Here is a 94666-nt window from a genome sequence, read left to right on the forward strand (position 1 = left end):
AAGCATGCCAGAGAGGTTTTTTTGATAATGAGATTATTTGACGCTGATCTTGTTCAACAGGCCGATGAGCTGCTGTTTGGTTTCCGCTTTCTTATCCTTCATAGACCAATTGATAATAAGTATCGTCCGATTTGCCGTTCGAATGACGGCGTAATACTCGTTATGGGTTCCAGTTATCCCTGAAGCGGCGGTTCCGTTATCGGCGTCTAACGTATAGAGGCTGCACTCGCCTAGCGGGATGTCAAACGATTCCTCATCGATAATGGAGCTATGGTTTGGTTTGAACTGCGCGAAATCGAAGTCCTTCGCAACGTCGATCGCCGATATATAGCCTATGTACACATCATTGTCGTTGTAAATGTCAGCATGCTTATCGCTTATAACTTGAATGCGCCACTTCTCGGGCCAAGAGAAAGTTAAAGAGGATACAACCGGTGCATCGACACGGCTATTACTCTCGGGTTGGCGATCAGACGAAGCGAAGGAACTAGCGCAGCCAGCAAGAGAGACAAGTAGCATAGCGATGATCATCAATCTTAGTAAGAGATTAATCGGATATCACCTCCGTCTTCAACATAGACGTTCAAATTTAAGAAAAGTTGTTCTAAGCTATCGGTTTGAAAAAAATAGTATTCAAAAACAAACAAAGATATTATAATAAAAACAAACAAAAACAAAAATAAAACCAATCATCCGGAGGTCAAGGTCATGGTGCAAAGCTTGTGGGATTCATCGAAGGCATCTCAGCTGCAGGGCGACTTGGATCTGCTCGTGTACCGCTCGAACATCATTGGGGCGGATCGGCGCGTCTGCAACTGGGGCGGCGGCAATACGTCCAGCAAGACGATCGTCAAGGATTTTCGCGGCCGTGACGTGGAAGTAATGTACGTGAAGGGCAGCGGTTCGGACTTAGCGACGATGAAGGCGGCGGGCTTCACCGGCCTGCGCATGGACGATATCCGTCCGCTATTCGAGCGCAGCGAGATGTCGGACGAAGAGATGGTCGCGTATCTCGCGAACTGCATGATCGATGCCAAGCATCCGCGCGCGTCGATCGAGACGCTGCTGCATGCTTTTCTTCCATTTAAGCATGTGGACCATACCCATCCGGATGCGATCATCAGCCTTTGCTGCGCCGACAACGGCAAGGCGATGGCGAAGGAGATTTTCGGAGACCGGTTCGTGTGGGTTCCTTATATTCGTCCGGGATTTGCCTTGTCGAAAATGATCGCGGAAGGCGTGCTCGCCAATCCGAAGGCGGAGCTCGTGCTCATGGAGAAGCACGGCCTGGTGACGTGGGGCGAGACGGCGGAGGAAGCGTATGCGCAGACGATCAAGATCATTAGCGAGGCGGAGGCATTCATCGAGGCTCGCGTGAATGAAGCGAAGCTGTTCGGCGGCGCGAAGCATGCGGCGCTGCCAGGCGACACTCGCCGCGCGATCGCGGCCGAAGTAATGCCGGTCGTCCGCGGCGCCGTCAGCGACGCGAAGCGGATGATCCTCACGTTCGACGATTCCGAAGACGTGCTCGCGTTCGTGAACGGCGCGAACTCGCCGCAGCTGTCGCAGGTCGGCGCCGCTTGTCCGGACCACCTCGTGCACACGAAGGTGGTGCCGCTGTTCGTCGATTGGACGCCGAACGCGGACGACGCCGAAGGGCTGAAGGCTGCGCTCACGTCCGGCATCGCCGCGTACAAAGAGCAGTATGCCGCCTACTTCGAGCGCAACAAGAACGAAGGCGACGTTATGTTCGAGGCTGCGCCGCGCGTCATTCTTATCCCCGGCGTCGGCATGATCAACACAGGCAAGAGCTGGGCGAACGCGCAGGTGAGCGGCGCGCTGTACCATCGCGCGATCGCCGTCATGCGCGGCGCGACCGCTCTTGGCGAATTCGTCTCGCTCAGCGAGAACGAATCGTACAACGTCGAGTATTGGCCGCTTGAGCTCTACAAGCTGTCGCTCGCGCCGCCGGAAGCGGAATTCTCCCGCCAGGTCGCGTTCATCACGGGCGGAGCCGGCGGCATCGGCAGCGAGACGGCGCGTCGTCTCGTCTCCGAAGGCGCGCACGTCGTGCTCGCCGACTTGAACCTCGAAGGCGCAGAGAAGGTGGCCGCCGAGATTAACGCCAAGTATGGCGACAATCGCGCGCTTGCCGTTAGAATGGATGTAACAAGCGAGGAAGCGATTCAGGCCGCCTACGCGCTAACCGCGCTCACGTACGGCGGTGTCGACATCATCGTTAACAACGCCGGCCTCGCGACCTCCAGCCCGTTCGACGAGACATCGCTGAAGGAATGGAACCTGAACATGAACGTGCTCGGCACGGGCTACTTCCTCGTCGCCCGCGAAGCGTTCAAACTGATGAAGGCGCAGGAGATCGGCGGCAGCATGGTATTCATCGGTTCGAAGAACTCCGTGTACGCGGGCAAGAATGTCACCGCCTACAGCTCCGCCAAGGCGCTGGAAGCGCATCTGGCGCGCTGCATCGCGGCGGAAGGCGGCGAATACGGCATCCGCGTCAACACGATTCTGCCGGACGCGATTCTGCAAGGCTCCGCGATCTGGAACAGCAATTGGCGGAACGAACGCGCGGCCGCTTACGGCATCGAGCCGGACCAACTGGAGGAGTATTACCGCAAGCGCACGACGCTGCTCGTGAACATCTATCCGCGCGATATTGCGGAAGGCGTGGCGTTCTTCGCCTCCTCGAAGGCGGCGAAGACGACCGGCTGTATGCTGACGATCGACGGCGGCGTGCCGGCGGCGTTCACCCGTTAAGAGAGGAGAGGAACCAAGATGCGGCCAGCCATTGGCGAGAGGCATTGGATCATTCCCGACGGCTATATTCCGCCGACGAGCGCGGGAACGCTGACGAGCCACGAGTCGGTCTGCGTGCTTAACGTATCTTCCGAGGAAGCGAAGCTTCGCTTCTCGATCTACTTCGAGGATCGGGAGCCGCTGGAGGATATTCCCTTCGTTGTGCCGCCAAGGCGAACGAAGCATATTCGCACTTCATCGCTGAACAAGGAGGGGACGCCGATTCCACCCGGCATTCCCTATGCGATCGAAGTGCGCAGCGACATTCCGGTCATCGTGCAGTATAGCCGATTGGATGCGACGCAAGCCGAGAACGCGCTCATGTCCGTCGTTGCTTATCCGATCAAATAAGGCGAAGAGGAGGCACCATCCATGTCATCCCCAATCGAACGCAGCTATAACGAAGCCAAGGAGCTATATGCGAAGCACGGTATCGACGTCGATCAAGCGCTTCGGAAGCTGGAGAAGGTCAAAATATCGATTCATTGCTGGCAAGGTGACGATGTACGCGGGTTTCTGAACCGCGAGCAGGAGCTGACCGGCGGCATCTCGGTGACGGGCAACTATCCGGGGGCCGCGCGGACGCCGGACGAATTGCGCGCTGATCTTGAGAAAGCGCTGTCACTAATCCCGGGCAAGCACAAGGTCAATCTTCACGCGATCTATGCGGACACGGACGAGAGAGTGGAGCTGGACGCGCTGGAGCCGAGACATTACGCGAAGTGGGTGGAGTGGGCCAAGGAGCAGGGGCTCGGCCTCGACTTCAACCCAACCTGCTTCTCGCACGAGAAGTCGGCGGACGGCTTCACGCTCAGCCACCCGGACCCGGCCATTCGGCAGTTCTGGATCGGCCATTGCAAGGCGTCGCGCAAGATCGGCGCCTACTTCGGCGAGCAGCTCGGCCAGACCTGCGTCACCAACGTCTGGATTCCGGACGGCTTCAAGGACACGCCGTTCGATCGGTTAGCGCCGCGCAAGCGGCTGAAGGAGGCGCTCGACGAAGTGTTCGCGGAGGAGCTGAACCCTGCGCACAATCTCGACGCAGTCGAGAGCAAGCTGTTCGGGCTCGGCGCCGAGGCTTACACGGTCGGCTCACACGAATTCTACATGGGCTATGGTCTGCAGCATAATAAGCTGATCTGCCTCGACGCCGGACATTTCCACCCGACGGAAGTGATCTCGAACAAGCTGAGCGCGCTCTCGCTCTTCGCGGAGGGCATCCTGCTGCACGTCAGCCGGCCCGTTCGCTGGGACAGCGATCATGTCGTCACACTCGACGACGAGCTGCTCGACATCGGACGCGAGCTCGTTCGCGGCGATCTGCTGGCCAAGACGCATATCGGCCTTGACTTCTTCGACGCGAGCATCAACCGCGTCGCGGCATGGGTGATCGGCACGCGCAACACGATCAAGGCGCTGCTCCGCGCGATGCTGGAGCCGTCCGCTGCGCTTCGCCAAGCCGAACTCGAAGGCGACTACACGACGCGACTCGCGCTGTCGGAGGAGATGAAGACCTATCCGTTCGGCGCAGTATGGGATTATTACTGCGAGCGCCAAGGCGTACCGGTTCGCGAGGGCTGGCTTGGCGAAGTGAAGGTGTACGAGCAAGAAGTATTGCTGAAGCGCGGAGGTTAATCGCCTATGTCCAGCATTCTCGCGTATGACCTTGGCGCCGGCAGCGGAAGGGCCGTCGTTGGGCGGCTGAACGGCAATCGCATCGAGACGGAGGAGCTGCACCGCTTCGCCAACGATCCGGTGCAGGTGGGCGATCGACTGCATTGGGACATTCTGCGGCTCTATCACGAACTGAAGCAGGGATTGCTCAAAGCGAAGCATCAAGGCATTGAAGTCGCCAGCATGGGAATTGACTCGTGGGCGGTCGACTTCGGGATGATCGGAGCGAACGGCGAGCTCCTCGGCAATCCGTACCATTATCGCGACCGCCATACAGACGGCGCCATGGAACGGCTGCTGGCCGAGGTGTCGCCGGCGAGCATTTTCGACCGAACGGGCATTCAGTTCCTGCCGTTTAATTCGATCTTCCAGCTCTATGCCCTTAAGAAGGCCAGATCTCCTCTCCTGCGGGAGGCGCAGCGCTTCCTGATGATTCCGGACCTGCTCCGCTACTTCATGACCGGAGAGATGGCGAGCGAATTCACGAACGCGACGACGACGCAGCTGTACAATCCGATCGACAAGCAATGGGATTCCCAGCTGCTGAAGTGGATCGGCGTCTCGGAATCGCTGTTCGGGCCGATTGTCCAGCCAGGCGTGCTGGCCGGTGAACTGAGGCCGTCACTGATGGAAGAGCTTGGCGTTCCCGCGATTCCCGTCTATGCGGTCGCTGAGCACGATACCGGTTCGGCCGTGGCGGCAGTCCCGGCGCTTCATCGCAGCTTCGCGTATTTGAGCTGCGGCACGTGGTCGCTCATGGGCACCGAGGTGGATCGTCCGGTCATCACCGAGCAAGCCCGCGAGCTGAACTTCACGAACGAAGGCGGCGTGAACGGCACGTTCCGGCTGCTGAAGAACATTATGGGCCTGTGGGTTCTGAGCGAGACGAGGCGCGAGTGGGAGCGGGAAGGCCGGATATATTCGTTCCCGGAGCTGATCGCGCTGGCTTCTCAAGCGCCCGCGTTCGCGACCTACATCGATCCGGACGATGATCTGTTCTTGCCGCCCGGCAATATGCCGGAGCGAATCCGGAGCTTCTGCGAACGCACCGGGCAGAAGGCGCCGTCGGAGCCTGGCGAACTCGTCCGCTGCATCCTAGAGAGCCTTGCTCTAAAATATCGTTACGTGCTAGAGTTGACGGAGCAATTGTCCGGACAGAGATTTGACGGCCTGCATATGGTTGGCGGCGGCGTGCAGAATACGCTTCTGTGCCAATGGACGGCCAACGCGCTAGGGCGCCCCGTGTGGGCAGGACCAGCGGAAGCGAGCGCGATCGGCAACTTGGCGGTGCAATGGATTGCCCGGGGCGAGCTCGCCGACATCTGGGAAGCGCGGCGCGTCATTCAGGGCTCGTTCCCGATATCCGTCTATGAGCCGCAGGACGTCGAGCAATGGGAGAACGCCTATGGGGAATACCTGCGCAAGACGGGGTTGTCCAAGGCGTGACGCGTATGCAGGTAACGATTGGGAGTGATATAGCGAAGAGATGCGCTATATCGAACGGCCATTGCGAGTTGGCTGCAAGCGCGCTTAAGCGCGATGGACGATATTGACAGTATAGGTGCCAGGAGAGAGGTTAGGAAGGTATGCTGGTAGCGGAGCGGTATGAGAGAATCGTGCAATGGGTGAATGAGCGGGGGAGCATGCGCGTCTCCGAGTTGAGCGAATTGTGCCAGGTGACGGAGGAGACGATCCGCCGCGACCTGGACCGTCTGGAGATGGCTGGACGTCTGCGCCGGTCGCACGGCGGCGCCGTGAGTATTAAGGATCAGCCGCAGCAGCCGGAGATTCCGTATGCGGAGCGTGAGATTACGCATGCGGAGGAGAAGCGGCGAATCGCTGAGGAAGCAGTCAACCGGATCGTACCGAAGGATCGCATTCTCCTTGACGCCAGCTCTACTGCTTGGTATATGGCGGCATGCATGCCGGATATCCCGCTGACCGTGCTGACGAATTCGATTAAGGTTGCGGCGGAGCTCGCGTCCAAAGAGAAGATCGAGGTGATCTCGACCGGCGGCATTCTCGCGCAGCGCTCGCTATCGTTCGTCGGGCCGCTGGCCGAACGTTCCCTCGATGCTTACCACGTCGACAAGGCGTTTCTGTCCTGCAAAGGCATACATCTCGAGCGGGGAGTCAGCGAGTCCAACGAACTGCAAGCCCGGATCAAGAATCGAATGGTCGGCATGGCCGATCAAGTCATTCTGCTGGCCGATTCGAGCAAGTTCGGCGTGCAGGCGTTCACGCACGTGGCGGAGCTGGGCGACATCGATGCGATTATTACCGACAAGCGGCTCGGAGCGGATATGCTTCGGCAACTGGCGGAACGTTCCATTGACGTGACAACCGTCTAAGCGGAAGGCCGGCGAATGACCTGCTTGAATGAATGAGGCTTTATTGAATTGATGAATCCTAGAGATTTGTGACTGGATTCACATACATTTTCGAAGATGTGCGCTACGATGATTCTGTCCATTGATATGACTTGAATGGAGGAATCATGGTGAGAACACATGTGATGGAAGCGATCGTGCCCCATAGCTCTGACGAGGCCATGCAGTTATTAGACCGATTGATGCAGGCGATCGATCGGCTCAAGGCGGAGCACTCCCGTCTAAGCATAGCTTTGAAGAGACTATATTCCGACACGTGCGCTGTACGCGGAGAAGAGAATAGTTATGCGATTAATCAATTGATGATTCGGCTTCGTTCAACCGTTCGGCAATTTAAGTCACAGCTGGCATCGCATTCGCGTTGGGAAGAGTCGGAGCTGATCCCGCTCGCGGTCTGGTACTTCGGCAACGATATGGACGTGTTCACGTTAATGGAGCAAGAGCATGTGCTGGCGGAGCACTATATTGACGCCTTCCTCATGCAGGTGGACCAGCCGCCGGAACGCCCGATCGATCATGTGGAAGCGCAGCGGCTCGCCTCCTATCTGCTGCAAGCGTACGCGATTCTCACAAATCACTTCAAAGAGGAAGAAGATATGCTAGACGCGTTCGCAGACCAATCGAACGGGTATGGGTTCTGACGGAAAGTATGCCACTATCCCTATCGTTCAGAATAAGCCTGCCGAATGGCCTGGAGATGGCATTCTGACGGAAGGGGATAGTGGCACAACCTCGCAAGAAACACTATTAACCTGGTAGGGGGCTGCTCGGCGAATGAAAGTCTCCTTGTTCATTACTTGCTTAAGCGATGCGATCTACCCGAGGGTCGGAGAGGCGATGGTCCGCCTGCTCGCCCGGCACGGCATTCGGCTGGAATTCCCGGAGATTCAGACTTGCTGCGGGCAGCCGGCATTTAACAGCGGCTATTGGGATGCAGCCCGGGAGTCGGCGGCGACGATCCTGCGAGCATTCGACGACAGCGACTTCGTCATCTCGCCGTCCGGCTCGTGCACCGGCATGATCCATCATTATCCGAAGCTGTTCGAGCACGACTCCGTTCTGCTGGAGAAGGCTCGCAAGCTGCAGGCGAAGTCGTACGAATTCACGCAATTTCTCGTGAACGTGCTCGGGGTCGCCGATATCGGCGCCACCTTCCCGCACAAGGTAACTTACCATCCGTCCTGCCACGGCAGCCGTCTTCTCGGCGTGAAGGACGAACCGATGACGCTGCTGGACAACGTGAAGGAACTGGAGCTCGTGCCGCTGCCGTTCGCGGAGGATTGCTGCGGGTTCGGCGGTACGTTCGCGGTCAAGATGGCGGACATCTCCGCCGCGATGGTCTCGGAGAAGGCCGACCATGTGAAGGAGACGGAGGCGGAGGTGCTCGTTGGGCTGGATATGGCCTGCCTGATGAACATCGGAGGCAACCTGCGGTACCGCAATGAACCGGTGCGTGTCATGCATCTGGCCGAATTGCTGGCGGAAGGGGCTGGGCTGCTATGAGTGCGAAGGCTGAGGCAAGAACAGTTAAAGCAAGGGCGGAGCTGGCACTCAACGACGACTTCCTGCGCAAGGCGGTGAAGTTCACGACCGAGCGGCTTCGCAGCGGCAAGAAGAACGCGTCGAGCGAGCAGGGCAACTGGGAAGATTGGCGCGAGAGAGGGCGGCAGATTCGGCTTCATACGATCGCGAACCTCGACTACTATTTGAATCTGTTCGCGAACAACGCGAGGGCGAATGGCGTACAGGTGCATTTCGCGGATACAGGCGCGGAGGCGGTCCAGATCGCAATGGAGATCGCGGAGCGCAAACGGGCGAAGACGGTCGTGAAGTCGAAGTCGATGGTATCCGAGGAGCTTCATATGAACAGCGCCTTGGAACGCATGGGCATCGAGACGATCGAGACCGACCTTGGCGAATATATTATTCAGCTTGCGGGCGAGACGCCGTCTCACATCATTATCCCGGCGATCCATAAGAACCGTTACCAGATCGCCGACGTGCTGTCCAAGGTCGCGGGCGAACAGCTCGAAGCCGATACGACGGTGCTGGCTGGCTTCGTGCGCAAGAAGCTGCGCGAGAACTTCCTCGAGGCGGACATCGGCATGACCGGCTGCAACTTCGCGATCGCCGAGACGGGATCGATGGTGCTTTTCGAAAATGAGGGCAATGCCCGCATGGTGACGACGCTCCCCAAGACGCAGATTACGCTCATGGGCATGGAGCGGATCATCCCATCGTTCGAGGATCTGGAAGTGATGGCGACGCTGCTGCCGCGCTCGGCGACCGGCCAGCGGATCACGATGTACATGTCGGCGATTACCGGGCCGCGCCGGGAGGCGGACGCGGACGGTCCCGAAGAGATGCACATCATCATCATCGACAACGGCCGTTCGCTTCAGCTTGGCGATCCCGAGTTCCAGGAGCTGCTCAACTGCATCCGCTGCGGCGCGTGTCTGAATGCCTGCCCGGTGTACCGCCATATCGGCGGGCACGCCTACGGAGGCACGTACAGCGGGCCGATCGGCGCCGTGCTGACGCCGGCCCTGAACAAGAACGTCGCGGAGTGGGACGATATCGCGAACGCGTCCAGCCTGTGCGGAGCATGCTACGAGGCATGCCCGGTGAAGATCCCGCTGCACGAGATGCTGGTCTACCTGCGCCGCCGCAAGGTGGAGCAGGGACATGGCAACAAGGCGGAGAATGCGGGTATGAAGGGCTTCGGAACGGTGATGAGAAGCGCGAAGCGATACTCGGCTGCGGTACGCATGGGCCAGCTCGGCCAGAAGCTTGTCGTGCGGGGCGGAGAGATTCGCTCGAAGCTGGGGCCGCTGAAGGGGTGGAATAGCGTGCGCGTCTTGCCGAGCTTGCCGAAGCAGTCGTTCCGGCAGCGGTTCAAGACGCTGGACGAGGAGATCCGAGCCGGCCTCCAGGAGATGAGCCCGGATGTTCGATCGCGCATGGAAGAAGCGCTGAAGCGGCAGCGAGACGAGAAGCCGGAGCAAGGAGGTCATGGGCATGGCTGATGCGGAGCGGGAACGGCTTAGGCAAACGGATGACATTCAGCATACGGAAGCGGCTCAAATCGAATCGGCGCAAACCGAATCGGCGGGAAAGGAAGCAGCGCACCGGCAATGGCTGAAGCGCCTAGAGGAGCAGTCTCGCGCGAAGCAGGAAGCGTTCATGGCCGGCATCGCGGGCCGGCTGAAGCGGCCGCGCGTGATGGAAGCGCCAGTCCATCCATTCCGCGGAGCGCCGGACTTCTGGCGCGGCTTCGAGCTGTTCCCGGAGGAGCGGGTCGCGCGCTTCTCCGAGCATTGGCGCAGCGTTGGCGGGCATGTCGCCCGGCTGCCGGATCTTGGCGCCGTCCGCAGCTTCATCGCGGAGAAGGCCGCTGAGATGGGCGCGAAGATCGTCCTTCGGCAGAACGAGCCGGAGCTGGCAGCGCTAGGACTCGAAGAGGCGCTGCCGGATGCCGAGGTGTCCGTCTGGAATGAAGACGGCGGCACCGACTGGAAGGCGCGCGCGGCGGAGGCCGACTTCGGTGTCGTCATGGCGGACCATGCGGCTGCCCACACAGGGACCGTGGCTGTGCTCTCCTCGAAGGACAAAGGCCGCTCGGTGTCGCTGCTGCCGACGGCGCTCTTCATCATTCTGCCGGCGGAGCGCATCCGGACGCGGCTTGGCGAGGTGCTGACGGAGCTCGATCAGGCAGGACGCGAGCGCTTGCCGGCAGGCGTTCACTTCATCTCGGGACCGAGCCGATCGTCCGACATCGAGAACGATCTGACGATCGGCGTGCACGGGCCAGGAATCGTCTATGCCCTAATCGTCGGCTAAGCTTGCGGCCAACGATGTCAGCCATCTTGACGTCTGAGGCGCTTTGCGCGATGGGACGAACACCAACCGTCAACTTTGTTGACGGTTTTTTTACGTACATTTTCAACCGAATACTGGCGTCCCTGCCGGAAAACAAATAAAATGGCGTAAACAGCAGGATTGAGGTGAGCCGCAATGAACGTTCGCAAGCTTCGGTTATTCGATACCGAGAATATCCACTCCGGCGAAGACCGCGACGAATACGAGAAGGATTACGCCCGCTTGATCCAGTCCCCGGCCTTCCGCCGGCTGCAGGGCAAATCGCAGGTGTTCGGCGCGGGCTCCGGCGATTATTACCGCACGCGTCTCACGCACTCGCTCGAGGTGTCGCAGATCGCGCGGGAAGTGGCCCGCCGATTGAACAAGAGCTATCCGATGCTGGCAAGGAAGGAGCATCCGGGTCTCGTGATCGACCCCGAGGTGGTTGAAGTGGCGTCGCTCGCGCACGACCTGGGCCATCCCCCGTTCGGCCACAAAGGGGAAGAGGTGCTCAACGATGTGCTGACGCACGGGTATGGGATGAAGTACGAGGGCAACGCCCAGAATTTCCGCATTCTCATGTTCCTCGAGAAGAGAGCGGGCAGCGACAGCGGCCTCGACCTGACGGCGGCCGTGCTGCTCGCTATCAATAAATATCCTTACTGCATCGACGAACCGGGCCGGCTCAAAGGCGTGTTCTCCCGCGAGTGGGAGGGAATCAGCTACCTGCGCGGCCGTTGGGGCATGCCGGAGGGGCTCGCGACGCTCGAAGCGCAGCTGATGGACCTATGCGACGACATCGCTTATTCCACGCATGATCTCGAGGACGGCATCCGCGCGGGCAAGATTCAGATGAACCGCGGTTTTCTCGAAGATGATCGGGTGGTCGCTCATCTCATTCAGGAGATCTTGGACGATCCGGGCCATAACAGCATGAACTGGAGCCAGGTAGACATGACGGAGATGGTGCGCCAGGTGCTGAGCCAGGTGGCCCGCCAGTGGGAGGAGATTCTCGCTGAATTCGGCCGCGATCCGTCCCGGACGAGGCGGGAGATGAAAGCGCGATGGGTACGCTACTTCGCTAACCAAGTGGGGATTATTGACGATCCGGCGACCGGGTGGCACAAGGTGACGTTCGTCCGCGAAGGCGCGGAGGATCTGGAGCTGCTGCGGACGATGGAAATTCTGAAGAAGCTGGCATGGGTGACGCTGATCAAGGACTTCCGGGTTCAACGGCTGCACAAGCGAAGCGAAGTCATGCTTCGCAGGCTGTGGGACAGCTTCAAGGATTACGAGACAGGCCGGCTCATTCTGCCGCCGGACTGGCTGGAGAGCTATGAGCAGCAGAAGGGCAGCTGGCCTTGGCAGCGGCTGGCGGCGGACTATATCTCCGGCATGACGGACGCTTACGCGGAGAAGGTATACGCGGAGTTCTTCGCGAGCAGGTCAGGTTCAATCTACGAGAGAGATTGAGGCCCGATGCGCCTGCGGCGAGGAGCCGGATGGGACTGAAGCCGGATGGGGCCGGCTGGATCGGATGGACCAGATAGAAGTCGAGGAAATCGCCGCTTGACATACCCCATGGGGGTATATTACGATAAGGCTGTGAGGTGACTAAGCATGGAGCATAAAGGCGCGGCCGAAGCGGGCCTCCACGACAGCTGTTCTGCAGGCGGCATGGAGCGGAAGAGCCATCATTCGGACCAAGTCAAGGCGAACCTGCTCTCGCGGCTTAACCGGATCGAAGGGCAAATCCGCGGGATTAAAGGCTTGATCGAGAAGGATACTTATTGCGACGACATCCTGAATCAGATCGCGGCTGCTCAATCGGCTCTGAACAGCGTCGGCAGGCTGCTGCTGGAAGGGCATATGAAGAGCTGCATCGTGGAGCGGATTCAAGCGGGCGAGCATGAAGTGATAGACGAGCTGCTGGTCACCGTCCACAAATTGATGAGATAAACCATAGGAGGGTATAACTATGCAGAATATAACGTTAAAAGTGGAAGGCATGTCGTGCAATCATTGCGTGAACGCAGTCGAAGGCGCGGTCGGCAAGCTGGGCGCATCGGCGAAGGTGAACCTGGCGGGCAAGTCCGTCGCGGTCGAATATGACGAGACGAAGGTTAGCGCCGCTGCCATCAAGGAAGCGATCGAGGATCAAGGCTACGATGTCGTAGGGGAATGAGTAAGGCTTTGCGCTTGACGCGGCAAGGCAAATGGCCGGTGCGTTGCGCTGAACGCAGCAAGGCATAGGCTAACGGAAGGAGCCGTCTTGGGCGGCTCCCTCTTTTCACCCGAATCGATACCCTATGGGGGTATTTAACCGACGAAGAAGGGGATATAGATGAACGCTGCAGCACAATCGGACAACGCAAGCGTAGAATTGGAGATCGGCGGCATGACCTGCGCGGCCTGCGCGGCCCGGATCGAGAAAGGGCTGAATCGAATGCCGGGCGTCGCGATGGCGACGGTTAACCTGGCGCTCGAGACGGCGCACGTCGAGTTCGCACCGGATGGCGGGGCGTCGCTGCCGGATGTCATCCGCAAGGTCGAGCAGCTCGGCTACCAGGCAGCGCGCAAGGCGGAGCAGCAAGACGGCGCGGCTCGGCGCCGGAAGGAGATCGTCCGTCAGCGGGGATGGCTGACCGCTTCGGCGATCTTGACGCTGCCGCTGCTCTGGGCGATGGCCGGGCACTTCGCTTTTCTATCATGGCTGCGGGTTCCCGAGCTGTTCATGAACGCCTGGTTCCAGCTAGGAATCGCGACGCCGGTGCAGTTCGTGATTGGCTGGCGGTTCTACGCCGGCGCCTTCAAAGCGCTGAGGAGCGGCAGCGCCAATATGGACGTGCTTGTCGCGCTCGGCACGTCGGCCGCCTACTTCTACAGCCTCTATCTGACAATAGATTCGGCCGGCGGCATGCAGATGGGGCGGGTTGAACTGTACTTCGAGACAAGCGCGGTGCTCATCACGCTTATTCTGCTGGGCAAGCTGTTCGAAGCGATGGCGAAGGGGCGTTCGTCCGAAGCGATTCGCTCGCTCATGAAGCTGCGGGCGAAGACGGCGCTCGTCGTGCGCGGCGGAGAAGAGATAGCAGTTCCGGTCGAAAAGGTAGCCGTAGGCGACATCTGCATCGTCAAGCCGGGCGAGAAAATTCCGGTGGACGGCGTCGTCGTGGAAGGCTCGTCCGCCGTGGACGAATCGATGCTGACCGGAGAGAGCATGCCGGTCGGCAAGCAGCCGGGCGCTGAAGCGATCGGCGCGACGCTGAACAAGAACGGCATGCTCAAGATCCGCGCGACGAGGGTCGGCAGCGAGACCGCCCTGTCACAGATTATCCGCGTCGTGGAGCAGGCGCAAAGCTCCAAAGCGCCGATCCAGCGGGTCGCGGACAAGATCTCGGGCATCTTCGTGCCGATTGTCGTCGGCATCGCGGTGTTGACGTTCCTGATCTGGATTCTCTTCATTGAAGCAGGCCGTGTGGCGCCTGCGCTGGAAGCGGCTATCGCGGTGCTTGTTATCGCCTGCCCATGCGCGCTTGGCCTGGCAACGCCGACTTCCATTATGGCCGGTTCCGGCCGGGCGGCTGAGCTCGGCGTGCTGTTCAAAGGCGGCGAGCATCTGGAGACGGCGCATACGATCGATACGGTCGTGCTCGACAAGACGGGCACCGTCACGAAGGGCGCGCCGGAGCTGACGGATGCGGTCGTTGCCGACGGGTTTGGCGAGGCGGAGGTGCTGGCGGGGATCGGCGCGGCGGAACGCGCCTCCGAGCATCCGCTGGCGGAGGCGATCGTCCGCGGCATACGGGAGCGGGGTATCGAGCTCCCGCAGGCGGAAGCGTTCGAGGCGGTGCCGGGCCATGGCGTGCGCGCCGAAGCCGGCGGGCATACGCTGCTCATTGGCAACCGGCGGCTGATGGAGGCGAACGGCGTGCAGGCGCCGCCGGATGCGCTGGAGGCGCTGCGACGGCTGGAGGAGCAGGGCAAGACGGTGGTGCTCGCGGCGGAGGACGGCGTCTATGCGGCAATGATTGCTGTCGCGGACACGATGAAGCCGACGTCTCGTCAGGCGGTGGAGCGGCTGAAGCGGCTCGGTCTGACGGTCATCATGATGACCGGGGACAACGAGCGGACGGCGAAGGCGATCGCTGGCGACGCAGGCATCGAGCAGGTGCTGGCCGAGGTGCTGCCGGAAGGCAAAGCGGCGGAGGTTCGCCGGTTGAAGGAGCGCGGCCGCAAGGTCGCCATGGTCGGCGACGGCATCAACGATGCGCCGGCGCTGGCAACGGCCGATGTCGGCATGGCGATCGGCACCGGGACGGACGTCGCGATGGAGACGGCGGATGTGACGCTTATGCGCGGCGATCTGAATGGCATCGCCGACGCGATCGAGATGAGCCGCCGCACGATGCGCAACATTCGTCAGAACCTGTTCTGGGCGCTCGCTTACAACGTCGTCGGCATCCCGATCGCGGCGAGCGGCCTGCTCGCCCCTTGGCTGGCGGGCGCGGCGATGGCGCTCAGCTCGGTGTCGGTCGTGCTGAACGCGCTGCGGCTGCAGCGGGCGAAGGTTGGCCGTGGGGGTGAGTGAGGGCGCGATACGCCAGTGCGCCGGATGAAGCGCATACGAGCGAGTGAATGTGCGGAGTGCCGGACGAGCGCATGTGAAAGCGGGATTATGTGAAGTGAGTAATGGTGCGTATGTGAAGGTATGATCGTTCATTAGCTGATAGATATGGGCTCCATTCCAAATTGGCTACAGCGGCTGCCTTCGGGCAGCCGTTGTTGCATCTGCCGGAGTTACGCTTATGTTTGGGATGCAGCATTCGAGCATTAGCCCTTGACCAGCAGACTTGCGCCGGATATAGTGATATCAATAGTTACTTTAAAAAATAAAGTTAAGAGGGTGTAGCCATTGACAGCGCCCATATTCGTAGGACACGGCTCGCCGATGATGGCGGTGCAGGACAATGCCTGCGCGAGATTTCTGGAGGAATACGGGAAGACGCTTCGTCCGAAAGCCATTATCATTTTCACAGCCCATTGGGAGAACCGGGTAACGACGATCTCCTCGGTAAGCGGCGAGTACGATACAATCTATGACTTCGGAGGGTTCCCTCAGGAACTCTACGAGATCCGCTATCCGGCGAAGGGTTCGCCCGAGTTGGCGGAGCGTGTGGCTTCGATGCTGAGCGTGAAGGGGATTGCTTCGCAATTTGATGCGGCGAGAGGGCTCGATCACGGCTCGTGGGTCCCGTTGTCCCGCATGTTCCCGGATGCGGCTATCCCCGTCGTTCAGATGTCGGTGAACCCTTTCCTGCCGGCTGAGGAGCAGTATCGCATCGGAGAAGCGCTGCGCGGGTTGGACCGCGAGGATATTCTCATTATTGGCAGCGGGGCGACCGTACACAACTTTCGGACGTTGAACCCGCATGCTAAGGAACCGGACGCTTGGGCCGTCGCGTTCGACGATTGGCTGGTTGAGCGCATGCGCGGGCGTGACCTTGATGCGTTGTTCCGCTGCGAGGAGATGGCGCCGAACGCTCGGCTCGCAGTGCCGCGGCCGGAGCATTTCGTGCCGCTGTACATCGCTTTCGGCAGCGGCGATCCGGCAGGCGGGGTGAAGGAGATTCACCGCAGCTACGAGATGGGCGCGTTGAGCTACCTGTCGCTGTCGTTCTGAGGTGTGACTCGAGCGCTGGACGTTGCGCTTGGTTGCGAGGTGAACTAAGTAACAGCGGGACGGTGCGGGGATGATCGTAACCAATCGTTCGGTCGCCATTCGGTCGCACCAACTTACTTACACTCATGCTGTCCCCGGCGCAAACCGACCTCAAAGTGAACCTCCCGGACATCACAAACCCGTTAGATGGATGGCCGAAACGTTCGGAAGCAGGCTCATGAGTAACTTTTTGTGCCTTGTAGCGGTAGCGGCGCGGCGATTGGAGTGGACAAGGCACTTTTTGTGCCTTGTTGCGGGGTTGGCGCAGCGATTGGGGCGGACAAGGCACTTTTTGTGCCTTGTTGCGGTAGCGGCGCTGGGATTGGAGCGGACAAGGCACTTTTTGTGCCTTGTAGCGGTAGCGGCGCGGCGATTGGAGTGGACAAGGCACTTTTTGTGCCTTGTTGCGGGGTTGGCGCAGCGATTGGGGCGGACAAGGCACTTTTTGTGCCTTGTTGCGGGGTTGGCGCAGCGAGAGAAGCGGACAAAGCACTTTTTGTGCCTTGTTGCGGGCTTGGCGCAGCGAGAGGAGCGGACAAGGCACATTTTGTGCCTTGTTGCGGGCTTGGCGCAGCGAGAGGAGCGGACAAGGCACATTTTGTGCCTTGTAGCGGTAGCGGCGCGGCGAGAGGAGCGGACAAGGCACTTTTTGTGCCTTGTTGCGGGGTTGGCGCGGCGATTGGAGCGGACAAGGCACTTTTTGTGCCTTGTTGCGGGGTTGGCGCTTAGCCCGCTCCACGCGCTCCGCCGATCCCCGTCACCCGCCCATGTAACGCTCCCGCACTACGTCCAGATGGTGACACGTATGCGCTGCGATGAAGTAGCCAATGGCGGCGGCGGTTGTGCGGGTGTCGTTGATGATGCCGGCGCGCCGCCATTCCTCTGCGGTCAAGCCCTTCGCCAGCGCCAGCGTCGAGGCGCGGACGGCGCGGAACTCTTCCACCAGATCGATGAGCGGTCTACGGTCGAAGCGGGTTCCATTCACGAAGTGCTCCGGGTGCCTCGGCAAGGGCACCTTGTCGCCGCGCGCGATGCACATGAGCCGGTAGCTGCTCGTACGCTCGGTATCGATCAGATGGCCGAGCACCTCCTTCAAGCTCCATTTGCCATCCGCATATCGATACAGGCTCTTCTCCTCGCCGAACGATACGTATAGCGAGACAACCTCCTTCAGCTGCTCTTGAAGCAGCAGGGTCGCATCTCCTTCCGGAAGCAGACGGAAATAATCGTCCCAATATGGCTGATAATCGCCTTGTAACGGCTTAGGTACGCTCATGATTGCGCGACCTCCAATATTTTTGAAATGGGTATGAATGGAAACTGTATACCATGCACAACCGCTTCATATGTTTCACGTGAAGCGGCGGGATACGCTATTTTTCGTTGCGTGCGGCGGGGGAATGGCGCTTGCGGGTTGGCTGAATACGCGAGTTCGCGTCGGGCTTTGCGGAAATGACGCGTGAGGCGCGCAATCCGACAAGAGCGCGGTCTGCCTGAACTAACGGCAGAAGAGGCGTGCGGCTGGGGCCAAACCTCTTTTTCGACCCGTGATTGCCTATTCGTGAATGAAGTCCGCCACTCGCGTATCGTTCTTGCCGAGCGGCATGATTGAATAGAACGTCTCGTTGCTCCGTATGTGCTCGATCGTCTGAATAATGATGATGCGTTCGTATTCCCGCAGCTTGCCGTCAACCAGCTCCCATAACAGATTGTCCAGCGAATCGTAATGGTCGCAGAAGGTGACGCGGTTCACCCCGGCCAACTCCGCCAACTCCGCCAGCTCCGCCAGCTCCTTCACCTTCAATTCGTGAATGCTCTTCTCTGTGAGCAGCTTCAACAAGGCGTCCTTCAGCCGCTTCCGCGTGCGAGCGACCCGGACGTCGGGATATTCCCCGCTCCCGTGCAAGGCGCATACTCCGTTCTTCCGGCTTCGCGAGCCGATCCTGTCCAAGATTCTGGCTCGCTTGGTAGGGATCGGCTCGTTGCTTCTCAACTGGCGTTCGATCTGATATATTAGGTACAACTTAATTAAATTAGGCAATAACTAAAATATAAAGGCTGGATTCCGTATCGGAAAGGCGGATGGAGATGCTCACATGGAGGCTTAGACAGATGATGACGGAGAGGGGCGTATGGACCGGCGCCGCGCTCGCTCGATTGCTGAAGGACAGAGCGGGATACGAGTTGTCGGCTCCGTCGATCAGCGCGCTCCTTCGGGGACAGCCGAAGCAGATGAAGTCGGAGACGTTGGATGCGTTGTGCACCGCGCTGGACTGCACGCCGGGCGATCTGTGGCTGCATGAGCGCGGTGAGACGCAAGGAGCTTAAACGAATAGACAGGGGAGACACTCGGATGTCGGAGAAACTCATTATGCCGTTCGGCGACCCGATTCTGCGCAAACAAGCGAAGCCGGTCACCGACTTTGGTCCGAGGACCGGCAAGCTGATGGACGACCTGCGCGATACGCTGTACGCGGCCGAGGGCCGGGCGGGGCTGGCGGCGCCGCAGATCGGCATCTTGCGCCGGGCGCTCTCGATGGATTGCGGGGAAGGCTTGATGGAGCTGATCAATCCGGAGATATTGGAGATGGGCGGCGAACATATCGGACCGGAGGCATGCTTGTCCTATCCCGGCTTCGCCGGCAATGTCAAGCGAGCCCAGTATGTCCGGGTCCGCGCCAGGAATCGGCAAGGAGGCTCGTTTGAGCTGGAAGGCGAAGGCTACCTGGCCCGTTGCATCCAGCATGAGATCGATCATCTGGACGGCGTGCTGTTCGTGGATCGGGTGGAGGAGCCATACTTGTATCACGAGCAGACGCAGCAGCGGGTACGCGTACTAGACGTGCTGCGGCTGACGAATCAGTCTGGGTAGAGGAGGAAGCACGCGTTAGCAACAGAATCGTTTACACTCTAACGCTGCCTGTCGTTTACTGTCGGCATGGCCGCCATGAGCGACGGCCTCAAGCTGATGCGCAGCGATGCGGCGGACCCCATGCAGATCGCGACCGTCGCGCTGTTCCTCGACTCTGACGACTCGAGCTTCCTGAACGGCACGATTCATCACGGCGGACGGCGGCTGGACGGCATACGAAGAAGCTTATTGAAGTTTATAAACAGCAGGTGCCGATCACGCCAAATCATGAAATTATCGCAAGCAGTCTGTTCCGAATCCGGAGCAGGCTGCTTTCTTGTGTGTTATGCGCGCCAGGCGGAACGAGCGGGGTCGATACTGGAACCCTTTTCCATTATAATGAAGAGGACACGCATGAGAGCCTGAAGGAGGAACTGCGATATGGCGTACAGAGTAGAGAAGGACTTCCTCGGCGAGAAGCAGGTGCCGGAAGACGCTTATTATGGGATTCAGACGCTGCGGGCGGTCGAAAATTTTCCAATCACGGGAGTCCCTGTCCATCCCGAGTTAATCTGGGCGCTCGCCCATGTGAAGAAGGCGGCGGCTCTCGCCAACAAGCAGACGAAGATGCTCCGCGCGAACATCGCGGACGCGATCGTGCAGGCCGCGGACGAAGTCGCCGGCGGCAAGCTGGCCGACCAGTTCCTGGTCGATTCGATTCAGGGCGGGGCCGGCACCTCGATCAATATGAATATGAACGAAGTGCTCGCCAACCGAGCGCTTGAGATAATGGGGCACAAGAAAGGCGAGTACTTCCACTGCAGCCCGAACAATCACGTCAATATGTCGCAGTCGACCAATGACGTCATTCCAACGGCGATTCGGATCGCGGCATACCGGATGGCGCAGACGCTACTGGAGACGCTTGACGGACTGCAATCCGCGTTGTACCGCAAGTCGGAGCAATTCGACGACGTGATCAAGATGGGCCGCACCCATCTGCAGGACGCGGTGCCGATCCGGCTCGGCCAGGAGTTCAGCGCTTATGCGGCGGTGATTGGCCGCGACATCGGCCGCATCTCGAGAGCGGCGGACGGGCTGCTCGTGGTGAACATGGGCGCGACGGCGGTCGGGACCGGTCTGAACGCGAAGCCGGAATATATCCGCGAGGTGGTGCGGATTATGGCCGAGGATGTGGGGATCCCGCTTCAGGATGCAGAGAACCTCGTCGACGCGACGCAGAACACGGACGCTTATACGGAGCTGTCGGCGTCGCTTAAGGTGTGCGCGGTGAACCTGTCGAAAATATGCAATGACATCCGCTTGATGGCATCGGGGCCGCGTACGGGACTAAGCGAGATTGCGCTGCCGCCGCGTCAGCCGGGCTCCTCGATCATGCCGGGCAAGGTGAATCCGGTGATGGCCGAGGTCGTGAACCAGACGGCATTCCAAGTGATTGGCAACGACCATACGATCTGTCTTGCGTCGGAAGCCGGCCAATTCGAGCTGAACGTGATGGGGCCGGTGCTGGCTTTTAACCTGCTGCAATCGCTCAAAATATTGCGCAACGCCGTCGACGTCTTCATCCGCCATGCGCTGGACGGGATGGAGGCGAACCGCGAGCGGTGCGAGGAGTACGTGCGGGGCAGCTTCGGCATCGTGACGGCGCTGAACCCGCATCTCGGCTATGAAGTGGCCGCCCAGCTCGTTAAGGACGCCTTGAAGAGCGGCACGACGGTGCAGGCGCTCATACTGGAGCGCCATCTGCTGACGCCGGAGGAGATCGCGGTCATTCTGGACCCCGTCCAGATGACGACGCCGGGTATCGCCGGCGAATGGCTGCTGACGGGCGAGTCGGAGGTGTGACCGATCGGCGGGCGGTTGGCGGTCGGCGGCTATGGAGCGGCAGCACGTTGGCGCGCGAGATACTCGGCGAAGCCGTGTAACTCCGGTTCGTGGAAATTTTCAATTAATGAAGGAGTCGTTGCGAGTGTCGTCACATCCATCGGAGACGTTCCACCCGCTGCTGGCGGAATGGTTCGCCGACAAGTTCGGCGAGCCGACCGACGTGCAGAAGCAGGCATGGCGAGAGATCTCGGCCGGCCGTCATACGCTGATCGCGGCACCGACCGGCTCGGGCAAGACGCTGGCCGCTCTGCTGCCTTGCCTGGACGCGATAGCGGGCAGCGCCGATACGTCGCCGGGCGTGCGCGTGCTGTACGTGACGCCGCTCAAAGCGCTGAACAACGATATACACCACCATGCACTGGGCTATATCGAGGAGCTGGACGCCCGGGCGGCGGCGGAAGGCCGCCGCGAGTGGCGGGGCATACGCTCGGCCGTCCGGACGGGCGACACGCCGCAGAGCCAGCGGGCCGCGATGCAGCGCCGGCCTCCCGACGTGCTCGTCACGACGCCGGAGTCGCTGTTCCTGCTGCTCGCGTCCGACAAAGGGAGCGCCATGCTCCGTACCGTCCGGCAGGTGATCGTGGACGAGATCCACGATCTGGCGGCCGGCAAGCGCGGCGCGCATCTGTCGCTGTCGCTGGAGCGGCTGGCCGAGCTGTGCGCCCATCCGGTGCAGCGCATCGGCGTGTCGGCGACGCAGAAGCCGCTGGAGCGAGTGGCGCGTTATCTCGGCGGCTGGGAGCCGGCGGAATCCGCTCCCGCGGCGAACGCCTCCGCGGGGGCCGTGCATCCGCTCGGCTATCGTCCGCGGCCGGTCGCGATCGTCGAGAGCGACATGCGCAAGCAGCTCGCCGTCACCGTGACGATGCCCGACCAGAGCCGCCCGGTCCAGACGCGGGAAGGCGTCTGGCTGCCGCTGCTTGACCGCATCGTGCAGCTCATGGAAGGCGCGCGCTCCGTGCTCATCTTCGTGAACAGCCGCCGCCTGTGCGAGCGGCTGTGCCTGCGGCTGAACGATCACGTCGGCTGCGAGCTGGCCCGTTCGCATCACGGCAGCGTCTCGCGCGAACGCCGCCTCGAGGTCGAGCGCCTGCTCAAGGAAGGAAGCTTGCGCTGCATCGTGGCGACGTCGTCGCTGGAGCTCGGCATCGACGTGGGTCATGTCGATCTGGTCATCCAGATCGACTCGCCGCTCAGCGCGGCAGGCGGCATTCAGCGCATCGGCCGCGCGGGACACGCCGTCGGCAGCGCCAGCCGCGGCGTCATTCTGTCGCGGTCGAAGGGGCCGCTCCCCGAGATCGCGACGCTCAGCCGGCGCATCGCGGCCCGCGACATCGAAGAGATCCGCGTGCCGCGCGAGCCGATGGACGTGCTGTCGCAGCAGATCGTCGGCATGGTCGCAGCATCCGATTGGCGGGTGGACCAGCTGCACCGGCTCATCGCGCGCAGCGACAACTATTATTCTTGCACCCGCGAACAGATAGAAGAGCTATTACAGGTGCTCGCCGGCCTCTACCCGTTCGTGCGGCCTCTGCTCGAATGGGACCGCAGCGCACACCTGCTGACGAAGCGCGCCAATACGGCGATGGCAGCGGTCACCGGGGCGGGCACGATACCGCAGAGCGGGAATTACCCGGTTCATCACATCGACAGCCGCGTCCACTTGGGCGAGCTGGACGAGGAGTTCATTCAGGAGAGCCGAGTCGGCGACGTCTTCCAGCTTGGCACGAGCTCTTGGATGATCCGCGAGATTAAGCAGGATCGCGTCTATGTATCGGAAGTCGGCAACCGGTTCAGCGAAGTGCCGTTCTGGCGCAACGAGGCCGGCGGCAGATCGTACGCGCTCGGCGTCCAAGTCGGCGAGTTCATGCGGGAGCTCGGCCGCAGGCTCCGGCTGGAGGCGACCGAAGGCGAGCTGGACCAAGCGACACTGGAGGAGACGCTGGCCTGGCTGGCGGCCGATCACGGCATGGACCGGGAGGCGGGCACTCAATTAGCGGGGCTCGCCCATTCACAGCAGCGATTCTGCGGCCTGCCGACGGACAAGCGCATGCTGATCGAATCCTACCGGGACGTCATGAACCAGACGCACGTCGTCATTCACAACTATTGCGGGAGAAGCGTGAATCGCGCTTGGCTGCTCGCCATTGAACGCCAGTTCGAAAAGCTGCTTCCCTACCGCCTCTATGGCAACGCCAAGGATAACGGCATTGAGTTCGTGCTGCCGGAGTGGGACGCCTCCTGGCTGCAGGCGATCCAGCACGTGACGCCGGCCAATCTGGAGGAGCTGCTGACGGAGGCGGTCACCGGCTCGCCGCTGCTCGCGCTATCGTTCCGGCGCATCGCGGAGACGTCGCTGCTGCTATCGCGCAGCTTCACCCGTACGCCGCTCTGGCAGAAGCGGCTGCGCGGCGAAGAGCTTCTCCGTTCGGCTCTGCCGTACGCCGATCGATTCCCGTATTTGCGCGAGGCAATGAAGGAATGTCTGCACGATTATTTGGATTACGAGGGCCTGAAGCAAGCGCTGGAGGGCATCCAGTGCGGAGAGATTGAGCTAGCGACGCGGGAGACGCCTCATCCATCGCCGTTCGCCGCCCAGTTCATTGCCGACTACGTCAACATGCGCGTCTACGAAGGCGAAGGCGTGGACGAATCGATTCAGCTCCAGCTGCTCAATGTGAGCAAAGAGCTGGCTGCCCAGCTGTTCGGCGAAGCGAATCTTCCCGGCATTGTCCACCCGGACATTGTCCAAGAAGAGGCTCGCAAGCTCGAAGAGCCCGAACGCGCGGCGGACAGCCCAGAGGACGTCTACCGGCTCCTCAAGCAGCGCGGAGATCTGTCGGCTGAGGAACTCGCCAAGCTTGCGGGCGGCCGAACGGAGACATTCGGCTGGCTGGAGGAGCTTCGCGAGAGTGGGCGAATCGTGCCGATCGATCCGGCTGGCGATGGAGCGTATCGGTGGATCTGCGCGGATGAGCGCGAGATCTATGAAGCTTTTCCCGAGGAAGGAGATTCGGTCTCGTTCATTATTGGCCGTCATGTGCGGCATGTGATCAGCTTCACCGAGGCGGAGCTGTGCGAGCGGTACCCGGCGCTGACGTACGCGCAGGCGCAGGGCGTCGTCGAGGACATGCTGGCCCAAGGACAGATCGAACGCGCGCCGCATGCGGCTCACGAGACGGAGCGGATCTGGACAAGCATCGAAGTGGCATCTCGGCTCGTGCGGCTGTCCATCCGTGAGACGCGCAAGCAGTCCCAGCCGGTAGAGCCGTCCCGCTGGTGCGGGCAGATCGCGCTGATGCAGCATGCCCTTCAAGGTACGCAGCAGCAGGGAACGGACGGCCTTCGGCGCGTTATCGGAATTATGCAAGGCCTGTTCGCGCCGTTGTCGCATTGGGAGACGATTCTGTTCCCTTCCCGGCTGAGCCGCTACCGCAAGGAAGATCTCGATCTGTTGTGCGCTTCCGGGGACGTCATCTGGCTGGGGAAGAAAGAGGAAGGAGACAAGGAAGGCAAAGCGGCTTTCTTCCTCGCGGAATCGAAGGAATTGTACGCCCCCTATGTGACGGGGCAGGCGAACAAGCCGACGCGGCATCCTCGCTTGCTGGAGAAGCTGCGGGCAGACGGCGCGAGCTTCCTGACGAAGCTGAGCCGGGAAGAGGGCAAGCTTCCTTCCGAGCTGCTGCCCGATCTGCTGGATCTGGTGTGGGAAGGGCACGTCTCGAACGACCAGTTCGCGCCGCTGCGGCTGTCTCAAGCCGGCAAATCTCGCAAGGCGGCGGATAAGACCGGCTCCGGCTTCGGCCGCTGGTATTGGACAGGAACGCTGGCGGAGGAGGAAGCGGAGAACGTCGATGGCCTGAGCGCGAGATTGGGGACGGGCAGGGACGAGAGCTCGAGCGCAAGGAGCAGCAGAGGAAGAGGCGCGGGATCAAGTGGTGGCGCAGAGGAGTCGGCGGTCCATTGGGCGCATCAACTTCTCCAGAGCTTCGGGCTCGTCAACAAGGACTTGGTAGCGGCCGTGACGCCTTTCTCATGGGATACGTTCTACCCGGTGATGAAGCGTCTCGAGGATTGGGGAGCGGTCATTCGCGGCCATTACGTGCAAGGCGACGAATCGCTGCAGTTCACGACACGCGAGGTGGCCGACGCGGTGCGCCGCCCGATTGCCGTTCTAGATGCGGCTCCGGTCACGGTCCTGTCTGCTGCCGATCCGGCGAATCCCTACGGACTTCTGATCGATTGGCCGGAGTCCGCTCGCGGCGCTTCCTTCTCTCGCAAAGCGGGAAATTACTTGGTGATGAAGGGTGAGAACGGTGTGTTCTGGATTGAGAATTATGGGCGGAGGGTCTATTCGCTAGACAATTCGACCACTATCCCTTTGGATCAGAAGGCAGCTCTGCTGAAGGATGCGCTGCTTACGCTGCTCCGCCGGCAAGGGTTGGTCAAGGTCGTGATCGATTCGTGGAACGGCGAGCCGATCTCCTCAAGCGAAGCCGGGAAGCTGCTGCAAGAGCTTGGCGCGGAGACGGATCGCAAGTCGCTGGTGTTCTGGGCGAATTGAAGTGAGAATAGATGCCGCATTTGCGCTCTGTCTGAACGAAAGGGATAGTGGTATAACTCCCGCGCAGACGGGAGTTTCCGTTCGGTCTGATCGAAGGGGATAGCGGCATCGATGTGCGGGGGAGAGGGAGTTATGAGCAAAGTTGAATATCGGCGGCTAACAATTGAAGAGGCGGGCCGTCTTCGGGAGATCGACCGGTCGGAGACGATCGATCTGATCTATGTGATGCAGGACGGCGTCGTGAAGGAGAAGCCGGTCTCGAATGAATGCCCGACTTGGAACGATGCTCAGCTGCTAGAAATTCAAGACCGCTTCCGCTATGAGCTGGAGAACGGCGGGATGGCGATCGGCGCGTTCGATGGCGATCCGCTGGTTGGATTCGGCGTGTTGGCCCATCAGTTCAGAGGTGAGGATGCCGACCGGCTGCAGGTTGATCTGATGTATGTATCCCGTTCGCACCGAAGACAAGGGATCGGCAGCCGCATTATCGAACAACTGAGCGAGGAAGCGCGCAGACGCGGGGCCAGCTATCTCTACATCTCATCCACGGAGACGAGATCTGCGGTCTCGTTCTATCGCAGTGTCGGCAGCCGATTGGCAGACGAAGTGGACGAGGAGCTGTTCCGCAAGGAGCCGCTCGACATCCACATGCTCAAGAAGCTATAAGGCGGGAGGAGCGCGGCAACTTCGCTACTCCTATCTCAGCAATCGATGTTTGACCATACCGTAGCTGCCGGACTCGTTGTTTAACGTGAGCAGCACTCTCTGGCCGTTACTCATGGTCACCTCAACGTCGATCTCGTATACTCGCGCGCCGCCAATCGCATCTACAGGACGGTGCGGCTTCAATCCGGTCACGTAGGAATCGATGCGGGCGATTCTCTCGTGATTGAACTGCGGAATCGTGACGCGGAAGATGGTTTGAAGGGATTTGTAAATATCCTCATGGAGCAGTTGGAGCAACGCTTCCTCCATCAGCGCTTCCTTATGGGTATCCGCTTGGGAGGCCGATGCCGTTGCTTGCTGCGAGAATAGCGGTATAGCCAGACACGTTATCGCGGCGAACCATAACCATTTTTGCCACATTGGCGTCACCTCGGGTCTAACTTCTGCCGCTGAATGGCGTTCTATACATATAGCGGCAGCGAGTGCTAGCATCAGGTGAATCGTGACGAGGAGGATGGAGTCCCATGGAATGTCCATACTGCCAGAGTGAGATCGAGATCTTGAAGGGCAAATGCCCGGTGTGCAAGCAAAGGCTCTATGAGGTGACGGATGAGGACTTCGGAGTGATCAGGGAAGGAGCAGAGGGGGCGGACGAAGCGGCCGGCGATATCGAGGACATGAGCATCGAAGAGGCGATTCAAAGCCGCTACCGTTGTGCGAAGTGCCTTGGCGAGGATTGCTCTATTAAGGAAGTCGCGATGACCGGCACCGGGCTGAGCAAGATGTTTGACATCCAGCACAATCATTATCTGTTCGTCTCCTGCGAGCAGTGCGGTTACGTCGAAGTTTATGATCCCGATGTATTGCGGGGCCACAAGGCAGGGTCGCTGGGGACGATTCTCGACGCCCTGTTCGGCAGGTGACCGCCCTGTACCTCATTTGTTTTTGACCGGCTGCAATGTTAGAGTTAAAAAAGACCAACTGAATTAGTGGGATAAACAATCAACCAATGGAGGAAGTACCGCAGCATGACGAGAATCGCGACGAATTTGACAGAACTGATTGGCAACACACCACTGCTCGAGCTAGCCAACTTCAATCGCAGACACGGCTTGGAGGCGAGAATCGTCGCCAAGCTTGAATATTTCAACCCCGCAGGCAGCGTCAAGGACCGCATCGGCTTAGCGATGATCCGGGATGCCGAGGCGAAGGGCCTCATCAACAAGGATTCGGTGCTGATTGAGCCGACGAGCGGCAACACGGGCATCGGTCTCGCATTCGCGGCTGCCGCGCTTGGCTATAAGCTGATCATCACGCTGCCGGAGAGCTTCAGCATTGAGCGGAGGAAGCTGCTTCAGATGCTTGGAGCGGAGCTTGTCCTGACGCCGGCTGTAGAGGGAATGGGAGGGGCGATCCGCAAAGCGCAGGAGCTGGCTGAGGAGACGCCGAACGCGTTCATCCCGCAGCAATTCAGCAATCCCGCGAATCCGGCCATCCACCGCAAGACGACGGCGGAAGAGATCTGGCGGGATACGGACGGCGAAGTGGATATCTTCGTCGGCGGCGTCGGCACCGGCGGCACGATCTCCGGCGTCGGCGAGACGCTGAAGCAGCATAAGAACGCCGTGCGCATCGTCGCGGTGGAGCCGGCGGAGTCGCCGGTTCTGACCGGCGGCGAGAAGGGCCCGCACAAGATTCAAGGAATCGGAGCGGGCTTCGTGCCGGACAACTTCCACCGCGAGGCAGTCGACGAGGTTGTGACGGTGAAGTCCGAGCTCGCGTTCGAGACGGCCCGCGAGCTGGCGCGCAGCGAAGGCCTGCTGGTCGGCATCTCCTCCGGCGCCGCAGCTGCCGGCGCTCTTGAAGTAGCCAAGCGCCCCGAGAACAAGGGCAAGACGATCGTCGTTCTGCTGCCGGACACGGGCGAGCGCTACTTGTCCACCGAGCTGTTTAACTTCTAAGCAAGCAATATTCAGAGATAAGGCAGCCGTGCTAGCGCGGCTGCCTTATGTAATCGGGGAGCGGAATGGCGATTATCGAATATGGGAGGTGTCGGCAATATGGCGATAATTCTAATCATCTTAACCGTCGTGTTCTTCTTCACGTTTCTGAGCATCGATGCTCGGCTGAAGAAGCAGAATGAGAACACGGAGCGGGTCATTGAACGGTTAGATCTGATTTATAACGAGATGAAGAAGCAGGACGATCGGAATATCGAGCATTAGCTGTGCTGCGAGCAGCTAATCGATAACTAGCTATTCGCCCATTGATCTCCAAGCGGAGCGGGAAGCCCATCTATGCTCTTGACGTTCTTCTCCCGCCAGTACTGCCGCAATCCTGCTTCGCCCTTCTGGATCGACCACCGCTGAAGCGTATCCCGTTCTTTGTGTGCGCTCGTCTCGTTGCCGCTGCCGGTCAGATCCAAATACGCCACCCGGTTCGTGGACAAGATCCGCAGCGAGTCATGCCCCTTCGGCGAGAGGTTCACGTGCCCTTCCCCGGACAAAGGCGCCGATCCTATTAATTCCTTCCGATGGCGCTTGCCTGTATCGAAGAAGTGCAACTTCTGGCGTCAAATGGCGTCTATTCATGCATGACTGATCCCATCATGACACGAATAGGAGATTTGCCGACGATGCGAATGCGCAAGCTTACGGCAGCATGCTGCCTGTTGGTTCTATTATCGCCTCTAACTCCATTGGAAGGCCGCTCGGAAGCGGCGGATTCGGACAGCAGCCTCTCACTGGTGCTGGACGGGCTGCCCTTGAAGTCGGATACCGCCCCCTATATGAAGCCGAAGGTGAACGTGACGATGGTGCCGGCTCGCGTCATAAGCGAGAATCTCGGCGCTACGGTCGGTTGGGTGCAGTCGAACCGAACCGCGACGGTAACCGGAAGCGGCATGACGATTCAGATGACTGCCGGCAAGCAGGAGGCGGTCGTGAACGGCGCAACCGTCAAGCTGGACGCTTCGGTCGAGGTGAAGAACGGCCGGGTCATGGTCCCGCTCCGGTTCATCAGCGAGAAGCTGGGACTTCTGGTCGGCTGGAATCAAGCGACGCAGACGGTATCGCTCACGAGCCGTGGAAGCGGCAATGGCTCGGCGCAAGCTCCCGGCGCGATAAGCGAACGAACGGTCGTTCGCGGCGCATGGCTCTCCAGTATCTACAATCTGGATTGGCCCTCCGATGATTCCTACAACAACGCATCGCAGCAGCAAGAAGAATACCGGAAGCAACTGGATGACCTGCAGGCGATGGGCATCAATACGGTCTATGTGCAGGTTCGCCCTTCGGGCGATGCGCTGTACCCGTCGAGCCTTGTTCCATGGTCCAAGTTCCTCACGGGAACGCAGGGCAAGGATCCCGGCTATGATCCGCTCGCGTTCATGATCGAGGAGACGCATAGCCGAGGCATGAAGTTTGAGGCGTGGTTCAATCCGTTCCGGGCGAACAACGGCACTTCGGCGGCCGGACTGGCGGCCAATCATGTCGCCATCCAGCATCCCGATTGGGTCGTCGCCGCTTCGGGGACGACGTACATTAATCCCGGCATCCCCGATGCCCGGCAGCATATCATCGATGCTATCATGGAAGTCGTCAACAAGTACGACGTCGACGGCATTCATCTGGACGATTACTTCTATCCGTCGAATGCGTCCTTCGACGATGACGCCGCTTATAAGCAGTACAATACCGCCGGCTTCGCCTCGAAGGCGGATTGGCGGCGCGATAATATTAATCAGTTCATCCGGAAGCTGGGCGAATCGATTCATGCGGCGAAGCCGCAGCTTGCGTTCGGCGTCAGCCCGTTCGGTGTCTGGCGGAACAGCTCCGCCGATCCGGAAGGGTCGAATACGAGGGCGAGCATCACCGACTACGACAGCATGTACGCGGATGTTCGGAAGTGGATTCAGGAAGAGTGGATCGATTATGTCGTGCCGCAGGTCTACTGGAGCCTCTCTACATCGGCAGCCCGCTACGACATCGTCACCGACTGGTGGGCGGATGCGGTGGAGGGGACGGATGTCAAACTGTACATCGGCCATTCCCCATACAAGCTGGGAACGTCGGAAGCCGGCTGGCAATCTGCACAAGAAATCATCCATCAACTGCAATATAATAGCAAGATAGAGCAAGTGGAGGGAGACGTCTTCTTCAGCGCGAAGGATCTGCTCAAGAATCCGCTCGGACTGGTCCCTCTGCTGAGCAGTTATTACGGATCGTAAGAGAGGAGCTGCCGTTATGCTGATCGGAGTCGTGTCCGACACCCATATGCCGCGAATGGCCAAAGCGCTGCCGCCGACGCTGGACGATGCGTTCCGGAAGGCGGATCGTATTCTGCACGCAGGCGATTGGACCGATCTGCGGGTGCTGGATGCCTTCGAGAAGCTGGCGCCGGTCGACGGCGTCGCAGGCAATAACGACGGAGCGGAGATCGTCAGGCGGTTCGGCTGGCGCAAGATCATTCGCGTCGGAGGCGTCTCCATCGGCCTGGTCCATGGCCACGGCAGCGGGGCCAGAACGGCGGCGGCGACGGAAGAGCGGGTGATCCGCGCGTTCAAGGACGACGATATCGATTGCATTGTGTTCGGTCACTCCCATGTCCCCGTTCTGAAGGAAGTGAACGGGGTGCTGGTGTTCAATCCCGGCTCGCCGACGGATAAGCGGAGGCAGCCGCGGTATTCGTTTGGCCTGCTGGAGATTACGGATGGTCGGATTAAGGCCAGACACCTTTTCTACGATAAGAAGGGTTAATGGGCTTGCGCGGCCCAGCGCCCTGCCGATCGGATATATTGTGCTATGCGGCGGGTAGAGATAGAATAGAAGCTAAGCTAATGTTCGGGCAAATGCAATGGAAGGGAACCGTCTAGGCGGTTTCCTTCCGTCGTTATGGCAGAAAGGACAATGCACATGCGCTATTCGTCCAAGTACATCCGCAAATACGGGTTATCGTACATCGCCGCATTTCTGATGGTCGCCATGGAAGCCGTCGCCGATCTGCTCCAGCCGACGCTGCTGTCGCGAATGATCGACGATGGCGTCGCGAAGCTGGATCAGTCGATCGTGCTCCATTACGGCGGACTGATGCTGCTGGTGACAGCCGCAGGTGCGCTGGCCGCTTCCGGTCGGAACATCGTCGCAAGCCAAGTATCCCAGCGCTTCGGCTCAGAGCTGCGTTCGGATCTGTACGGGCACATTCAATCGCTCTCGCTGGGAAGCATCGACAAGTTCGACCGGGCGGGGTTGGTGACGCGACTGACGAACGACGTGACGCAGCTGCAAAATTTCGTGAACGGCATGATGCGCATTTTCGCGAAGGCGCCAATTCTGTGCATCGGCAGTCTCATGATGGCGATTCGGCTGAACCCGTCGCTCTCCACCGTGCTGATCGTCGTCGTTCCGATCGTCGCCGTACTGATCTTCTTCAATTTGAAGATAGGCTTTCCGCTGTTCCTGCGGGTGCAGCGGGCGATGGATAGGCTGAACGGCATCATGCGCGAGTATTTGTCCGGCGTTCGCGTCGTCAAGGCGTTCAACCGATTCACGAGCGAGTCGGAGAAGTTCGCCGGCGTCAACGACGAATACCGCCTAAGCTCGATGCGCGCGATGCGCCGGATGGCAGTGTTCAACCCGGCTATTCTGCTGACGGTCAACTTCGGCATCGTGGCCGTGCTGTGGATCGGCGCGCTCCGCGTGGACGGGGGACAGATGCAGGTCGGACACATCGTCGCCTTCGTCAACTACATGACGCAGATTCTGTTCTCGCTCATGATGATCTCGATGGTGTTCAACATGCTCGTCCGTGCGAAGGCCTCCTACAGCCGCATCGGAGAAGTAATGGCAGCCGAATCGACGATGACGTGGACGGAAGGCGTAAGCCTTCCCGCGGGAAGCGAAGGAAGAATCGACTTCGACCGCGTCTCGTTCTCTTATCATGGCGAGGACGGCGCTCCGGTGCTGAAGGACATTAGCCTGACGATTCTGCCGGGCCAGACGGTCGGCATTATCGGATCGACGGGCTCGGGCAAGAGCTCGCTCGTCGGGCTCGTCATGCGCTTCTACGATGCGACGGGCGGCGCTGTGCGGCTGGACGGCGCGGACGTCCGCAAGCTGGATCCGAGCCTCATTCGGGACAAGGCGGCCATCGTGCCGCAGAAGGCGATGCTGTTCTCGGGGACGATCATGGACAATATCCGATGGGGCAAGGAAGACGCCACGGAGGAAGAGGTGGCGGCGGCGGCGCGGATGGCGGCGGCGCATGACTTCATCTCCGCGCTGCCGGAAGGGTATCAGACCAAGCTCGGGCAAGGAGGCGTTAACCTGTCCGGCGGGCAGAAGCAGCGGGTGTCAATCGCGAGAGCGCTCGTTCGCCAGCCTCGCATCTTGATTCTCGACGACTGCACGAGCGCGGTAGACGCCGCCACAGAAGCGTCCATCAAGCAGGCGCTGCGAGAATATGCGCAGGGGCTGACTTGTCTGCTCATCGCGCAGCGCATCACGTCCGTCATGGATGCGGACCACATTCTCGTGCTCGACGGCGGCGCGGTCGCCGGCTTCGGCACGCATGAAGAGCTGATGCAGGATTGCGTCGTCTATCAAGAAATCTACCGTTCGCAGATCGGCAAGGAGGTGGGCGCGGATGGCGCAACAGCCTAATCCGAATGCAGGGCTCACCGCCGGCGCAAGCGCAGCTTCGGGCTCCTCCAGTGCAGGCGCTGGTGCTGGGACTGGTGCAGGCGCTGCCGTGGGGGCGGGCGCTGCATCCTCGGCCAGCGGAGCTTCCGCCAGGGAAGGCTTGGCTGCCAGCGGCTCCGCAGGCTCTGCCGGCGCGAGCCCGCCGGAGGTTCACGTCGGCCATGGCCGACCGCCGGTTCGGGGACGCGGAGGCCCCGTGCAGAAGCCCAAAAACATGCGAGGCACGCTGCGGCGCCTGTGGGAATTCGTCGGCAAGGAGCGCAGGTGGCTCGCGATCGTCTTCCTCTTCGTGCTCGTTGATTCTGCCCTTACGCTGGCGGGGCCGTATCTGATCGGCACGTCCGTCGACGCAGCCGCAGACAGTTCCGGCGTCGACTTCCGACTGCTGACCATCGCTCTTATCGCGCTCGCCGCCGCCTATATTGGAGACGCCGTGCTTACTTGGCTGCAGGGCTGGCTCATGGCCGGCGTCTCGCAACGAATTGTGCGCAGCCTGCGCGAATCGCTGTTCGCGAAGCTGCACAAGCTGCCGCTCGCGTACTTCGATACGCGCCGCCACGGGGAGATCATGAGCCGGCTGTCCAACGACATCGACAACGTCAGCATGACGGTCTCGCAGACGACGTCGCAATTGATGACCGGCGCGATCGCCATCGTCGGCTCGCTCGTCATGATGCTCGTCCTCAGCCCGCTGCTCACGCTGGCCAGCCTCATCACCGTTCCGCTCGTCTATCTGCTCGCGAGGACGATTACGAAGCGGACGTCCGTGCTGTTCAAGCAGCAGCAGGCGCAGCTCGGCATGCTGAACGGACAGATCGAGGAGACGATCTCGGGCGTCGAAGCGGTCAAGTCGTTCAACCGCGAACGGCAAGTGGTCGCGAGCTTCGAGGAGACGAACAGGAAGCTTCGGGACATCGGCATTCGGGCGCAGATCTGGTCGGGATTCCTCATGCCGCTGCTCAGCGTCATTAACAATATCGGCTTCGCCGCGGTCGCGATCGTCGGCGGTACGCTTGCGGTCAAAGGGATCATCACCGTCGGCGTCATCGCCAGCTTCATCAGCTATTCGCGCCAATTCGTGCGCCCGCTGAACGACCTGGCGAACATCTACAACATGCTGCAATCGGGCATTGCCGGAGCGGAGCGCGTGTTCGAGCTGCTCGACGAGAAGGAGGAGCCGGTCGACGAACCGGGAGCCGTCACGCTTCAGTCGCCGAAGGGCGAGGTGGTGTTCGATCACGTTCAGTTCGGCTATCGCGCCGATACTCCGATCGTGCGGGGGATGAGCTTCCGGGCGGAAGCGGGAACGAACGTCGCCTTAGTCGGCCCGACCGGCGCGGGCAAGACGACGATCGTGAATCTACTGACGCGCTTCTACGATGTGACGGGAGGCAGCGTCCGCATCGACGGCAAGGATGTCCGCGAATATACGCGCGACAGCCTGCGCGTGTTCGGCATCGTGCTGCAGGACACGTATTTATTCTCCGGAACGATCAGAGACAACATTAAGTACGGCAAGCCGGATGCGACGGACGAGGAAGTACGGGAAGCGGCCATGACGGCCAACGCTGACGGCTTCATTCGGCTGCTCCCGAAGCAGTACGACACGGAGCTGACCGAGAACGGCGGCAACTTGAGCCAAGGGCAGCGGCAACTGCTGGCCATCGCCAGCGTCGTGCTGGCGAAGCCGTCCATTCTTATTCTCGACGAAGCGACCAGCAGCATCGATACGCGGACCGAACGGCATATTCAGGACGCGCTGCTCCATATTATGAAGGGGCGGACGGCGTTCATCATCGCCCACCGCCTGAACACCATCCGCGACGCGGACACGATCATGGTCATCGACAAGGGGAGCATCGTCGAATCCGGTTCGCACGACGAGCTGATCGGGCGGCAAGGCGTCTATTATCGTATGTACTATAATCAATTTAAGAATGTCGTCGATGGAGCCTAAATCTCTGCGAACGCCGCATTCGGAAGGTTCGTGATTGCCCATGCAATTCGTTAACGATGCCATCGACTGGCTGCTATCCGTCACACAGCTCGATGGCTTCCAAATCATATTGCTAACTTTACCGCTCGCTATCATTCAGAATTTCTTAGGGTGTTTTCCGTTTGCGACGCTTATTCTGCTGCACATCTCGGCGCTTGGGATTGTCAACGGTTTAATCATCAGCTGGCTGGTCAGCATCGTGGCATCGCTCGTTGTTTATTTCTGCTGCCGCTATTGGTTCGCAGAATGGTTCGATCGGAAGATGTCGCGATTCGAGACGAAGTATGAGAAGTGGAAAAAGTATTTTCAGCTGTACGGTGTATGGACGATTATCCTCATGCGTACGCTGCCGATCATGCCGAACAACGTGATCGCGTTCCTCTCGTCGATCTCATCGATTCGGCCGCACGCTTATCTGATCTCATCGATCATCGGCAATCTGTCGCACATCTGGCTGTTCGGCATTATTAGCTCTTCCATCGTGTTCCCGGACACTGACATTCGGGTGCTGCTCGGGGCTTATCTTGTGTTCTTCGCCCTGATGACGGTTGCCTTCTTCGTGTATTTGCGCATGAACAAAACGGCGGGCAGCCGCGCTTAGACGTGCGCCTACTATGCGTCTTGGCTTTGGCCGACTAATTGTATTTTGTACAACTAATTCTTTTGGATTGGGGCTCCGTACGCCATCTAGTTGCATATGTCCGCTTAATTGCGCCTCAATTGCTTCAATCGCCGAATTACGCTCCATTTAATTGCACACTTGCACTTAGCGGCGGGGGCCAGACGCATCACGCTTCAACGAAGTGTAGAAATACAATAAGAGGCTTCGAGAAGCCTCCAAGGAGTGAACCGACAGGATGTTGAAGTGGGACGGGCACACGCATACGCGCTTCTGCTATCACGGGAGCGGCGCGGAGCTTAGCGAATATGTGGATCGCGCGATTGCGCTCGACTTCGAGCGTTACTCCGTTACGGAGCATCCGCCGCTGCCGGAGCGTTGGGTTCCGGATGAGCGCTTGATGGACGAGCTCGCCATGCCGCTGGCGGAGCTTCCGGCTTATATCGAGTACGTGCAGCGAGTGAAAAAGCAGTATGAAGGCCGAATCGAACTGACGGTCGGCCTCGAGATGGATTATCTGCACGGAAGCACATCGTTCTCCGACGAACTGATGAAGCCGTACTTGGACGTGCTCGAAGACGCGGTCGTATCCGTTCATTACTTGCCGGGCGAGGACGGCATGTACTGCGTCGACTTCACAGCAGACGACCTGCGGCGGAATCTGCTGCCCGCGTACGGCTCGATGGATAGCCTAGCGGATGCATACTTTGACCATATGGAGCAGGCGATCGCTTGGGCGTCGAAGCTTCCGATGCGTAAGCGCGTAGGGCACCCGCTGCTCATTCAGAAGTTCCGGACGGAGCTGCCGCCGATTGGCGAGGCGCTGCTGAACCGCCGGCTGGAGCGCATCGTGCGCCTGCTGGCCGAGTCCGGCGTCGGACTCGACGTCAACACGGCAGGGCTGCGCGTGCCGACGTGCGGACAAGCGTATGCGCCGGACTGGTTCGTGCGCAAGTGCCAAGCGGCGGGGGTCGAAGTCGTCTACGGCTCCGACGCGCACAAGCCGGAGCAGGTCGGCTTCGGCTATGACTGGTTCGCCGCTGCCGCCGCCGGTGGCAGCGGCAGCGCGTAAGCCCCAGCGGCTTGTGCGAGCGAGCGACGCCGGAATGGACTGCGTAAGCCCTCCTCGAGGGCTTACGGCAACGGGCTGTACTATAATAAGGAAGCGCTTCTCACCTCAAATCCTCGATAGACTGAACATCCTCCATATACTCCGGAACGACCAATCCCAGCTTCGTGCCTGACAGGTTCGGCCCCAGGTCCTCGAAGCTGCCTTTGTATTGGTTGTAATAGTCGATCGACGTCGTCGGCAGCCACGCGGCGACCATCGCATCGGCGTCGCCTCCGGCGATGCCGGCCCACATCGGACCGATCTCCACCTGCAGCAGCTCCGCTTTGTAGCCAAGCTTCTTCTCCAGCACGGAGCCGACGACGTTCGTGCTCGCGATCTCGGAATCCCACGCGACGAGAGCAAGCCGGATCGTCTGACCGGAGGCTGGAGGGATTCCTTCGGTCCACTTGGCGACGACGTCCGGATGCTCGTCGACCCACTTGTCAGCGGCGGCAGCCGGGTCCATGCCGTCCGCGATCAGGCTCATGACGGCCTCCATGTCCGAAGGCTGCCACGAGAAGCGGTCGAGGAACTGATACGCGGACGCCATATCGTTCTTCAACCCGAGCCTAACGATCGTATGAATCTCCTCGCTGCCTCCGAACGACTGCTTCGGATCGTCCAAATACTTCAGCTTGAATTTGATAAACATCCAATGCGGTGTCCAGCCCGTGACGATGATCGGCTGCTGCTGCGAAAATGCCTGGCTCAAAGCGGCAGTCATCGCCGTGCCGGAGCCTTCGACCAGCCGCCAGTCGTCCAGACCGTAATCCTGCATCGCCTTGGCCGTCGCCTTCATGAGACCCGAGCCGGGATCGATGCCGATGATCTCGGAGCCCACTTGCTGCGCAATCTCGTTATCTGATCCCGTCCTGTTCATGGCCCACTGCGTGATGCCGGCAGCAATCAGCACGGCGACTGCCGCCGCCGTGATCCAAGCCGTTCGGCGGAAGCTGCCCGCACGAGTGCGGCGCTTGCCGCCGACTGCCTTCTGCGAGAGCCGGTCGAGCAGGATGGCGAGGATCACGACGGCGAGGCCGGCTTCGAAGCCTTGGCCGGTATTGAGCTGCGTGACGGCGCGATAGACGTCCGCGCCAATGCCTTGCGCGCCGATCATAGAGGCGATGACGACCATCGACAGCGACAGCATGATGGTCTGATTAACGCCGGCCATCATGTTCGGCAGCGCGAGCGGAAGCTGCACCTGAAGCAGCTTCTGACCCGGCGTCGTGCCGAACGAATCGGCGGCTTCGATGAGATCGCCCGGCACTTGCTTAATGCCGAGCAGCGTCAGCCGGATCGTCGGCGGGATCGCGAAGATGACGGACGCGATCACCCCCGGCACGACGCCGAGGCCGAAGAACGTCACGGCAGGGATAAGGTAGACGAAGGCGGGCATCGTCTGCATGAAGTCGAGCAGCGGCGTCAGAATGCTGCGGACAGTCCGGTTAGCGGCGCACCAGATACCAAGCGGGATGCCGACGACGATCGAGATGAGCGATGCGGTTAACACGAGCGCCGTCGACTCCATCGTGTTGTCCCAATAGCCCAGATTCCAGATGAGCAGCAGCCCGATAACCGTGAGCAGAGCCATCGACCACCTGCCCAGCCGATAACCGAGCGCCGCCAGGGCGAGGATGATTAGCCAGAAGGGCAGCAGATGCAGCAGAGCGGAGAAGGCGTATACCGTTCCGCCAATGGCTGCGGACAGAATATCGAACAGCCAGCCCAGATTCGTGCCCAGCCAATCGACGACGGCCTCCACCCATTGGTCGAGGGGCAGCTTCGGCATTTACGATTCTCCTTCCGTATTAATATGCTCGGAGGCGCCGGTCAAGGCCGCCAGCACCGCGCCGCGTACGATAATGCCAAGCAGCTTGCCGCTCTCCTCTGTGACGGCGACCGGAATCGGCGTCTGGCCGACGAGCTCGAACAGATCCTTCAGCGACGCATCGGGCCGAACGGTCGGTACGTCGCGGATGGCGATATCGGCCAGCGAACGGCCGTCCTTGATTGCCGCAGATGCGTCCTCCGCCGTAATGACGCCGAGCAGCTTGCGCGATTTGTCCACTACATACAGGTTCGAGACGCCGCTGGCGCGCATCAGCTCCAGCGCGACGCGAGGCCCGCGATCTGGCGAGATCGTCTCCGGCCGGCGCATGACGTGAGCGGCCGTCAGCACCTTGGACAGGTCGACGTCTTCGACGAACCGCTCGACGTAACGGTTGGCCGGGTTGATCAGAATCTCCTCCGGCGTGCCGATCTGCACGATGGAGCCGTCCTTGAGCAAGGCGATCTTGTCGCCGATGCGCAGCGCTTCGTCCAAGTCGTGCGTGATGAAGACGATGGTCTTCCGCATTTTCTGCTGCAGATCGAGCAGTTCGTCCTGCATATCCTTGCGGATGAGCGGATCGAGCGCGCTGAACGCTTCGTCCATGAGCAGAATATCCGGCTCGTTGGCGAGCGCTCTGGCGATGCCGACCCGCTGCTGCATGCCGCCGCTAAGCTGATCGGGGTAGCTGTTCTCCCAGCCCTTGAGGCCGACGAGCTCCAGGCTTTCCAGCGCCTTCGCGCGCCGCTTCTCGCTGCCGACGCCTTTGATTTGCAGGCCGAACTCGACATTCTCGACAATCGTCTTGTGGGGGAATAGGCCGAACTTCTGGAAGACCATCGCCATCTTGCTTCGCCGGAAATCCCGCAGCTGCTGCGCATTCATTCGCGCGACGTCCTGTCCTCCGCACCAGATCTCGCCGCCCGTAGGCTCGATAAGCCGGTTCAGCAGCCGAATCAAGGTGGACTTGCCGCTGCCCGACAGTCCCATAATGACGAAGATCTCGCCTTCCTCGATCTCGAAGTCCACCCGGTTCACGCCAACCGTATTCTTCGTCTCTTCGAAAATTTGTTTCTTCGTCTGCCCCTTCCTGAGCAGATCCAAAGCCCGCTGAGGCTCCGCTCCGAATATCTTGGTCAATTCCTTCACGGCCAATATCGGCATGCCTAATCCCTCCGAAGCTGATTGCCATTCCCGTATAGAATGAGCCATCCGTGGATGAATCATCCGGTTAACGTTTGACACGCTTCTTCGCCGATCCTTATAATTCTGGAGTATGGTTAAAGTTACCGCGAACGTTCAGGGACATCTAAGGAAGGGATTGTTGCCAACATGCTCAGCAAAGCGGAACGCATCAAACGGTCGAAAGCGCCGGCATCCTCGGGGGAGTGGGGCGACCGGCTGCCGCCGGGCCAGACGCTGACCGAGAAGTTCCCGATCCTGCACGAAGGGGATATTCCCCGGTACGACATGGACGCCTGGGACTTCCGCGTGTTCGGCGAGGTCGAGGAGGCGCGAACGTTCAGCTACAACGACCTTCTGGCGCTGCCGCGCACGCGGGTGGAGACCGACATTCACTGCGTCACACGCTGGTCCAAGTTCGACACCGTCTGGGAAGGCGTTCGCTTCACGGAGCTGCTCAAGCTGCTGAAGGTGAAGCCGGAGGCGAAGTACGTCATGGTGCACGCCGATCCGGACTACGATACGAACGTGCCGCTAGAGGATTTGATGGGGGACGATGTACTGCTGGCTTTCCGGTATAACGATGAACCGCTATCGGACAAGCACGGAGGCCCGCTCCGTCTGCTCGTGCCGCATCTGTACTTCTGGAAGAGCGCCAAGTGGATTCGCGGCTTCGAGTTCATGAAGGAGGACCGGCAGGGCTATTGGGAGGTTCGGGGCTTCCATAGCTACGGCGATCCGTTCACGGAGCAGCGCTTCTCGGAAGACGATATGTACATGCCGGAGGACGAATGGCATCACAAGGACTATGATTAATATCCGGGTAAAAAAGGTGAGGTGATCCCGCATGAACGTACCGCTTAATCCGCAATTGAATCGCGAATACATGCTCGCGATGCTGGACAAGCTGCTGAACACGCCGAGCCCAAGCGGCTTCTGCATGAGGATCATGGCGCTTGTCCGCGAGGAAGCCGGCAAGCTCGGCTTCGAGGTGGAGATGACGCCGAAGGGCAACGGCATCATCACCATTCCCGCCCCCGCGCCCGGCAATGGAGCTGCCGGCGGTACGCTGGGCTTGTCGGCCCACGTCGATACGCTGGGCGCCATGGTTCGGGCCGTCAAGCCAAGCGGCATGATTCGCTTCACCCCGATCGGCGGCTACGCGATGCAGACGGTGGAGGGCGAATATTGCCTCATCCACACGCGCGACGGCCGCGCTTACGAAGGCACCGTGCTGTCCACGAAGCCATCGGTGCATGTGCATTCGGACGCGCGGGATTGGAAGCGCGACGAGGAGAACATGGAGATCCGCATCGACGAGGCGGTATCCAGCAAGGAAGACACGCTGAAGCTCGGCATTCAGGTCGGCGACATCATCTCCTGGGACCCGCGCGCGCGGATGCTGCCGAACGGGTGGATCAAGTCCCGCCACTTGGACGACAAGGCGAGCGTGGCCGCGCTGTTCGGCATCCTCGAATGGCTCAAGCGCACGGGCACGCGCCCGCCGCGGCCGGTGAAGCTGGTGCTGTCCACGTACGAGGAGGTCGGGCACGGCGCCTCCCACATCCCGGAGGATATTACCGAGATGATCGCCGTCGACATGGGCGCGCTTGGCGACGACCTGTCCGCGACCGAGCGCGACGTGTCGATCTGCGCGAAGGATTCGTCCGGGCCGTACGATTACGGCATGACGTCCCGCTTGATCGAGCTGGCCAAGCGGGAAGGCGTGCCGCATGCGGTAGATATCTACCCGCATTACGGCTCCGACGCTTCCGCCGCGCTTCGAGGCGGAAGCAACATCCGCGCCGCGCTCATCGGGCCGGGCGTGCATGCCTCGCACGGCATGGAGCGTACGCACGCGGACGCTATCGCCGGGACGGCGGCGCTACTGCTGGCGTATATGCTGGAGCCGGCGGAAGGCTGATCGGCGGCGCTTGTGCGCCGGACCAGAAATTGGAAGTTGGAGACCGCGAAATTTCGCGGTCTTTTTTTGTTTTTCGAGCCTTTTCACCTGATATTACTTGAACTAATTTAGCCTGACTATCGTCTATTTAACAACTAAGCAAACGGGCGGTAAGCACTAGATAAGCCGCTCCGAATGAAGGAGGGATGCACACGCCGATTGCGCTTTAAGCTTGACAGCGGAAGTTATACCAAGCATGAGTCATGGGTTCGTCTGACGAACGGCAGCAAGAGTAGTTATGCTGAATCGAACGTTGGATCGCACCGAAGATTGGCAGCAGGACAAGACAGAACGGCATAAAGATTTAACAAGTACCGATTCATCTAGATTAACCTCGAATGCAAACCTCGAACTCGGAAGTTATATGGCCTTATCAGCCCATCGGCGATTTATCATGCTTGATTGACTAGGGACCACGCTCCGAACCAGAAATACGGCAAGTAGAAGGAGTCCGCTGGCATGCGTAAACAAGTGAATAGCAAGTCGCGTTATATGCCCGGCCTTGACGGCCTTAGGGCGATCTCGGTATTGGCGGTTATCGCCTACCACTTGAATTTGAATTGGGCTCCCGGAGGTTATCTGGGCGTCGGCGTCTTCTTTGTGTTATCCGGTTATTTGATTACAGACCAATTGGTCGCCAGATGGCAGCGCGATCGCAGCTTGGCGCTCGGAAGCTTCTGGCTGCGCAGAGCCCGCCGTCTGCTCCCCGCCATGCTGCTCATGACTGCGGTCGTGTGCGCGTACTTGGGGATTACCGATCCGCAACGGCTCGGAACGCTAGGCGGCGACGTGTTGTCTGCGGTCACGTATGTCAACAACTGGTGGCTGATTTTTCATAAGGTATCTTACTTTGAGAGCTTCGGACCTCCTTCCCCATTCGGCCATTATTGGTCGCTAGCGGTGGAGGAGCAATTCTATCTGGTCTGGCCGCTGCTGCTGGCGATCGGCTTGCGATTCATACCGCAGCGCGGCAAGCTCGCGGCCATCATCCTCGCGCTGGCGGCGGCTTCCGCTGCGGCGATGGCGCTGATGTACACGCCCGGCAGCGATCCGAGCCGCGTCTATTATGGCAGCGACACTCGCGTGTTCGGGCTATTGATTGGCGCGGTGTTGGCCGTCATCTGGCCAAGCGGCAAGCTGACGGAGGCGAAGGCGGGAGCGGGTTCCCGCGTTGCTCTTAACGTATTCGGGTTGGCTTCGCTCGCGGCCTTGCTCTATATGATGTGGCGAATGCAGGAATACGACATCTTCGTCTACCGCGGCGGCCTGGTGCTGCTCTCAGTCGCATCGGCAGTGCTAGTCGCCACGCTGGCTCATCCGGCGAGCGGGATTGCCCGCCTCCTGTCGGTGAAGCCGCTGCGCTGGCTTGGCGTTCGCTCCTACGGCATCTATCTGTGGCATTATCCTGTTATCGCGCTGACGACGCCAGTCATCAGTACGGATGGCCCGAGTGTGACGCGAATCGCGCTGCAGGCGGCTGCCAGTATCATATTGGCAGCGCTGTCTTGGAAGTTCGTGGAGGAACCGATTCTTCGCGGCACTTGGAGGAAGGCGGTACAGGCAGGTTCGTTGTCGCGACTGTCGCACCGCATGTCCCGCGGCGCCCGCAAGCATGCGGCTGCGATCGCGGCTGCGGGCTTGACGGTTGTGCTCTGCGTATCGTGTATAGGCACGGGATCGGTAGGCGGCGAGCGGAGCGCGGCCGCTTCCGATACAGGCGAGCTGGTTGTCCCTGCGAGCGCAGCTGGCGGAGTCCCTTCCAACGAGGGGATATCGAATGCGCTAGGCGGCGGAGCGTCGAGCGGGGCGGCATCGAGCGGAGCGGCTTCCAATGCAATAGGCAGCGGCGCATCCGATAAAGGCGCTCCGAGACACGCCGGCAGCGGCTCGACGAATCCGGCAAGTGGCGATCATGCAGGGAAGCAAACGGACAGTGACCATGCCCCGATACCAGCAGACGATAAGGGCGCTTCGAGCGCGGGGAGCTCGACCCCGGCCGGGGATGAAGCAGCCTCGGACGAAGCAGCGCCGAAGTCCGGCGAAGGCATTACGATCATCGGCGACTCCGTCATTCTTGGCGTGAAGTCGACCTTGGAGGAGCAGCGCCCGGGCATTGTCGTAGACGGCAAGATCGGCCGGCAGCTCACACAGGCTTTCGACACGATTGATTCGTATGAGAAGGCTGGAGCTCTGGGTGACATCGTTATTCTGGAGCTCGGGACGAACGGCACGTTCACCGCCAAGAAGCTGTCGCAGCTGCTAGATGCGATCGGCGACCAGCGGCACATTCTGCTCATTAACACGAGAGTGCCCCGGAAGTGGCAGGACGAAGTCAACAAGATGCTCTCCAACGCGGCAGAAGCCCGGGACAACGTCGCCTTGGTCGACTGGTACGCTGCCAGCAAAGGCAAGGACGGCTATTTCGCCAAAGACGGCGTTCACCTGAACAGCGAAGGAGCCGCGTCTTACGCGGAGATGCTGACGTCTGCCGTTGATAAACTTAAGCTGGAAGCGTAAAGCGGAACGGCTTGAACCGGATTGCTTTATCGGACTAAAGCGCCCGGCGGGGGTATATCTATTCAGGCACCTATGAGGCTTATCCCCACAACTCAGGCAGAGCTCCACGTCGCCCGATCTACCTGTACTGACGCAAGGGGATAAGCCTAACAGCCTGAGCGGAGGGGATAGTGGCATATCCGTGTGACAAAGGGATGTGTCGGACGAATCGTTCCGGTACGGTTTGACAACGAGCACACAACGAACCCCCAAGGGAGAGTCCCTTGGGGGTTCGTTGTTCCAACGCGTCGCCGGCGGTTACATGCCGAACGCTTCGGCTAGCAGCCGATATGACTTCAGGCGGGCTTCGAAGTCGTGCGTCAGCGTGACGACCATGAACTCGTCGATGCCGAATTGGTCCTGCATGTTCAGCAGCCGCGCGCGCACTTGGGCAGGCGTCCCGATGATCCGGCGCTGGCGCACAGCGCGGATGCGTTCGCGGTCATAGTCCGTATACGGATAACTCTCCGCCGTCTCAACGGAAGGGAACCAGTCGAGCATCCGCCCTTGCTCGAGCGAGAGGAAGAACAGATCGGTGCTCGTCGCAAGCCGCGAAGCTTCTTCCTCCGTGTCGGCGCAGATGACCATGACGGCGGCCAAGGCGCGGGGCTCCGGGTGGCGCTCGGACGGCTTGAAGTTCTCCTTGTAGTAATGAACGGCGTCTTCGCTTCCCGGAACGCCGAAGAACTGCGCGTAAGCATAGTTGGCGCCTTTGCGCGCGGCGATCTGAGCGGTGCCGAGGCTTGAGCCGAGCAGCCACACTTCGGGAGCGGTCGGAATGAGCGGCGACGCCTGCAATCCGGCAAAACGATGCCCGGCCGGCAGCTTGTCGTACAAGTACGCGTTCAGATCGTCGACTTGCTCGGGGTAACGGTCGATGTCGACGAATTTGCCTTCCTGCAGCGCGCGGGTGGACAGCGGCATGCCGCCCGGCGCGCGGCCGAGGCCGAGGTCGATCCGGCCAGGGTGCAGCGCCTCCAGCAGCTTGAAGTTCTCGGCTACCTTGTATGCGCTGTAATGGGGCAGCATAATGCCGCCGGAGCCGACGCGGATTCGCGACGTCGCTGCGGCGAGATGGGCGATCAGCACCTCAGGACTCGAATGGGCCAGCGCGCGCGATGCATGGTGCTCGGACACCCAATAGCGGTGGTAGCCTAGCTCGTCTGCGAGCTGAGCGAGCCGTGTCGTCTCGGCCAGCGTCTGGGAAGCCGTACGTCCTTCGCAAATTTGCGATTGATCGAGGACGCTTAATATCATCGGACACACCTCGTTTTGAAGACGGAGTTGGATGGAGCGGACCGTCCTATTTTGTGAGAACCATATGGTTATTTATCATAACGCTCGGCCTAACTGTAGTCAATATTTGCACAGAATATGCCAGTCGGCTTGATTACGGAAATTTTTTGCTTATGATAGAGGTAGAGGAGGATGATTCGAATATGGAAATTACATATCACGGCCATTCAACGGTCCAGATTACGACAGGCGGGAAGTCTCTCATTATCGACCCGTTCCTAAGCTTCAACCCGCTCGCGAAGGCGAAGCCTGAGAGTATCAAGGTTGACGCGGTGCTGCTGACGCATGCGCACGACGATCATATTCTGGACGCCGGACCTATCTCGCAGGCCAATGGCGATGCGCCGATCGTATCGATCGTCGAACTCGCGACGTGGCTGTCTTGGAAAGGCCTGAGTACGATCGGCATGAACATGGGGGGCACGGTGGATCTGGGCTTCGCTCAAGTGAAGATGATTCAAGCATTCCACAGCTCGGGCATCGCGCTGCCGGACGAGAAGCGAATCGTGAACGCGGGCATGCCGGCCGGCTTCATCATTCGCGCGGAGGGCAAGACGATACTGCATACGGGCGACACGGCGTTGTTCGGGGACATGAAGATGATCGGCGAGCGTGAGAAAATTGATCTGGCATTCATCCCGATCGGCGGACACTTCACCATGGACCCGGAAGACGCGCTCCAAGCGGCGGAGTGGTTCAAGGCTCGGCAAGTCGTGCCGATCCACTACGACACGTTCCCGCCGATCAAGCAGGATGCCGGAGCCTTCGCCAGCCGTCTGGAAGAGAAGGGCATTCGCGGCCGTGTGCTCGCGCCGGGCGAGACGCTCACGCTGTAAGGAGCGGGAGTGTTACTGAAGCTTGGCGACGAATGCTGGAATTCTTTTTTTTAGCTTCAAACGGATGTTGTTGTAACTGAGGTTGATAGAAGGAGTCATCATCATGGCGAAGAAGAGACCCGCGCAGCATCAGCGCAGGCAGCCGGAGACGCGGCCGCAGTCGCAGGAAGCGTCCGGCGGGGCTACGCTGAAGGAACTGCTAAGCGCGGATGTGCTTGGCAAGCTGAAGGCGCAGGCCGAAGAGCTGAAGGCCGACGAAGCCCGACGCAAGGAGCAGAAGCGACAGGAAGAGGAAGAGGCGCGGAAGGCCGAGCAGAAGCGGCTGGAGAACAATTTTGAGTATTTGCTGAACAACAGCAGCATGGATTGGAAGAAGCATAAGTAAATATAACTGAAGGGGGCAGTCCCATCGGCCGTTTGGCCCGCCGGGAGCGCCCCCTTCTTGCGATCGGAAGATGAGCGGCGGGAAATGAACAAGTAGCGGGATCTGCACTCCCCATGGACCTTTGTTGTCCTTCATCCTTCACTGATGATTTTGCAGCTGAGCTGAGGGGATAAGCCTGTAAAAGAGGCGGGAGAAGGGGGGCGGATCGGCATGGAGGCGGCAGGAGGAGGGCAATCGGTGGAGAGACATCGTATCATCCTCGACCTGGAGGGCGGCATCGATGGCGCGATTGCGCTGATCTACGCCTTGCTCGCGCCTGATATAGCGCTGGAAGGCGTAACGTCGGTGCGCGGCGAGACGAGCGCGTTCATCGCGGCGGAGCAGGCGCTGCGCATTGCGCAGCTGTGCGCGCCCGGCAGCGGGCTGCGCGCGGCCGCCGGTGCGGATGCGCCTGCGCCGCGCCAAGGCCGTATTGGCCCGGCAGCCGCAGGGCACGGGCCGACGGGTTTAGGCGGCGTGCTGTTGCCGCCGGCCGAAGGGCAGCCGCTGCGAGAGACGGCTGCCGAGTTCGTCGCGCGCCTGGCGGGCGAGCGTCCGGGCGAGCTCGCATATGTGCTCGCCGGGCGCGCGACGAACTGGCCGCTCGCGCTGCGGCAGGACCCGGCGCTCGCCGGCAAGCTGCGCCGCGTCGTCCAGCTTGGCGGCGCCGTTCTCGTGTCGGGCGACGCGACGCCGGTCGCCGAAGCGAACTTCCGCGCCGACCCCGAGGCGGCGGATGCGCTGCTGCAGACCGCGCCCGACCTGACGGCGGTCGGGCTGGACGCCTCCGCGAAGCTTGCGATTGCGCCTTCGCGGCTAGGTCTGATCGAGCCGATCGTACCTCCGGCTCAGGCGCGTGCGCTCCGGCTGCTGCGCCGCCTGCTCGATTACCGCGTCCGCCATCCGCTGCGCGATGGCGATCCGATCGGTCTGGCGCCGCTGCCAGGCGTCGCGGCCCTGCTTGCGGCGACCCGGCCGGAGCTGTTCGCCTACCGCGTATGGCCCGCCCGGGTCGCCGCGGAAGGCGAGCTCACGGCCGGCATGGTGATCGCCGACCGCCGCCGCCGGCCGTCGCTTCCAGGGGGCCGGCCGGTTCGCTTCGCCGTTGACTTGGACACGGAAGCGGCGCTCCATGCTTTTCTGTCCGTCTGGGTTCGATAGGGAACGCCGGAACCGCTTCCAACGCTGCTATTTTGGGGAAAAATTGTTAGCGGAAAATCTAGGATCTGCACAAAATCACGTATTTACAAGAGCAATCGAGCGGAGTATTATAAAAAACGTATCGCAGAAGTTGTATACAAGTACACAGTCAAAGGAGGCGTTGAATGCGCTATCCTGAATCTTGGCTCCGCGGCGCTCCGCTGGGCGAAGGCATCACATGCGAGCTTCGAATGCAAATCATAAGCGGTGCGCTAAAGCCGGGCGAGACGTTGTCCGAGAACCGGATCGCCGCCGACTTCGGCACAAGCCGATCTCCTGTTCGCGAAGCCATGAAAACGCTGTCTAGCGAAGGCTTGATACGCTTGGAGAGGATGGGAGCCGTCGTCATCGGACTCGGAGAGAAGGAAGTCGATGAGTTATACGACGTTCGCTTCCTGATCGAGAGCTTCGCGCAGCAACGAATGGCTGGGCTGGACACCGGCCCGCTGATCGTTCAATTGGGCCGCATCATCGACAAGATGGAGCTGGCTGCTAAACATATGGACCCAATTGAATTCGCTTACCAAGACCTCGCATTCCATGAGACGATCATTGCGGAAGCGAAGCATTCGAGGATCTGGCAGCTGTGGAAGAGTATCCGCCAGATCGTCATGACCGTCATGCTGCTCACTACGGAAGAGGTGTTCTCCGAGGGGGAGGCGAGAGTCGCCGGCGTTATTGACAAGCATCGCAAGCTGCTGAACGGCATTCAGACGAACGATCCGAAGACGATCGAACGGACGGTGCGCGACTATTTCGCCGACTCGTACGTGACGCTGCACGACAGCATCTCGCCGGCTCGCGGCTAATGGCTCGAAACTGGAAGAGGGCTAGACCCGGTTACGCGAAGGTAAACCGCAAGAGGCGATTGTGTTAGTAAGCCGGCTCAACCGGGTTCCATGCGCGAATCGCCAGAGGTATCTCTGCAAGCTGTCTAACTCCGGTTCGGCGCAGGCAAGCAGCACCCTTGATCGGGCTTAACGCTCGGTCTTGTCTTTCGGCCAAACTTGTCGACAAGTATACGTACCTAAAATCGAGGGTTATCGGCCAAAATAAGGAGAATCGGCATCAAGGCAAACTAAACAACCTGGAGGTCTCCATGAATACGCTTTTTGGAATGAGCCATTCGGCTACGTTACTCGTATGGACGCTGATCGCGATCGCGTTCTTGATCGTGTTCATCTCGAAATTCAAATGGAATCCATTCGTGACGCTGCTGCTGGCGAGCATCCTGCTCGGCTTGCTCACCGGCATGAAGTCGACGGATGTCGTCACTTCGATCACTAAAGGCCTCGGCGGCACGCTCGGCACGATCGCCATCGTCATCGGCCTGGGCACGATGCTCGGCAAGATGATGGCGGAGTCAGGCGGAGCTGAACGCATCGCTACGACACTGATTGATCTGTTCGGCGACCGCAAGGTGCATTGGGCAATGCTGCTCGTCGGCGTTCTGGTCGGCATCCCGGTCTTCTTCGAGGTCGGCGTTATTCTGCTGATCCCGATCGTGTTCGTCGTCGTCGCGAAAACGAAGAAGCCATTGCTGCAGGTCGGCATCTCCGTCCTGGCCGGCTTGTCCGTCGTGCACGGCCTCGTGCCGCCGCATCCAGCACCGATGATCGCCATTGACGCTTATGGCGCGAATCTCGGTCAGACCATTGTCTACTCGCTCTTGATCGGTATCCCGGTCGCGATTGTTGCTGGCCCCTTGTTCGGCAAATATATCGGCAAGCGCATCGACGTTCATCCGGATCCGAAGCTCGTCGAGCAATTCGCATCGAAGAATGAGCGCAAGCTGCCCGGCTTCGGCATTACGCTGTTAACGATCCTGATGCCGGTAATTCTGATGCTGATCGGTTCGATCGCAAGCATTATCGATCCGGATGCTAAATACGGCTTCACCGTCTTCTGCGAATTTATCGGCCACGAGGTTGTGGCGCTGCTCATCTCGGTCGTGTTCTCGTTCTTCTCGCTCGGCTTCGCCCGCGGCTTCTCGAAGGACGAGGTGTCCAAGTTCGCATCCGATTCGCTCGCTCCGATTGCCGGCATCGTCCTGATCATCGGCGGCGGCGGCTCGTTTAAGCAAGTGCTGATCGATAGCGGCGTCGGCCAAGCGATCGCCGATATGGCGACGAATGCCAATATCAATGTCATTCTGTTCGCTTGGCTCGTCGCTGCCTTGATCCGCGTAGCGACAGGCTCCGCAACGGTCGCCATGACGACGTCTGCGGGCATCGTCGCGCCGGTGCTGGCGATGACACCCGGCGCTAACCTGGAGCTTGTGGTGCTGGCGACGGGCGCTGGTTCGCTCATTCTGTCGCACGTCAACGACGCCGGCTTCTGGATGGTGAAGGAGTTCTTCAACATGAGCGTGCCGCAGACGCTGAAGTCTTGGACGGTCATGGAGACGATTCTGTCGGTGCTCGGACTGGTACTTATTCTGGCCGTCAGCATGTTTGTGTAAGGAACGTAATTGTGTAAAATGGATAGGTGCAAAAAATAGAGAGAGAGAAACCATGCTAGAGAGAAGGAATTGAAATGGCTGCAAATCGGTACATGATAGGCATCGATATCGGGACGACCAGTACGAAGGCGGTCGTCTTCCGGGAAGACGGCTCCAACGTATCCGTCGGCAATGTCGGTTATCCGCTCTATACGCCAACGCCCCAAATCGCCGAGCAGAATCCGGACGAGATTCTGGACGCTGTCGTCTCGGCGGTGAAGGAGGCGGTGGCTGCCGCCGGCGTGCAAGCCGAGGAGATTCTGTTCGTCTCCTGCAGCTCGGCGATGCATAGCGTCGTGCCGGTGGATGCGGATGGCAAGCCGCTCATGAACGGCATCACTTGGGCCGACAACCGCAGCGCGGAATGGGCGAGGAAGCTGAAGCACGAGCTTGGCGGGCACGAGATCTACATGCGTACCGGCACGCCCGTCCATCCGATGTCGCCGATCACGAAGCTGCTCTGGCTCCGCGACGACCAACCGGAGCTGTTCGCCAAGGCGGCGAAGTTCATCTCGATTAAGGAATATGTGCTGGAGAAGCTGTTCGGCCGCTACGTCGTCGATTACTCCGTCGCTTCCGCGACCGGACTGATGAACCTGCAGAAGCTCGATTGGGACGAGGAAGCGCTGCGCGTGGCCGGCATCACGCCGGACCGCTTGTCCGAGCTCGTGCCGACGACCTTCAAGCTGGAAGGGCTTAAAGCCGCTTACGCCGCCGAGATGGGGCTGTCTCCATGGACGCCGTTCGTCGTCGGCGCCAGCGACGGCGTCTTGGCGAACCTAGGACTCGACGCGATTAATCCCGGCGTCGTGGCCATCACGATCGGCACAAGCGGCGCGATCCGCACCGTGACGAACAAGCCGTCCACCGACCCGAAGGGCCGCTACTTCTGCTACGCGCTGACCGAGGAGCATTGGGTCGTCGGCGGTCCGGTCAACAACGGCGGCGTCATCTTCCGCTGGGCGCGCGATGAGTTCGCCGCCTCGGAGGTCGAGACCGCGAAGCGTCTGGGCATCAGCCCATACGATGTCCTGACCCGCATTGCGGAGCGCGTGCGACCGGGCTCCGACGGCTTGATTTTCCACCCGTACCTGACCGGCGAACGCGCGCCGCTCTGGAATCCCGACGCGCGCGGCTCGTTCTTCGGCCTGACGCTGCATCACCAGAAGGAGCATATGATCCGCGCGGTGCTCGAAGGCGTCATTTATAATCTGTACACGGTCATGCTGGCGATGCAGGAGAACACCGGTGTGCCGAAGCGCATCAAGGCTTCCGGCGGCTTCGCCCGCTCTCCGCTGTGGCGGCAGATGATGGCGGACATCTTCAACCAGAACGTCGTCGTGCCCGAGAGCTTCGAGAGCTCCTGCCTCGGCGCCGTCGTGCTCGGGCAGCTTGCCTTCGGCGACAAGGACGCGTTCACCCGCGTTGCCGGCATGGTCGGCTCGACCCACGAGCACGTGCCGAACGCTTCGGCTGCCGCCGTGTACGAGGAGCTGCTGCCGATCTACGTGCGGCTGTCGCGCGCTCTCGAACCGGAATACTCGGAGATCGCGAAGTTCCAACAGAAGCTGTTCACCCACATTCATTAATTGGCGCATGCCATCAGACCGTCTCAGCCGGGTACCCCCGACTAGAGACGGTCTTTGTCTATCCGGGCATCGTGCTATAATGTCGCTATGCGATCACAATCGGAAGGTGGGAGACCGTTGGAATCCGCGGTTCACGTGCTCGTCGTCGAGGACGATAACGAGATTAACCAGCTGCTCTGCGGCATCGTCCGCCGAAGCGGCTATCTGGCGCAGCCCGCTTATTCGGGCACGGAAGCGCTCTTGTACTTGGACAAGCAGGAGTGGAGCCTCGTGCTGCTAGACTTGATGCTCCCCGGTCTTCGCGGAGAAGAGCTGCTTGGCGTCATTCGCGGCCGAGGGGAATGCCCTGTCGTCGTCGTCTCTGCGGAAGGCGAGCAGCAGACGAAGATTGAGACACTGCGGACAGGCGCCGACGATTACATTACGAAGCCGTTCGATCTGGAGGAAGTGTCCGCGAGGATCGACTCGGTGCTGCGACGGTACCTGCGGTTGCCGGCGAAGGCTGTGCCGAAGACGCTCGCCCACAAGGATTTGGTCATGGACACCGACGCCAAGACGGTAACCGTAGGCGGTGCGGAGCTGGCGCTGACGGCGCGGGAATACGACATACTCGCGCTGCTGCTCGCTAATCCGAAGAAGCTGTTCTCGAAGGCGAACCTGTTCGAGAGCGTCTGGGGAGAGACGTTCCTCGGCGGCGAGGAGAATACGATTAACGTGCATATGAGCAACCTCCGGAACAAGCTCGCCAAGGCGAATCCGGACGATGAATATATCGAGACGATCTGGGGAATGGGGTATCGGCTCAAAACTTAAGATTTTCTTACGAAATGCCTTTAGCTTCTCTTATGGTTCGTTCTCTAAACTGAAGCTAACGAATAAGGGAGGTTAACAGGATGAACGAATATGTGCTTCGAACGAACCTGCTGACGAAGAGATACAAGCAGCAGCTCGCGCTCGACAACGTGGACATGTCCATCCGCGCCGGTTCGATCTACGGGTTCATCGGGCAGAACGGCGCCGGCAAGTCGACGCTGATGAAGCTGGTGACCGGCCTCGCGTTCCAGACGTCGGGGTCGATCGAGCTGTTCGGGCAGAGCGAGGAGAAGGCGCTGATCGAGGCGAGACACCGGATTGGCGTTGCCATCGAGCAGCCCGCGCTGTTCCCGTACATGACCGCGTATGAGAATGTGGAGGCCCATCGAATCCAGCGGGGCATTCCCGGCCGGGAATGCGTGGCGCAGGCGCTGAAGCTGGTCGGGCTCGGCGAGACGGGGCGGAAGAAGGCCCGCAACTTCTCGCTCGGCATGAAGCAGCGGCTGTCGCTCGCGGTGGCGCTGCTGGGCGACCCGGAATTCCTCATTCTGGACGAGCCGACGAACGGCCTCGATCCGATGGGCGTCGTCGAGATGCGGGAACTGCTGCGCAAGCTGAACCGCGAGCGGGGCATTACGATTCTCATCTCAAGCCATATTCTGAGCGAGCTGCATCAGCTGGCTACGCATTATGGCATTATCCATCATGGCAAGCTGCTGGAACAGCTGACCGCGGACGAGCTTCAGGCGCGCTGCCGAACGTTCTTGCACATTAAAGTGGATGCGCCGGAGAGAGCGGCGGCGGTCATCGAGCGCGAGCTGGACACGAATGAATTCGAGGTGCTCGAGAACGGCGCGATCCGGCTGTACGCCCATCTGGAGCGTCCGGGCCGGGTGTCGTCCGCGCTGGCGGCGCATGGCCTGGAGATCGAGCAATTCATGCCGATGGGCGAGGATCTGGAGAGCTACTTCACGGCTCGGATCGGAGGCGGGGCGCATGAATAACCTGCTTCGGTTCGAGTGGTACAAGCTGATGCATAACCGTACCTTCTGGCTCGGGAGTTTGTTCTTGTTGGCAGCGGCAATCGCTTACCCGATCATGGATTATTATGACGCTCCGAGCTACGAGAGCGGGAAGAAGGGCCTTGACGTCCTCGCGTCTTGTCTAGGCGGCAACGAATACTTCCTTAAGATCGGCGTCAGCATTCTGGGGGGCTTCTTCCTCTCCAGCGAATACGCGAACGGAACGATGAAGCGCAGCGTGTCGGCCGGCGCCGGCCGCACGAAGGTCGTTCTGTCGAAGCTGCTGGTGTTCATGCTCGGTTCCGCTATTGCCGCGCTAATCTTCCCCGTGGTTGGCTTCACGGTCGGCTCGATCATCTACGGCGTCGGCGATGCTCCGGGACCGCTCTCGCTTGCGGAGTATCTGCTGCGTACGCTCGGCGAGACAGCGCTTCTCGGCGCCGCGTACGGAGCGTTCACGGGCATGTTCGCCACGGCGCTGACGGACAGCGGCAAGACGATCGGTCTTAGCTTCGCGTTCTACTTCTTCGTCGATTACTTGTTCATGCTGCTGGCTCATTACATGCCGTTCATGGAAGACGTCTATGACTACTCGATATTCCTGATGATTAAACAAGTTTACACAGATGAGCTCATCGCGATGAGCCCGCTGCGAATCATAGCGGAGCCGGTGTTGACGGCGCTTGTGTGCCTGGCGGTATGCATAGCGATCTTCCGGAGAAAAGAAATCAAGTAATCTGCGCGATCATACGGGAGAGGAGCAGGCTGGCATGTGGATCTGGATCGGACTTACGCTTGGCGCATTGGCGGTTGCTGCGGCAAGCCTGCTCCGGCTGGCGTTCGTCAAGCGGCAAATTCGCAGCCTGACGGAGCAGCTTCGAAGGTATAACCGGCACGAATGGGCGAAGAAGATGACGGTTGGTCTCGGTGACCGTGATGTCGAGCGCCTGGCGGAGGAGATTAACCTCCACACGGCGCTCATCGAGCACGCGAATGCGCAGCGGCGGCGGACCGAGGATGAGCTTCGGCAAGCCGTCGCCAATATGTCGCATGATCTGCGGACGCCGCTGACGTCCATCTCCGGCTACATTCAACTGCTGGAGTCGGACGATCTGACGGAGGAGCAGCGGCGGGAAGCGATCGGCATCGTCAAGAATCGGACGGCAAGGCTTCGGGCCTTGCTGAACGATTTCTTCGTGCTGTCTGTCATCGAATCGACGGATTACGAGCTGCGCCTAGAGTCGGTTCATCTGAATAAGCTGCTTCCGGAGCTGATGCTTGGCTTCTATGATCGGTTAAGCGACAGCAAGCTTCGCCCTGACTTCCGGCTGCCGGAGGAGCCGCTTGTCATTGTGGCAGACGAGCCGGCGGTGCGGCGAGTCGTGGAGAATCTGCTCGTGAATGCGATTCGGCATGCAAGCGGCGTGCTGACGGTAGAAGCTGCGCGAACGGACCGAAGCGCCGTGCTGATCCTCAGCAACGACGCTCCACAGCTGCGCGAGTTCGATCTTGAGCTATTGTTCAACCGGTTCTATATGGCGGATCGGTCGAGATCCAGCAAGGGAGCCGGTCTCGGCCTGTCGATCGCGCGCAGCCTCATGCAGAAGATGGGCGGCAGTCTGACAGCCGACATGGACGGCAGCCGGCTGCGCATGCGCTGCGAATGGCCGCTGTATAAGACAGACGTATGAAAGGGTGAGTTCGAATACATGGCGAAGAAATGGGACGAAGCCTATCGGCTGTTCCAAAGCGCGGAGATGGGAGCGCTGCCGACCCTGTACGCCTCGACAGAACCTTCGCTCAGCGGCGGCGAATATATCGGACCCGGCGGCAAAGGCGCGAAGCGAGGGTATCCGGCGCTTGATCCCGCGATTGACGGCATCGACGACCCTATAATCGCGGGAAGGCTATGGGAAGTTTCCGAACAGTTGACAGGGATTCTTTATTCATTCCAATCGCATTCCTGATGTTGGAGCTTTGCTTTCATGCGAGGAACATGTGATAATGTTTCGACATGATTCTTGGTTCTTGGAGGCTTAACTTAGATTGAATCGATACCCTTTTGAAGTTGACCATTCCCGGCCCTTTCTCGCGCAGGTTGGCGAGTGGGTCGCGGATGTGTTCTACGATATACTGCCGGAAGCCGGCTTCGAAGTGCGCGACGAGCAGATTTATATGGCTTACCAACTGGAGCGGGCGTTCGCTCAGAAGCAGACGATTTTCGCAGAAGCAGGTGTTGGAACGGGCAAGACGCTCGTGTATCTGTTGTACGCGATCTGTTACGCTCGATATACCCGGAAGCCGGCGATCATTGCCTGCGCGGACGAATCCTTAATTGAGCAGCTGGCCAAGACGGAAGGCGATCTGGCCAAGCTGGCACAGCATTTGAGCCTGTCGATCGACGCTCGGTTGGCCAAATCTGCGGATCGGTATCTTTGTCTAACCAAATTGGATCAGGCACGAACCGGTAACGAGCATGCCGATGTATTCAAAGCGGTGCATGACGAACTGCCTGACTTCGTCCATCAATACAAAGCGATGCAGTCGTTCCACGCCTACGGCGATCGCAAACAATATCCGCAGCTGAACGATCAGCAGTGGGACCAGATCAGCTGGGACTCGTTCCAAGATTGCTTCTCCTGCGAGCAGAGACACCGCTGCGGACAGACGCTGTCGCGCGAACACTATCGGAAGTCCAGCGATTTGATTATTTGCTCGCATGACTTCTATATGGAACACGTATGGACGTATGAAGGACGCAAGCGGGAGGGGCAGCTTCCGCTGTTGCCGGATCACTGTGCCGTCGTTTTCGACGAGGGACATCTGTTAGAATCGGCTGCCCAGAAGGCGCTCACTTACCGATTGAAGCATTCGGTGTTCGAACAAATCGTCGGCCGATTGCTGCAGAATGATATTCGGGAATCGTTGGCTGCGCTCATTGACGAGGCGATTGACCGCAGCGAGTCCTTGTTCCGGATGCTGTCAGGATATTGCGAGGATATCCCCGGCTCTGACCGGCAACGGATTGTGCTGAGCCAGCAGCTGCTTGGGGAAGTGCGACGGTTCCGCGAGGTCATTGACGGAATCGAAGAAGAACTGGTCTTCGAGAGTGAGCTGTATACGTTGAACGAGTACCAGCTGCGCATCGTCGAGGAGCACCTGGAGATGATCCAGAAGGCGTTAAGCTTGTTCCAGCACTCGGAAGCGTTGATCAGCTGGGTAACGGAGGATGAGGACGGGCTCACGCTGGTCATCATGCCGAGAGCGGTGAAGGAAGTGCTGCGCGAGAGGGTATTTGCCCTGAATATGCCGGTTGTATTCTCATCCGCGACCTTATCGGTGAACGGTTCGTTCGATTATATCGCTAGCAGCTTAGGCATTGACGATTATGTATCCTTCAGCACGCAATCCCCGTACGATTATGAGAGTCAGATGGAAGTGCTGGCTCCTAAGTGGCCTCGCGGGGCTTCGTCTGAGGAGAGAATGAAAGCTGCCGTCAGCCTGCTGAATCGAACCGGCGGCAGGGCGTTGGTGCTGTTCAACAGCAAAGAAGATCTGCTCAAGTTTAAGGAGCTGCTTCCGTCCTATCCGGCGTGCAAGGACATGCGGTTCTGGTTTGAAGGCGACGCTGAGATCAGCCACCTCATTAGCGCCTTCCAACGGGACGAGACAAGCGTCCTGTGCGCCTTAACGCTATGGGAGGGCCTCGATATCCCGGGGCCTTCGCTCTCGAACGTCATCATCTGGTCGCTGCCTTATCCTCCGCAAGATCCCGTGTTCATGGCGAAGCGGGAGGCGGCGGCATCGCCGTACGAAGAAGTAGATCTGCCGTATATGCTGCTTCGGCTGCAGCAAGGAATGGGACGATTGATTCGCTCTCGCGATGATCGCGGTATCATCGCCATCCTCAGTGAGGAGATCCACTTTGACCCGATCCTTCGGCAGGCGATTGAGGACATCTTGCCGCAGGGGGTTGCGCTGCAACGGGAATGTCTAGACTTAGGATAGAACAATAACGAATAAGAGAGAGTGAATGTTCATGATACAAATAACGGTGCCAGTTCCGGATGTCACGATATACAAACAGAAGGATCCTGAATTAAGCCATATCTACGGATTTACGGATTTCATACAGATTCCTAGAGATAAAGCGGGGATCTTCATGTTCTACAACGATAAGGATGAACTCCTATTCGTAGGCAAAGCGCGGAAGCTAAGACCTCGGATCAAGAAGCACTTCGAGGATACGGTGTCGGACATCAAGGAGCATCGGGAGGAAGTGGCCAAGATTGAAGTTAGCTTGGTCGAAGATCCCGTCCATCGGGAAATATACGAGACGTACATCATTAACGAGTATAAGGCGAAGTACAATGTAGATAAGGCGCTGTATAAGTAATAGGTTGAGCGCCTATGGCCAAAGGAACCACAAATCATGCCGAAAAGCCTTTAATCCACGTTTAGCGGGTTAAAGGCTTTTTTTGATGTATATGGTGAGCTAGAATTTGCAAGTTGGTTGCGGGGGCAGGATTTGAACCTGCGGCCTTCGGGTTATGAGCCCGACGAGCTACCGGACTGCTCCACCCCGCGATAGTAAAAAGCATTATGTTCTTTACGTTGGACAGGTCTCTCATACTACAGCAGTTTAAGACAATATGCAAGCGTTTTTCAGGTAGGAGGCGTATTCGCAGACGGTAAACCTAGCGATCTAAGGCTTTAATATATACAAAGCTAGAAAAAAACAAGAACCATCACAAAGGATGGCTCCATAATAGGCCGTTAAAGTCAGCACGGCAAACGTATCATAGCGGGTTATCGTTGTTCGTTGTGCGATGAAGGCAACGGCTCCGATTTTACTTGCTGGCGAAGGCATTCAGCATCCAGACGTGCTTCTGCAGGCCCGCTTGGATCTCAAGCAGCATATCGTGGGTGACTTCGTCGCCGACCGACTCGGTGAGAGCAAGCGCTGTTTGCAGCTCGTCGATCATTAGGCCGAAGTCGTGCGCGATGGTCTCAACCATCTGCTCGGAAGTGCGGTTGCAGGCATCCTCTTGAACAGTTGCCAGCTTCAATACTTCGCTAAGTGTCGTTACAGCATCTTCGCCAAGGGCGCGAAGGCGTTCCGCCAATACGTCAATATGATCCGCTGCTTCGTTATAGAGCTCCTCGAACTTCGCATGGAGTGTGAAGAAGTGAGGTCCTTTGATATGCCAGTGGAAGTTGCGAAGCTTCATCTCCGTTACGATCCAGTTAGCAAGTTGTTTGTTCAGTTCAGTTGTCATGGCATTCATTGAGAATTCCTCCTTTTAAATTTAAACTCAATCTAAATCTAAAAACATAATAACACCATATGGTCGCTAGAGCATGAAGAATTGATGAAGAAATGGTGAACGTTGGGGCGGACGTACGGAGGAAGGGGGGGGAATTAGTCTGCAAACCGAACTAACTCGGCGCTCGAAGCAGCCGCGCAACTCTTCTCCTCCCGCAACTCTAGCAACTCTGCTACAATAGAATAGCTAGACGCTATGGGGGTAATCGCAATCATGAAAACATTCAAGAAGTTCTATATCGAAATAACGAGCGTCTGCAATCTCGCTTGCACGTTCTGTCCAGAGACGAAGCGTCAGGCGCAGTTCCTGCAGGTGGATCGTTTCCGCCATATACTGGATGAGATCAAGCCGCATACCGACTCGATCTATCTTCACGTGAAGGGCGAGCCGCTGCTGCATCCGAAGATTGATCAACTGCTCGACATCAGCTGCGAGAAGGGCTTCAAGGTGAACATCACGTCGAATGGTACGCTGCTGCACAAGAATCGGGACAAGCTGCTCGGCAAGCCGGCGCTGCGGCAGATGAACTTCAGTCTGCACAGCTTCGACGGCCATCCCGGCTCGAAGGACAAGGAAGGCTATGTCACTAGCGTCGTCAATTTCGCTAAGGAAGCGGCGAAGGAACACGGCGTGTTCATCTCGCTGCGCCTCTGGAACTTGACGGAGGACAACCAGACGAACCTGCAGCGCAAGCGCAACCGCGAGGTGCTGGACATTCTCGAGCGTGAATTCAATCTCGACTACAATATCGAAGAGAGGTTCGAGCGGGGCAAAGGACTTAAACTCACCGACCGCATCTACTTGAACCAGGATCACGAGTTCAAATGGCCGAAGCTGGAGGAGCGGGAAGCCGAGGGGCGAGGGTTCTGCCACGCGCTTCGCAATCAAGCCGGCGTGCTCGTCGACGGGACGGTCGTCCCGTGCTGCCTCGACGGCGAAGGCGTCATTAACCTCGGCAACATCCACGACAAGCCGTTCGGCGACATCATTGAAGGTGAACGGGCCAATCGGCTGTACGACGGATTCTCCCGACGCGAGGTTGTCGAGGAGCTGTGCCGCAAGTGCGGGTACAGGCAGCGGTTCAACCTGCCGCCGTCAGCTGGCACGGAAGACGAAATTGCTTGATCATCGGCCGGAAATCGGGTATGATCTTATAGAATATTTTCCTTAACCGAATACGCATCAACCGGAGGAGCCTGCCATTCGCAGGCTTCTTTTTGCATTTTTTTGGGGTTGCGAAGGTCGGAATGGGGAATTTCTAACAATCAGAAAGCATTAGAGGGGGCGCTGCCATGGAACAGCAAGCTATTTGGGCAATCGTTATATTCTTAGCAACTTATGCCATGATCATCACGGAGAAAATTCACCGGACAATCGTCGCGATGATCGGAGCGGCGCTAATGGTCGGCGTGGGCATCGTCGATCAGGAGATCGCCATCCATCACATTGACTTCAATACGCTCGGGTTGTTGGTCGGCATGATGATCATCGTCGGCATCACCGCCGAGACCGGTCTCTTCAATTATATTGCGATCGCAGCCGCGAAAAAGGCAAAGGGCGTGCCGATTCGAATTCTCGTTGCGCTGGCGCTCATTACCGCCGTCGGCTCGGCCTTCCTCGACAACGTGACGACGGTGCTGCTCATGGTTCCCGTCACGTTCAGCATTACGCGGGAGCTTAAGGTGTCGCCGCTCCCGTTCTTGCTGACGCAGATCGTCGCATCGAACGTAGGCGGCACGGCGACGCTGATCGGCGACCCGCCGAATATCATGATCGGCAGCGCCGTCAAGGAACTGACGTTCAATGCCTTCCTGGCGAATTTGGCGCCAATCGTTGTCGTCATTATGGCCGTGTATGTCGGCATCTTCATCTTGATGTTCCGCAAGAAGCTTCGCACAACGGATGAAGCCGTCCGCAGCTTGATGGCGATCAATGAGAAGGAATTGATTACGGACCGCAAGCTGCTTATCCAATCGCTTGTCGTTCTGGGCCTTGTCATTCTCGGCTTCTTCACGCATCAGATGCTGCATATGGAGTCGGCAACGGTGGCACTGGCTGGTGCCTTCCTATTGTTGCTGCTGACTGGCGAGCACTCGATGGAGCGATCGCTTAGCAAAGTCGAATGGACGACGATCTTCTTCTTCGTCGGCTTGTTCGTGCTCGTCTCCGGACTTGTCGAGACAGGCGTCATCGCGGATCTGGCGACGAAGGCGATCGATTGGACAGGCGGCGACCCGGTGGCGACTTCGATGCTGATTCTATGGCTGAGCGCGATCGCCTCATCGTTCCTCGACAACATTCCGTTCGTGGCGACGATGATCCCGATGATTCAAGAGATCGGCGCGCTCGGCTACGGCGATCTCGAACCGCTCTGGTGGAGCCTGGCGCTCGGCGCTTGCCTTGGCGGCAACGGCGCGCTGATCGGCGCAAGCGCCAACCTGATCGTAGCCGGGCTGGCCGGGAAGGAAGGACACCCGATCTCGTTCATGAGGTTCCTTAAGTTCGGCTTCCCGCTGATGATTCTATCGATCGTCATTAGCAGCGTTTATATTTACCTTCGTTATTTGTAAGCCGGCGGGGATTGATTTTCAGACGATATCAGAATATATTTAAACTAAATCTAAGCAGAAGAAGGAGGGATGGACATGTCCCGCAGCGGACTTACCGCGCCTAGGAAGCTGATTCTCGATATCGTCAGCGAATCGCACGACCATCCGACCGCTTCGGATATTATTGATCGTCTTAAGCATCAAGGCCAAACCGTTGCTTACGCAACCGTCTATAATTCACTTCGTTATCTGACCGATAATGGCATGATCCGCGAGCTCAAGCTTGAAGGAGACGCCAGCCGGTACGACGCGAGAACCGAAGATCATCACCACATCGTCTGCACATCGTGCGGACGAGTGGATGAGATCCTGACGGGATCGCCGAAGAATTGGCTTCAGGAGATCGAAGCCGAGACCGGTTATACGATAACGGAAGAACAACTGCTGTTCAAAGGAGTGTGCGCCGAATGCAGAACGTTGAACAAGCCGGGCGTCCAATAACGCCGCCCGCTCTGGAGTTGCTGCCGGAAGGAGCGTTCTGCGACACGACGCGCCGCATCGTCATCGTCAGCCCTTATCCGGCGCATCTGCAGGATCTCGTCTCCGAATTGATGGCGCAATGCTATGATGTTCTGCTGTTCCGCCTTACGAAGGAGCAGGCGCTGCCGCCGATTGTGGCGGATCTGCTCATCATCGATCGCACATGGGGAATCGACACGGAGGTTCCGGTTAATTCGGCCGCCGATATCCTGTACTTGATCGGCGATCGGACGAGCGGGCCGCTGCCGGATGAGGAAGCGGCGCTCCATTGGCCGTCCAGCCTGGACTTCGCGGTTCGCCGGATCGAAGAGCTTGCCGGCAAGGAGAAGCCGCTGGATTCGTCGGCGCTGTCCGCGCATCCGGAGCGGATTCACTTCAAGGATATTGAGATCGATCCGAAGCGAATGGTCGTCTGGCACAGCGGCTCCCGCGTCGATCTGACGAAGACGGAATACGATCTGCTGCGGCTGCTGATCACGTCCGAAGGCGTTCTGTCCCGCCAGGACATTATGGAAGCGATCTGGGGCGACGGGTATTTCGGAGGCAGCAATTCCATCGACGTTCATATCAAGAGCCTGCGGCACAAGCTTGGCGACGACCCGAAGCAGCCGAGCTACATCGCTACCGTCCGCGGCGTCGGCTATCGATTGGCCGATTGATGAACCTGATATTCATATAATCTTCATATGGTCTTCATCATACCTTCATGCAGCCTTGCTGCACCGATGGTATGATTTTTTTGTCAAAGGAATTTAAACTAAATCTAAATATAAGAGGAGATGAACCTGCTGTGCGCAAAACGATCATTATCGGCACCGGCCCAGCCGGATTGACCGCGGCGATCTATCTCGCGAGAGCGAACCTGAATCCGCTCGTCATCGAAGGCCCCGAACCGGGCGGCCAATTGACGACGACGACGGAAGTTGAGAACTTCCCAGGCTTCCCGGAAGGTATCATGGGACCTGAACTGATGGAGAATATGCGCAAGCAAGCCGAGCGCTTCGGCGCTGAGTTCAAGACCGGCTGGGTGAACGAGGTGGACATGTCCAAGCGTCCGTTCACGCTGAAGGTTGAAGGCATGGGCGAGCTGCAGGCGGAGACGATTATCGTCTCGACCGGCGCATCGGCGAAATACCTGGGCATTCCGGGGGAAAAAGAAAATGTCGGACGCGGCGTCAGCACTTGCGCGACCTGCGACGGCTTCTTCTACCGCGGCAAGAAGATCATCGTCGTCGGCGGCGGCGACTCCGCGATGGAGGAAGCGAGCTTCCTGACGCGCTTCGCGTCGGAAGTCGTCTTGGTCAATCGCCGCACCGAGCTGCGCGCCTCCAAGATCATGCAGGACCGCGCTCGCGAGAACGCGAAGATCAGCTGGGCGCTCAACCGCACGCCGCTTGAAGTGGTCGCGGACGACAACGGCGTCAAGGGCCTGAAGGTGCTCAACAACGAGACCGGCAAGGAAGAACTGGTTGAAGCGCAAGGCGTATTCGTCGCCATCGGCCACACGCCGAACACGAAGTTCCTTGGCGGCCAGCTGACGACGGACGATCATGGTTACCTGGTCGTTAACCCAGGCACGACCGAGACGAACATCCCTGGCGTCTTCGCTTGCGGCGACGTGCAAGACAACCGGTATCGCCAAGCGATCAGCGCCGCAGGAACGGGCTGCATGGCAGCGCTGGACTGCGAGCGGTTCCTGGAGGCTAACGAAGCGTAAGAGATATCACGATAGGACAACTACATTATCAGAACAGATTAAGGAGGCAATTGATCATGGCACAAACCGCCATTGTGTACACGAGCACGCACTGCCAATACTGCAAGCAAGTCAAGTCGTTCTTGAGCGAGAAGGGCGTCGAATACGAAGAGCGCAACATCGACCAAGACGAGCGCTACGCGGAAGAGCTGTGGAACACGGGCATGCGCTCGGTTCCGGTCACCGTCATCGGCGAGAGCAAGATTCTCGGCTACAATATCACGCAGTTGAACCGCGCGCTGGAAGCGACACAAGCTTAATTCGGCATCTGATCCGCTATCTGCTTCACGTCATACAACCAACAGGAGGAACTACATCATGAGCAACCTGCAATCTAACGTTTATCCTTATGCGAAGGTCGGCCTGCCGGCGCCATCGTTCAGCCTGCTGTCCACGAAGAATATTGAGACGCTAGAGGAGAAAATCTCTCTAGAAGATTACCGCGGCAAGTGGCTCGTCTTCTTCTTCTGGCCGTTCGACTTCACGTTCGTCTGCCCGACCGAGATCCGCGGGTTCAGCGACAGCTATGAACAGTTCAAGCAGCTGGATTGCGAAGTGCTGGGCGCATCCGTCGACAGCATCTACACGCACCGCGCTTGGATTCAGACGCCGGTGGAGCAGAACGGCATCGGCGCGATCCAGTTCCCGATCGTGTCCGACTTCACGAAGGAGACGGCCGAAGCTTACGGCATTCTGGACGAAGAGACGCGCGCCGCTCACCGCGGACTGTTCATCATCGATCCGGAAGGCATCCTGCGCTACCAAGTCGTCACGGACATGAACGTCGGCCGGAGCGTCGAAGAGACGCTGCGCATCCTTCAAGCGCTGCAATCCGGCGGCCTGTGCCCCGTCAACTGGAAGCCTGGCGAGAAGACGCTGGCATAAGGGCATAAACCGTTCCGCCTATACGCAAATTATTGTTGCGCAAAGACCCTTGCGAGGGTCTTTTTGCGTTGAGGAGCGCGGGCAATTGCCTATAGAGGCGCTTGACTTTTGCGGCGGCGAACGCATTCTTGACGAGAGGAGCCGGAAGGACTATATTTAGTCGGTTGGTTGGAGAACGAATGAAGGGAATGCAAGCAGAACGTGGCAACTCAAGAAGAGACAAACAGCAAGATGTCGATCGTTAAGATCCTTAAGTGCAAGAACAATGAATGCAAAGCGTGGGTGCGGGAGGAATTCGCCACGCCGGGACAGACGTGCCCGATGTGCAGCGGCCCCATGCTGCGCACGATGAAGCATCTGCCTCCGCTCGTGAAGAAGGTCAAGTCGACCAGCCGCTAAAGGCGCGATAAGCGACAATTGGAGCCGGAACCTTCGATCCGCGCGATGCGGGTTGGAGGTTCTTTGCATTGTTCTGATGTGCTGGATGCAATGAACGGTTCGGTGCATGGAAGTCGAAGTCTTCGAATGCGTTGGACGTTGTGATATGCTTAGATAATAAGGTTAGGAATGGGAGATGGCATCGATCATGGCGGAGATCGCGGGGATATTGAAAGCACAGCGCAAGTGGTTCGGCAGCGGCAGTACGCGCAGCCTGGACGGGCGAATGGAACGGCTGAACGCGCTCCATCGGGCGATCGCGGCGCGGGAAGCGAAGCTGCTCCAAGCGCTAATGGAGGACTTGGGCAAGTCCGAGCAGGAAGCGTATACGACCGAGATCGGCATCATCTATCATGAGATTCGATTCGTCCGCAAGCATCTGCGGCGCTGGGCTAAGCCCCGCAAAGTGAAGACGGCGTTGACCCATGTCGGCTCCAAAGGCTTCATCATGCCGGAGCCGTATGGCTCGGTGCTGATCATCTCGCCGTGGAACTATCCATTCCAGCTGACGATGGGGCCGCTCATCGGCGCGGTAGCCGCCGGCAATACGGCGATCGTGAAGCCGTCGGAGCTGTCGCCGCACGTATCCGCCGTCATCGCCGAGATCGTGGCGGACGCCTTCCCGCCGGAGTGCGCGGCCGTCGTTCAGGGCGGACCGGAGACGAGCGAGGAGCTGCTGCGGCAGAAGTTCGATCTCGTATTCTTCACCGGCAGCACACGGGTGGGCCGCATTGTTATGGAAGCGGCGGCCAAGCAGCTGACGCCGGTCATTCTGGAGCTGGGCGGCAAGAGCCCTTGTATCGTGCATAAGGACGCGGACCTCAAGCTGGCGGCGCGGCGGATCGCATTCGGCAAGTTCACGAATGCCGGTCAGACGTGCATCGCGCCGGACTACTTGTACGTGCATCGGGATGTGAAGGTGAAGCTGGTCGCGGAGCTGAAGCAGGCAATTCGCGAGTTCTACGGCGAGGAGCCGCTGAAGAGCGCGAAGTACGGGCGCATCGTCAGCGAGCGGCACTTCGAGCGGCTCGTGCGGTTCGCGCAAGACGGACGCTTGCTCGCCGGCGGCGAGTACGACGCGGCGTCGCTTCGGCTGGCGCCGACGTTGATCGAGCCGTCGGAGGGCTGGGATGCCGCTGTGATGCAGGAGGAGATTTTCGGACCGGTATTCCCTGTGCTGGAGTACAGGGAATTGGACGAGGCGATCCGGGAGATCGCGGCTCGTCCGAAGCCGCTGGCGCTCTACCTGTTCACGTCCGATCCATCGGCGGAGAAGGCCGTGCTGGAGCGCGTCTCCTTCGGCGGCGGGTGCGTCAACGACACGCTGATGCATATCGCCACGCCCCATCTGCCGTTCGGCGGCGTCGGCGAGAGCGGCATCGGCAGCTACCACGGAAGCTATAGCTTCCAAGCGTTCTCCCATGAGAAGAGCGTTCTGAAGCAGACGACGCGATTCGACTTCGCCTTCCGCTACCCGTCGTCCGAGAAGGGGCTCGCAATTCTTCGCAAGCTGTTAAAGTGAAGTCAAATGAACCCATTATGTTAATAATAAAGAGGTGCGATGTTCCTTGCGTAAGATTAAGATGGATTTGTACGCGGATTGGATTGAGACGGTGAAGCAGATCTTCCGCGGGTCCGGCCATCCGTTCGAGCCCGGGACGCCGGACGAGGTGATCGGCCAGACGTATTACCGGCAGACATCGGAGACCGACGAGGAAGCGGCTCAGCGGCACGAAGCGAACGTGGAGCGGCTTCGCGAGATGGAGCGGAAGATCCGCGACCACTTCGGCGACGTGATCGAGCCGGACCTGCGCAAGCGAACCGGGTACGAAGGCGACAGCTTCGAATTCAAATGGATCTACCTGCAGGGGGAGAAGATTGTCGAGCTGAATTCGGAATATATGATTCCGCTGGAATAGAACCTGCGAAAAGGGCGCACCGAGGCGATGGGATGTGCTCCCCATACGGTAGTCAGGTGAACGTATAGAGCCTGTTACTGTGAGGGGAGTATTCTTGCATGTTCCAACAAAGAATAGATATCCTCAGTAATTCTAAGAATTGTCCAGAAATCAAGAAGAATCGGACCGGCAGCTGTTGTCTCCCTCATGCTATAATCTATTAATTAAGGGTTGTCTTCAACAAGGGGGAGCCGGTGTGAACAATAGACGAACCTTACTGAAGTCTTCCATTCGCAGCAAAATTCTGCTGTCATTCTTCCTATGCATCATCGTGCCGGGTTCGTTCATGATCTATTATACATTCCGTTCTTCGCAAGAAGTACTGCGCGAGCAGATCGATCGGAGCAACAAGGAGGTCGTGACACGGATCGCCTCCAATATGGACAATCTGTCGGAACGGATGATGAATGCCTCCAATCTGATCGTCAACGACCCGGATATTCAAAGCTTTCTTCTGATGGATACGGATTGGACGGACAATTACGATTCTTTCCAACGATATCAAAGCATCCAGACAAAGCTTGCCAACTTGAAGGAACTCGTCATGGACAGCGATGCCATTGTCGCGGTGGTCGATTATCGCGGCTACGTCCATTCGGCGCCTAATCCTTCGGGCGGACGGATCGAATACAACGATTTAGCCATGGAGAAGTGGTTCGCCGAGACGGCGAAAGCCGGCGGCTGGCCGCATTGGGAATTTCCTTATGAAGGAGCGATGGCCGGGCAAGGAAGCGACGAAGACGGAGAGTGGTTCCTCCTCGCCAGGCTGATCAAGTCGCAGCAGGGAGACGAAGGAATCGGCCTAGCGGTTATCGGCGTGCCTGCAGCTACTTTCTTCCCAGGGGATGAGACGCTCGGCCAGGATAAGCAGACGAATACGCTGTTGCTCGCGTCCGGCAACCGGCGTTTGTTGGATTCGGCTGGTCCGGCTCTGCCGGAGCTGACCGACAAGCTTCTGGAATCGGTTCCTCCCGATTCAGGCGGCAGCGCGGTGAAGGTCAAGACGGCCGACCGGTCATATGTCGCCCGTGCGGTCCAGGTGCCGCAACTAGGTTGGGAGCTTGTCAATGTGGTGCCGCAGACGGAACTGATGCAGCAATTGCAACGAATCAAGAACCAGTCTTACTTGTGGCTGTTTGCCTGGTTTGCAGTGTTTACGATCGTATTTGTGCTGCTGATGCTGAGTTTCACCAAACCTCTGAGAGCGTTGCTGTTGCTCATGGGCCGCGTCGGCAAGGGAGATTTCAACGTGCAAGTCGCGGTCAAAGGGAGGGATGAAGTCGCGCGTCTAGGCGCGCACTTCAACTTGATGACCGCCAACTTGCGGGAGCTAATCGACCGGCTGTCGGATGAGCAGAAACGCAAGGATGAAGCGCGATTTCAGGCGCTTCAGGCGCAGATCAACCCTCACTTTCTGTTCAATACGCTCAATTCGATGAAGTGGATGGCAACGCTATCCGGCGCGAAGCACGTAAGCCAGATGATGACGAAGCTCGGTAAGCTTCTTGAATTTACGATGAGATATGACCGCGAGTTCATCCCGCTGGCGGAGGAGTTCGCCCGGCTGGAAGACTATTTGGATTTGCAGCGAATCCGGTTCCATGACAACGTCTTGATCGAGACGGATCTGCCGGAGGAGCTGAAGGGCTGCGGCATTCTAAAGTTCACCCTGCAGCCGATCGTCGAGAACGCTATCATTCACGGCAACCGGACCCCGCTCGGCATTCGCATCTCCGCTGCCGAAGCAGACGGTCAATTGGAGTTGATCGTCGCCGATAACGGCGTTGGCATGGATGCTATGCAACTGGAGGAACTGGTCCAGTCGATGAACCACAGCCATTCGCGCTTTAACGGCATCGGCATCCGCAACGTGCATGAACGGATACGCATGCATTACGGCGATCGGTTCGGCGTACTGCTGCGCAGCGTTCCCGGCGAGGGGACGACGGTGACGATTCGGATGCCGATTCTTCCACAAAAGATTGCGTCTCACGACGATAATGCTAAGCAACTTGAAGGATAGGAGGCTGCCAAGGTGATTCGCGTCTTGATTGCTGACGATGAGATATTGGTTCGTGTCGGTCTGAAAACAATCATCCCGTGGGAGCAGCACGGCTTCGAGCTGATCGGCGAAGCGTCCAACGGCCTTGAGACGCTGGAGATTCTCCGCCGTGAGCCGTGTCACATCCTGCTGACCGATATCCGCATGCCGCATTGCGATGGCCTTGCCGTGATCGAACAGCTGCGGGACTTGTCGCCCTCCACGAAATGCTTGATTCTCTCCAGCCATAACGACTTCGAATACGTACGGAAAGCGCTTCAGCTGGGAGCAGCCGATTACGTGCTGAAGCTGACGATGGAGCCCGAAGAGCTGTTGGAGAAGCTGATCGCGCTGAAGGGACAGATCATTCGCGATAATGAGAAGCTCATGGAGGCTAGCGAGCGCGAATACAAGATGAGCGTCTACAGCAAGGAGGCGAAGGAGAGCCGGCTTCGCGATCTGCTCGTCAAAGACTGCTCAGTGAAGGATATCGAGGATTTCCGCCAAGAATTCGACTTGCAGTTGGGCGAAGACGAACCGCCGATCTATTACGTCGTCAATCTTCAGTTGGACAAGTATCAGGAAGCGCTGGAGGAGAATCGGTTCCAGAGCGAACGGCTGCTTAATTTTACGGTCAAGAACATTCTGGTAGAGATACTCAAGAAATACGCGCAGGGCGAGTTCGCGGAGATCGGCGGCGGCGAATTCTCGCTTGTCACGGCTGAGGATCCGCGCGGTATGCTGGACGAGATGGGCGCTGCCGTGAATACTTTCCTCAGGTTGTCGATGTCAGCGGGAATATCTGCTCAGTTGGAGAGGCTTCAGGATCTCCACGCTGGCTATTTGCAAGCGGAAGAAGCGCTTCAGGAGCGATTCTACGAGGGCTACGGGAGCATTAACGAATACCAATCCCTTCGCTATGCGGCTTCGAGTAAGCCGGCAGGGGAGCCAAGCGCGGCGTCGTGGATCGAAGACGAATGGTTCAAGCTTCTCGAGCTGCGCGATTCCGAAGCCGTACGGCAGAAGCTAGGCGCATGGTACGAAGTGTCCCGCGAGGAGCGTGAACATCCCGAGCTGCTCAGGGAGCAGTGGGTTCAGCTCGTACACGTCTTCGGACAATATGCGGCCAAGCTTCGCGGGGACCTGTATTCGATCCCGCTCTACGACGGGATGTACCCGTTGCACGCCGTGCGGAGCTTGCAGACGCTGCAAGACATCTACGGTTGGTTCACCGGGTGGGTCCAAGTTTATTTGGATTATACGCAGCAACTGGCAGGCACGCAGTGGCGTCCGGAGATCCAAACGGCCGCAGCGATCATCTCCGAACGCTATCGTGACAACTTGAAGGTGTCCGAGCTGGCGAGAGAGGTCGGCTTTACGGAGAATTATCTCAGCGTGCTCTTCAAGAAAGAAACCGGCGAGACGATTATGGATTACTTGACGAGAATCCGTATGGACAGAGCGCGTGAACTTCTCAAAGATCAAGCCTATAAGATCTATGAAGTATCGGAACAGGTCGGCTACAGCGATGCCAATTATTTTAGCAAGCTGTTCAAGAGGATGGAAGGCGTCTACCCGCTCGAATTCCGCAAGCTTGCGCTCGGCCGCACGCCAACATCCAAGAATAAGACGGTTTCATGAATAAATAATCCATTCTTTACGGCGCCCCCCTTCTGATACGCTGTAATCGCATTCAAAGTATCCACATAAATCGGAGGGGAATCGTTTTGAACAAATGGTTGAAAAGTTCGGCTGCGTTGGCGCTAGTCTCGACCATGGTCCTGGCCGGCTGCGGCAATAACGGCGATAGCGGGAGCGATGCGGCGGGAAGCGGCGAAGCAGGGAAGAAAGCCGTCACACTGAAGCTCTGGGGCGGCGTTCCGGAGGAGAACGGACCGAAGGCCGTTGTCGACAAGTGGAACCAAGCACACCCGGACATTCAAGTGGAATACGTTCGCTACGTCAACGACGACACGGGCAACACGAAGCTCGACACCGCGCTGATGACCCAAAGCGATGCGCCGGATCTGTTCTTCAGCTACGGCGAGAATAACCTGTACCGCCGCGAGAACGCCGGCATGACGGCGCCGCTGGACGATCTGATCAAGCAATACAACTTCAATGTCGATGAAGTCATCGGCAACGACAATGTCATCAAGTACAACAATCAGATTCATTACTTACCGGGTTACAAGAACATCGACTTCGTCGTCTTGAACAAGAAGGCTCTTGACGAAGCGGGCGAGCAAGTGCCGACTGATTGGACTTGGGACGACTTCGCGGCTCTTGCGGCTAAGCTGAACAATGGCGCGATGAAGGGCGCGTTCGTCACGCCGGGAGCGGATCTGCTCATCGGCAAGTTCACGCTGGTCGATTCCAAGCCGAACGACTCCTTCTACGCCGAGGACGGAACGTCCAACTTCAACAATCCGGCCATGCAGAAGGGGTTGGAAATTCAAAAGCAGCTGTACGATAACGGCATCATGGTTCCATGGGCTGAAGCGCTCGCCAACAAGCTCGACCCGGCTAACGAGCTGCTCTCCGGCAAGGCGGCCATGGTTTACGGCGGCGCATGGATGATGCGCGATCTGAAGGATACGACGAAGTATCCGCGCGACTTCCCGGTCGCCTTCGCTCCGGCCCCGCAGCTTGAGACAGGGAAGAATGTGAACAACGGCGGCATGAACGACTTCCTGTCGATCAACCAGAACAGCTCCAGCAAGGATGCCGCGTTCCAGTTCATGGCTTGGTACCTGACGGAAGGCAACATGGATATGGTGCCGGGCGGACGCATCCCGACGAACATGAGCGTGGACTTCGGCCAGCTGACGAAGCTGATCGTCGGCGATGCGACGAATATTATCGACGAGGCGTCGCTCAGCAACGTTCTGAAAGGCAACTACACGTTTGCAACGAGAATCAAGTCCGAAGGATACTCCCAGATTAACAACGTCATGAAGGAAGAAGCCGAGAAGTTCTTCATGAACGTGCAGACGATCGACAAGACGCTCTCTACGATGAAGGAGCGCGCCGACAAAGCGATCCAAGAAGCACAGCAATAAGGCTGCTCCGATTGAAGCCTGTACCCGTTCGCGCGGGTGCAGGCTTCTTCTTGTTTGACGAATATCATAGAATCCTCCCGAAAGGAACAAGTTCCGTCCATGTCCCGGCTCCGGCTGGAGTCGTACAATGGGTCTAACTTCGGAAAAGGTGTGAAAAGAGATGAAGATGAATCGCAACAAGCGGGCGGAGACGATCGCGGGCTACTTGTTCATTCTGCCGAACTTCCTCGGCGTGTTCGTACTCGTGCTGTTCCCGCTCCTGTTCAGTCTCGTCATGGTGTTCACGGACTGGGATTACTTGCAAGGGTTCGCTGGCGTGACTTGGGTCGGGCTGGACAACTTCGTGAAGCTGTTTTCGGACGAGTACTTTCTAAAGTCGCTTGAGAACAACGTGATTTTTACCGTAGTGACGGTTCCCTGTTCAATGGTCATTGGATTGGTCGTCGCGGTAGTGCTCAATAAATTCGTGTATCTCAAAAATTTACTGCGCGTGCTGTTCTTCCTTCCGTACGTCAGCAGCATCGTGGCGATCTCGATCGTGTGGACCGTGCTGTATAACTCGACGGACGGTCCGATCAACGCCGCTCTCCGCTCGCTCGGGATCAGCCATCCGCCGGGTTGGCTGGCCGATCCGCAGTGGGCGCTCATCGCGATCATGATTATGGTCATCTGGACGTATACCGGGTATACGATGGTGCTGTACATGGCCGGTCTGCAGGGCATCTCGAAGGACTTGTACGAAGCGGCAAGCATCGATGGCGCCACGAATCTGCGCAGCTTCTTCCGCATTACGGTTCCGATGCTGAAGCCAACCAGCTTCCTTATCTCGGTGACGCTCATGATCTCCACGTTCCAGGTGTTCGCGGCTGTCGCCGTTATGACGAAGGGCGGACCGATCAACTCGACGACGGTGCTCGCTTATCGCATTTATATCGAAGCATTCCAGAACTACAAGATGGGCTACGCCGCAGCCATGTCATGGGTGCTGTTCCTCATTATCTTCGTCATTACAATCGTTCAGTGGCAGGGACAGAAGCGCTGGCAGAACCATTTCTAAGGGAAGGGGGATCTATCCGTGAATTTATCGTTAAGAAACCGCAGTATCGCCATCAAAGCCGTGATGACCGTAATCTTCGGCATACTGGCCATCATCGCCGTCACGCCGTTCCTTTGGATGCTCTCGGCTTCATTCAAGCAGCCGGCCGACTTGTTCAAGTATCCGATCGAGTGGATTCCGAAGAAGTGGGACTTGGACAATTACAAGGAAGTCTGGTTCGGGCAATATCCGTTCTTCCTTTATTACTGGAATTCGATCAAGATTACGGTCATAACCGTCGTCGGCTGCCTATTCACCAGCTCCCTCGCGGGCTTTGCCTTCGCCAAGCTGCAGTTTAAGGGCAAAGAGGCGCTCTTCTTGCTGTACCTGGCGACGATGATCATTCCATCACAGATTTTGCTCGTCCCGCGCTTCGTACTGTTCGACAAGCTGGGACTCATCAATTCGCATTGGTCGATCATCCTGCCGGGCGTGTTCTCGGTGCTAGGCACGTTCATGATGCGACAGTTCTTCAGCACGCTGCCGAACGAGATTCTCGAAGCGGCACGAGTCGACGGAGCCGGCTATTGGCGGATGTTCTGGCGGATCAGTCTGCCGCTGACGAAGCCCGCTCTCGTCACGCTGCTCATCTTGACGTTCACGTGGCACTGGAACGAATACGAGAATCCGCTTATTTTCTTGCGGGACAACGATCTGTACACGATTCCGCTGGGCCTCACCAACTACGTGGATGAGAACAGCACGAACTATACGCTGATCATGGCCGCTTCCGTCTCGGCGCTGCTGCCGCTGATCGCGATCGTGGCCATCTTCCAGAAGTGGTTCATCGAAGGGATCGCCAGTTCAGGCGTCAAAGGCTAATCAAACCAGCAAGCCGATCGGGCTTCAACTATGGAGGGCATAAATCATGAATCAAGTGATCGATACAGATGTCGTCGTCGTCGGAGGAGGACCCGCCGGCATTAACGCCGCTCTGGCGGCGGGCCGGAACGGGGCCAGAACGCTGCTGATCGAACGGTACGGATTCCTCGGCGGCATGTCGACTGTCGCACTCGTCTACCCGTGGATGACATTCCACACGATGGAAGGCAAGCAGGTCATCGCCGGCATCGCTCAGGAGATCGTCGAACGGCTGCAGGCGCTTCATGCTTCTCCCGGACATGTTCGCGATACGTGCGGATTCGTGCATACGATTACGCCGTTCCACCCGGAAATCTACAAGGTGCTTGTCATGGACATGCTCAAGGAGGCTGGCGTCAAGCTGCTGCTGCACAGCTTCGTCGACGGGGTTCAGATGAGCGGGGTCGGCGGAGAGCATATTGAGTCCGTGCGCATCACGACGAAGTCGGGGCCGGTAACCGTGCGTGCCAAGATGTTCGTCGATACGAGCGGCGACGCCGATATCGCTTGGCTGTCCGGCGCGCCGGTGCTGCAAGGCCGCGACTCGGATCGGCTCACGCAGCCCATGACGATGAAGTTCCGCATGCGCGGCGTCGATCTGGCGGCGGTGAAGCGCTACATGATCGAGCATCCGGACGAGTTCTACCGGAAGACGCCGATCGCGGAGCTGGATCAGCTGCCGTTGTCGGCCGTGCAGGGCTTCTATAAGCATTGGAAGGAAGCGGATCTGCCGATTAACCGCGACCAGGTGTTGTTCTTCACCGGACCGGAAGAGGACGAGGTCTTGGTTAATATGACGCGGGTGCAAGGTCTCGACGGAACGAAGGTCGAGGATTTGACCTTGGCGGAGGAGGAAGGCCGCCGGCAGGTGCTGATGGTCGCGGATTTCATGAGGCAGCGGCTCCCCGGCTTCGAACGCGCCTCGATCTCGCAGGTCGGCGCGCAGATCGGCATCCGCGAGACGCGCCGCCTCGACGGCCAATACAGCCTGCAGATCGAGGACGTCACCGAAGGCCGTCGTTTCGAAGACGTCATTGCCCGCAGCGGCTATCCGATCGACATTCACGATCCGAAGACCAAGGGAGTCACGGCCGCGTGGATCGCGGGAGACGGCGCTTACGACATTCCGTATCGCGCGCTGCTGGCGAAGAAGGTCGATAACTTGCTGGCGGGCGGACGCTGCATCTCAACAAGCCATGAGGCGCTGGCGACGACTCGATTGTCGCCAAGCTGCATGGCGACCGGCCAGGCTGCCGGAACGGCAGCCGCGCTGTCGGCAGCGGCGGGAATCTCCCCGCAATCGCTGGATGTGAAGCGGCTGCAGGAGACGCTTGTGAAGCAAGGCGCCATCTTACATTAAGGGAGTTATCAACGATGCGAACAGGGGATCGAATTTACCCGTTGGAGCCATGGACGATTACCGAGCGCTCGTTTGACACGGAGACGAATCAGCGCGACGAGACGGTGTTTGCGGTGGGCAACGGCTATATCGGAATTCGGGGCAACTTCGAGGAAGGCTACGACGGTCCGCCGGAGACAACGCTGCACGGAACGTATTTGAACGGCTTCTACGACTCGTCGCCGATCGCTTACAGCAAGGGTCGCCACTACGGCCATCCCGAGCTTCACCAGACGATGCTGAACGTCACCGACGGCAAGATTATCGAGCTGTATGTGGACGGAGAGAAGTTCAGCCTGTTCACGGGCAAGCATGAAGATTATGAGCGTCGGCTCGATATGCGCCGCGGCACGATGACCCGCAGCGCCGTATGGGAAGCTCCATCGGGCAAGCGTGTGCGGGTTCGGATCGAGCGGTTCGCGGCATTCACGAACAAGCACCTTGCGCTGGTGCGCTATGAAGCGACGCCGCTTAATTTCTCCGGCGATATGGAGCTGGTATCCGCTATCGAAGGGAAGGTCGCGAATCAGGTAGCCGCCCACGACCCGCGCGCGGGATCCGCGTTCCGCGGCCAAGTGCTGGAGACGAAGGCGGCCTGCGAGCACCCGGAGGAGACATTCGGCATGTTGCTGCAGCAGACGCAGATGACGAAGTTCGAGCTCGCGTGCGGGATGGAGCACAGGCTGAATCAAACCGTTCGGCTGACGACCCGATTCGCCGGCCAACGTCTGGAGAAGCGATTCAGCGTGACAGCAACGGAAGGCGAAGCGGTCGTGCTCGAGAAGTATATCGTTTATTACTCGTCGAAGGATTATCCCTCGTCGGATCTGCCGGAACTGGCGCTTCGTACGCTTGCGGAGGCCAAAGCCTCGGGTCTTGAGGCGATCGCGGAAGAACACGAGGCCTTCTTGGACGAGTTCTGGAAGACGGCCGACGTAAGCGTGGAAGGCGACGAAGCGCTGCAGCAGGCGCTACGCTTCAACGCGTATCATCTGCTGCAATCGGTCGGCCGGGACGGACGGACGAACATCGGTGCCAAGGGCATTACCGGCGAAGGCTATGACGGGCACTATTTCTGGGATACCGAGACGTACATGCTGCCGTTCTTCCTCTATACGAAGCCGGACATCGCCAAGAGGCTGCTGCTGTATCGTCATCACATCCTGCCGAAGGCGCGGGCGCGCGCGGCGGAGATGTCTCAGGCCGGGGCGCTGTTCGCCTGGCGCACGATCGACGGCGAGGAGACGTCGGCTTACTATGCTGCCAGCACGGCCCAGTATCACATTAACGCAGATATCGTGTACGCGTTGAAAAAATACGTGGAGGCGACCGGCGACAAGGAATTCCTCTACGGACCGGGAGCCGAAATCTTGTTCGAGACGTCGCGATTCTTCGCCGATGCGGGCGACTGGATCGAAGGACGCGGGTTCTGCATCAACGGTGTAACGGGACCCGATGAATATACGACGGTCATCGATAACAACACGTATACGAATGTGATGGTCAAGGATCAGTTGGAATATGCCGCCGACGTGGCGGCAGAGTTGCAGCGTGAACGGCCGGAGCGCTGGTCGGAGCTGCAGTCGGCGATGGGAGTGAACGCGGAGGAAGCGGCAGGCTGGCTGCATGCCGCCCAGCATATGTACATCCATCGCGATCGCGGGCTTATCGGGCAGGACGATACGTTCCTGACGAAGGCGGTGTGGGACTTCGCCGGAACGCCGAAGGAGCATTACCCGTTGATGCTGCACTACCACGCACTCGTCATCAACCGGCATCAGGTACTGAAGCAAGCTGATCTTGTGATGGCGTTGTACTTGCAGGGACATCGCTTCTCCTCGTGGGAGAAGCTCCGCAATTATAACTATTACGAGCCGCTGACTACACATGATTCTTCCTTGTCCGCTTGCATCCACGGCATCGTCGCCGCCGAGCTCGGCATGGTGGACAAGGCGTATGAATACTTCATGCAGACGGCTCGCGTCGATCTGGACGATTACCATCGCAACGTGAAGGACGGCATTCATACCGCATCGATGGCGGGAGCTTGGCTGATGATCGTGCAGGGCTTCGCCGGCATGCGCCAGACGGACGGCGAGCTGTCGTTCCGGCCGGAGCTGCCGCGTCACTGGAGCGCCTACACGTTCCGCATGCGCTTCCGCGGCAGCCTTCTTACTGTGCGGGTGGAACGGGAGCGGACGACGTACGAGCTGGCGGAAGGCACGCCGATCGAGCTCGTTCATCTAGGCAAGAGAGTGACCGTCGGCTTAACGGGCGTCACGCTGCCGAACCGCGTGCCGGAGGCCGTTATTTTCGATCTGGACGGCGTGCTGACGGATACCGCTGAATTCCATTATCAAGCATGGAAGGAACTGGCTGACGAGCTCGGCATTCCGTTCGACCGTAAGATTAACGAGCGGCTCAAGGGAGTCGATAGGCTCACGTCTCTGAAGATCATTCTGGAGCGAGCGGATCGGGAGTACGGCCAAGAAGAGAAGGAGGTGCTCATGGCGAGGAAGAACGCGCGCTATCAAGAGCTGATTGGCGCGATCCGACCTGAGCACTTGCTGCCAGGCATTCCGCAGCTGCTGGAAGAGCTTCGCCGCAGCGGGATCCGCATGGCGGTGGCATCCGCCAGCCGCAACGCGCCGGCTATTGTGGGGTCTCTTGGGATCGGCGGGTACTTCGGTCATGTCGTGGATGCAGGCGCTCTGGAACGCGGCAAGCCGGATTCCGAGGTGTTCCTGAAGGCGGCCGAAGCGCTCGGCGTACCTCCCAAGAACTGTATTGGCCTCGAAGATTCAGCTGCGGGACTCGCAGCGATCCGGGATGCGAACATGCTGGCGATCGGCATCGGCGAGCCGAGCATTCTCGAAGCGGCCGATTATGTCGCCGCTTCGACCGAGGAATTGAACTGGGAACTGTTGCAAGAGAAGTTCGGCAGACAGTAAGATTATCGGCAGCTTTACCGTATTTCATCTGAAGAGGGCAAACCTTCGGTCGCTGAAGGTTTGCCCTCTTTGTCGAAGCCGTCCACCTAATTCCGCGTCAGCCCACGCATGAGGAAGGCAATCGTCGCTTCGCGTTCCTGGACGTCGTCCCAAGACTCGGCTCGGCCGGATTCGGCGAGCAAGTGGCCGACGATATAGCCGCCGAGCGAGGATATCGTCAGCCGCACAATCGTGAAGTTCGGCAGGTCGAGCAGTTTGCCTTCCGATTTGAACTTGTTCAAGATCGGCTCTATGCGCACGAGCACCTGAGGCAGGACGGCGCTGCTGATCATCGTCTGCAGATCCGGATGGAAGGGGAGCTCTTGAATAATAATTCGGATCAAGTTCCAATATTGCTGCACGAATGAGATCCGGTTCTCGATGAGCGCGCGCAAGAATTGATCGTAGCTCTCATATTGCGTGTTCAGCACGCCACGGAACTCGCGGATGACGAATGGCGCGATCAATCGCCCCAGCGCAGGCGTCGCGATGGCGAGCAGCAAGTCCTTCTTCGTCTTGTAGTGCCGGAAGATCGTGCCCTCCGCCACACCGGCCCTCTGGGCGATCTCGCTCGTTGATGAGGCGGCATATCCCTTCTCCGCGAACATCTCGATAGCGGCTCGAATGATGCGTGCTTGCTTCTCCGTCATTCGCTTGCCATCGGAGCTTGCTTTCAGCAGCTCCTCCAATAGCGGCTCCAATTGTTCGTTCACGCTTACCAACTCCTTATTGCACATAGCTTGCTGTACATCGTTTATCATCTATCGTCCGTGCATCACTATCGTCTGTGCGTTAATATCGTCGTGCATTAAATGGCGCGTTGCTTCTTCAAGGCGATGACGTTCAGAAGAGCGAACGTGATCGAGAAGCCGAGCAGCACATAGATGTCCAGCTGAATATCAGCGAATCCTTCTCCGCGGATCATGATGCCGCGCATGGCGTCGGCTCCGTAATAGAGCGGCATGATGTAGCTTAGCTTTTGCAGCCATGGGTTCATCGCGTCCAGGTTGAACAAGCCGGAGAAGAAGACCTGCGGCACGACAACGAGTGGGATGAACTGGATGATCTGGAATTCGGTCGTCGCGAACGAGGACAGCAGCGTACCCAGCGTCAAGGCGGTCAGCGTCAGCAGCAGGTTCATCAGCAGGACCAGCCAGATGGAGCCGTCCATATACATGCCAAGGGCATAAATGGCGTAAACGGCGATAAGCGCAGCCTGCAGCAGCGTGAACAGCCCGAATCCGGCGAGGTAACCGCCGACCACTTCGGTGCGCCGAATCGGCGTCGCCAGCAGCCGCTCCAGCGTTCCGGTCGTTCGCTCGCGCAGGAAAGCGACTCCTGCGAGCATGAAGACGAAGAAGAACGAGAAGAAGCCGATCAGGACGGGACCGAACGAATCGAAGGAGCTCAGATCCTCTTGGCCATGCAGATAAGAGACTTGAAGCTGCGGCGCGTTCATGCCTTCCGTCTGCATTGCCTTCTGCAAGACGACGAGAACGTTCTTGTTCACGGACGGGTCGCTGCCTTCGAGAAGCAGGGACAGGCTTCCAGCTTCGATGGACAAGACAGCGTCCAGGCTGCCAGCCTTCAATTGCTGATCAGCCACGTTCTTGCTTGGGTAAGTTGTAACGTCTGCGCCAGCCTGTTCAAGCTTAGCCTCAACAGCGGCGGGAAGCGAAGCGGCGCCGATGTCCGGCTTGACCGTCTGGCCGTTAAAGACGAAGTTCATGAGCGTCAGAACGAGCAGAGGCGCAAGGAAGAGTAGAGCGAGCGTCCGCTTGTCACGAACGAATTGACGGATGATGCGCACAGCCAGAGCCCGGATTCTCATGCCCGCTCACCTCCCCCTAGCGTAATGAACGCTTCTTCAAGCGATTGTGCTCCGCTGCGGGTCTTGAGCGCTTCAGGCGTATCGACCGCGGTCAGACAGCCGTCGCGGATGAGTCCGATCCGGTCGCACTTCTCGGCTTCGTCCATGACGTGCGTCGTCAGCAGGATGGTAGTGCCGTTGTCGCGCAGAGCGAGCAGCTCCTTCCAGATCGACTGGCGGAGCACCGGGTCGATGCCAACGGTAGGCTCGTCAAGCACGAGCAGTTCCGGCTCGTGCAGCAGCGCGATGGCAAGCGACAACCGGCGCTTCATGCCGCCGGAATAAGCGGAGACCGGCTTGTTCAGGTGGTCTAGCAGGTCGACGACAGCCATGACAGCTTGAATCCGCTCGCTTCGGCGGATTCCCGATAAGCCATAGAGAGAGGCGAAAAATTGCAGGTTCTCGCGCGCGGTCAGCTCGCCATACAAGGCATCGGCTTGCGCCATGTAGCCGAATCGCTGCAGCATGGACAGCTTCGGCATTCGCTCGCCGAGCAGCAGGACGGTACCGGTGTCGGCGCGATCGATGCCGGTGATCAGCTTAATCAGCGTCGTCTTGCCGGAACCGGACGGGCCGAGCAGCCCGAACAGCTCGCCGCGTTCGATGCGCAGCGAGATGCCGTCCAGCACGGTACGGCCGCCGAACGAGCGGACAAGCCCTTCGGTCTCGACGACGGGCGCCGTTAAAGCGGAGGAAGCCGGGGAAGGGAAGCTCATTAAGATCACGCTCCTGAAGCAGAGTGAGTAATCACACGCTGATTCTCGATACAATTTGATTATACATCCAAACCGGTAATTTGTAGTGGAACAGTATGCAACGAGTAAAGGATTTTTTTATCGCAACGGCGAAGGGGCATTCCATATACCTTCGATTGTCAAAACTGGCACAAAAGTATAATCTCTATAATAAGAGGAAATGGGGGAATGGCGGGTGAGATCATGTACAAGGTTCTCGTAGTGGACGATGAGCCGTTGATGCTGGAAGGCTGGAAGACGATGGTGGACTGGGAAGCTTACGGGTACCAGCTGTGCGGCACGGCGACCGATGGCGCGGAAGCGCTCGCGAATATACAGGCCTGCGATCCGGATCTGGTCGTAACCGATATTCGAATGCCGGTTCTCGACGGACTTGGGCTCATCCGGGCGATGAAGGAGGATCTGGGGCATAGCGCCAAGACGATTATTGTAAGCGGTTTCCCCGAATTCGGTTACGCTCAGCAGGCGCTTATCTATCAGGTCGATCGCTATATATTGAAGCCGCTCGTGACGGAGGAAATTCACAGCCTGCTGCTTGAGTTGGCCGGTCCTCTGGAGGAGAGGCGTCTGGAGGAAGCGTCTGCCGGCAAGAAGCAGGCCGCCGCTGCAGCCGCTTCGATCGTGAGCCTGCTTGCGGATGGAGAAGCGGCTGCAGTCGATACGACCGAGCGGCTGCTAGGCGCAAGCGATCGAACGCGCTGTCGCCTTATTCTGGCCGAGCCGGTCGATGGTCCCGGAAGACGAACCGAGCGTGGGGCCGAAGGCTTGTCTCCTCATGCCTGGTTGAATGAGCTCTCGGAAGCTCTAACCGCCGGGGGCGGCCGGGCTTGGACGTTCGAGGAGGCGCCGGGTCGGGCCGGTCTGCTTCTCTTGGACGGCGGACTGGAGGAGGAAGAGCTTGAAGTGCGGCTGATGGAGGCGGCTGCCAAACTGGGGCGGCCGCTTCGGGAACTGGCGCTCTACTGCAGCGGCAGCGCCTTCGGACTTGCCGCCGTGCCGAGGCTGTACCGGCAGGTGTTGGAGACCCGCAGCCGCGCGTTGCTCGCCCCACGGGGAGGCGTGCATAGACACCAGGGACGCAAGGCTGCCGGCGAATGGCGCCTGGAGGAGATGTCGGCGTACGTCGAAGAGCTGCTTCAATCGATTGAAGCGTGCGATTCGGTTGGCATCGGCCGCGCCGTGGATGGACTGGTCGGCCTGTTCGTCAGAACTGGGGCGGAGGAAGGCTGGGTCAAGGCAGCTGTTCGGTACATTCAGGGCGAGCTGCTTCGCCGTTTCGCGAAACCGAACGCAGGAGCGGAAGGCGAGTTCGAGTGGATGCGTCAGCTGCTGAGAGGAACCCGATCCGCTGCCGAGTCCTGGAACGGAGATTCACTGAAGCGGCTGTGTGTGCAGGCGGCCGAGCGGCTCGCATCGAGAAGTTCGCCGGCCCGGGCGAACGGTACGTTCGTATCGGAGGCAGTCGAGTATCTAAAGCGGCATTTCCGCGAGAGAATCCGGCTTCAGGATCTGGCGGACCGATTCTATATCAACCCGGCTTACTTCGGACAGCAGTTCAAAAGGGAGACCGGATGCGGCTTCCATGACTACATCCACCGCCTTCGGATTGACGAAGCCCGCAGAATGCTTCGCCGAACGGATCTGCTGGTATCCGATATTGCTTCGGAACTCGGCTATCATGACAGCGACTATTTTACGGACAAATTTAAGGCGCTTACGGGAGAATTGCCATCTGCTTATAAAAACAAACGGCAAGGGTGATCTGGATGCGAAGCCAACCGGCGGTATTCCGCTTGGTCAACGATATCCCTCTCCGATACAAATTTCTGCTCATTTATTTGCTCTGCGTGCTTCTTCCGATCATGACGATCAATATCTTCTTCTATCAGCGGAATTCCGCGGATATTCGAATACGGGAGGAAGACAACCTGCGCAAGTCGATCGAGCGGGCGTCCGGCGAGCTGCTCGGCATGATGGACGAGGGCGTCGCGCTCAGCCGATCGATCGCTGACGACGACTCGGTCTACGAGGTGCTCGATCGAAGGTACGCTTCGCCAGTCGATTACTACGAAGTATATAACGACTTTCTTCGGGATCGGCTTACTCGCTATATGTCCCCGAATATTCTGGAGGTTCGAATATATACCGATAACGATACGATCCAGACCGGCTCGAACTACCACGTCATCCGCAGCTCCTTAGACGATCTCCCGTGGCTGGATCAGCTGAAGCAATCGGAGAGCAACATTCTCGTCGCGGCTTACAACGAGACCGGTACCTTCCTTCCGGGCAAGCGGATCAGCGTCGTCAGTGAGATGAACAACTTCTCTCCTTATTCGAGGTATTCCAAATATTTGCGAGTGGACCTGAATGTCGACAAGATGAACAGCATTCTGAACCGCGAGCTTGATAGCCTGCAGCTTCAACTCGTCGATGAGCAGAACCGGGTCGTTGCCGCAAGCGCCGGAATAGCCGAGCCTGATGCGTTGATCGATCGGAGCCCGCCTCTCTCGGCGGCCGATTCTGACTCCGGATACACGATGGAATATGCATTCGGGGACGTCGGATACGCAAGCGGCTGGAAGCTTGTCATGATCGCGGATACCCGGCATATTGACAATCTGCTGGACGACGCCCGCCGCTCCATTATTTGGCTTGCGATCATTAGCACGCTGGTTCCATCCCTGCTTATTTTCATCATCCTCAGATCCTATCATTACCGGGTGAAGAAGCTGTCCAGGCATATGGAGAAGTTCCGGAACGAGAAGTTCGATCGGATCGACATCCAGGAAGGAGACGACGAGATCGGGGGGTTGATCCGCACCTTCAACGTCATGACGGCCAAGATCACCTCGCTTATCAACGACGTCTACAAGCTGGAGATTCGGCAGAAAAGCCTGGAGCTGGAACGCGTGCGCACCGAGCTCTCCATGCTGCAAAGCCAGATGAACCCGCACTTTCTGTTCAATACGCTGAACGCGCTGCTTGTTGTCTGCACGAAGAACGGCTATTCCGATGTCACGGCCATCATCAAGAACCTGTCCCTGCTCATGCGGCAGCTGCTCAGCCGGGCGGATGGCCTCGTGCCGCTCCGGGATGAGCTGGAATTAACATCGATGTACTTGCAGATCGAGAAATTTCGCTTCGGAGACCTGTTCGATTACACGTTCGATATCGATCCTCAAGCGCTGACTCTTCGCATCCCGCGAATGAGCATTCAGCCGCTCGTCGAGAATGCTTGCAAGCACGGGCTGCAAGCCCGCAAGGAAGACCGCTTGATCCGGGTGACGGCGAAGCTGACGGATCGCTCCCTGGAGATCAGCGTCATCGACAACGGCGTCGGCATGGAGGAAGCAAAGCTGCAGCAGTTGATGGAGAACGTGAGGTCCGATCAGGGGATCGATGGACATGTCGGCATCCGCAACGTCTACCGCCGATTACAGCTGTACTACAATGAGCATGTCAGATTTCGGTTCAGCAGCGATCCGGAGAAGGGGACGGTGGCTGGATTCCATATTCCGCTGTCGCGGCTTGAGGCGGACCAATGGAAGAAGGAGGCGTGAACATGTACAAAGTGCTGCTGGCCGATGACGAGCCGTTCGCTCTCGAAGGGCTGGAGCTGCTGGTCGATTGGGAGAAGCGCGGCTTCCGGGTCGCTCAGGTGTGCCGCAACGGCGAGGAAGCGATCGAGCATATCCGCCAAGACCCGCCGGACTTGGTCGTCACCGACATTCGCATGCCGGTGCTGGACGGGCTGGAGCTGATCGAGGAGACGCGCCGCTTAGGCAACCGCTCTACTCTGTTCGTCATTGCGAGCGGCTACAACGATTTCGACTATGCGAGGCAGGCGATGTGTCTTGGCGTCAAGCATTATCTAACCAAGCCGATCATCGGGGATGAAGTCGACGAAGTGCTGGAGCGGCTGCAGAAGGAGCTTCACGAGCGAGAGAGGCGCCAGCTCATTCGGGACGCCGCAGATCGTTATGCCGTCAGGCAAGCGTTATCGGTACTGCTCTTCGGAAGCGAGGAGGACGAACGGCAGGATGCGTTGCGGACACTGGGCCGCCTGAGCGGCCAAGCGTCCTATTGGACGTACATGCATGTAGAGACCGATGACGAAGGCTCGAGAGCCGCCCGCGAAGCCGCTCTTCGGATAGCAGACGGGCACGGCTGCTGTTATCTGATGGAAGGCAGTCGGGGCGCGTTCGGCCTCGTCGTCGGGTTGGCGCAGTCCACCGATGAAGGCATGCGCGCGTTCGCGAAGCGGCTGCTTGAGGCCATGCGGAGCAATACGGCCGGCCGAATCGAGATAGCCGTAGGCTGCGGCGTCGGCTGCTTGGGCGATTTGTCCAAGTCCTATAGCTGTGCCGCCGAGGCTGAGCGGTTTCTCTTCTATAGCGGAGACGCCATCGTTCATTACGAAGACATTCAGGATAAAACGCTGTCTCTCGACGTGGGGGCGCTGAAGGATGCTGACGCCATCGTAGAGGCCATGGAGATCGGCGGTCCGGACGATCTTGCGGCTGCGATCCGGCAAGCGTTCCGAAGGTTCGAGGAGCGTATGACGCTGCCGGAGCTGATCGGCATCTTCGCGACCCAGGCTGCGCTTCGCTGCGCCTCCGTCTACAAATACTTGGGCGGCGATCCCGACGAATTGCTTAAACGATCGAGCTTCTTCGCTGTCAGCGAGCCCGGCAGGCATCTGCAGGAGACGGCCGAGGCTTTGATCTCCTTCTGCTTGAACTGCCAGTCCGCCGTATTCGAGCTGCAGGGAAGACAGACCGGCGGCACGCTGGCGAAGGTCGCTGAATACTTGCGGCATCATTATAAAGAGTCGCTCACCATCAAGGAGATCGCGGAACGGTTCTATCTTCATCCTGTCTACTTAGGCCAATCGTTCTCGCGCAGGTACGGCAGAAGCATCCTTGACTATTTGCACGATCGTCGGATCGAGGAAGCGAAGCGGCTGCTCCGGGAGACGGAGGATGCCTCGTGGGCGATCGCGGAGGCGCTCGGCTACAAGGGCTATCAGCATTTTCTGAAGCAGTTCGAGAGGCGGCTCGGCATGAAGCCGAGCGAATACAGGCAGCAAGCTTCCGAGAGACGCTCGTCTCCGTCTGCCGCGCAGCCTTCTGAAGAACCTTAAATTTAGGGGGCGTAGAGCTTAAATCCGAATATGTTGCAAGCGCATACATCAATTCATAATGGAAGGAGCAAGGTAAACCGAATTCCAGAGGAGGAGCAAGACATGGGGGTTGCCACGAGAAAGAAGCTGTGGAGCTCATTGTCGCTCGGGTTAGCGCTTTGTCTCGCGCTCGCCGGCTGCAGCGGCAACAGCAGCAATTCTTCCGAGAGCGAGCCGTCGAGCGCGGCGACTAATTCGACAAGCGCCGGCGCTTCGGCATCGCCGTCAGCATCTGAATCCGATGCTTTGGAACCGATTACGATCTCGGCATTCATCGGCGCGCCGCAGCAGCAGCCAACGGCGGACAACCGGATCTACAAGAAGATTCAGGACGAACTCGGCGTGAAGCTGAACATGGAATTCCTGGTCGGCGATCTGCAGCAGAAGCTCGGCGTTATGATTGCAGGCGGGGAATATCCGGATCTCATTACGGCCGATCCGAAGCTCGTAACGGCGAAAGCGGTCATCCCGCTGGAGGATCTAATCGAACAGTATGGACCGAATCTGAAGAAGCACTACGAGAAATATTGGAACCTGATGAAGGATTCCAGCGACGGCCATATTTATTGGCTGCCGAACTATGGCGCCTATACCGGGGATTATCTTGCGACTGTATATCAAGGCCCGGCGTTCTGGATTCAGAAGGACATTCTTAAGGAAGCGGGCTACCCGACACCTAAGACGCTGGATGAATATTTCAAACTAATCAGCGACTACGCAGCGAAGCATCCGACGACAAGCGACGGCCAGCCGACGATCGGCTTCACGACCCTTGCGTACGATTGGCGGACATTCCCGCTCACCAACGCGCCGGAGCATCTCAGCGGCCATGCTAACGACGGCGGCGTCGTGGTCGATAACGGAGTTGCCACCGTGTTTGCCACCCAAGATATAGCTAAGACTTATTACAAGAAGCTCAATGAAATCTATAACCAAGGCCTGATGGACAAAGAAGCATTCGTTCAGAACTATGACCAATATTTGGCTAAGGTCGCTTCCGGCCGCGTGCTCGGCATGTTCGACCAGCGTTGGAACTTCGAACAAGCCGAGAATGAGCTGATCGGACAAAACAAAATCGGTCAAACGTATGTCCCCTTCCCGTTGACCTACGAAGGCGTCACGGATCACTATCTCGACCGTCCCGTTCTCAACTTGAACAACGGCTTCGGCATCAGCAAGGACGCGAAGGATCCGGTGCGCATCATCCAGTTCCTTGACGCGTTGGTATCCGAAGACTGGCAGAAGACACTGCAGTGGGGCGAAGAAGGCGTTGACTACCTGGTGGATGAGAACGGCAAATTCTACCGGACGCAGGAACAGCGCGATCAGCAGAATGATCCGACTTGGAAGCTGGCCAATAAAGCCGACGCATTATGGGCTTACGCGCCGAAGATGGAAGGCACCTACAGCGACGGCAACGCGACGGGGCCGGGAACCCAGCCGGACGAATTCTATAACTCGCTTAAGCCGGAGGACAAAGAGGTTCTTGACGCTTACCAGCATAAGACTTGGACGGAGTTCTTCACCCCCGCTCCGGAGAATCCAATCTATTATCCGGCTTGGAATATCGACTTGATTGACGGCTCCGACGCCTCGGTCGCCAATAAGCAAATGACAGACGCTACGCTTAAGTATTTGCCGAAGGCGATCATGTCTAAGACAGACCAATTCGATTCCGTCTGGCAAGAGTACGTAGACGCTTATGCGAAGATCAACGTGAAGGCGTACGAAGATCGGATCAATTCGCAGATTCAGTGGCGGATTGAGAACTGGAGCAGCAACTAACTGAAGGGATGATAGGCTGCGGAAAGCATCGGCGAACCGCCGGTGCTTTCTGCGCTTGACGTTTCCATTGGTGCCGGAAGATAGACAGGAGGAGAGAACGATGGCAAGCGCGCCGAAAGGGATATCATCGAATACAGCCGCGATGACTGCCGCACCCAAATCGTCCATATTCAAACGGATGCGCAGCCAGAAGCAGCTGATGCTCATGTCGCTGCCGATTCTGCTTTACGTCCTATTATTTTCTTACTACCCCATTTGGGGCTGGACGCAAGCCTTTCAGAATTACAAGCCGGCTCTGCCCTTTTCCCAGCAGGAATGGGTCGGGTTTAAGCAGTTTAATTTTCTTTTCAGAGACGATAGTTTCCTGAAGGTTCTGCGCAACACGGTCGGCATGAGCTTCATCAACCTTGTTCTTGGCTTCCTTACGGCGATCGCGCTCGCGATCCTGTTGAATGAGATCAAGAGCAGGCTGTTTAAGCGTACGATCCAGACTATCTCCTATCTTCCGCACTTTCTATCGTGGATTATCGTTACGGGCCTCGTTGCGAATGCGTTGTCGATAGACGGCGGGATTATCAATGTGCTGCTCATGAAGCTCGGATTCATTCAAGAGCCGATCATGTGGCTCAGCAAGCCGCATTACTTCTGGGGAATTGTAGGCGCTTCCCACGTCTGGAAGGAAGTCGGCTGGAACGCGATTATTTACTTGGCGGCTATCACGTCTATCGATCCCTCTCTGTATGAAGCGGCGGAGATCGATGGGGCGAATCGATATAAGAAAATGCTTCATATTACCTTGCCGGGAATCAAGTCGATCGTCATTATTCTGCTAATCATGAATCTCGGCTGGATTCTGGATGCGGGCTTCGAAGTCCAATACCTGCTCGGCAACGGCGTCGTCGTCGATTGGTCGCAGACGATCGATATATTCGTATTGAAATACGGCCTGCAGATCGGCAACTATTCGCTGGCAACCGCCGCAGGCATCTTTAAGACCATCGTCAGCGTCGCGCTAATCTTCGCAGCCAATACGGTTGCCAAACGTATTGGCGAGGACCGATTAATATGAGGAGGGCAACCTGATGAGAACTAGAACGCTTCGGCTCGAGCCGGTTGTCTTCCATCTATTCAACGCGACCGTCATGCTTGCGCTGGCAGTCGTCACGCTGTATCCATTCCTGAATACGCTGGCCGTATCGTTTAACGCGGGCAACGATACGATCCGCGGCGGCATCTATTTATGGCCTCGAATATGGACGGACCAGAATTACAGGGCGGTGTTCGCAGGCGGAACGATCTATCATGCCTTCTGGGTATCGGTAGCGAGAACGGTCATCGCCACGTTGCTAAGCCTGTTCCTGACCTCGATGCTGGCCTATGCGGTCAGCCGCAAGGAATATGTGTTCCGTAAGCCGGTTACGATCCTCATCGTGCTGACGATGTATTTCAATGCGGGGCTCATTCCTACCTATTTCCTGATCAAGGATCTGCATCTTCTGAACAACTTCCTGGTTTATATCATTCCAGGCCTGATCAGCGCGTTTAACATGATCGTCATTCGCACCTATATGCAGACGCTGCCGGAAGGGCTCATTGAATCGGCCAAGGTAGACGGCGCCGGCGACTTCCGGACGTTCTTCTCCATTATCCTGCCGCTCTGCCAGCCTGTTCTCGCTACCGTTGCGCTGTTCGTCGCGGTCGGGCAGTGGAATTCCTGGTTCGACACGTTCCTGTATGCTTCTTCTAAGCAAAATTTAAGCACGCTGCAGTACGAGCTCATGAAGCTGCTGTCCTCAGCGTCTTTCTCGAACACCAACCCAGCCGTAGCCAATAGCGGTGCAGGCGCAACACTTCAAATGGTTACACCGATATCGATCCGCGCAGCCATCACGATCGTGGCTTCCGTGCCGATTCTCGTCGTGTATCCCTTCCTGCAGAAGTATTTCGTGCACGGCATGCAGCTCGGCAGCGTAAAGGAGTAGCTTGATATCATGATTCCGATATGAGACATGGGAGGGATGGAAGGATGGCGGCTATAGATCCATTTGAGACGAATGTATCGCTCGCGGAAGCGTTCCAGAACGATTTTGCGATTGGCGCAGCGGTAAATGGGAGGACGATCGTCAGCCAGCGGGATTTGCTGAAGCGGCATTATAACAGCTTGACGGCGGAGAACGAGATGAAGTTCGAGAGCGTTCATCCGGCCGATGGCGTCTATACGTTCGAAGAGGCAGATCGCATCGCCGCATTCGCCTCCGAGAACGGCATGAAGCTGCGTGGTCATACGCTCGTATGGCACAACCAGACGCCGAATTGGGTGTTCCAGGACGAACGCGGCGGATCGGCGGATCGACAGACGCTGCTCGCCCGGATGAAAGATCATATCGATACGGTCGTTGGCCGTTACCGCGGCTCCATCTACTGCTGGGACGTCGTCAATGAAGCGGTAACCGATGAAGGGGAGGAATGGCTGCGGCCGACGAGATGGCTGCAAGGCATCGGCGGCGATTATATCGCCCAAGCGTTCTGGTTCGCCCATGTAGCGGATCCTGAAGCGCTGCTATTCTATAACGACTACAATGAATCCCACCCAGGCAAGCGGGAGAAAATTTACCGTCTCGTGAAGTCGTTGCTTGAGCAGGGCGTGCCGCTGCACGGCATCGGACTGCAGGCGCATTGGAACTTAACCGATCCGACGCTGGACGATATCCGGGCCGCGATCGAACGATACGCTTCGCTCGGCGTGAAGCTGCAGATTACGGAGATGGACGTATCGGTCTTCGAGTTCGAGGACAGACGTACCGATCTGACCGCTCCGACGGCCGATATGCTGCGGCGGCAGGAGGAGCGCTACGGGCAATTCTTCCGGCTGTTCCGCGAATATCGCGATGTGCTGACGAGCGTAACGTTCTGGGGGGCGGCCGACGACCATACGTGGTTGGATCATTTCCCAGTCAGAGGCCGCAAGAACTGGCCGCTGTTGTTCGATACGGAACAGCGCCCGAAAGGCGCGTTCCGCGAAGTCGTCAGCCTATAACCAAGGGAACGTTCCGCTCGGCGGATCTATGGTTCTTTGTCGAGACGTTGACCCATAGTTTACGGATACGAAGCCGAAGTCGTCCGAGAACAGCCGAGCGAGCTCATGAAGCAAGAAGAGAAAGGTAACGCCGGGAAGGGAGGATAAAGGCGGATGAAGCCGGACATGTCGGAACTGCCCGCCGCGTATCGGAGAGCGGCCGCAAGAGACAAGCGGGGCACCGTTCGAGAGGTCTCTTATCCGGTTAACCATTACATCAACGCGAATCGCCAATTGGTGACGAATCGCCATATCGATAGAAGAGAAGCGGGAAGAGAGACGGTACGGGGAGAAGCGATCCTGAAATCGTGCAACGTGTATCTACCGGCGGGATACGACGAGAGCGATCCGGATACCCGCTATCCTGCGTTGTATCTGCTTCACGGAGTAGGGGGAGACCAGTACGAGTGGCTGCGCGGCAGCGGGATGGAGATGGATAGCCCTAGAGCGGCAATCGCGAACCCTATCCTATGGGCGGACGTTCCGGATCCGTGCGTCATCCGGTCGGGGGATATATGGCAAAGGCTCGTGGGCCGCATGCTTGCGACACCATGACGGCATGTTCTATGTTGCCTTCTCCTGCAACGACATGAATCGAGACAACGGTTGAGAATTTGCCTTACGATAGGAGCCGGATCTATTTGAGGATCCGGTTCAACTTCTTAGACAGCACGTTGGATCATTTCATGGGCTGCCGTATTGGGTTGTTTCATTATGCGGCCAAGGATATCGGAGGAGTCGCCGATTTCGATTATTTCCATTACGAGAGAATGGACGAACGAGAAGGCTGCTACTAAAGGCTGTAATAATCGACTAGAATATAGGGGAGATCAATCAGGCGGAAGTCCGGAGGAGGTAACCATGAAAGTCGAACGGATCGTAGCAAACATCCGCACGGATCGAATGGAACAAGCTAGATGGTTCTACCAAGAGCTGTTAGGGCTCGATTTGTTAATGGATCATGGCTGGATAGCAACCTATGGTTCGGATCAAGAGATGAACATACAGATTTCGTTCGCTTCTCAAGGCGGTTCGGACACGCCTGTGCCTGATTTGTCTATCGAAGTTGATGATTTAGACGCTGCATTCGAACGTATGAAGGAAGCAGGGGTTCCAATTGAGTATGGACCGGTCATTGAGCCTTGGAGCGTCAAACGATTCTATGTGCGAGACCCATTTGGAAAGTTAATCAATATTCTCGCTCATCGCTGAGGACGAGACCGGGAGGGGAGGAGCCTTTGCGTTGAAAATATTATTTACTGCCATCTCTTATGGATTGATGTTGTTTGGCTGCCTATTTGGCGCGACGCTGTCGGATTTAGAATAATCTCGATGAAAGCATACAGTCGATCAAGTAAACGTAAAGAACTTCTTTGATAAACAACTTCAGGGGGCTTGAATTGAAGGTCAAACGAATCGTGACCAATATTCATACGAAAGATTCAGAGAAGGCTAAATATTTCTACCAAGACGTACTAGGACTCGACCTGTTGATCCTTGCGCATATAGATTAGGTTAAATTTGAATCGATGGGGGTTTGATCGAATGTTCTATGTCAATTCAAGGGCGATTATTGAGAGATATGCCGACGGTGAGCTGGAGATCGTTATTCAGACAAGAACAAAACCTAACGAGTCAGAAAGGATTGAATTACCTGGTGGAAGGATTGAACCCTATGAATCTCTTATCGCCGCGGTTATAAGAGAAGTAAAAGAAGAGACGGGATTAGATCTTATCGAGATAGAGGGAGAAGAGCTTCGAATAATAACGAATGGAACTGACTTTGAAGTCGAATGCCTAACACCTTTCGCTGCATACCAGACCATCAAAGGACCAGTCGATTCTGTCGGATATTATTTCAGGTGTAAGGCTAAGGGGGAATTATTAGTCACTGGTGATGACACTACAGGAATCAGATGGATAAGTGTTAAGAAACTGAATGCCATGTTTGCCGAGAACCCGTTGCAATTCTCGGATATCGATCAAGCCGGAATAAAGATCTATCTAAAGTCATTGCAATCAAAGGGCTGAAAAACATGAAAATAGAGATTGTTTCAGTTCCTTCATATTCGGGGATGCCGGAAAAGCGCTATTTTTCCGATAAGAAGAGGAGAATCTAATTTTGAGCAAAAAGATAGTTTATAAAAAGGGTTATAAGCAATTCTATATGCCGAAGACGCAGCCGGGAATTGTGGAAGTGCGGAGAATGGCATTTCTGATGATTAATGGTTCTGGTGACCCCAACGGTGGGGAATTTGTCAAGGCGACAGAAGCTTTGTATAGCTTGAGTTATGCGGTGGGAAGCTTTGACGATGAGCCGGAAAGCTTTGCACGAATGGAAGCGTTCTGTATAGAGCATGGATATATCCGTGCAAGCAAAATTCACCGGGAAATCTATTTATCAGATCCCCGTAAGACGGGACCAACAAAGCTGAAGACGGTGCTAAGATTTCCTGTAATAAGTGCAGACGCCAGAACATGCATATGACAACTTCCTTGTATCATTACTTCGATAAAAATATTGGCGCCTTCAAGAATCTCTCAAGTTTATCGGAAGAGCAAGCGTTGGAAGTATCAAATGAGATTAAGAAGAATGCTAATCCTCACTATATGACATATGCCGCAAGTGTGGAATAAAGATGGGATTAACGGCCCCGAGAGATATATCGAAGTTCAAGTCTGGGATGATGAAGTGATAAGAAGATTTATGAGACGGAGAATGGAGATATGAGATGATCATAAGAACCGAGATGGAGAAGGACTTCAAGGAAGTGTTTAACTTACACTTTCGAGCATTGGCGAATAGAGAAGATGAAGTTGATCCAGATCTACGAAGACAAGGATTTGGAAGCAGATTGATTAAGGAAGGTATAAGAAGATGCGAGGAGTTAGGGTACGAGCTTATCTTATTATAAATACCAAGGAGCTAAAACATGATCTTATTCCAATCGAATGAGCTCTGTGTGAGGGAAATAGAGCTTGGAGATGGAGTCTGTAAAATAGATTG

87 protein-coding genes and 1 tRNA gene are annotated in these 94666 nt (G+C 58.3%); 75 read left to right on the top strand and 13 right to left on the bottom strand.

The window, feature by feature from the left end; all coding sequences use genetic code 11:
- Positions 1-33 precede the first annotated feature (33 nt).
- On the bottom strand, positions 34-531 hold the full coding sequence (locus tag H4Q31_RS04515; protein WP_185177877.1) for a hypothetical protein: 498 nt from the start codon (positions 529-531) through the stop codon (positions 34-36).
- A gap of 177 nt (positions 532-708) precedes the next feature.
- Here H4Q31_RS04515 and H4Q31_RS04520 point away from each other — a divergent pair, with 177 nt between their 5' ends.
- The 14 genes from H4Q31_RS04520 (at position 709) to H4Q31_RS04585 (ending at position 16422) form a co-directional block, all read left to right on the top strand.
- Complete coding sequence (locus H4Q31_RS04520) at positions 709-2778, top strand: bifunctional aldolase/short-chain dehydrogenase (protein ID WP_185177878.1); 2070 nt, start codon at positions 709-711, stop codon at positions 2776-2778.
- A gap of 18 nt (positions 2779-2796) precedes the next feature.
- Positions 2797-3168, top strand: a complete 372-nt coding sequence (locus tag H4Q31_RS04525) for a sensory rhodopsin transducer (RefSeq protein WP_185177879.1) — start codon at positions 2797-2799, stop codon at positions 3166-3168.
- A gap of 21 nt (positions 3169-3189) precedes the next feature.
- Positions 3190-4452: an L-rhamnose isomerase gene (gene rhaA / locus H4Q31_RS04530; protein WP_185177880.1), complete on the top strand. Its 1263-nt coding sequence runs from the start codon at positions 3190-3192 to the stop codon at positions 4450-4452.
- 6 nt (positions 4453-4458) lie between these two features.
- A complete protein-coding gene (locus tag H4Q31_RS04535; protein WP_185177881.1) occupies positions 4459-5937 on the top strand; it encodes a rhamnulokinase in 1479 nt (492 codons plus the stop codon).
- A gap of 140 nt (positions 5938-6077) precedes the next feature.
- A complete protein-coding gene (locus H4Q31_RS04540) occupies positions 6078-6842 on the top strand; it encodes a DeoR/GlpR family DNA-binding transcription regulator (protein ID WP_185177882.1) in 765 nt (254 codons plus the stop codon).
- Positions 6843-6991: 149 nt separating this feature from the next.
- Positions 6992-7522 carry a hemerythrin domain-containing protein gene (locus H4Q31_RS04545; protein ID WP_185177883.1) on the top strand — a complete coding sequence of 177 codons (531 nt, stop codon included), beginning with the start codon at positions 6992-6994 and terminating at the stop codon, positions 7520-7522.
- A 133-nt stretch (positions 7523-7655) separates the two neighbouring features.
- Entirely contained in the window at positions 7656-8384 is a 729-nt protein-coding gene (locus H4Q31_RS04550; protein ID WP_185177884.1) for a (Fe-S)-binding protein, read from the top strand.
- Entirely contained in the window at positions 8381-9907 is a 1527-nt protein-coding gene (locus H4Q31_RS04555) for a LutB/LldF family L-lactate oxidation iron-sulfur protein (RefSeq protein ID WP_185177885.1), read from the top strand. The genes H4Q31_RS04550 and H4Q31_RS04555 overlap by 4 nt, the downstream gene beginning before the upstream one ends.
- A 58-nt stretch (positions 9908-9965) precedes the next feature.
- Positions 9966-10721, top strand: a complete 756-nt coding sequence (locus H4Q31_RS04560; RefSeq protein ID WP_376698212.1) for a LutC/YkgG family protein — start codon at positions 9966-9968, stop codon at positions 10719-10721.
- 174 nt (positions 10722-10895) lie between these two features.
- Entirely contained in the window at positions 10896-12212 is a 1317-nt protein-coding gene (locus H4Q31_RS04565; protein ID WP_185177887.1) for a deoxyguanosinetriphosphate triphosphohydrolase family protein, read from the top strand.
- Between the two features lie 147 nt (positions 12213-12359).
- Entirely contained in the window at positions 12360-12698 is a 339-nt protein-coding gene (locus H4Q31_RS04570) for a metal-sensitive transcriptional regulator (protein ID WP_376698210.1), read from the top strand.
- A 19-nt stretch (positions 12699-12717) separates the two neighbouring features.
- Positions 12718-12924: a copper chaperone CopZ gene (copZ, locus tag H4Q31_RS04575; RefSeq protein WP_185177888.1), complete on the top strand. Its 207-nt coding sequence runs from the start codon at positions 12718-12720 to the stop codon at positions 12922-12924.
- A 159-nt stretch (positions 12925-13083) separates the two neighbouring features.
- Positions 13084-15330: a heavy metal translocating P-type ATPase gene (locus H4Q31_RS04580; RefSeq protein ID WP_185177889.1), complete on the top strand. Its 2247-nt coding sequence runs from the start codon at positions 13084-13086 to the stop codon at positions 15328-15330.
- Between the two features lie 324 nt (positions 15331-15654).
- Positions 15655-16422, top strand: a complete 768-nt coding sequence (locus H4Q31_RS04585) for a DODA-type extradiol aromatic ring-opening family dioxygenase (RefSeq protein ID WP_185177890.1) — start codon at positions 15655-15657, stop codon at positions 16420-16422.
- A gap of 796 nt (positions 16423-17218) precedes the next feature.
- On the opposite strand, the gene H4Q31_RS04590 is transcribed toward H4Q31_RS04585, so the two are convergent.
- A complete protein-coding gene (locus H4Q31_RS04590) occupies positions 17219-17737 on the bottom strand; it encodes a DinB family protein (protein ID WP_185177891.1) in 519 nt (172 codons plus the stop codon).
- A gap of 279 nt (positions 17738-18016) precedes the next feature.
- On the bottom strand, positions 18017-18412 hold the full coding sequence (locus H4Q31_RS04595) for a hypothetical protein (protein ID WP_185177892.1): 396 nt from the start codon (positions 18410-18412) through the stop codon (positions 18017-18019).
- 137 nt (positions 18413-18549) lie between these two features.
- On the opposite strand from H4Q31_RS04595, the gene H4Q31_RS04600 reads away from it, so the two are divergent.
- From H4Q31_RS04600 to H4Q31_RS04620, 5 genes are all read left to right on the top strand, one after another.
- Positions 18550-18789 carry a helix-turn-helix domain-containing protein gene (locus H4Q31_RS04600; RefSeq protein ID WP_185177893.1) on the top strand — a complete coding sequence of 80 codons (240 nt, stop codon included), beginning with the start codon at positions 18550-18552 and terminating at the stop codon, positions 18787-18789.
- 25 nt (positions 18790-18814) lie between these two features.
- Positions 18815-19333 carry a peptide deformylase gene (def, locus tag H4Q31_RS04605; protein ID WP_185177894.1) on the top strand — a complete coding sequence of 173 codons (519 nt, stop codon included), beginning with the start codon at positions 18815-18817 and terminating at the stop codon, positions 19331-19333.
- A 420-nt stretch (positions 19334-19753) separates the two neighbouring features.
- Positions 19754-21178 (top strand): aspartate ammonia-lyase, encoded by a 1425-nt coding sequence (aspA, locus tag H4Q31_RS04610; RefSeq protein WP_185177895.1) that lies wholly within the window; start codon positions 19754-19756, stop codon positions 21176-21178.
- A 124-nt stretch (positions 21179-21302) separates the two neighbouring features.
- Entirely contained in the window at positions 21303-25784 is a 4482-nt protein-coding gene (locus H4Q31_RS04615; RefSeq protein ID WP_311771685.1) for a DEAD/DEAH box helicase, read from the top strand.
- Positions 25785-25916: 132 nt separating this feature from the next.
- Positions 25917-26450 carry a GNAT family N-acetyltransferase gene (locus H4Q31_RS04620; protein WP_185177897.1) on the top strand — a complete coding sequence of 178 codons (534 nt, stop codon included), beginning with the start codon at positions 25917-25919 and terminating at the stop codon, positions 26448-26450.
- Between the two features lie 30 nt (positions 26451-26480).
- Here H4Q31_RS04620 and H4Q31_RS04625 read toward each other — a convergent pair whose 3' ends face one another.
- Positions 26481-26870, bottom strand: a complete 390-nt coding sequence (locus H4Q31_RS04625) for a hypothetical protein (RefSeq protein WP_185177898.1) — start codon at positions 26868-26870, stop codon at positions 26481-26483.
- Positions 26871-26974: 104 nt separating this feature from the next.
- On the opposite strand from H4Q31_RS04625, the gene H4Q31_RS21945 reads away from it, so the two are divergent.
- From H4Q31_RS21945 to H4Q31_RS04640, 3 genes are all read left to right on the top strand, one after another.
- The gene (locus H4Q31_RS21945; RefSeq protein WP_376698211.1) at positions 26975-27373 is read left to right on the top strand and encodes a zinc ribbon domain-containing protein; all 399 of its coding nucleotides are present in this window, start codon (positions 26975-26977) and stop codon (positions 27371-27373) included.
- Between the two features lie 105 nt (positions 27374-27478).
- Positions 27479-28411 carry a cysteine synthase A gene (gene cysK, locus H4Q31_RS04635; protein ID WP_185177899.1) on the top strand — a complete coding sequence of 311 codons (933 nt, stop codon included), beginning with the start codon at positions 27479-27481 and terminating at the stop codon, positions 28409-28411.
- Positions 28412-28510: 99 nt separating this feature from the next.
- Positions 28511-28675 carry a hypothetical protein gene (locus H4Q31_RS04640; RefSeq protein ID WP_185177900.1) on the top strand — a complete coding sequence of 55 codons (165 nt, stop codon included), beginning with the start codon at positions 28511-28513 and terminating at the stop codon, positions 28673-28675.
- 26 nt (positions 28676-28701) lie between these two features.
- On the opposite strand, the gene H4Q31_RS04645 is transcribed toward H4Q31_RS04640, so the two are convergent.
- Complete coding sequence (locus tag H4Q31_RS04645; RefSeq protein ID WP_185177901.1) at positions 28702-29013, bottom strand: hypothetical protein; 312 nt, start codon at positions 29011-29013, stop codon at positions 28702-28704.
- Positions 29014-29085: 72 nt separating this feature from the next.
- Between H4Q31_RS04645 and H4Q31_RS04650 the strand changes: the two genes are divergently transcribed.
- The 6 genes from H4Q31_RS04650 to hisJ all read left to right on the top strand — a co-directional run bounded on the left by H4Q31_RS04650 (position 29086) and on the right by hisJ (position 36835).
- The gene (locus tag H4Q31_RS04650) at positions 29086-30678 is read left to right on the top strand and encodes a family 10 glycosylhydrolase (RefSeq protein ID WP_185177902.1); all 1593 of its coding nucleotides are present in this window, start codon (positions 29086-29088) and stop codon (positions 30676-30678) included.
- 16 nt (positions 30679-30694) lie between these two features.
- On the top strand, positions 30695-31207 hold the full coding sequence (locus H4Q31_RS04655) for a metallophosphoesterase family protein (RefSeq protein WP_185177903.1): 513 nt from the start codon (positions 30695-30697) through the stop codon (positions 31205-31207).
- 156 nt (positions 31208-31363) lie between these two features.
- Positions 31364-33109, top strand: a complete 1746-nt coding sequence (locus H4Q31_RS04660; RefSeq protein ID WP_185177959.1) for an ABC transporter ATP-binding protein — start codon at positions 31364-31366, stop codon at positions 33107-33109.
- Positions 33093-35105, top strand: coding sequence for an ABC transporter ATP-binding protein (locus tag H4Q31_RS04665; protein WP_185177904.1), 2013 nt, complete (start codon positions 33093-33095; stop codon positions 35103-35105). Before H4Q31_RS04660 ends, H4Q31_RS04665 begins: the two co-directional genes overlap by 17 nt.
- A 40-nt stretch (positions 35106-35145) precedes the next feature.
- A complete protein-coding gene (locus H4Q31_RS04670; protein WP_185177960.1) occupies positions 35146-35745 on the top strand; it encodes a TVP38/TMEM64 family protein in 600 nt (199 codons plus the stop codon).
- Between the two features lie 256 nt (positions 35746-36001).
- A complete protein-coding gene (gene hisJ, locus H4Q31_RS04675) occupies positions 36002-36835 on the top strand; it encodes a histidinol-phosphatase HisJ (protein WP_185177905.1) in 834 nt (277 codons plus the stop codon).
- Positions 36836-36935: 100 nt separating this feature from the next.
- On the opposite strand, the gene H4Q31_RS04680 is transcribed toward hisJ, so the two are convergent.
- On the bottom strand, positions 36936-38666 hold the full coding sequence (locus H4Q31_RS04680; protein ID WP_185177906.1) for a glycine betaine ABC transporter substrate-binding protein: 1731 nt from the start codon (positions 38664-38666) through the stop codon (positions 36936-36938).
- Positions 38667-39869, bottom strand: a complete 1203-nt coding sequence (locus H4Q31_RS04685; protein ID WP_185177907.1) for a quaternary amine ABC transporter ATP-binding protein — start codon at positions 39867-39869, stop codon at positions 38667-38669.
- 168 nt (positions 39870-40037) lie between these two features.
- Here H4Q31_RS04685 and H4Q31_RS04690 point away from each other — a divergent pair, with 168 nt between their 5' ends.
- The 3 genes from H4Q31_RS04690 to H4Q31_RS04700 all read left to right on the top strand — a co-directional run bounded on the left by H4Q31_RS04690 (position 40038) and on the right by H4Q31_RS04700 (position 44367).
- Positions 40038-40703 carry a sulfite oxidase-like oxidoreductase gene (locus H4Q31_RS04690; RefSeq protein ID WP_185177908.1) on the top strand — a complete coding sequence of 222 codons (666 nt, stop codon included), beginning with the start codon at positions 40038-40040 and terminating at the stop codon, positions 40701-40703.
- A 31-nt stretch (positions 40704-40734) separates the two neighbouring features.
- Positions 40735-41811, top strand: coding sequence for a M42 family metallopeptidase (locus tag H4Q31_RS04695; RefSeq protein WP_185177909.1), 1077 nt, complete (start codon positions 40735-40737; stop codon positions 41809-41811).
- A gap of 498 nt (positions 41812-42309) precedes the next feature.
- Entirely contained in the window at positions 42310-44367 is a 2058-nt protein-coding gene (locus H4Q31_RS04700) for an acyltransferase family protein (protein ID WP_185177910.1), read from the top strand.
- A gap of 297 nt (positions 44368-44664) precedes the next feature.
- Here the strand turns inward: H4Q31_RS04700 and H4Q31_RS04705 are convergent, their stop codons facing one another.
- Complete coding sequence (locus tag H4Q31_RS04705; protein WP_185177911.1) at positions 44665-45663, bottom strand: LLM class flavin-dependent oxidoreductase; 999 nt, start codon at positions 45661-45663, stop codon at positions 44665-44667.
- A 182-nt stretch (positions 45664-45845) separates the two neighbouring features.
- On the opposite strand from H4Q31_RS04705, the gene H4Q31_RS04710 reads away from it, so the two are divergent.
- The 13 genes from H4Q31_RS04710 (at position 45846) to H4Q31_RS04770 (ending at position 58482) form a co-directional block, all read left to right on the top strand.
- Complete coding sequence (locus H4Q31_RS04710; RefSeq protein ID WP_185177912.1) at positions 45846-46538, top strand: metal-dependent hydrolase; 693 nt, start codon at positions 45846-45848, stop codon at positions 46536-46538.
- 103 nt (positions 46539-46641) lie between these two features.
- The gene (locus H4Q31_RS04715) at positions 46642-46923 is read left to right on the top strand and encodes a YqkE family protein (RefSeq protein WP_185177913.1); all 282 of its coding nucleotides are present in this window, start codon (positions 46642-46644) and stop codon (positions 46921-46923) included.
- A gap of 237 nt (positions 46924-47160) precedes the next feature.
- A complete protein-coding gene (locus H4Q31_RS04720) occupies positions 47161-48123 on the top strand; it encodes a nucleoside hydrolase (RefSeq protein ID WP_185177914.1) in 963 nt (320 codons plus the stop codon).
- A gap of 164 nt (positions 48124-48287) precedes the next feature.
- Positions 48288-48971, top strand: coding sequence for a GntR family transcriptional regulator (locus tag H4Q31_RS04725; RefSeq protein ID WP_185177915.1), 684 nt, complete (start codon positions 48288-48290; stop codon positions 48969-48971).
- Positions 48972-49261: 290 nt separating this feature from the next.
- Entirely contained in the window at positions 49262-50623 is a 1362-nt protein-coding gene (locus tag H4Q31_RS04730; RefSeq protein ID WP_185177916.1) for a GntT/GntP/DsdX family permease, read from the top strand.
- Positions 50624-50697: 74 nt separating this feature from the next.
- Positions 50698-52251, top strand: a complete 1554-nt coding sequence (gene gntK, locus H4Q31_RS04735; RefSeq protein WP_185177917.1) for a gluconokinase — start codon at positions 50698-50700, stop codon at positions 52249-52251.
- Positions 52252-52368: 117 nt separating this feature from the next.
- Entirely contained in the window at positions 52369-53064 is a 696-nt protein-coding gene (locus tag H4Q31_RS04740; RefSeq protein WP_185177918.1) for a response regulator transcription factor, read from the top strand.
- A gap of 80 nt (positions 53065-53144) precedes the next feature.
- A complete protein-coding gene (locus tag H4Q31_RS04745) occupies positions 53145-54068 on the top strand; it encodes an ATP-binding cassette domain-containing protein (protein ID WP_185177919.1) in 924 nt (307 codons plus the stop codon).
- Positions 54061-54822 carry an ABC transporter permease gene (locus H4Q31_RS04750; protein WP_185177920.1) on the top strand — a complete coding sequence of 254 codons (762 nt, stop codon included), beginning with the start codon at positions 54061-54063 and terminating at the stop codon, positions 54820-54822. Before H4Q31_RS04745 ends, H4Q31_RS04750 begins: the two co-directional genes overlap by 8 nt.
- A gap of 34 nt (positions 54823-54856) precedes the next feature.
- Positions 54857-55777, top strand: coding sequence for a sensor histidine kinase (locus H4Q31_RS04755; RefSeq protein WP_185177921.1), 921 nt, complete (start codon positions 54857-54859; stop codon positions 55775-55777).
- 18 nt (positions 55778-55795) lie between these two features.
- Entirely contained in the window at positions 55796-56053 is a 258-nt protein-coding gene (locus tag H4Q31_RS04760) for an SDR family NAD(P)-dependent oxidoreductase (protein WP_185177922.1), read from the top strand.
- 79 nt (positions 56054-56132) lie between these two features.
- Entirely contained in the window at positions 56133-58094 is a 1962-nt protein-coding gene (locus H4Q31_RS04765; protein ID WP_185177923.1) for an ATP-dependent DNA helicase, read from the top strand.
- A gap of 31 nt (positions 58095-58125) precedes the next feature.
- Positions 58126-58482, top strand: coding sequence for a nucleotide excision repair endonuclease (locus H4Q31_RS04770; RefSeq protein WP_185177924.1), 357 nt, complete (start codon positions 58126-58128; stop codon positions 58480-58482).
- A gap of 114 nt (positions 58483-58596) precedes the next feature.
- Here the strand turns inward: H4Q31_RS04770 and H4Q31_RS04775 are convergent.
- Both H4Q31_RS04775 and H4Q31_RS04780 read right to left on the bottom strand, forming a co-directional pair.
- A tRNA-Met gene (locus tag H4Q31_RS04775) sits at positions 58597-58673 on the bottom strand.
- Between the two features lie 263 nt (positions 58674-58936).
- Positions 58937-59374, bottom strand: a complete 438-nt coding sequence (locus H4Q31_RS04780) for a Dps family protein (RefSeq protein ID WP_185177925.1) — start codon at positions 59372-59374, stop codon at positions 58937-58939.
- Positions 59375-59626: 252 nt separating this feature from the next.
- On the opposite strand from H4Q31_RS04780, the gene H4Q31_RS04785 reads away from it, so the two are divergent.
- The 17 genes from H4Q31_RS04785 to pgmB all read left to right on the top strand — a co-directional run bounded on the left by H4Q31_RS04785 (position 59627) and on the right by pgmB (position 78949).
- Positions 59627-60538: a radical SAM/SPASM domain-containing protein gene (locus H4Q31_RS04785; RefSeq protein ID WP_185177926.1), complete on the top strand. Its 912-nt coding sequence runs from the start codon at positions 59627-59629 to the stop codon at positions 60536-60538.
- Positions 60539-60705: 167 nt separating this feature from the next.
- Entirely contained in the window at positions 60706-61983 is a 1278-nt protein-coding gene (locus H4Q31_RS04790) for an ArsB/NhaD family transporter (protein ID WP_185177927.1), read from the top strand.
- 75 nt (positions 61984-62058) lie between these two features.
- On the top strand, positions 62059-62463 hold the full coding sequence (locus tag H4Q31_RS04795; RefSeq protein WP_185177928.1) for a Fur family transcriptional regulator: 405 nt from the start codon (positions 62059-62061) through the stop codon (positions 62461-62463).
- On the top strand, positions 62430-63161 hold the full coding sequence (locus H4Q31_RS04800; protein ID WP_185177929.1) for a winged helix-turn-helix domain-containing protein: 732 nt from the start codon (positions 62430-62432) through the stop codon (positions 63159-63161). The genes H4Q31_RS04795 and H4Q31_RS04800 overlap by 34 nt, the downstream gene beginning before the upstream one ends.
- 131 nt (positions 63162-63292) lie before the next feature.
- Positions 63293-64219 carry a thioredoxin-disulfide reductase gene (gene trxB, locus H4Q31_RS04805; RefSeq protein ID WP_185177930.1) on the top strand — a complete coding sequence of 309 codons (927 nt, stop codon included), beginning with the start codon at positions 63293-63295 and terminating at the stop codon, positions 64217-64219.
- Positions 64220-64275: 56 nt separating this feature from the next.
- A complete protein-coding gene (locus H4Q31_RS04810; protein ID WP_185177931.1) occupies positions 64276-64518 on the top strand; it encodes a glutaredoxin family protein in 243 nt (80 codons plus the stop codon).
- Positions 64519-64576: 58 nt separating this feature from the next.
- Positions 64577-65143, top strand: a complete 567-nt coding sequence (locus H4Q31_RS04815) for a peroxiredoxin (protein ID WP_185177932.1) — start codon at positions 64577-64579, stop codon at positions 65141-65143.
- A 231-nt stretch (positions 65144-65374) separates the two neighbouring features.
- Positions 65375-65542: a cold-inducible protein YdjO-related protein gene (locus tag H4Q31_RS04820; protein ID WP_185177933.1), complete on the top strand. Its 168-nt coding sequence runs from the start codon at positions 65375-65377 to the stop codon at positions 65540-65542.
- Positions 65543-65729: 187 nt separating this feature from the next.
- Positions 65730-67103, top strand: a complete 1374-nt coding sequence (locus tag H4Q31_RS04825) for an aldehyde dehydrogenase (RefSeq protein ID WP_185177934.1) — start codon at positions 65730-65732, stop codon at positions 67101-67103.
- Positions 67104-67149: 46 nt separating this feature from the next.
- On the top strand, positions 67150-67500 hold the full coding sequence (locus tag H4Q31_RS04830) for a hypothetical protein (RefSeq protein WP_245347523.1): 351 nt from the start codon (positions 67150-67152) through the stop codon (positions 67498-67500).
- Positions 67501-67735: 235 nt separating this feature from the next.
- Positions 67736-69562, top strand: coding sequence for a cache domain-containing sensor histidine kinase (locus tag H4Q31_RS04835; protein ID WP_185177935.1), 1827 nt, complete (start codon positions 67736-67738; stop codon positions 69560-69562).
- Between the two features lie 12 nt (positions 69563-69574).
- On the top strand, positions 69575-71221 hold the full coding sequence (locus H4Q31_RS04840; protein ID WP_185177936.1) for a response regulator: 1647 nt from the start codon (positions 69575-69577) through the stop codon (positions 71219-71221).
- 86 nt (positions 71222-71307) lie between these two features.
- A complete protein-coding gene (locus H4Q31_RS04845) occupies positions 71308-72642 on the top strand; it encodes an ABC transporter substrate-binding protein (protein ID WP_185177937.1) in 1335 nt (444 codons plus the stop codon).
- A gap of 160 nt (positions 72643-72802) precedes the next feature.
- The gene (locus H4Q31_RS04850) at positions 72803-73699 is read left to right on the top strand and encodes a carbohydrate ABC transporter permease (protein WP_185177938.1); all 897 of its coding nucleotides are present in this window, start codon (positions 72803-72805) and stop codon (positions 73697-73699) included.
- 18 nt (positions 73700-73717) lie between these two features.
- Positions 73718-74560: a carbohydrate ABC transporter permease gene (locus H4Q31_RS04855; protein WP_311771686.1), complete on the top strand. Its 843-nt coding sequence runs from the start codon at positions 73718-73720 to the stop codon at positions 74558-74560.
- A gap of 46 nt (positions 74561-74606) precedes the next feature.
- Entirely contained in the window at positions 74607-75959 is a 1353-nt protein-coding gene (locus H4Q31_RS04860; protein ID WP_185177939.1) for an FAD-dependent oxidoreductase, read from the top strand.
- A gap of 14 nt (positions 75960-75973) precedes the next feature.
- The gene (gene pgmB / locus H4Q31_RS04865; protein ID WP_185177940.1) at positions 75974-78949 is read left to right on the top strand and encodes a beta-phosphoglucomutase; all 2976 of its coding nucleotides are present in this window, start codon (positions 75974-75976) and stop codon (positions 78947-78949) included.
- An 86-nt stretch (positions 78950-79035) separates the two neighbouring features.
- Here the strand turns inward: pgmB and H4Q31_RS04870 are convergent, their stop codons facing one another.
- The 3 genes from H4Q31_RS04870 to H4Q31_RS04880 all read right to left on the bottom strand — a co-directional run bounded on the left by H4Q31_RS04870 (position 79036) and on the right by H4Q31_RS04880 (position 81574).
- Positions 79036-79701, bottom strand: coding sequence for a TetR/AcrR family transcriptional regulator (locus H4Q31_RS04870; RefSeq protein ID WP_185177941.1), 666 nt, complete (start codon positions 79699-79701; stop codon positions 79036-79038).
- Between the two features lie 95 nt (positions 79702-79796).
- Positions 79797-80819, bottom strand: coding sequence for an ABC transporter permease (locus H4Q31_RS04875; protein WP_185177942.1), 1023 nt, complete (start codon positions 80817-80819; stop codon positions 79797-79799).
- Entirely contained in the window at positions 80816-81574 is a 759-nt protein-coding gene (locus tag H4Q31_RS04880; protein WP_185177943.1) for an ABC transporter ATP-binding protein, read from the bottom strand. The genes H4Q31_RS04875 and H4Q31_RS04880 overlap by 4 nt, the downstream gene beginning before the upstream one ends.
- Positions 81575-81781: 207 nt before the next feature.
- Here H4Q31_RS04880 and H4Q31_RS04885 point away from each other — a divergent pair, with 207 nt between their 5' ends.
- The 14 genes from H4Q31_RS04885 to H4Q31_RS21950 all read left to right on the top strand — a co-directional run bounded on the left by H4Q31_RS04885 (position 81782) and on the right by H4Q31_RS21950 (position 94574).
- Positions 81782-83374, top strand: coding sequence for a helix-turn-helix domain-containing protein (locus H4Q31_RS04885; protein WP_245347522.1), 1593 nt, complete (start codon positions 81782-81784; stop codon positions 83372-83374).
- Between the two features lie 5 nt (positions 83375-83379).
- Complete coding sequence (locus tag H4Q31_RS04890; RefSeq protein ID WP_185177944.1) at positions 83380-85176, top strand: sensor histidine kinase; 1797 nt, start codon at positions 83380-83382, stop codon at positions 85174-85176.
- Positions 85177-85178: 2 nt separating this feature from the next.
- Positions 85179-86759 carry a response regulator gene (locus H4Q31_RS04895; RefSeq protein ID WP_185177945.1) on the top strand — a complete coding sequence of 527 codons (1581 nt, stop codon included), beginning with the start codon at positions 85179-85181 and terminating at the stop codon, positions 86757-86759.
- A 102-nt stretch (positions 86760-86861) separates the two neighbouring features.
- Positions 86862-88583, top strand: a complete 1722-nt coding sequence (locus H4Q31_RS04900; protein WP_185177946.1) for an ABC transporter substrate-binding protein — start codon at positions 86862-86864, stop codon at positions 88581-88583.
- Between the two features lie 142 nt (positions 88584-88725).
- A complete protein-coding gene (locus tag H4Q31_RS04905) occupies positions 88726-89652 on the top strand; it encodes an ABC transporter permease (RefSeq protein WP_245347525.1) in 927 nt (308 codons plus the stop codon).
- A 13-nt stretch (positions 89653-89665) separates the two neighbouring features.
- Positions 89666-90565, top strand: a complete 900-nt coding sequence (locus H4Q31_RS04910) for a carbohydrate ABC transporter permease (RefSeq protein ID WP_185177948.1) — start codon at positions 89666-89668, stop codon at positions 90563-90565.
- A 44-nt stretch (positions 90566-90609) separates the two neighbouring features.
- Positions 90610-91620, top strand: coding sequence for an endo-1,4-beta-xylanase (locus H4Q31_RS04915; protein ID WP_185177949.1), 1011 nt, complete (start codon positions 90610-90612; stop codon positions 91618-91620).
- A 153-nt stretch (positions 91621-91773) separates the two neighbouring features.
- On the top strand, positions 91774-92214 hold the full coding sequence (locus H4Q31_RS04920; RefSeq protein ID WP_185177950.1) for a hypothetical protein: 441 nt from the start codon (positions 91774-91776) through the stop codon (positions 92212-92214).
- An 86-nt stretch (positions 92215-92300) separates the two neighbouring features.
- Complete coding sequence (locus H4Q31_RS04925) at positions 92301-92456, top strand: beta-xylosidase family glycoside hydrolase (protein ID WP_311771687.1); 156 nt, start codon at positions 92301-92303, stop codon at positions 92454-92456.
- A 64-nt stretch (positions 92457-92520) separates the two neighbouring features.
- Positions 92521-92871, top strand: a complete 351-nt coding sequence (locus H4Q31_RS04930) for a VOC family protein (RefSeq protein ID WP_185177951.1) — start codon at positions 92521-92523, stop codon at positions 92869-92871.
- Between the two features lie 206 nt (positions 92872-93077).
- The gene (locus tag H4Q31_RS21550) at positions 93078-93173 is read left to right on the top strand and encodes a hypothetical protein (protein WP_376698213.1); all 96 of its coding nucleotides are present in this window, start codon (positions 93078-93080) and stop codon (positions 93171-93173) included.
- Between the two features lie 31 nt (positions 93174-93204).
- Positions 93205-93690, top strand: coding sequence for an NUDIX hydrolase (locus tag H4Q31_RS04935; protein WP_185177952.1), 486 nt, complete (start codon positions 93205-93207; stop codon positions 93688-93690).
- A 91-nt stretch (positions 93691-93781) separates the two neighbouring features.
- Positions 93782-94147, top strand: a complete 366-nt coding sequence (locus H4Q31_RS04940) for a GyrI-like domain-containing protein (RefSeq protein WP_245347521.1) — start codon at positions 93782-93784, stop codon at positions 94145-94147.
- Positions 94148-94409: 262 nt separating this feature from the next.
- The gene (locus H4Q31_RS21950; RefSeq protein WP_376698214.1) at positions 94410-94574 is read left to right on the top strand and encodes a GNAT family N-acetyltransferase; all 165 of its coding nucleotides are present in this window, start codon (positions 94410-94412) and stop codon (positions 94572-94574) included.
- Positions 94575-94666 lie beyond the last annotated feature (92 nt).

Source organism: Cohnella lubricantis, assembly GCF_014212015.1.
In the GTDB taxonomy this organism is placed as follows: Bacteria; Bacillota; Bacilli; order Paenibacillales; family Paenibacillaceae; genus Cohnella; species Cohnella lubricantis.

Coding starts and splice junctions, on each gene's coding strand:
- H4Q31_RS04670 (WP_185177960.1), top strand. CDS start 35,146: ATGCAATTCGTTAACGATGCCATCGACTGGCTGCTATCCGTCACACAG.
- H4Q31_RS04660 (WP_185177959.1), top strand. CDS start 31,364: ATGCGCTATTCGTCCAAGTACATCCGCAAATACGGGTTATCGTACATC.
- H4Q31_RS04710 (WP_185177912.1), top strand. CDS start 45,846: ATGGAAATTACATATCACGGCCATTCAACGGTCCAGATTACGACAGGC.
- H4Q31_RS04780 (WP_185177925.1), bottom strand. CDS start 59,374: ATGAATGCCATGACAACTGAACTGAACAAACAACTTGCTAACTGGATC.
- copZ (WP_185177888.1), top strand. CDS start 12,718: ATGCAGAATATAACGTTAAAAGTGGAAGGCATGTCGTGCAATCATTGC.
- H4Q31_RS04515 (WP_185177877.1), bottom strand. CDS start 531: ATGATCATCGCTATGCTACTTGTCTCTCTTGCTGGCTGCGCTAGTTCC.
- H4Q31_RS21950 (WP_376698214.1), top strand. CDS start 94,410: ATGGAGAAGGACTTCAAGGAAGTGTTTAACTTACACTTTCGAGCATTG.
- H4Q31_RS04665 (WP_185177904.1), top strand. CDS start 33,093: ATGGCGCAACAGCCTAATCCGAATGCAGGGCTCACCGCCGGCGCAAGC.
- H4Q31_RS04820 (WP_185177933.1), top strand. CDS start 65,375: ATGTCGATCGTTAAGATCCTTAAGTGCAAGAACAATGAATGCAAAGCG.
- H4Q31_RS04700 (WP_185177910.1), top strand. CDS start 42,310: ATGCGTAAACAAGTGAATAGCAAGTCGCGTTATATGCCCGGCCTTGAC.
- H4Q31_RS04745 (WP_185177919.1), top strand. CDS start 53,145: ATGAACGAATATGTGCTTCGAACGAACCTGCTGACGAAGAGATACAAG.
- H4Q31_RS04540 (WP_185177882.1), top strand. CDS start 6,078: ATGCTGGTAGCGGAGCGGTATGAGAGAATCGTGCAATGGGTGAATGAG.
- rhaA (WP_185177880.1), top strand. CDS start 3,190: ATGTCATCCCCAATCGAACGCAGCTATAACGAAGCCAAGGAGCTATAT.
- H4Q31_RS04640 (WP_185177900.1), top strand. CDS start 28,511: ATGGCGATAATTCTAATCATCTTAACCGTCGTGTTCTTCTTCACGTTT.
- H4Q31_RS04880 (WP_185177943.1), bottom strand. CDS start 81,574: ATGAGCTTCCCTTCCCCGGCTTCCTCCGCTTTAACGGCGCCCGTCGTC.
- H4Q31_RS04825 (WP_185177934.1), top strand. CDS start 65,730: ATGGCGGAGATCGCGGGGATATTGAAAGCACAGCGCAAGTGGTTCGGC.
- H4Q31_RS04910 (WP_185177948.1), top strand. CDS start 89,666: ATGAGAACTAGAACGCTTCGGCTCGAGCCGGTTGTCTTCCATCTATTC.
- H4Q31_RS04730 (WP_185177916.1), top strand. CDS start 49,262: ATGAATACGCTTTTTGGAATGAGCCATTCGGCTACGTTACTCGTATGG.
- H4Q31_RS04810 (WP_185177931.1), top strand. CDS start 64,276: ATGGCACAAACCGCCATTGTGTACACGAGCACGCACTGCCAATACTGC.
- aspA (WP_185177895.1), top strand. CDS start 19,754: ATGGCGTACAGAGTAGAGAAGGACTTCCTCGGCGAGAAGCAGGTGCCG.
- H4Q31_RS21945 (WP_376698211.1), top strand. CDS start 26,975: ATGGAATGTCCATACTGCCAGAGTGAGATCGAGATCTTGAAGGGCAAA.
- H4Q31_RS04520 (WP_185177878.1), top strand. CDS start 709: ATGGTGCAAAGCTTGTGGGATTCATCGAAGGCATCTCAGCTGCAGGGC.
- H4Q31_RS04620 (WP_185177897.1), top strand. CDS start 25,917: ATGAGCAAAGTTGAATATCGGCGGCTAACAATTGAAGAGGCGGGCCGT.
- H4Q31_RS04535 (WP_185177881.1), top strand. CDS start 4,459: ATGTCCAGCATTCTCGCGTATGACCTTGGCGCCGGCAGCGGAAGGGCC.
- gntK (WP_185177917.1), top strand. CDS start 50,698: ATGGCTGCAAATCGGTACATGATAGGCATCGATATCGGGACGACCAGT.
- H4Q31_RS04815 (WP_185177932.1), top strand. CDS start 64,577: ATGAGCAACCTGCAATCTAACGTTTATCCTTATGCGAAGGTCGGCCTG.
- H4Q31_RS04725 (WP_185177915.1), top strand. CDS start 48,288: ATGCGCTATCCTGAATCTTGGCTCCGCGGCGCTCCGCTGGGCGAAGGC.
- H4Q31_RS04875 (WP_185177942.1), bottom strand. CDS start 80,819: ATGAGAATCCGGGCTCTGGCTGTGCGCATCATCCGTCAATTCGTTCGT.
- H4Q31_RS04705 (WP_185177911.1), bottom strand. CDS start 45,663: ATGATATTAAGCGTCCTCGATCAATCGCAAATTTGCGAAGGACGTACG.
- hisJ (WP_185177905.1), top strand. CDS start 36,002: ATGTTGAAGTGGGACGGGCACACGCATACGCGCTTCTGCTATCACGGG.
- H4Q31_RS04860 (WP_185177939.1), top strand. CDS start 74,607: ATGAATCAAGTGATCGATACAGATGTCGTCGTCGTCGGAGGAGGACCC.
- H4Q31_RS04650 (WP_185177902.1), top strand. CDS start 29,086: ATGCGAATGCGCAAGCTTACGGCAGCATGCTGCCTGTTGGTTCTATTA.
- H4Q31_RS04715 (WP_185177913.1), top strand. CDS start 46,642: ATGGCGAAGAAGAGACCCGCGCAGCATCAGCGCAGGCAGCCGGAGACG.
- H4Q31_RS04580 (WP_185177889.1), top strand. CDS start 13,084: ATGAACGCTGCAGCACAATCGGACAACGCAAGCGTAGAATTGGAGATC.
- H4Q31_RS04895 (WP_185177945.1), top strand. CDS start 85,179: ATGTACAAAGTGCTGCTGGCCGATGACGAGCCGTTCGCTCTCGAAGGG.
- H4Q31_RS04760 (WP_185177922.1), top strand. CDS start 55,796: ATGGCGAAGAAATGGGACGAAGCCTATCGGCTGTTCCAAAGCGCGGAG.
- H4Q31_RS04790 (WP_185177927.1), top strand. CDS start 60,706: ATGGAACAGCAAGCTATTTGGGCAATCGTTATATTCTTAGCAACTTAT.
- H4Q31_RS04685 (WP_185177907.1), bottom strand. CDS start 39,869: ATGCCGATATTGGCCGTGAAGGAATTGACCAAGATATTCGGAGCGGAG.
- H4Q31_RS04600 (WP_185177893.1), top strand. CDS start 18,550: ATGCTCACATGGAGGCTTAGACAGATGATGACGGAGAGGGGCGTATGG.
- H4Q31_RS04525 (WP_185177879.1), top strand. CDS start 2,797: ATGCGGCCAGCCATTGGCGAGAGGCATTGGATCATTCCCGACGGCTAT.
- H4Q31_RS04695 (WP_185177909.1), top strand. CDS start 40,735: ATGAACGTACCGCTTAATCCGCAATTGAATCGCGAATACATGCTCGCG.
- H4Q31_RS04750 (WP_185177920.1), top strand. CDS start 54,061: ATGAATAACCTGCTTCGGTTCGAGTGGTACAAGCTGATGCATAACCGT.
- def (WP_185177894.1), top strand. CDS start 18,815: ATGTCGGAGAAACTCATTATGCCGTTCGGCGACCCGATTCTGCGCAAA.
- H4Q31_RS04690 (WP_185177908.1), top strand. CDS start 40,038: ATGCTCAGCAAAGCGGAACGCATCAAACGGTCGAAAGCGCCGGCATCC.
- H4Q31_RS04920 (WP_185177950.1), top strand. CDS start 91,774: ATGAAGCCGGACATGTCGGAACTGCCCGCCGCGTATCGGAGAGCGGCC.
- H4Q31_RS04850 (WP_185177938.1), top strand. CDS start 72,803: ATGAAGATGAATCGCAACAAGCGGGCGGAGACGATCGCGGGCTACTTG.
- H4Q31_RS04555 (WP_185177885.1), top strand. CDS start 8,381: ATGAGTGCGAAGGCTGAGGCAAGAACAGTTAAAGCAAGGGCGGAGCTG.
- H4Q31_RS04625 (WP_185177898.1), bottom strand. CDS start 26,870: ATGTGGCAAAAATGGTTATGGTTCGCCGCGATAACGTGTCTGGCTATA.
- pgmB (WP_185177940.1), top strand. CDS start 75,974: ATGCGAACAGGGGATCGAATTTACCCGTTGGAGCCATGGACGATTACC.
- H4Q31_RS04935 (WP_185177952.1), top strand. CDS start 93,205: ATGTTCTATGTCAATTCAAGGGCGATTATTGAGAGATATGCCGACGGT.
- H4Q31_RS04755 (WP_185177921.1), top strand. CDS start 54,857: ATGTGGATCTGGATCGGACTTACGCTTGGCGCATTGGCGGTTGCTGCG.
- H4Q31_RS04770 (WP_185177924.1), top strand. CDS start 58,126: ATGATACAAATAACGGTGCCAGTTCCGGATGTCACGATATACAAACAG.
- H4Q31_RS04800 (WP_185177929.1), top strand. CDS start 62,430: ATGCAGAACGTTGAACAAGCCGGGCGTCCAATAACGCCGCCCGCTCTG.
- H4Q31_RS04550 (WP_185177884.1), top strand. CDS start 7,656: ATGAAAGTCTCCTTGTTCATTACTTGCTTAAGCGATGCGATCTACCCG.
- H4Q31_RS04590 (WP_185177891.1), bottom strand. CDS start 17,737: ATGAGCGTACCTAAGCCGTTACAAGGCGATTATCAGCCATATTGGGAC.
- H4Q31_RS04890 (WP_185177944.1), top strand. CDS start 83,380: ATGCGAAGCCAACCGGCGGTATTCCGCTTGGTCAACGATATCCCTCTC.
- H4Q31_RS04915 (WP_185177949.1), top strand. CDS start 90,610: ATGGCGGCTATAGATCCATTTGAGACGAATGTATCGCTCGCGGAAGCG.
- cysK (WP_185177899.1), top strand. CDS start 27,479: ATGACGAGAATCGCGACGAATTTGACAGAACTGATTGGCAACACACCA.
- H4Q31_RS04885 (WP_245347522.1), top strand. CDS start 81,782: ATGGCGGGTGAGATCATGTACAAGGTTCTCGTAGTGGACGATGAGCCG.
- H4Q31_RS04565 (WP_185177887.1), top strand. CDS start 10,896: ATGAACGTTCGCAAGCTTCGGTTATTCGATACCGAGAATATCCACTCC.
- H4Q31_RS04795 (WP_185177928.1), top strand. CDS start 62,059: ATGTCCCGCAGCGGACTTACCGCGCCTAGGAAGCTGATTCTCGATATC.
- H4Q31_RS04655 (WP_185177903.1), top strand. CDS start 30,695: ATGCTGATCGGAGTCGTGTCCGACACCCATATGCCGCGAATGGCCAAA.
- H4Q31_RS04930 (WP_185177951.1), top strand. CDS start 92,521: ATGAAAGTCGAACGGATCGTAGCAAACATCCGCACGGATCGAATGGAA.
- H4Q31_RS04785 (WP_185177926.1), top strand. CDS start 59,627: ATGAAAACATTCAAGAAGTTCTATATCGAAATAACGAGCGTCTGCAAT.
- H4Q31_RS04900 (WP_185177946.1), top strand. CDS start 86,862: ATGGGGGTTGCCACGAGAAAGAAGCTGTGGAGCTCATTGTCGCTCGGG.
- H4Q31_RS04680 (WP_185177906.1), bottom strand. CDS start 38,666: ATGCCGAAGCTGCCCCTCGACCAATGGGTGGAGGCCGTCGTCGATTGG.
- H4Q31_RS04570 (WP_376698210.1), top strand. CDS start 12,360: ATGGAGCATAAAGGCGCGGCCGAAGCGGGCCTCCACGACAGCTGTTCT.
- H4Q31_RS04905 (WP_245347525.1), top strand. CDS start 88,726: ATGACTGCCGCACCCAAATCGTCCATATTCAAACGGATGCGCAGCCAG.